The organism is Parabacteroides chongii, from assembly GCF_029581355.1.
In the GTDB taxonomy this organism is placed as follows: domain Bacteria; phylum Bacteroidota; class Bacteroidia; order Bacteroidales; family Tannerellaceae; genus Parabacteroides; species Parabacteroides chongii.
Genome location: NZ_CP120849.1, coordinates 2048320 through 2163662, shown reverse-complemented (window position 1 = coordinate 2163662; position 115343 = coordinate 2048320). Strand labels below are relative to the sequence as shown.

The 115343-nt window shown below is 42.8% G+C and carries 89 protein-coding genes (2 of these 89 only partly in view); 21 read left to right on the top strand and 68 right to left on the bottom strand.

The window, feature by feature from the left end:
• Both P3L47_RS08140 and P3L47_RS08135 read left to right on the top strand, forming a co-directional pair.
• Positions 1-4361, top strand: partial view of a hypothetical protein gene (locus tag P3L47_RS08140; protein ID WP_277783284.1) — the 3' portion only. The gene continues 847 nt to the left of window position 1, outside the view; the window shows 4361 of its 5208 coding nt (coding positions 848-5208); the start codon falls outside the window, past its left edge; its stop codon occupies positions 4359-4361.
• Between the two features lie 70 nt (positions 4362-4431).
• A complete protein-coding gene (locus tag P3L47_RS08135) occupies positions 4432-6261 on the top strand; it encodes a T9SS type A sorting domain-containing protein (RefSeq protein ID WP_277783283.1) in 1830 nt (609 codons plus the stop codon).
• Between the two features lie 84 nt (positions 6262-6345).
• Here P3L47_RS08135 and P3L47_RS08130 read toward each other — a convergent pair whose 3' ends face one another.
• The 18 genes from P3L47_RS08130 to P3L47_RS08045 all read right to left on the bottom strand — a co-directional run bounded on the left by P3L47_RS08130 (position 6346) and on the right by P3L47_RS08045 (position 29802).
• A complete protein-coding gene (locus P3L47_RS08130; RefSeq protein ID WP_122363665.1) occupies positions 6346-7506 on the bottom strand; it encodes a 1-acyl-sn-glycerol-3-phosphate acyltransferase in 1161 nt (386 codons plus the stop codon).
• Between the two features lie 11 nt (positions 7507-7517).
• Positions 7518-8525, bottom strand: coding sequence for a D-alanine--D-alanine ligase (locus tag P3L47_RS08125; RefSeq protein ID WP_122363664.1), 1008 nt, complete (start codon positions 8523-8525; stop codon positions 7518-7520).
• Positions 8526-8527: 2 nt separating this feature from the next.
• Positions 8528-9601 (bottom strand): RluA family pseudouridine synthase, encoded by a 1074-nt coding sequence (locus P3L47_RS08120; RefSeq protein WP_122363663.1) that lies wholly within the window; start codon positions 9599-9601, stop codon positions 8528-8530.
• Positions 9602-9603: 2 nt separating this feature from the next.
• Positions 9604-10239 (bottom strand): PASTA domain-containing protein, encoded by a 636-nt coding sequence (locus P3L47_RS08115; protein ID WP_122363662.1) that lies wholly within the window; start codon positions 10237-10239, stop codon positions 9604-9606.
• Positions 10240-10356: 117 nt separating this feature from the next.
• On the bottom strand, positions 10357-10509 hold the full coding sequence (gene rpmH, locus P3L47_RS08110) for a 50S ribosomal protein L34 (protein WP_005633099.1): 153 nt from the start codon (positions 10507-10509) through the stop codon (positions 10357-10359).
• A gap of 121 nt (positions 10510-10630) precedes the next feature.
• Positions 10631-11332 (bottom strand): cupin domain-containing protein, encoded by a 702-nt coding sequence (locus P3L47_RS08105; protein ID WP_122363661.1) that lies wholly within the window; start codon positions 11330-11332, stop codon positions 10631-10633.
• Between the two features lie 11 nt (positions 11333-11343).
• A complete protein-coding gene (locus P3L47_RS08100; RefSeq protein ID WP_277783282.1) occupies positions 11344-12870 on the bottom strand; it encodes a xylulokinase in 1527 nt (508 codons plus the stop codon).
• A complete protein-coding gene (gene deoC / locus P3L47_RS08095) occupies positions 12863-13564 on the bottom strand; it encodes a deoxyribose-phosphate aldolase (protein ID WP_277783281.1) in 702 nt (233 codons plus the stop codon). Before deoC ends, P3L47_RS08100 begins: the two co-directional genes overlap by 8 nt.
• A 10-nt stretch (positions 13565-13574) precedes the next feature.
• Positions 13575-14345, bottom strand: coding sequence for an SDR family oxidoreductase (locus tag P3L47_RS08090; protein ID WP_277783280.1), 771 nt, complete (start codon positions 14343-14345; stop codon positions 13575-13577).
• A 71-nt stretch (positions 14346-14416) separates the two neighbouring features.
• Positions 14417-16780, bottom strand: a complete 2364-nt coding sequence (locus tag P3L47_RS08085; RefSeq protein WP_277783279.1) for an HzsA-related protein — start codon at positions 16778-16780, stop codon at positions 14417-14419.
• A gap of 25 nt (positions 16781-16805) precedes the next feature.
• A complete protein-coding gene (locus P3L47_RS08080) occupies positions 16806-17606 on the bottom strand; it encodes an IclR family transcriptional regulator (protein WP_122363656.1) in 801 nt (266 codons plus the stop codon).
• A gap of 132 nt (positions 17607-17738) precedes the next feature.
• Entirely contained in the window at positions 17739-19904 is a 2166-nt protein-coding gene (locus tag P3L47_RS08075; protein WP_277783278.1) for an alpha-N-acetylglucosaminidase, read from the bottom strand.
• A gap of 7 nt (positions 19905-19911) precedes the next feature.
• Positions 19912-21363 (bottom strand): arylsulfatase, encoded by a 1452-nt coding sequence (locus tag P3L47_RS08070; protein WP_277783277.1) that lies wholly within the window; start codon positions 21361-21363, stop codon positions 19912-19914.
• Positions 21364-21479: 116 nt separating this feature from the next.
• On the bottom strand, positions 21480-23396 hold the full coding sequence (locus P3L47_RS08065; RefSeq protein ID WP_122363653.1) for a RagB/SusD family nutrient uptake outer membrane protein: 1917 nt from the start codon (positions 23394-23396) through the stop codon (positions 21480-21482).
• Between the two features lie 18 nt (positions 23397-23414).
• Positions 23415-26903 carry a SusC/RagA family TonB-linked outer membrane protein gene (locus P3L47_RS08060; RefSeq protein WP_277783276.1) on the bottom strand — a complete coding sequence of 1163 codons (3489 nt, stop codon included), beginning with the start codon at positions 26901-26903 and terminating at the stop codon, positions 23415-23417.
• Positions 26904-27129: 226 nt separating this feature from the next.
• Positions 27130-28158 (bottom strand): FecR family protein, encoded by a 1029-nt coding sequence (locus tag P3L47_RS08055; RefSeq protein WP_277783275.1) that lies wholly within the window; start codon positions 28156-28158, stop codon positions 27130-27132.
• A 63-nt stretch (positions 28159-28221) separates the two neighbouring features.
• Positions 28222-28809, bottom strand: coding sequence for an RNA polymerase sigma-70 factor (locus P3L47_RS08050; protein ID WP_277783274.1), 588 nt, complete (start codon positions 28807-28809; stop codon positions 28222-28224).
• Positions 28810-28839: 30 nt separating this feature from the next.
• The gene (locus P3L47_RS08045) at positions 28840-29802 is read right to left on the bottom strand and encodes a tetratricopeptide repeat protein (protein WP_277783273.1); all 963 of its coding nucleotides are present in this window, start codon (positions 29800-29802) and stop codon (positions 28840-28842) included.
• 260 nt (positions 29803-30062) lie between these two features.
• On the opposite strand from P3L47_RS08045, the gene P3L47_RS08040 reads away from it, so the two are divergent.
• From P3L47_RS08040 to P3L47_RS08020, 5 genes are all read left to right on the top strand, one after another.
• On the top strand, positions 30063-30335 hold the full coding sequence (locus tag P3L47_RS08040; RefSeq protein WP_122363648.1) for an OadG family protein: 273 nt from the start codon (positions 30063-30065) through the stop codon (positions 30333-30335).
• 22 nt (positions 30336-30357) lie between these two features.
• Positions 30358-32250 carry a biotin/lipoyl-containing protein gene (locus P3L47_RS08035; protein ID WP_277783272.1) on the top strand — a complete coding sequence of 631 codons (1893 nt, stop codon included), beginning with the start codon at positions 30358-30360 and terminating at the stop codon, positions 32248-32250.
• On the top strand, positions 32250-33485 hold the full coding sequence (locus tag P3L47_RS08030; protein ID WP_122363646.1) for a sodium ion-translocating decarboxylase subunit beta: 1236 nt from the start codon (positions 32250-32252) through the stop codon (positions 33483-33485). The genes P3L47_RS08035 and P3L47_RS08030 overlap by 1 nt, the downstream gene beginning before the upstream one ends.
• A 231-nt stretch (positions 33486-33716) precedes the next feature.
• Complete coding sequence (locus P3L47_RS08025) at positions 33717-35570, top strand: DUF349 domain-containing protein (RefSeq protein ID WP_277783271.1); 1854 nt, start codon at positions 33717-33719, stop codon at positions 35568-35570.
• Positions 35571-35622: 52 nt separating this feature from the next.
• Complete coding sequence (locus P3L47_RS08020; protein ID WP_277783270.1) at positions 35623-36831, top strand: hypothetical protein; 1209 nt, start codon at positions 35623-35625, stop codon at positions 36829-36831.
• A 29-nt stretch (positions 36832-36860) separates the two neighbouring features.
• Here P3L47_RS08020 and P3L47_RS08015 read toward each other — a convergent pair whose 3' ends face one another.
• The 17 genes from P3L47_RS08015 to bamJ (P3L47_RS07935) form a co-directional block, all read right to left on the bottom strand.
• Positions 36861-37544 carry a hypothetical protein gene (locus P3L47_RS08015; RefSeq protein ID WP_277783269.1) on the bottom strand — a complete coding sequence of 228 codons (684 nt, stop codon included), beginning with the start codon at positions 37542-37544 and terminating at the stop codon, positions 36861-36863.
• A 111-nt stretch (positions 37545-37655) separates the two neighbouring features.
• On the bottom strand, positions 37656-37829 hold the full coding sequence (locus P3L47_RS08010; protein ID WP_277783268.1) for a hypothetical protein: 174 nt from the start codon (positions 37827-37829) through the stop codon (positions 37656-37658).
• 236 nt (positions 37830-38065) lie between these two features.
• Positions 38066-38659: a GTP cyclohydrolase I FolE gene (folE, locus tag P3L47_RS08005; RefSeq protein WP_122363642.1), complete on the bottom strand. Its 594-nt coding sequence runs from the start codon at positions 38657-38659 to the stop codon at positions 38066-38068.
• 44 nt (positions 38660-38703) lie between these two features.
• A complete protein-coding gene (locus P3L47_RS08000) occupies positions 38704-39207 on the bottom strand; it encodes an SPOR domain-containing protein (RefSeq protein WP_122363641.1) in 504 nt (167 codons plus the stop codon).
• A gap of 110 nt (positions 39208-39317) precedes the next feature.
• On the bottom strand, positions 39318-40073 hold the full coding sequence (tpiA, locus tag P3L47_RS07995; RefSeq protein WP_122363640.1) for a triose-phosphate isomerase: 756 nt from the start codon (positions 40071-40073) through the stop codon (positions 39318-39320).
• A gap of 38 nt (positions 40074-40111) precedes the next feature.
• The gene (locus tag P3L47_RS07990) at positions 40112-41389 is read right to left on the bottom strand and encodes a BT_3928 family protein (protein WP_277783267.1); all 1278 of its coding nucleotides are present in this window, start codon (positions 41387-41389) and stop codon (positions 40112-40114) included.
• A gap of 3 nt (positions 41390-41392) precedes the next feature.
• Positions 41393-41938 carry a DUF1599 domain-containing protein gene (locus P3L47_RS07985; protein WP_028728255.1) on the bottom strand — a complete coding sequence of 182 codons (546 nt, stop codon included), beginning with the start codon at positions 41936-41938 and terminating at the stop codon, positions 41393-41395.
• 93 nt (positions 41939-42031) lie between these two features.
• Positions 42032-43288, bottom strand: a complete 1257-nt coding sequence (locus P3L47_RS07980; protein WP_277783266.1) for a M23 family metallopeptidase — start codon at positions 43286-43288, stop codon at positions 42032-42034.
• A gap of 208 nt (positions 43289-43496) precedes the next feature.
• Complete coding sequence (gene recG / locus P3L47_RS07975) at positions 43497-45593, bottom strand: ATP-dependent DNA helicase RecG (protein WP_277783265.1); 2097 nt, start codon at positions 45591-45593, stop codon at positions 43497-43499.
• Between the two features lie 38 nt (positions 45594-45631).
• Positions 45632-45817: a hypothetical protein gene (locus P3L47_RS07970; RefSeq protein ID WP_122363636.1), complete on the bottom strand. Its 186-nt coding sequence runs from the start codon at positions 45815-45817 to the stop codon at positions 45632-45634.
• Between the two features lie 107 nt (positions 45818-45924).
• Positions 45925-46638, bottom strand: a complete 714-nt coding sequence (locus P3L47_RS07965) for a 2-C-methyl-D-erythritol 4-phosphate cytidylyltransferase (RefSeq protein WP_277783264.1) — start codon at positions 46636-46638, stop codon at positions 45925-45927.
• A complete protein-coding gene (gene xseB, locus P3L47_RS07960; RefSeq protein ID WP_046145623.1) occupies positions 46638-46835 on the bottom strand; it encodes an exodeoxyribonuclease VII small subunit in 198 nt (65 codons plus the stop codon). Before xseB ends, P3L47_RS07965 begins: the two co-directional genes overlap by 1 nt.
• Before the next feature lie 13 nt (positions 46836-46848).
• Positions 46849-48192, bottom strand: coding sequence for an exodeoxyribonuclease VII large subunit (gene xseA, locus P3L47_RS07955; RefSeq protein WP_277783263.1), 1344 nt, complete (start codon positions 48190-48192; stop codon positions 46849-46851).
• Entirely contained in the window at positions 48173-49549 is a 1377-nt protein-coding gene (locus tag P3L47_RS07950; protein WP_277783262.1) for a S8 family peptidase, read from the bottom strand. Before P3L47_RS07950 ends, xseA begins: the two co-directional genes overlap by 20 nt.
• Positions 49550-49648: 99 nt before the next feature.
• Complete coding sequence (locus P3L47_RS07945) at positions 49649-50116, bottom strand: Lrp/AsnC family transcriptional regulator (protein WP_005860962.1); 468 nt, start codon at positions 50114-50116, stop codon at positions 49649-49651.
• A 183-nt stretch (positions 50117-50299) separates the two neighbouring features.
• Positions 50300-51007, bottom strand: a complete 708-nt coding sequence (bamJ, locus tag P3L47_RS07940; RefSeq protein WP_122363632.1) for a BamJ family beta-barrel-assembly machinery protein — start codon at positions 51005-51007, stop codon at positions 50300-50302.
• A 13-nt stretch (positions 51008-51020) separates the two neighbouring features.
• On the bottom strand, positions 51021-51608 hold the full coding sequence (gene bamJ, locus P3L47_RS07935) for a BamJ family beta-barrel-assembly machinery protein (protein WP_122363631.1): 588 nt from the start codon (positions 51606-51608) through the stop codon (positions 51021-51023).
• 212 nt (positions 51609-51820) lie between these two features.
• Here bamJ (P3L47_RS07935) and P3L47_RS07930 point away from each other — a divergent pair, with 212 nt between their 5' ends.
• Positions 51821-52870, top strand: coding sequence for a linear amide C-N hydrolase (locus P3L47_RS07930; RefSeq protein ID WP_277783261.1), 1050 nt, complete (start codon positions 51821-51823; stop codon positions 52868-52870).
• 10 nt (positions 52871-52880) lie between these two features.
• Here P3L47_RS07930 and P3L47_RS07925 read toward each other — a convergent pair whose 3' ends face one another.
• The 6 genes from P3L47_RS07925 to P3L47_RS07900 form a co-directional block, all read right to left on the bottom strand.
• The gene (locus P3L47_RS07925; protein WP_122363629.1) at positions 52881-53393 is read right to left on the bottom strand and encodes a hypothetical protein; all 513 of its coding nucleotides are present in this window, start codon (positions 53391-53393) and stop codon (positions 52881-52883) included.
• 497 nt (positions 53394-53890) lie between these two features.
• Complete coding sequence (locus tag P3L47_RS07920) at positions 53891-54274, bottom strand: DUF3037 domain-containing protein (RefSeq protein WP_122363628.1); 384 nt, start codon at positions 54272-54274, stop codon at positions 53891-53893.
• Positions 54252-55034: a HipA family kinase gene (locus tag P3L47_RS07915; RefSeq protein WP_277783260.1), complete on the bottom strand. Its 783-nt coding sequence runs from the start codon at positions 55032-55034 to the stop codon at positions 54252-54254. Before P3L47_RS07915 ends, P3L47_RS07920 begins: the two co-directional genes overlap by 23 nt.
• Positions 55035-55155: 121 nt before the next feature.
• Positions 55156-56265, bottom strand: a complete 1110-nt coding sequence (gene dprA, locus P3L47_RS07910; RefSeq protein WP_277783259.1) for a DNA-processing protein DprA — start codon at positions 56263-56265, stop codon at positions 55156-55158.
• 8 nt (positions 56266-56273) lie between these two features.
• On the bottom strand, positions 56274-56684 hold the full coding sequence (locus tag P3L47_RS07905; protein ID WP_122363625.1) for an acyl-CoA thioesterase: 411 nt from the start codon (positions 56682-56684) through the stop codon (positions 56274-56276).
• Positions 56684-57940: a peptidase U32 family protein gene (locus P3L47_RS07900; protein ID WP_277783258.1), complete on the bottom strand. Its 1257-nt coding sequence runs from the start codon at positions 57938-57940 to the stop codon at positions 56684-56686. Before P3L47_RS07900 ends, P3L47_RS07905 begins: the two co-directional genes overlap by 1 nt.
• Positions 57941-58191: 251 nt before the next feature.
• Between P3L47_RS07900 and P3L47_RS07895 the strand changes: the two genes are divergently transcribed.
• From P3L47_RS07895 to P3L47_RS07885, 3 genes are read left to right on the top strand one after another with little or no spacing between them, the layout of a single operon-like run.
• Positions 58192-59301: an efflux RND transporter periplasmic adaptor subunit gene (locus tag P3L47_RS07895; protein WP_258914803.1), complete on the top strand. Its 1110-nt coding sequence runs from the start codon at positions 58192-58194 to the stop codon at positions 59299-59301.
• An 11-nt stretch (positions 59302-59312) separates the two neighbouring features.
• The gene (locus tag P3L47_RS07890) at positions 59313-62507 is read left to right on the top strand and encodes an efflux RND transporter permease subunit (protein ID WP_277783257.1); all 3195 of its coding nucleotides are present in this window, start codon (positions 59313-59315) and stop codon (positions 62505-62507) included.
• Positions 62508-62510: 3 nt separating this feature from the next.
• Positions 62511-63872 (top strand): efflux transporter outer membrane subunit, encoded by a 1362-nt coding sequence (locus P3L47_RS07885; RefSeq protein ID WP_277783256.1) that lies wholly within the window; start codon positions 62511-62513, stop codon positions 63870-63872.
• Positions 63873-64003: 131 nt separating this feature from the next.
• Here P3L47_RS07885 and P3L47_RS07880 read toward each other — a convergent pair whose 3' ends face one another.
• The 4 genes from P3L47_RS07880 to P3L47_RS07865 all read right to left on the bottom strand — a co-directional run bounded on the left by P3L47_RS07880 (position 64004) and on the right by P3L47_RS07865 (position 68616).
• Complete coding sequence (locus tag P3L47_RS07880) at positions 64004-65200, bottom strand: 6-bladed beta-propeller (protein ID WP_277783255.1); 1197 nt, start codon at positions 65198-65200, stop codon at positions 64004-64006.
• 66 nt (positions 65201-65266) lie between these two features.
• Positions 65267-66493 carry a tetratricopeptide repeat protein gene (locus P3L47_RS07875; protein ID WP_277783254.1) on the bottom strand — a complete coding sequence of 409 codons (1227 nt, stop codon included), beginning with the start codon at positions 66491-66493 and terminating at the stop codon, positions 65267-65269.
• A gap of 315 nt (positions 66494-66808) precedes the next feature.
• Positions 66809-68248, bottom strand: a complete 1440-nt coding sequence (locus P3L47_RS07870) for a M56 family metallopeptidase (RefSeq protein ID WP_277783253.1) — start codon at positions 68246-68248, stop codon at positions 66809-66811.
• Positions 68249-68259: 11 nt separating this feature from the next.
• Positions 68260-68616 (bottom strand): BlaI/MecI/CopY family transcriptional regulator, encoded by a 357-nt coding sequence (locus tag P3L47_RS07865; protein WP_277783252.1) that lies wholly within the window; start codon positions 68614-68616, stop codon positions 68260-68262.
• A gap of 169 nt (positions 68617-68785) precedes the next feature.
• Between P3L47_RS07865 and dusB the strand changes: the two genes are divergently transcribed.
• From dusB to P3L47_RS07840, 5 genes are all read left to right on the top strand, one after another.
• Positions 68786-69775: a tRNA dihydrouridine synthase DusB gene (dusB, locus tag P3L47_RS07860; protein WP_277783251.1), complete on the top strand. Its 990-nt coding sequence runs from the start codon at positions 68786-68788 to the stop codon at positions 69773-69775.
• Positions 69776-70102: 327 nt separating this feature from the next.
• Entirely contained in the window at positions 70103-70915 is an 813-nt protein-coding gene (locus P3L47_RS07855) for a head GIN domain-containing protein (protein WP_277783250.1), read from the top strand.
• A gap of 25 nt (positions 70916-70940) precedes the next feature.
• Complete coding sequence (locus tag P3L47_RS07850; protein ID WP_277783249.1) at positions 70941-71765, top strand: head GIN domain-containing protein; 825 nt, start codon at positions 70941-70943, stop codon at positions 71763-71765.
• A 220-nt stretch (positions 71766-71985) separates the two neighbouring features.
• On the top strand, positions 71986-72771 hold the full coding sequence (locus P3L47_RS07845) for a head GIN domain-containing protein (RefSeq protein WP_277783248.1): 786 nt from the start codon (positions 71986-71988) through the stop codon (positions 72769-72771).
• A gap of 9 nt (positions 72772-72780) precedes the next feature.
• The gene (locus P3L47_RS07840; RefSeq protein ID WP_277783247.1) at positions 72781-73584 is read left to right on the top strand and encodes a GIN domain-containing protein; all 804 of its coding nucleotides are present in this window, start codon (positions 72781-72783) and stop codon (positions 73582-73584) included.
• A 36-nt stretch (positions 73585-73620) separates the two neighbouring features.
• Here P3L47_RS07840 and P3L47_RS07835 read toward each other — a convergent pair whose 3' ends face one another.
• From P3L47_RS07835 to P3L47_RS07820, 4 genes are read right to left on the bottom strand one after another with little or no spacing between them, the layout of a single operon-like run.
• Complete coding sequence (locus tag P3L47_RS07835; RefSeq protein ID WP_277783246.1) at positions 73621-74628, bottom strand: NAD-dependent epimerase/dehydratase family protein; 1008 nt, start codon at positions 74626-74628, stop codon at positions 73621-73623.
• Positions 74629-74631: 3 nt separating this feature from the next.
• A complete protein-coding gene (locus tag P3L47_RS07830; protein ID WP_122355819.1) occupies positions 74632-74838 on the bottom strand; it encodes a hypothetical protein in 207 nt (68 codons plus the stop codon).
• Positions 74839-74849: 11 nt separating this feature from the next.
• On the bottom strand, positions 74850-75608 hold the full coding sequence (locus P3L47_RS07825; protein ID WP_122363610.1) for a metal ABC transporter ATP-binding protein: 759 nt from the start codon (positions 75606-75608) through the stop codon (positions 74850-74852).
• Positions 75592-76515, bottom strand: a complete 924-nt coding sequence (locus P3L47_RS07820; protein WP_277783245.1) for a metal ABC transporter solute-binding protein, Zn/Mn family — start codon at positions 76513-76515, stop codon at positions 75592-75594. Before P3L47_RS07820 ends, P3L47_RS07825 begins: the two co-directional genes overlap by 17 nt.
• Positions 76516-76803: 288 nt before the next feature.
• On the opposite strand from P3L47_RS07820, the gene P3L47_RS07815 reads away from it, so the two are divergent.
• The 3 genes from P3L47_RS07815 to P3L47_RS07805 all read left to right on the top strand — a co-directional run bounded on the left by P3L47_RS07815 (position 76804) and on the right by P3L47_RS07805 (position 79674).
• Entirely contained in the window at positions 76804-77130 is a 327-nt protein-coding gene (locus P3L47_RS07815) for a hypothetical protein (RefSeq protein WP_277783244.1), read from the top strand.
• Between the two features lie 201 nt (positions 77131-77331).
• Positions 77332-78801, top strand: coding sequence for a glycoside hydrolase family 125 protein (locus tag P3L47_RS07810; RefSeq protein ID WP_277783243.1), 1470 nt, complete (start codon positions 77332-77334; stop codon positions 78799-78801).
• A gap of 174 nt (positions 78802-78975) precedes the next feature.
• On the top strand, positions 78976-79674 hold the full coding sequence (locus tag P3L47_RS07805) for an SIR2 family NAD-dependent protein deacylase (protein WP_277783242.1): 699 nt from the start codon (positions 78976-78978) through the stop codon (positions 79672-79674).
• Positions 79675-79908: 234 nt separating this feature from the next.
• Here the strand turns inward: P3L47_RS07805 and P3L47_RS07800 are convergent, their stop codons facing one another.
• From P3L47_RS07800 to P3L47_RS07745, 12 genes are all read right to left on the bottom strand, one after another.
• On the bottom strand, positions 79909-80871 hold the full coding sequence (locus tag P3L47_RS07800) for a metallophosphoesterase family protein (protein ID WP_277783241.1): 963 nt from the start codon (positions 80869-80871) through the stop codon (positions 79909-79911).
• A gap of 21 nt (positions 80872-80892) precedes the next feature.
• Positions 80893-81996, bottom strand: coding sequence for an SGNH/GDSL hydrolase family protein (locus P3L47_RS07795; protein WP_277783240.1), 1104 nt, complete (start codon positions 81994-81996; stop codon positions 80893-80895).
• Between the two features lie 104 nt (positions 81997-82100).
• Positions 82101-83897 carry a RagB/SusD family nutrient uptake outer membrane protein gene (locus P3L47_RS07790; RefSeq protein ID WP_277783239.1) on the bottom strand — a complete coding sequence of 599 codons (1797 nt, stop codon included), beginning with the start codon at positions 83895-83897 and terminating at the stop codon, positions 82101-82103.
• A 26-nt stretch (positions 83898-83923) separates the two neighbouring features.
• The gene (locus P3L47_RS07785) at positions 83924-87331 is read right to left on the bottom strand and encodes a TonB-dependent receptor (protein ID WP_277783238.1); all 3408 of its coding nucleotides are present in this window, start codon (positions 87329-87331) and stop codon (positions 83924-83926) included.
• A gap of 259 nt (positions 87332-87590) precedes the next feature.
• Positions 87591-88556: a FecR family protein gene (locus tag P3L47_RS07780; protein WP_277783237.1), complete on the bottom strand. Its 966-nt coding sequence runs from the start codon at positions 88554-88556 to the stop codon at positions 87591-87593.
• A 48-nt stretch (positions 88557-88604) separates the two neighbouring features.
• On the bottom strand, positions 88605-89159 hold the full coding sequence (locus P3L47_RS07775; RefSeq protein ID WP_277783236.1) for an RNA polymerase sigma factor: 555 nt from the start codon (positions 89157-89159) through the stop codon (positions 88605-88607).
• Positions 89160-89314: 155 nt separating this feature from the next.
• Positions 89315-92776, bottom strand: coding sequence for an SUMF1/EgtB/PvdO family nonheme iron enzyme (locus P3L47_RS07770; protein ID WP_277783235.1), 3462 nt, complete (start codon positions 92774-92776; stop codon positions 89315-89317).
• Positions 92758-95667: a sugar phosphate isomerase/epimerase family protein gene (locus P3L47_RS07765; protein ID WP_277783234.1), complete on the bottom strand. Its 2910-nt coding sequence runs from the start codon at positions 95665-95667 to the stop codon at positions 92758-92760. Before P3L47_RS07765 ends, P3L47_RS07770 begins: the two co-directional genes overlap by 19 nt.
• Before the next feature lie 177 nt (positions 95668-95844).
• Positions 95845-96405 (bottom strand): RNA polymerase sigma-70 factor, encoded by a 561-nt coding sequence (locus tag P3L47_RS07760; protein WP_277783233.1) that lies wholly within the window; start codon positions 96403-96405, stop codon positions 95845-95847.
• Positions 96406-96772: 367 nt separating this feature from the next.
• A complete protein-coding gene (locus P3L47_RS07755; protein WP_277783232.1) occupies positions 96773-98410 on the bottom strand; it encodes a RagB/SusD family nutrient uptake outer membrane protein in 1638 nt (545 codons plus the stop codon).
• 12 nt (positions 98411-98422) lie between these two features.
• On the bottom strand, positions 98423-101824 hold the full coding sequence (locus P3L47_RS07750) for a TonB-dependent receptor (protein ID WP_277783231.1): 3402 nt from the start codon (positions 101822-101824) through the stop codon (positions 98423-98425).
• Between the two features lie 120 nt (positions 101825-101944).
• Entirely contained in the window at positions 101945-102943 is a 999-nt protein-coding gene (locus P3L47_RS07745) for a FecR family protein (protein WP_277783230.1), read from the bottom strand.
• 333 nt (positions 102944-103276) lie between these two features.
• On the opposite strand from P3L47_RS07745, the gene P3L47_RS07740 reads away from it, so the two are divergent.
• Both P3L47_RS07740 and P3L47_RS07735 read left to right on the top strand, forming a co-directional pair.
• Positions 103277-104743 (top strand): Na+/H+ antiporter NhaC family protein, encoded by a 1467-nt coding sequence (locus P3L47_RS07740; RefSeq protein WP_277783229.1) that lies wholly within the window; start codon positions 103277-103279, stop codon positions 104741-104743.
• The gene (locus tag P3L47_RS07735) at positions 104712-105908 is read left to right on the top strand and encodes a dicarboxylate/amino acid:cation symporter (RefSeq protein ID WP_277783228.1); all 1197 of its coding nucleotides are present in this window, start codon (positions 104712-104714) and stop codon (positions 105906-105908) included. Before P3L47_RS07740 ends, P3L47_RS07735 begins: the two co-directional genes overlap by 32 nt.
• Positions 105909-105917: 9 nt before the next feature.
• Here P3L47_RS07735 and P3L47_RS07730 read toward each other — a convergent pair whose 3' ends face one another.
• The 7 genes from P3L47_RS07730 to P3L47_RS07700 form a co-directional block, all read right to left on the bottom strand.
• Positions 105918-106445 carry a 3'-5' exonuclease gene (locus P3L47_RS07730; RefSeq protein ID WP_075555646.1) on the bottom strand — a complete coding sequence of 176 codons (528 nt, stop codon included), beginning with the start codon at positions 106443-106445 and terminating at the stop codon, positions 105918-105920.
• A gap of 138 nt (positions 106446-106583) precedes the next feature.
• Positions 106584-107951: a sulfatase family protein gene (locus P3L47_RS07725; RefSeq protein WP_277783227.1), complete on the bottom strand. Its 1368-nt coding sequence runs from the start codon at positions 107949-107951 to the stop codon at positions 106584-106586.
• Between the two features lie 47 nt (positions 107952-107998).
• Positions 107999-109558: a RagB/SusD family nutrient uptake outer membrane protein gene (locus tag P3L47_RS07720; protein ID WP_277783226.1), complete on the bottom strand. Its 1560-nt coding sequence runs from the start codon at positions 109556-109558 to the stop codon at positions 107999-108001.
• A 3-nt stretch (positions 109559-109561) separates the two neighbouring features.
• Positions 109562-112747: a TonB-dependent receptor gene (locus P3L47_RS07715; RefSeq protein ID WP_427910546.1), complete on the bottom strand. Its 3186-nt coding sequence runs from the start codon at positions 112745-112747 to the stop codon at positions 109562-109564.
• 340 nt (positions 112748-113087) lie between these two features.
• Entirely contained in the window at positions 113088-114095 is a 1008-nt protein-coding gene (locus P3L47_RS07710; RefSeq protein ID WP_277783224.1) for a FecR family protein, read from the bottom strand.
• Between the two features lie 86 nt (positions 114096-114181).
• A complete protein-coding gene (locus tag P3L47_RS07705; protein WP_277783223.1) occupies positions 114182-114754 on the bottom strand; it encodes an RNA polymerase sigma factor in 573 nt (190 codons plus the stop codon).
• 172 nt (positions 114755-114926) lie between these two features.
• On the bottom strand, positions 114927-115343 hold the final stretch of the coding sequence (locus P3L47_RS07700) for a S41 family peptidase (RefSeq protein ID WP_277783222.1). Its footprint extends 2823 nt past the window's final position; the window shows 417 of its 3240 coding nt (coding positions 2824-3240); its start codon lies off the right edge, out of view — the gene reads right to left on this strand; its stop codon occupies positions 114927-114929.

Genomic DNA, 115343 nt, shown 5'->3' with positions numbered 1-115343 from the left:
CCAGCGATAAGTTTACTTTATTAGTTCCTAGTAGTAATATGAATTATTATGGGGAATTAGAAACGGATAATGAGAAACTGCCTTTTGCTTTAAGGAATAGTGATGGTACTCAAATGCCAAAAGTTTATGCAGGGGCTGCTACTAGTAGTGGTAATTATTATGCTCAAATAAAAGATATACAACAAGGAACTTACAACCTTAATGTATCTCAGTATCCCCATAGCGGTCAATTACAGGCTTCATTAAGTGATATCATAATAAAGGGTGTTGATGATCACAAAATAATGTATATTGCCACAGAGGAAGGACTCGAACTAGATGGTAATAATCATACAATCTGGTTGAAAAACATCACTATCCCTAGTCCTTATCAAATCAAGGTTAACAATGATGTGAGGTTAGGGGAAAAAGTTCTGAATGAAAGTTGTTTTCTTGGAAGTGCGGCAAAGTTTAACGACACGGATGTTTACTATTGCATAATCAACTATAGAAATACTGATTTAGAAGAAAAAAGTGATATCCGGATTTATGACGAGAGCGGCACAAATCCGGTTAACTATCCTCAGACTTTAGATACTGAAGAAATGCTCATTTATGCATGGTTGCCGAAACAAACAAAGTTTCAAATAAAAAGTAATAATATTACACGTGAGATTACTACCCAGACAGATCATTATCAAGAACTCTATGCCGCAGATCCTGTTATTTGTATCAACAGGAATGACGAAATAAAGAGATACCAAACATTATCTTTAGCATTCAAAGATGTTAAGGATGGTGAAACCATCTACTTCACAGATAATTATAAGGCAGTAAATGGAGGATCAGCTGAACCTAAAGATAACCAAGGAAACTGGACTATCACTGTAAATCAGACTTTCACCCTCAACCTAAATGGATGGCAATTAAGCATCAGCGGACACACAGACTCAGAGGGTAAGCTTCCGTTAATCTCCAGTGGTTTAGGTACACTCGTAATAAAAGATGAAATTGTTAATACAAATGCTACTGACCACGGTAATAATGGTGCTATCACCGGCTCCTATCGGATTGAAGGTATAGTTTATACAGAGCTAGCAAATATAGAACCTCATATCGAAGGCTATAAAGTTGAGGCTCGACAAGCATCAACGAATATAAAAAAGGGACAAAGTATGCCGAAAGTCATCACTTACGACATAAACGGTGCAAAAGTGAATGCGACTAACAATAATACAAATAAATACTGTATTTGGATACCTACAACCAACGATGCAATCGGACCGGTTAAAGATGAGCAAGGTACTATCTTTGCGCAAATTAAGGATGATGAAACAAAAAATTACTCGCTTATTCCATTGTTCGACTTGAATAGTTACAACATCACAGTTGGAACTGATAAAGTATCGTATGCAGACGACTACGAAGTTACCGGTTATGGCACAGAAACAGATCCTGCCGAAATCGTAACAGTAGCCGAAGACAAGTATACTACAGCAAACATCCTAACAGTTAACGGCAACGTTCACGTCCTCCTGAAAGACATCTACACAAGTTTGCAGACAACGGATGGAATGGTTGGTGAGAATAAAATTTCAACCAAGCTGGTAGTAACAGGCAACCAGACAGCCGACATCAAAACCTCCGGTATCAACAGCATCGGTACAATTGAAATTGGTGACGGTAGCACGCTTAAATTCAACCAGTCGGAAGAAACTCCGGCTACAGCTAATGCGTTGAGATTCTTTAGTATCAGCAAAAGTATTTCAGGCTCAAGTAGTAGTAGTGGTACAGGTAAATTAGAGGTAGAAAGCGGCACACTGCTTGCTTATATCCAGGACAATGCAGAAGACCCTATTCAAAACGTTACTGCAACTTATAAAGGAGGTAGTGTGAGAGCGAAGTTTGCAAAGAATAATAATGCCCGTTTTACAGATGGAACACTCCCAAACTCCAAGAATTTATACCGTGTTTCATTCAAAGTAAAAGACTACTATATTCCGTACAACTATGAATATATACCAGAAGGTGGAACTACTCCTCTATCCGGAAAAGTAACCAGCGACAAAAACGGTGAAATCCACTTGTGGATGCCAAAAGCTACTCTAGGCGGTAAAGTGAAATTCAGTTCTGCGGATCAGACTTCTTCTCCTGAGGAAATCATATTCAGCGCAGTTGCAGAGAACGATGACAATATCGCTCCGGCTAATATCGGTTTGTATCCAGGTGATAAAATAGATGCAAACAACAAAATTGGCTCTTTCATTTCTTTGGAAAAAGCATTTGAAGCAATGGAAGAAAATCAAAACTACACAGTCGCCCTATTCACTACACATTCCGAATCGAATACGACTTGTGAGGTTAACGGCAGCCAAGTAACCATCGACCTGAACGGTAACACGCTTACTTGCCACAATGTAACGTTTAAAACGGAGGAGCAAAACTTCATGTTGATAACAAACAAAGGCACCGACAGTGGCAGCGACAAACACGCCACCATCAACGGTGACATCGTCGTTTCTCAAAACGTGTATATCGGCAAGGACGTACACATGGAGGGCGTACATGTGGATATGATTAATCCAACCCTAGGAGAAGAGCCGTATAAGAACGTACGCAGATTACTGGTGAAGGGATTAGAAAAGGGCAATACATATACTTACGAATTTGCCGATCAGAAAGTTGGTTTCACTGTTGGACAACAATTAACTGAAAACAGTCAAACAACAGGCGTTGCCTGCCTATGGCTCGTTGAATCCATGTATCCGCAAGAATTCGTGGTTTATGGCGAAAGTCAGAATGCCGAAAACGGCCTTACCGTCCCTGGTGGTGAATTGGCTATCGTAGCTCATTCGAATGGTTATACACAATTAGTTAAAGGCGGAATTGTAGCAACAGTAACTGTAGACACAGGTACCCCAAGTCCTTACAGAACACTATCTGCTGCGATAAACGCGGCAAATACTGCTACTGGTGATAAGATTGTTATTGCACTTCAGGAAAACATCCAATCTCAAGCTACATTCGAAATTACCAAAGACTATGCCATTGACCTGAACGGTCACGACCTGACATTTACACAGGGTGGTTTCAAGGTTACGAACAAAGATAATACTCTAACCATCTCTAATAACAACAAGCAGACTAATAGTACCCTGACAGGCGTTATCAACATCTCAGGTAATGGGGATGTTATAGTAGATGAGAATGTTACTATCGGTGGTGTTGTTTTGCAACATACAGCTGAAGGTATCAAAACAGTTTATCGTTTGATAGCAAGAGGCAATGATGACTACGACAACAATTGGGTAGAAACTCCGGAGCGCGATACAGATGTTGAGATAGGCAACCCAGCAACAAGCCTATACACCATCCCTGCAGGCCTGGCAAACCATAATACAACAGTAACGATTTATAAAGTTGTTACTATCGGTAGTACGGAGCAGGGAAATAACTGGGACAATATAAAAGACTGTAATATCGTAGTTCCTACAACTCAAACATGGACAGTTCCTAAAAATGAGCAAGGAAACACAATCCACCGTTTAACCATCTACGAAGGTGGTAAAGTTAATACTGAAGCTGGTAAAGCAACCGCTACCGACGGCATTCGCTACATTCGTACATTCACTACAAAACAGTGGTCATTAATCGCCCTGCCTTACACAGCTACGGACATTACGACAACAAACAATAGCGGAAAAGTCGTTTCCATCAGCCCAGCCGCCAACCCGGGCACTTCCGGCGAGTTCTGGCTGCACACTATCAAGAGCGACGGCTCGACAAGCGACGTGGTTAATAGCGAAATGACAGCCAACAAGGTGTATGTGATGAAGACTCCGGCAAATATGACTGTCACTTTCATCTCTGGTCCGAACCAGATGTTGAAACGCAATCAGGAATTGAATCCGGATCCGGTTAGCGGCTTCGTAGCGTATGCTAACGGTACATTAAATGACGTTACTTTAACAAAAGCATTCTACAAGCTGGACGCAGAGGGAAAGAACTTCGAACGTGTTACTCCTACAACAACTACTAAAGCAGATGAAGAAGGTGCCGGAACAGGCGCATCTACAAATGGAACAATCGCCCCATTCAGCGGCTACCTACTTGCAGACGCAGCAACAACCCAAAACGTTGCCCGCTTCAGCCTCCGCTCTACTCCGACAGCCAATGAGGAAATCGAGATTGCGGAAGACGAACTGCAAATCCGTACAGAAGCAGGACGCATCATCCTGACTACCGAAACGCCGGTACAGGTGGTAATCTGCGACCTGAAGGGTACAGTGAAGTTCAGTGGTGAAATCCCTGCAGGCGATTCTTCATACGAAGTAGGCGCAGGAATCTACATCATCAACAACCAAAAGGTAATCGTAAAGTAATAAACAATACTAACAGAATATGTTGAGGAGCTGTCATACTCCTCGACATATTCACTTAACACTAAAGAATATGAAAATAAAATCAAACATATTATTCATCCTGCTGGCTCTCCTTTGGATGCCGGTATGCGGATGGGCACAGGATCTTGTAGATCCGGGCGAAGGTGAAGGTCCCGGTAACTTCGTTGCAGAAATAATAGGAACCGAAAAATACAAATCCCTGAAAGAGGCTTTTGCAACAGCTACTAAAGATCAAACTATCAGTCTATTGGTAAGCCTTCCTTTAGAAGAGGAATTGACAGTAGACAAGGCCATTGTATTAGACTTAAATGGATTGGCTTTGACCGGTAATGAATATGCCGGCTTCAAGTTGGATGAAGATGTTGCCAAACTGACAATCACCAATGGTGCTATGGTCGGCTCTTTCAACGTAAGCGACTTCAACAAACTGTTTGTAGGGAAAGATGTAAACCTGGGTCAGACAGCATTCAAGAAAGATTACAAAGGAGAAGAGTTATATCGCGTATTGGCAGAGACAGATGTAGACCTTACCGAAGTTAAATTCTACAAAGGAAACACAGAGTTAACAAACTACTCGACTACCGACGATGCCATCTGTTTCTGGATACCGGCTTCTCAGGTTTCAGAACCTATCTACTTTACAACAGATGACGCTAAAAAGGTCTATGCAACCGCCTCTATCAGTATCTCCAGTCACAGCAAAGAAACACTCACCTTTGAAGACGTAACAGACGATCCCAATCATCCAATTGCTCCCGACGGTGATTGTGTTATTACATTCGACCAACCGGCAGGTGGAAAGTTGACAGTAACAGCTAATGGAATTCCAATCACAAGCGGAGGGACTGTAACAAAAGGTACTGAAATCACCATCAATGCTAAATCCAATAGTACATATTACCAACTGGCTCTTCTCTTAGCAGGTAATAAAGACTTGACAAGAAGTACAGATAAAAAATACACCGTCAAGTCCAACACTCGCATCCTTGCCGTATTCTTCAACAGTAATACAAGTTCAGGTGGCAGCAGCGGTGGCGGTAGTTGCGACTGCCCAAGCTGGGATTACCCTGATTGGGACTTCGACGATGAGTTTGAAGATTGGATGGATTCCAACTATCCAGGATGGGAAAAATGGTGGAACGGTAACATCAAGAAAGACTTCACCATCCTGGTTCGTAAAACAGGTTTGGGTACCGTCACACCGGGTACTACAGGCGCCAACAGAAGAGAAAACATCACCTTCAAGATCGATCCCGCACAAGGCCAGCAGATTGTCGATGTACGTATCAACGGTAATAGCGTGGGAGCTGTCAATGAATATAAGCTAAAGAACATTCAGGCAAATACCATCGTGGATGTCGTATTCTCCAACATCGCCGTACCTGTTTATACGCTGACATCCAAAGTGATCAACACCAAAGAGGGTACAGCCTCACCGACCAGCGTCCGCGTAACCGAAGGCAGCAACCACGATTTCAACTTCTATCCGAGCAAAAAGAATTGCGTCATCACAGACGTGAAGATCGGGCCGAAGATGGAAGACGAAAAAGAACAGGAAAAGGTTCTGAAGAGTATCGGCAAACCTGAACAGTACATCTTCACAAACGTACAAGCCGACTCCATCGTTGTCGTTACATTCGATTGCCCGACAGCTAACGAATCCATCTCCGCCCCGGACTACATGATCTATACGGAAGACAAAACCGTTGTCGTCAACCCGGAAAACGAGGTAGGAGCCATCAAAATTTACGACCTGATGGGCCGCATCGTTTGCAGCCAAGCAATCGAAACAACTACCCGCATCCCGCTGACAGAAGGTATCTACGTTGTTGTTCTGACCATCAACGACAAACAATACGTAAAGAAAGTTAGTCTATAGGAAGTAATTAAGTAATTAGAAAGCCCCGTTACCACAGTCATCCGACCGGTAACGGGGCTTTTTATGTAATGATTTATATATATCTTATTCCTGATTAGCCAGGTGATTCTTCAATGGGTTGGTATACATTTCCAACATCTTGGTGCGCAGGAAAGCCTCGTCTTTATTCGGCAGGACGATCTTATCCAACTGTCCCTGCAAATACTCCTCAAAATGTTTTTTATCTCTCTGCCCGTAATTGCCACTGAAACGTTTTGTACCCGTCAACATATCATATGCAACATAATTACAAGGGTAGAAACGGTAATGTTTATAGATTTCCTTGTCGATAATAGAAGCGATGGCAGCCACCAGCTCGTTCTTTTCCATATCCTTATCCAAAGCGGCCAACTGGTCGTTGATCGGCTGGGTCAGGGTGAAATGAACACGGCCTTTGTTATTCAGGATACCAGTCTCCATGCTCAGCAGGTCATCGCGCTGACTCTTCACAAATTCAGGATCATCGCGTTTCATCTGGAACTCTTTCGCTTTCAAGAAGTCGCACGGATCATATTCGTAAGAGATGGCAACCGGAAAGATGTTCAGTTCCATTAAATTGGAAACGATATCCTTATCACCACTCATGTTCAACATTTTCAGCACACTACCCTGCGTACGGTCATTCGAATCTTTGGCACGTCCTTCACGCTGTGCGATCCAGATAGACTCTTTTGTTTCGTTGATCGTATGACGGATATAAGCAGACAATGTACGGCTCACATCCAGCATCTGGCGAACAGAAACCCCGCGCTTTACGATGAAACTGTTGTTCAGGCGTACCAATGTCTCGATCCACGGACGGATCATCAGGTTATCGCCTATCGCAACCTGTGTCATACCATAACCCACATCATACAACATAACATTCAGGAAAGAAGCATCCAATACAATGTCGCGGTGATTGGAAATAAATGTGCAAGGTTGTTTGTCTTTTGGAAGGCGGCTACGTCCGGAGATCGTCAGAGAGAAAGTTGTCTTGTTTGCCACGTTCATAACTGCCTCGTAAGCCAGTTTCGATTTGAAATCTTCCTTTGTCTTAAACGAACGCATCGTTTCGGAAAATTCCTTCCAATTCACATCCGGTTTGATATACCGAAAGGCCCGCTCGAAATCTTCGTTGGCAATGAGCGCCTCAATAGCATCCTTTACCTCGTCGTTGTTCAGCGGACGAATGTCGTCAAAATTATAGGAAACTTCTGTATCCATATCTTCTAATTTTATTTACCTGCCTTTTGTAGTTCGTTCTCAATAATGTCAGTCATGACATCTTTGATATCCAATCCGGCAGCCCGAACTTGCTGCGGGATAAAGCTGGTAGCTGTCATACCTGGTGTCGTATTTACTTCGAGCATTTTCGGTTCACCGTCTGCTTCGATAATAAAATCAACCCGGATAAGTCCTTTGGCGCCCAGTATATCATAAATCTTTGATACTTCGCGTTGTACCTTCTCCGTCAGTTCGGGAGAGATACGTGCCGGAGTAATCTCGTCAGACTCTCCGTTGTACTTCGCATCGAAATCAAAAAACTCATTCTTCGTAACCACTTCGGTGAGCGGGAAGATAACTTCCTTCCGGGCAATGCCCCGACTACCGCCTACCTTATAGCAACCGCAGGTTACCTCCGTGCCGGACATAAAACTCTCCAGCAATACCTCATCGCCTTCGGCAAAAGCCTTCTCGATGGCCGGTTGCAGCTGCGAAGCCTCTTTCACCTTTGTTACACCGAAACTGCTTCCCCCATCGTTGGGTTTCACAAAAATCGGTAGTCCCAGACGGCTGACAGCCTCTTCTTCCGTCACCGTCTGTCCTCTGAACAAGCGGATAGAATCGGAAATACTGACACCGAAGCTACGTAGATAATTATTACAAACAAACTTGTTAAAGGTAAGAGCACTCACCAACTGACCGCATGAAGAGTAAGGCATACCTATCATATCGAAATAGCCTTGCAGCCGTCCGTCTTCACCTGGCGTACCGTGAATGGTGATATAAGCAAAGTCAAAGTGCTTAGTTTCACCGCCTTCGCGGAAACTGAAATCATTCTTGTCTATTGGTGTATATTCCCCTCCGGGAAGTTTCACTGCCCATTCGTCCTTTTTAACGATTGCAATATATAAATTATATTTGTCTTTATCAATAAAAGAGTAGATTCCTTCTGCACTTTTTAATGAAACAACGATTTCAGAGGAGTATCCTCCGGCTACAATAGCAATGTTCCTTTTCATCTTTATATCTCTTTAGTTGTTGCATATACCCGCCATTTGTCGATCAGCTGTGTCATGTCGGCTGGTATTTCGGAATCAAAAAACATTTCCTCGCCGGTCGTTGGATGGACAAAGCCCAGCGTCTTGGCATGCAGTGCCTGACGGGGACAAATGGCAAAGCAGTTTTGTACAAACTGTTTATATCTTGTAAAGGTCGTACCCTTCAGTATGTCGTCACCTCCATACCGTTCATCATTGAAAAGTGTATGACCGATGTATTTCATATGTACGCGTATCTGATGTGTACGTCCGGTTTCCAACCGGCATTTCACGAGGGTGACATATCCCAGACGCTCCAGCACGGAGTAATGGGTAACAGCCGTTTTTCCCTGGTCGCCTTCGGGAAAGACCGTCATCTGCATCCGGTCGCGCGGATCACGTCCGATATTGCCTTCGATACGGCCTTCGTCTTCCTTCACGATTCCCCAAACCAAAGCACGATACTCACGCTTAGTTGTCTTATTAAAGAACTGAAGGCTCAGATGCGCTTTGGCTTCCGGCTTCTTAGCCACGACCAGCAGGCCGGAAGTATCTTTGTCGATACGGTGAACCAGGCCCAGAGCCGGATCATTCGGATCGTAGGTAGGATCATCTTTCAGATACCAGGCCAGTGCATTCACCAGTGTTCCGGTATAGTTACCGTGACCCGGATGCACGACCAAACCTGCCGGTTTATCTACCACCAGCAAATCGTCATCTTCGTAAATAATCTTGATTGGAATATTTTCAGGAATAACAGTCAGATCGCGACGGGGGCGCGACATCATGATCGTCACCACATCCTCCGGTTTCACCCGGTAGTTACTCTTTACAGGCTTTCCGTTCGCCATAATACAACCGGCATCTGCAGCCAACTGTATCCGGTTTCGCGTGGCTCCGAACATTCGGTCGACCAGGAATTTGTCTACCCGCAACAACGACTGTCCGCGATCGGCAACGAAGCGGAAATGTTCATACAGCCGGGGAGTACCATCCTCATTCTGTTCTAACAGGCCACCTGCCTGTTCATCATCCATTTCGTCGAAAAATTCATCCATAGTTAAAACCAGTTTTCTTCTTCACTATCCAACGATTCAACAGGCATGACTGACAAAGAGTCCAACGACAGCGAATCGGCAGAGAAATTAGGATCGCCACTGCTCACCTTCAACACCAAAGGGGCTGTCAGTGGGACATGTTCGCCTTTCTCCAGCGTCTTACCACGTAATTCGACCGAAACGGCCAGGTCCTTAAAATCACCAGCCACATATTCGATCTCCACGCTCTCAAATCCGCGGGCACGCAACAGTGCATACGCCTGGCGGAACGACAAATCCTCTACTTCCGGAATCGTTGCCATCTGTGAGGTCAACGCATTCACTGTAATAAAAACAATACGTCCTTCCTTCACCTTCGAGCCTGCCGCGGGCACCAGCTCAACGATTGCGCCCGGCTCTACCTCTTTCGAAAAAACCGAGTCAATCACATTATAACGTAAGTTGTTATTTTTAAAAAACTCAGCAGCTTCTTCCATCTTGAGACCCTTTACATCCGGTACGACCACCGCTTCGTTATGCCGTGTGTATTTATCGAGCCACTTCAGGGTTCCATAAATCAAGCCACAAGTCACGACCACTGCCAGCAGCAGATTCAAGACGTACGGATTCTTTATCAGTTTAACAAAAAAGTTATTCATTTCTGTTTGTTTTTGTAGGCGGGATCAAAAATAGAAAACAAAGCCGTTAAAACAAAGAAAGTAAAGGCTTTTTAGCAAAAACCTCTACTTTCTTATACTAATTTCTTCTAACGGGGATTATCCGTTATATTCGTCAGATACAGTTAATTTAGCTCTTCCTTTAGCACGACGAGATGCCAATACTCTGCGGCCATTAGCAGTAGCCATTCTTGAACGGAAACCGTGCTTGTTCTTTCTTTTTCTGTTGGAAGGTTGGAATGTTCTTTTCATCTTTCTATATATTTATTTATTATTATCTTATATACCAATTCGGGCTGCAAAGATAGAGGCTTTTTTTTAATAAACAAAGAGTTGCAGAAAAAAACTTTATCCACAACGATTTCCCTTTGGTTTAAGGACGAAGCACATCCGTAAATACAGCTTTCTGATTAGTAAACTTCAGTCCGTTTCCATCCTGATACGTTCCAAATTCAGAGATAATAGCACCATTATCACCTGCACGCAGAAAATGAGGGGAGAGAAGTTCTTTCAGCGGGAGAATATCACCGACTTTCATATAAACAAAATTGGAGACAGTAATAGCCTCCTTCTGACTTTCGGGTAATGCAGGAGGGTTGGGAGTCGGATCACCTATTCCAAAGTTATAAGCCGATCCGTTGCGTACCATCCACGATTCGAATTTTGCCGGATATTCAGCAGTCTCCACGTGACGATGTTCAGGAATCATTTGTCCGGGCAACAGATATATTTCATGTCCGAAATGGCGGTTGACTGGATCGTTTACCCAAAAGACGCCCGCCATGCCCACATGTTCAAAATCTCCCAAGCCAAAATCAGATATCCACATGTTCTCTTTCATGAAATCGGTAAAAGGAACTCCATAAAACTCAAACATTTCGAGAAAAGCTTTCAAAGCTACTTCACCATTAAACTTTCCATCTACATAAAAATCCTCATTAGTATACTTCTTAGTAAATACCTTTTCTTTAGTCTGTTCCATATTCTCTTTACTTTTGTTCGTTTCGCATCCGGCGAATCCACCTATTAATAAGATAGAAATCAGGAGGGATACTGAAAATTGTTTTACATTCATTGTTTATCTATTTATTCGTTCACACCGTTGAGAGAAGCTATATGGTCGGCAAGCATCTTAAACTTGAAAAGTGCTCGTCGGTAAATTGCCTGATGCTCCGGATTAGGAAGAAATCGCTGCTGTGTCTGATGAAGGTTGTCAATCCAGTCATAACTTCTCCAAAAACCGACACCTTTTAGGGCCAAAGCAGCCGCACCAAGAGAAGCGGCTTCTTGCCCGATATTTGTTTTCTCAACTTCCAACTCGTAGATATCGGCAAAAAGCTGCATCCAGAAATTACTTTTAGTACCGCCTCCGACAAATAACATCTCTGTAAATTCTGTATGATAGTTGCGGAATAAATCCAAAGCAATACGCAGATTCAAAGCAATGCCCTCCATCGTTGCACGAATAAGGTCTGCACGTGTGTTTCCTAACCTTAACCCCATGAAGGCCCCCGTCATATCCGGACTGGGTTCAATGCTCGAGCCACCAGCCAAACTAGGGTTGAACAGTAGACCATTTGCTCCCGGAGCCGATGTTTCTGCCAGTTTATTCATGCCGATATATGCATTATCTCCCCCTTGTTCTTCAATTGCCAATAAATCAGGACAAACGATGTTACGTACCCATTGCAGACTGCTACCTGCTGAAAATATGCAAGTTGCAGAGGTATACATTCCTTTGACAACATGAGCAAAAACATACGGTTTTTTCCAAAAATCCAACACAGGTCTTTCAGAAACCAAGGCAATCCAAGCAGACGAACCGAGCGAGGTGTAAATCCGGGATGGCTTGATGCCTTTGCTCCCCAGGGCCATACAAGAATTATCCACTCCACCACATATAACCTTGACATGGGTGGGTAAGCCAGTTTCAAGAGAGGCTTCCGGAGTAATCGTACCAACCACTGCATCAGAAGCCAGTATTTCCGGGAAGATGTCTGGACGGATACCTGACATCTGTATATATTCCGACTTATAGTCCCATGCTTCCAGGTCGAAGACTCCACTTCCGGATGCATACGAATAGTCCGTACAAAGCCTACCGGTGAAGCGATAATTACAATAATCTTTGGTGCCGACTATTTTATCCGTGTCTGCATATTGTTTCGGAAAATGTTTTTTATACCACATCATTTTGAAGATAGAATAGCATTCCGGCGGAAAACCGTTACCGGTTATCTCATACCATCTTTTGTAATCAGTTTGGGCAAAGAACACCTCCGCTTCTTCCGTAGCCCGACGGTCAGACCAGATAGGAGTAGAAGCCAGCAGCAAATTGCCACCTTTTCCTATCGGGACAACGCCAAGGCTGTGTCCGGAAATAGCCAAAGCTACAATATCATTTTTATTACATTGTGTCTTTTCCAATAAAAGCCGTGTAGAGTGGATGATGCTCTGCCACCAGTCGTCAGGTGCCTGCTCCTGCCAACCGGATTGTGGATAAATGGTCGGATAAGGTATAAAAACAGAATGCAATATTTCTCCATTCCGATTGAACAAGGAAGCTTTTATTCCTCCAGTTCCCAAATCATAAGATATAACTTTCTCACTCATGGGCTTCCCTATTTATACATTCATCCATGATATGGAGAGCCGATTTGTAACCGATACCAAAACGGCTGACCCCCATCCGATGCATTTCCAAAAGCGTGTCGAGCGTACGGACTCCACCTGCGACTTTCAGTTGGATGGCATCTCCAACCATCTCTTTGATGAGAGCGACATGACGAAGCGTAGTTGCCCCCGCCCAACCTGTTCCGGTTTTGATATAATCGGCTCCTGCCCTCAAGATAAGAGTAGAGGCTATTTTTATCTCTTCGTCTGTGAGAAGGGCTACTTCCATGATTACTTTTAGGGGAAGGGGAGATACTGCTGCTTTAATTTGCCTAATTTCATCTTCCACTTCAGTCAGCATACCAGATTTTAGCTTGCCTATGTTCAGAACCATATCGATTTCGTTACAACCGGCTTTTTTCAGTTCCTGCGCCTGAAAGAGTTTACAGGTTGTTGTCTCCGCACCGGAAGGGAAGCCTACAACTCCACCAATACCGACATGCGGATGTTTTTTTAATTTTTCAAAAACAAGAGGAAGCAGGCCTGGCATGGGGAAGACACAGATAAAGTTATGCTTTATAGCGGCTTCGATAATGTCTTCCACATCCTGGCGGGTGGAATCTGCACGAACAGCGCTGATATCAATCAGGCGTGCAATTTCTCGGGAAGATATAGTTGTAGTGCTAGTGTTCATATTTATAATATTATAAGCTGGTATAACCGCCGTCAACAATTAAATCTGTTCCTGTCGTGTAGCGTGCGGCATCGCTCAACAGGTATACGTAAGCCCCGACCAGATCTTCAGGAACACCAAGGCGTCCGGCGGGTATTTTCGATATCCATTCTTCGTGCATATTCTTCATTTCGGCAACCAGTTCAGTCGCCATATATCCCGGACTGACACAATTGACACGTATATTATATTTAGCCCATTCTACAGCCAGAGCCTTGGTCAGCAGGAGAACACCACCTTTAGAGGCACAGTAGTTAGCTATCGTTTGTGGCGTATTGATAATATGAGCAGACATGGATGCCGTGTTTACGATACTTCCGGCTTTTCCTTCTTTGATCATTTGACGGGCTGCAGCCTGTGCTGTCAAGAAAACTCCGTTCAGATTGATGTCGACCACTTTCTTGAAATCTTTGGAAGAAATATTTTCAGCAGGATAAGTGTTTGCTATACCGGCATTATTGATGGCAAAATCGATGGTGTCATATTCTTTTATAAATGCCTCCATCATCCGTCCGACATCTTCTGCATCCGTTACATCGCAACGAATAGCAATTGTGTGTGCGGAATAGCGAGCGGCCAGTTCTCCGGCTGTCTTTTCTGCTTCCTTAATATCGATATCGACAATGGCAATCGAAGCTCCCATTTCCGTAAACGCTTCGGCAAGGCATTTACCAATACCTCGTGCAGCTCCGGTGATAAAGCCTTTTTTCCCTTTCAGGCTAAATAAATCAAGTGTTTTCATTGATATATGTTAATTTATGAGGAATGAATATTATACTATCTCAAATGAAAAAGCTAAAATTGACCGTTTTTCTACTGATCATAAACCTTCCCGTCCTGCCCTATGATCGAACAGTTTTGCTGTTCGACTTTCAAGCGTTCTGCATATTTTCGTAGTTGTGTTTTATGCCGTTCACAAGGCACAAGATCCTTTTCAATATCTCCGCGCGGAGTTGCTTTCAGCCGTTTCTGTCCGGTACGGATAATTTCGACGGCACGAGTGTATTTCTGTTTATCGCTCCGAATCTTATCCAGACACGGGCTGACTTCAGGACGATCGAAAGATATCTGTGCAGTCAATTTCCGTCCGTGGTTGTTGAGATCCCAGATATTGACACCTGTCAGTTTTATCAATTCCTCGATTTCCTGGTTATATAGAGGACTTCGCCCGGCTAGTGTCGAGTCGAAAGCAGATTCGTATACCGGATAATAGACACCGTTCAAATCCATCCAGGTGTAAAGAGCCTCTTTTTCTTTGGGGGATAATTTGACTCCCTGATGGTTACTGTCGATTACTTTAGTCAGTTTGCTGGCATGCGACCCCCAGGAATAAGGGTCTTGTATCGGAGCCGGTCCGCCACCAATAAGGGTAATCTCTTTTTTTACATATAGGTTGACATAGGCCGCATTAAAGAATGGATTTTTATCTTTTGCCAATACGAGTTTGTCACGGTTCTTTGGATCAAAATCGTGGCAACGCACGCAATTCTTGTCCAGGATAGGCTGAACCTTTTCCATAAACGAAAATTTTTTAGGAGCTTCTCCCTGCCATCCGTTCAATTTTACCGGTGCTTTCTTAAGAGCCAATGGTCTGGTTCCCATTGCACTGGGGACACTCAGACGATCTTCATGGCAACCGATACAACCGTTTATTTCTCCCGGCATGACCATTGTGCCGCTCCTCATGGACTGAATCATCTTTTTATCTTTATCCAGCAATTGGAAAAATACAAATGTGCCGGACGGAACTTCGAAGTTAGCAGAACCGTCTTCTTCAACGGGGACTTCTCCCAAAATACGCTTATTTTCAAAGCTATGCCAGTTGACTGCAGGAGCTTGTTCTCCCTGCCCTCCCCATCCATTCTTTGTCCATGTTCTTTTCTCCGGAGATTCTATGACACGCAGATATTTGACGGTGCCCGGTTCCACTCCTGCCATATGAGTCCCGTGGTAAACGTTCTGTACATAGAACGTTCCTTTGTTGTCCGTATAATTGCGATTAGAAGGAATTGCGTGAGGCTTATGCCGCGATTCAATAATCATTGGGTCAAAAAGGCTTCTGTTTCCTTCAACAATCAGTTCCTGCGTACCGTCCCTTCCGACCAGATAAATGCCGGACTTAGAATCGACATGCATCCAGCCTCCGGGTTTGGCCCAGATGGTGCGGGAAGCTAGGAAGAAGTTTTCATTTAAAGGATAAGGATCTTCGAATAGATACTCAATCCATTTGAATGAATCCAAATCCCCTTTTCCAACAAGTTTCCGGCTTTCTTCCGGCCAAATTTGTACGACTGGTTCCACTCCGTCTACCCCTTTTTTTCTATCTATGATAGCTAGAGCCCCCCACGGACGGTCATGACAAGAACCAAAAATACAAATTACCTGATCTGTTCCCGGTATCTGACGGGCATCGATTACCCCTCCGGGAGATTGGGTGTTATTCCCATAGTAGATGGAATGTTTGGTGCCGTCGGGATTAACAGTCCATAAACCTTGTGCATCTCCGAAATTACGGTCTACATATTCCCAGCGGTCGTACAGGATTCTGCCATCACTTAATAAGGAGGAATGTCCTTCGAACAAGGTACTGACTCCAATCTGTGTAATATTTGCCCCATCTGCTTCCATCCGATATAAATTACACATAATATGGCGATTACACATACAATATTTCGGCTGACGAGTGGAGCTGAATATAATTCCACCATCGGGTAAATATAAAGGATCTATATCGGATACACCTTCTGCATAAGTCAGTTGCTTTAATCCACTACCATCCGTATTTATTTCGTAGATATGATAGAAATCATCTTTGTTTTTCCGCATGGAGAAAATAATCTTTTTCCCGTCGAAAGAAAGTTCCGGATCGCGAACAACTCCGTCTTTCAGTTCGATCAACGTAGTCGTATTCCCTGTATTCACATCGAAAATACGCATGGCTCCTCCGGGAAAAAACTTATTTTCATTGATTTCTCCTTTCTGGAAAAGAGTTGCGGTATTATGGTGATCCGGAGCATACTGCTCCCGTTCTATATACAATATTTGTTTTCCGGCTAATTGTTCTTTGGCTTTAGTAGTAAGTACAATTTTTTTCGGGTCCATTTGCTCGGCGGAAAGTTGTATTCCCCCTATGCAGACTGTCGCCAATAAGACGATAAATTTGCTGTACTTTTTCATGGTGTCCGTATTTAGAAATTAATAATTATTTATGAATATATCCCAGGTTAGCAGAGATAATATCAGCTGTCCGGATTAATTCTTTCGAAATTTCCGGGAATTTCTTTTTTTCCAATCGACCGGATGGACCTGAAGTCCAAATGGTTGCTGCGATACTGCCGAATTGGTTAAATATCGGTGTTGCTATACAATGCACACCAGCCATTTCTTCTTCCAGATCAACGGCATAACCAACTTTCTTGATATGATTTATTTCTTTTCTCATTTGTTCTTCACAAGAAATTGTACGTTTGTTAAAAGTCTTATATTGAATCATCTGTAATGCTTTCTCACGTTCTTCATCTGAAAGATAAGCCAAAAAGAGTTTACCTGGTGCAGAAGCATGCAGAAAGAAACTTGTACCTGGGCGTAATAAAAAGGTGAAATTGTGTGAACCTAATACTTGTTCAAGCAAAACAACCCGGTTCTCCATAAAAACGCCTAACATAACGCTTTCCTTAATAGTATCACGCAAGGCACGCATAGGCGCCAACGACTGTTCTACTATATTTGACTCACCCAAAGCTGCCAGTCCCAGTCTTAAGAATCGTTTAGACAAGAAATAACGCTGTGTATCAATATCTTTTGTCAGATAGCCCATACTTTGCAACGAATTTAATAGACGATATATAGTCGTTTTAGGAGTATCTAGCAGATTTACAATTTCCTGCATGGGTAAACCACTAGGGTAATTCACCAAAAACTCCAGTAGCTCGAAGCTCTTTTCAAGCATCGGAATATTATACTTTGCAGTGTTTTTCTCTTCAATTTCAATCTGTGTTACCATCTTTTTAAGGAGTATCTTTTGTTTCTGATACGAAACCAAGTTTCACATCAGAAACAAAAGTAAATATATCTATTAAATAAACAAGCCTAATTCTGTTAATAAATAATACTACATAATGAAGTCTAAAGATATTTACTGATAGTATTTATTAAAAATTTCAGATGCTGTATCAACCGGATTATTACTTGATGACAATATAGTATCACCCAATTTTTCATACAGCCATGTCTTTGTCACTCCGAACATATACGGTTCCGGTAGAGAAGGATTATCCCACGCTTGATTCAAATAATTAAAATATAAAGACCATCTCTTATAATAATATGTACCTAAAAGACCGCCTAGCTCACGATGAGTATAATCATTTAAACTACCATCTACCGTATCCCATGACGTAACAATCAGTTTATTATAATATTCATATTGACTTTTAATACCAGGAGTTGATCCTGCACTACGGGCTGATTCTAACCATGATTGAAGACAAAAAGCAGGATGACTCAGCAACAACCGATCCTGGTCTTTTATTAACTGAAGAAAACGTTTAGTTTCTTTGTCAAAAAGTTCACGATTTCTATTTTTCCAAGCTTCTTGTATTCGAGCATAAGAACTTCGACCCAAATCTGAAATGTATTGGCGAACCATATCAACCACATCATATTCATAGTTTTTATTTCCTTTAAGGGCAGAAGCATCCTGTAAAAAGGTCTTACAAGCATCAGCAAAAAGATTCGGATCATAATAAATTTTGCATTGAGACCATGAAGATACTGTTTTGACGCCCAAAGACGGTTCTGCACAGAAAACAGGTTCTGAAGGACGACGTGAACCTGGATAAGTCCCATACACCGTTTTATAAAATCCATTCCAACTTTCTTGTAAAGATGGTAATACGCTATGATATCTATATTGGGCATATTTCTGTATCCATTGTTCCATATCCAACGTTTTGCTGTTCCAGACCATATCACTCCACAAAGCCGGAACAACAGGATTGGTTTCTATACCTTCTGGAGTAAAGCCAATTCCGATCAATGTCTTCGATGCTTGTTTATCATGTAATGCATCTAACGGTTCGGAAGCGATAGCATCCAATCTGCCATGAAGTCCAATATTCCCACCCCAGTTAGAAATATTCGACCAGGCCCAAGGTATCCCATCATATCCCCCATTATCTTTCCAACGATGCCAATATTCCGCACATAGCTCTACAACCAATGCATGTTCAGGACTCAATCCTTTCAACAACTCAGGAACAGGATTTGGCCCCCAACTTTGAAGCACCCACACTGCATCGGGATTAGAAGTCAACATCGCTTTTTCTACAGATCGGGCACAAGCCGTAACATCCAATCCTCCGGTCTTACCTCCTTCATGGAACAGATCCCCAGCATAATAATCTGTTTTACCAAATAGAGCTGTATACTCATCGTACCAGATACGAGCCAGACGATCAAATTCAGGATCCAATGGAGACAAAACATCCGGTCTGTCGAATGTATTCCATTTCCCTTGTTCAACAACGGTTGCATTTGGATACTTAGCTTTATAGCCAGATGGCACCATTCCATAAAAAGCCTGGAAAATCGGCTCCATCCCATAACTCCTCATCCTGTCAAGAATCTTATGCTGTAATGCCACCTGTTTCTCAAACCACTCATCAGGCATAGGACCACCTAATGCTTCCATATTCCCCATCAACAACCAAGGAAGATAAACCGGACCGGTCAAAAACTTTTTTGTCTCTTCCTCCGTATAACCAATCCGCGCAAGAAAATTTCTCCATACCTGTTCAACACCAACCATGCTCAAAGGATGCGTGACCCCATGAAGGGCCATCCAGTCAATCTCTTTCTCCCATCGTTCCCAATCCCAATATACCGTTGTATACCCAAACGTACAATAATTCATATAAGTAACAAACTCATAAGGACTTTCCTCTTTAATCACCTTGGATGGCAATGGCAGTTTATCGGGTAATACCGGAGTAAAGTCGGTCCAACTCACAGATACATTCAGGTAATCTTTCATATAGCGATGTAAGCCGGAAGCGATACTGACCGGTGAGTTTCCTTCGACAACCAACTTCTGTCCGGATTTGAATATCTTGAAGTAAGGTTTTGTTGCTTTTACGTTCAATCGACAATCTACAGACGTTTTATGCTGTGGCATAATTCTGGATATTAATCCATTAACAGCTTCCATATTGTCACTTCCGTCTTGAGAATGAGCAGAAAGACTACATAAAAACAATACTGAAATTATAAAAACTATTTTATTCATTTTTCTGTTAATCATAAGATAATTATTTAATAATCGTCGGAGATGTAAATGTAAATACATCCGAATCGACATGTGCTTCATTCATTATTTGTTCTAATTCCCGAACTATCTCCGGATACAGGCTTGCGACATTGTTATCTTCATGCAAATCTTCTGATAAATTATAAAGCTCAGTAACACGTCTCTCCGGATCCAAGACATTCAATGTAATAGCTTTCCAATTATCCTTTCGAACAGCAATTTTACCTCCTGACTCATGAAACTCCCAATACAAATAGTCATGTTCCCGTTGTTTCCCTTTCCCCAATAAAGTCGGTAAAAAAGAAATACCATCTGTTCTTTCGTAAGGTACTGTTTGCGTCAGTTCAGCCAAAGTCGGCATGACATCCCAAAAGGCAGACACATGATGTGTTACACTGCCTGCCTTTACCTTCCCTGGATAACGAACAATCATGGGAACTCGTATTCCTCCTTCATACATGTCACGCTTCACACCACGCAAAGGGCCATAACTTTTAAAGAAATCAGGATCAGCCCCACCTTCTCTATGCGGTCCATTATCACTCGTGACAATTATCATTGTATTTTCATCCAATCCTAAAGCTTTAATATGATTTACAACTTCTCCTACATAAGCATCAAAACGTGTAACCATTGCTGCAAAATCAGCTTTAGGATGCGGCGTACTCCCATAGCCTCCTTTCTTATAATCAGGCCCATCATCTACACCAACATAAGCTTTTTCCGGAAATTTATTTTCATATTCAGCCAAAATGCTGTCTGCCGGATTAACAAGTTCCGCATGAGGAATCACATAAGTCAGAAATGCAAAGAAAGGTTTATCTTCGTTTATCTCCATGAATTCCAATGCTTGTCCTTGAATTAAATTATGAGAATACTGCTCTTTTTTATATCCGTCATTACCAGATAAACAGACCTTCTCTTGATTATGCCATAAATAATGAGGATAATAATTATGTGCCATGCGCTGGCAGTTATATCCGAAAAACTCATCAAACCCCTGGTTTTCGGGGCTACCCTCAGAACCTGGATAACCCAACCCCCATTTGCCAAAGCACCCCGTTACATACCCACCTGTTTTCAACATTTTAGCAAGTGTATACGTATTCAGAGGCAATGGATATTGCCCTTCGGGTTCAATCTCCTTATTGCCACGTATAGGGCAATGACCTGTATGCATTCCCGTGATCAAAGCTGATCGGGATGGTGCACTGACCGTGCAACCGGCATAATGCTGGGTAAACAACATTCCTTCACGCGCCAACCGATCTATATTTGGGGTTTTTATTAGTTGCTGACCATAACACCCCAAATCACCATACCCCAAATCGTCTGCAATAATATATACAATATTAGGCTTCCTGCCTACTTCTCTTTCTTGCTTATTTTTGTTGCTGCACCCCCATAAGGATACACAACATAAAATAGCAGTAAACATCTGCTGTGATTTCATGTCAATAATTATATATTGGAAGAGTGATTAAAAATAGAGGAAATAGAGAATCAAAAATTCAGGCAAAATCAATAGGGGGAAATATTTCCCCCTATATTAAATCTGATCAATCCGTATTATTTACTTTCATAACCGGGGTTTTGTTTCAATTGACCATTCATTGTCAAATCATTTATAGGAATAGCATATAAATAATATTTATTTTTCCATCCCGGATTTGGAGTTCCAAACAAAGCTATACGCCCACTATCCTTTGTCGGATCTTCTATTTTCAGATCAAACTTTGAAAAATCGATATCAGTTACATAACGAGAGTTCTCGTAATCACTTTTCTGAACATAGGCACCGAATTGTCTTTTATTCAAATAATGCCCTTTACCCCATCTTCTCAAATCATCAAAACGGAATCCTTCAGCATATAACTCTACGCGTCTCTCCCTACGAATCTCCCACAAAACTGGATCAACTTCATAATCGGCAGGACCGACAACAGGATCTGAACTTGAAGAAAAGCCACCCTTGTCTCGTTTTGGATCAAAGTTAGCATCAATTTGAGCAACAACCATATTAGCAATATGAGCACGACTTCTTAATTTATTAATAGTCGCATCAGCCACCGATTGATCAAATTCTCCAAGCTCCCAGGCTACTTCAGCATGATTTATCATCACTTCTCCCATTCGGAAGATCGGAGCATCCGTATCACTCACTACAGTCTGATTGTCAGGAGTATAATATTTCCAATTATAATAACCGGCATTTGTAACATTATAGCCTTGTAACATTTGGTAACGACCTCTAAAATGTGGTTGCTCTCTAACATAACAATCATTCCACTGAATTACAGGAAGTTCTTTCACACTACTTGACCCTTCATTTATTCTTTTCATTAAATCAATGTATTCCTGATCCAAAGGATTTCCTGTCGGTGTCACTAGATGATCCTCTCCACGATTCCAAAAAGTAGCAGGTACCGGTGTATTTACCCGATAAGGCGGACAAATAGAATAATACAATCTATGATCACGATTACGAAATTCTATATTCATAATATCGTCACCCGTTTCCTGATTCCCTTCATACACTGAACTAGTCCAAATAGGTTTACCATCCGAACATAAATAAGATTGGACCATATCAGCAGAAGCCTCTTGCCATGATTCCGACGATCTCATATTTCTCATCAGACTGTGACCTTTTGTCGGTATATACACTTTGTACAATAAAACACCTTTTACTCCAGACAAATCGTAAGAATTAAACACTTCATTATAATTATTATGGAGTTCTGGATATTTAGTAATCAAAGCAGAAGAGGCCTCAAAGCTAGCTTGCAAATATTTGGAAGGATTACCATTAGGAACATTATGATATTTTTGCCATGTTCCTTCAAACAAGCCAAAACGTGAAATCAGTGCATTAACCACGTCTGTATTGATAGTATTAGCCCCATCTCCGTCCTGCTTTATATTATCCCGGGCATAAAGCAACATCTCCAGAATCTTTTCAGCTACCTCCACACGAGGTGTCGTCGGGCCATATAATACATCTTCATCTGTTTCTGTCAACAGTTTTTCAATCCATATAACATCTCCGAACCTTGAAACAAGACGAAAATATTCCTGTGCCTTAAAAAAATAACAAACGCTCTTCCAATGCGCTTTATCAGTTTCATTCATTTTTACATTATCCAAATTATCCAGCATAGTATGTATAGAGCGTATTCTCCAATAATACCAGCCATTGGACCCCGTAGAAGTATAGTCTACTTTCGTTATCTTATCCCATGCATAACTGTTTTCACCATTGTTATATCCTCTGAATCCATTGTCAGAATCAGAATCATGCAATAAATAAGAATCCATCCCATAGCCTGGATACCAGGCATAAAATTGCCAAGCATAGGTTCTACAATTTTCGTATGTAGTGAAAAAAGATTGACTGGTTTCCTGATCTAACGGAGATTTATTCAAAAAATCATCATTACAAGAAAACAATCCAATCAAAAACAATAAAATAATATATTTCTTCATAAGAATATTTTTTACGGATTAAAATGTTAAATTAAGCCCAAAAGAAATTTGTCTCATTAAAGGATAAGACCAATTTCCATTCCCTGAGTCACCTTGTATTCCACTAGTCATACTCAAATTACCCGGCTGGGCAATGAACGAGTCTGGGTTATAACCTGTTGGCAAATGGTGCCATGTAAACAAGTTCTCACCACTAAAGAAGAATCTTAATCTTTTAATAAATAATTTCTCACAAATATTATTTGGTAAATTATATCCTAAAGTCACATTTTTAAGTCTCAGGTAAGAACCATTCAACAAATATTTTGTCTGAATTTTCTGATTAGCACTATTATTTCCTCCATCTCCATACAGTCTGGGCCAATAAGATTCTGTATTATCTTCTCTCCAATAATCTGATTGAAAATCAAATACCGATGTCACAAAAGTTCCATTAGGTGACCAATAGTTCGGCATAACCAAATCCCTTTTTCCCGTTCCGGTAAACAAAAAAGACAAGTCAAAATTATTCCACGAAATCCCTCCGTTAAAACTGAACTGATATCGGGCCGTATTATTCCCTATAACGCTCATATCACCCGGATTATCAATAGTATTATTTCCATTATCAATTTCTCCATTACCGTCAAAATCAACAAACAAAATATCACCAGGGTTATGTTTCGTCACCCCCTTTACCTTTGGTATACCAGGAAGTAAATTCCCATTATCATCAAAATCCGCTGCTGTATAAAAACGGTCTGTTGTATATCCCCAAATTTCTCCATATTTCAACCCTTCACGAAAAACCAACTTGCCGTCATTGACCAAAATACCCTGTGCATTGTCATACTTAGTTATTTCAGATTGACTATCATACAGGTTCAACCCAACGTTATAACGTATTTTTTCACCTATATTACTACGCCATTGCAACGAGATTTCCCATCCTTTTGTTTGTAAACTTGCAGAATTCGTATTTGGGAAACTGGCCCCCAACACTGAAGGTGCAGATTTATAAGGAGCCAACATATCTTTAGTATCTCGTTTATACCAATCAAAAACAACTTCCAGCTTATTGTCTAACAACCCTAAATCAACCCCCACATCAAAAGTTTGTACCGTCTCCCATGTATAATTGGAAGAAACCAATGCCGGATACATCATCGACAAAACATAATCTTCTCCTCCGGGTAATATCCAGGTTCCTTTTCCATCAAAAGCACCACCATTGCTTAACTTTCCGGGATTCATTCCTGCCATATATCCATAATTAGAAACATTCTGATTACCAATAGTACCCCAAGAAATTCTCGGCTTTAAATTGGTTACATATTTTTTCAACGGCTCCATAAAAGATTCTTCAGACAAACGCCAGCCTGCAGAGAAAGAAGGAAAAAATCCAAAACGACTTTCTTTAGCAAATCGAGATGAACCATCATAACGTCCATTCACTTCCAATAAATATTTCCCTTTAAAATCATAATTAAACCGGAAAAATCCGCTTCTCAACGCATATTCTTTAAATTCATCGTCCGTGTATTGAGTTCCACTAGATAGAGATAAGGACGGCAACTGTTGATCTATCAAATCATCAGCTTTTCCCCACAATGATTCATAATGATACGATTCCTGATTATACCCAAGCATTAACTTCAAATTATGATCCTCATTAAATGTCTTTCCATACGTAGCAAATAAATTAATCGCATTGGTTGTTGAAAACCAATTCGTATTTTCATAATAATTTTTAGTTACACTTGGATTCCTTTGATTGCTGGTTGCGATCAAGGCATCATACATCATTGGTGAATACGACTTTGTTGCCCATTGACGATAAAAGCTATATTCTCCAGTTATAGTCAAGTCTTTTATTGGAGTTAAAATTATCCGTCCTAAAATACGAGTATCAGATTTCCTGTCCTTTTGAGGATTATCTAATTCCAACATATTTCTGGGACTAAAAAAAGGAAGATAATTTTCTTCGCTTTCCACATTCATATCATAGCCATAACCTAAAGGAGCCATCGGTTGATATTCTGTAGCAACAGCCCATAAACTATTACTTCCTTGTCTATTTCCCTTTGCCGTATTTGTTTGAGATTCCGAATAACGAACATCTAACTGACCACTCAACCAATTTGTTACATCCATATTGATAAAAGCAGAGACATTATATCGGGAATAAGTATCATTATCGCCATACAAAATGCCATCTTCATCAATCATTCCAAAAGACACCCGGTAATTAGCTCGCTCGCTACCCCCCGACATAGCTAAGTTATGCTGCTGCTGAAAGCCGGTATTTGAAAGCATATCGTCATAAACATCAGTAGGAGCTAAATTATATCGTATTCCGTCTTTCACGACATATCCATTAGAATGCATACCTTTATTATAATACTCATCCATATATTGCATCCATGTTGGAATATCCTGTCCACCAAAATATCCGACAATACCCAAATCATTATATGCTTTCACTGTAGAATAAGGATCTATTTTCTTAGGTAACGTCGTAGGATTAGAGAAAGCAAAATTATTAGAATAGTTAAAAGATATAGGAGTTTCTTTTTTACCTTTTTTAGTTGTAACCAATATTATACCATAAGCAGCACGTGCACCGTAAATTGCTGCTGCTGCCGCATCTTTCAACACAGACACACTCTCAATATCATTAGGATCGATCATATCAAGATCCATTGGTACATTATCTACAAGAACCAAAGGTTTTTCTTCCGGGTTATTAGTACTTGTTACACCACGGATATTCATATTCATTGATGAACCTGGTTTTCCTGTTTGACGACTAATTTGCAAACCAGGTACAGCACTCTCCAAAACCTGCGTCACAGTACCGACCGGACGGTCTCCTAAAACATCGTCCATTTTAACGGAAGAGATAGCACCTGTCAAATTGATCTTTTTCTGACTTCCATACCCGACAACAACAACCTCATCCAACGTTTCTGCATCTTCTTTCAAAACAATATCAAGAGATTCCTGTTTACCCACAGGTAATTCCTGTCTAACATAACCTATATAAGAGACGATCAGAACAGCATTCGGATTAATCTCCAAAGAATATTTTCCATCAATATCCGTAATAGTACCATTGGTTGTACCTTTTTCAACGACATTGGCACCGATAACAGGCTCTCCAGTAGCATCCTTCACTATCCCCGTTATTTTTCTTGATTGTTGTACAACCGGTAATTCATTCGACATTTCACGCGTTTTGATCACAATATGGTTATCCACCATCCTGACATCGACCGCTTTATTCTTAAATACAATATCAAGAACTTCTTTAACACTCTTGTTTTTTGCTTTTACGGAGACAACTCGATTTACATCCACATCATTCACATCATACCAAAAAGAGTATGATGTCTGTGAACGTATCGTATTAAAAACTTCATTTACACTTACATTCTTCAAATCGAATGTAACCCGTGCTTCCTGCGAATAAGACTTGGCAGAAATTGAAAATACTGCCGCAAAAAGGAGTAACACAGATATTTTCATAATATTTAGACTTTTTTTGTTGCACAAAATTCGACATAGCGAACCCGTGCTGCATGATTTTTGATACATTTGCAGTATGTTATTAAGTTGTTAATAATTTAATTGGAATAATTGTTCTTTAATAACAGGGATTGAGGAATGTTAGCGCATTCCTCAATTTGTATACTGGTTAACTCGGAATCTCTCTCATAGGCATTTTTCTTTTAAGTCAGCAATTAAACATTTATTAATAAATCTCTATTACATTGTTTTTCATTGTGTATGTAAACTTTCCATTAACAGCCATTATCTTTAAAACTTTATCAATGGACTCTTCTTCTCCGAAATCTCCACCAAAACGTCTTTTCCGTAAAGCATCATTATGTATATTGATTTTTACATCAAACCGTCTTTCCAGCATACGAGCTATTTCCTCGAATACTTCACCGGTAAACAACAGTTGATTTTTCATCCAAACCAAAGCATTACTGTCTAATCCGGTATGTACGGTTATCTGGTTAGAACCTGCCTGATAAACGCCTGTTTCCATCGGCTTCAAGATGGCAGACTCCGGTGAATTTCCTGCATGCATGCTAACCGAGCCTTCCAGTAAGGATACTTTCACTTCCGACTTTTCCGGATAAGCATTCACATTAAATTTTGTACCAAGCACTTTTATATCCAAACCTCCGACTTTTACAACTAATGGAATTTGCTCATTCCGTCTCACATCCAGATAGGCTTCACCGACCAGTTCCAAATTTCGGTTTTCTTTACCAAACTTGTCATTATATAGCAGCCGGCTACCAGAATTCAACCAAACAACCGTACCATCTGCCAAACGTAACTGGGTTTTCGACCCATTGGGGCTAACTACCTCAGACTGTAAAAATCCGGTTGTATCTGAAGGCTTTTCAAAATAAAGCGACGTATAATATCCCAGTACAAAAACAGGTATAAGGACAGCTGCAACAGCTATTATTCTGCGCCATAAAATCTGTTTATTTTTTGTTTCTACAACCAGAGTACTTTCTTTTTCTCCCCTCACTCTTTTCATGAACAGGGAATACCCCCTCTCATAATCAAAAAGTAATTCCGGATCTCCCACAGCCGACGAGTCCCACAAATCTTTCATCTGATTAAAATACGACAGATGTTTAGCAGACTCATCCAACCAGGCATCCAACTTCCGATTATCTTCTTCCGAAATATTATCAGACAGTCGATCAATAATCAATGTGTCCCAATATTCTTTATTTTGAATTTCCTTTCTCATAAAATGTGCTTCTATTATTATGACAAACGAAAATAAAAAACGGGTGAAAAAAATGATTTTTTTTCAATGAAATAAAAAGAAAGGTAGTAAAAATGGCAAATAGTCCTTCAAATCGGTCTTCAATTTACCCAAGGCAATACGAATGTGGTATTTTACAATATCAATTGTAATGTTTTTCTCACAGGCGATTTCTTCATACTTCATTTTTTCATTCCGGCTTAAATGAAATATTTCGCGAGTTAACTGAGGTAACTCTCCCAAAGATTGTTCAATACGATTTTCCAACTCTTTTTCTAACAAAGAGCATAACGGATAATTATCCTGCTCATGATAAGACAATTGTTGCTTCTCCATCTTCACAGACAGAGATTGTTTCATATTTTCCTGACGTAAACAATGATCCAGATAATTGATAGAAGCATTTTTAACTGCTTTCATCAGATAAGCGCGAAGTGATTGACTGATTTCCAAAACTTCACGCTTTTCCCATATATTAAAAATCACGTTGCTGACCAAAGATTCTGCAATAAAGGAATCATTCACATAAGTATATGCAAATGCACAAAGTACTCTATAATGAAGCCTGTATAACGTTTTATAAGCAAGCTCATCCCCTTGTTTCAACCCATCGATTAACTCCTTTTCCTGCATACTCTCCCTTTTCTGTCAAATCTACAATTTTCAGAAAGGCATATATGTTTTATTCTCAAAGTTGACATGCTGCCCTTCAAACTTCTTCACTACCTCCCCTTCCGGATTCAGTTCAATAGACTTTTTTAAGTCTTCGAAAGCTCCCTCTTTATCCCCTTTCAGGTTCTTTGCCCGTCCGCGCTCAGTATATGCCTTGGCAAAATCCGGTTTGATATCGATCGCATCGTCAAAAAACGCGATGGCTTCGTCCAACAAACCTTTTGTGATCAGGAGCGTGCCTTTCAGGATACAAGCATCCTCATTGAACGGATTCAGGTCCAAAGCCTGCTGATAATCATCGGCAGCAGCATCCAGACTGCCTAACGATTCATGTATTTTTCCTCTTATCAGGTAAGTTGTTTCTTCTTCGGGAGCCAACGAGATAGCCTTTTCAATATCGGGCAAAGCCTCTTTTCCCTGCTTCAAGACTAATAATATTTCCGCACGAAGTAAATAAGCATCTGTAAAATCGTCTTTCAAAGCGATCGCTTTCGTCAGGTCGGCAATAGCACCAAGCTGGTCGCCGGTCGTTCTTTTGGCCTTCGCCATCAGAAACCAAGCCAAGTGATTGGACTCTTCCAGTTCGATCACTCGCAGGCAATCTGCAATCACTTCGGCATCCTTATCCAGCATAAAGAGCACACTTACTCTTGTCAACAGGGTCTGCACATGATCCGGTTCCATTTCCACCATACGGTTTAATGTTTCCAAAGCCTTTTCCGTCTGGTTTGCCATCGAGTAAGCCGATACCAAGTAATTCATTGTTTCAAAATCTTCCTGAATGTTCAAGGCTTCCGTAAAGCACTTGATAGCATAGGCGACTTGTCCTATTTTCAAGGCACGGACACCGTCATATTTTAATATGTCAAAATTTTTCTGATCATTTTTCGCTTTCTCTTCTGCACTATCCTCATTTTTTGAAGAAGAGAATAAAGATGTAAAGAAATTTCCCATGGCTATATATTATATGTTCGAGAGGGCAAAGATACAATTATTTTAGCTTGCAGCACCGTTCATAGCCTCATATTAAACCAACTATCATTCGGCACCTCAAACACGAACAACGAAAAAAGAATTTACTATTTTTATACAACAAAAAAATACAGAATAACGATCTTTTGTTATATTTGCAATCAATTTATAACTTGGCGGAGATTGTTTTAGTTACTTCTCTTACAGACAGTAGATACTTTTATTGCACACAAATATAAATTATGGAAAACATAGAAACTGGACTTTTATTAATGGTGGTCGGTATGACCACGGTATTTGCAATTCTTTTGATCGTTATTTATCTAGGGAAAGGATTAATTGCACTGGTTAACAAATACGCACCTGAAGAAGTCGTCGTAAAAAAACAAATGGTAACACAAGCCGTCACCGCACAAGCCGCGAGTATCTCCGGCAAAACAACCGCAGCAATCGTAGCAGCAGTCAGCATGACTACAGGCGGCCAGGGAAAGGTTACAAAAATTGAGAAAATATAATACTAGCTATACACAAAATATCATGAAAAGAGAAATCAAATTCAGTTTGGTCTTTAGAGACATGTGGCAATCTGCCGGAAAATACGTGCCTAGAGTAGACCAACTAACTAGAGTTGCCCCTGCAATCGTTGAAATGGGCTGTTTTGCCCGCGTTGAAACCAACGGAGGAGGATTCGAGCAAGTTAATTTACTATTCGGAGAAAATCCAAATAAAGCCGTACGCGAATGGACGAAGCCATTCCATGAAGCAGGTATCCAGACACATATGCTGGACCGCGCCCTGAACGGACTTCGCATGAGCCCGGTTCCCGCCGATGTGCGCCAGCTTTTCTACAAAGTAAAGAAAGCACAGGGAACCGACATCACCCGTACATTCTGCGGACTGAATGACGTGCGCAACATCGCCCCGTCTATCCAATATGCCAAAGAAGCGGGAATGATTTCCCAATGCTCACTCTGCATCACCCACTCCCCGATCCATACAGTCGAATATTATACCAAGATGGCAATGGAACTGATCGAGCTGGGAGCAGACGAAATCTGTATCAAAGACATGGCAGGTATCGGTCGTCCTTATTCACTGGGACAGATCGTTGCCAACATCAAAGCCAAACATCCTGAAATACCTATCCAGTACCATAGCCATGCAGGCCCAGGATTCAATGTAGCTTCCATCCTGGAAGTTTGTAATGCCGGCTGCGACTATATTGACGTAGGTATGGAACCGCTTTCATGGGGTACGGGACATGCCGACCTGCTGACTGTACAGGCAATGTTGAAAGATGCCGGTTACAAAGTGCCGGAGATCAATATGGAAGCCTATATGAAGGTACGCAGCATGATCCAGGAATTTATGGATGATTTCTTAGGCCTGTATATCAGTCCGAAGAACCGCCTGATGAACTCCCTGCTGATCGGTCCGGGGCTTCCCGGCGGTATGATGGGTAGCCTGATGTCAGACCTGGATAAGAATCTGGAATCGATTAACAAAAACAACATCAAGAACAACAAGCCGCTGATGTCGCAAGACCAGTTGCTGATCAAACTATTCGACGAAGTGGCTTATGTATGGCCGCGCGTAGGTTATCCCCCATTGGTAACACCGTTCAGCCAGTATGTGAAGAACCTGGCACTGATGAACGTGATGCAGATGGAAAAAGGAAAAGCCCGCTGGAGCATGATCGCCGATGATATATGGGACATGATCCTCGGAAAAGCCGGCAGGCTGCCTGGTCCGCTCGCCCCGGAAATCATCGAGAAAGCAAAAGCTGAAGGACGTGAATTCTTCACTGGCAATCCGCAGGATAACTATCCGGATTCGCTCGACAAATACCGCAAGATGATGAACGAAAAGCAATGGGAAACAGGCGAAGACGACGAAGAACTGTTCGAATATGCTATGCACCCGGCTCAGTATGAGGCCTACCGTTCAGGAAAAGCGAAAGTCGAGTTCCTGGCCGATGTCGCCCTGAAGAAAAAGGCTCAACAGGAAAAAGAACATCCGGCAGCATCCCCTGCTGCTCCTGCCCTGCCTACCACTCCGCAAGTATTAACTGTCGATGTCGACGGACAGCCTTACCGCGTAACCGTTGCCTTCGGAGATTCTGCCAACGCAACACCGGCAGCTGCTCCTGCAAAGGCTGCACAACCTGCCGCAACAGCAGCTCCTGCACCAGTCGGCGCAGGCAACGAAGTACTCTCTCCGCTGGAAGGTAAATTCTTCCTGGTAAAGAATGCTTCCGAAACTCCGCTCAAAGTGGGCGACGTGGTAAAAGAAGGGGATGTACTTTGCTATGTGGAAGCAATGAAAACATACAATGCCGTACGTTCCGAATTCAGCGGAACAATCACTTCCATCAATTATGCCGGTGGTGATGCAGTTTCGGAAGATGACGTATTAATGACGATACAGTAATGAAAGAGATATTTCAAAATCTGTACGAAATGACTGCGTTCAGCAACATTATTGCTGAACCGCAATTCTTGATCATGTATGCAATCGCATTCATATTGCTTTACCTGGGCATCAAAAAACAATATGAGCCTTTGCTGCTTGTCCCTATTGCTTTCGGAGTACTGCTAGCCAACTTCCCGGGAGGTGATATGGGCGTGATCCAGGCTGACGAGAACGGGCTGATCAATGTAAATGGAGTTATGAAAAACATCTGGGAAATGCCTTTGCACGACATTGCGCATGAACTGGGGATCATGAACTTCATTTACTACATGCTGATCAAGACCGGATTCCTTCCGCCAATCATCTTTATGGGCGTAGGTGCTCTGACCGACTTTGGCCCGATGCTCCGTAACCTTCGTTTGTCTATTTTCGGTGCGGCAGCACAGCTGGGTATATTCACCGTATTATTGGTAGCCATCCTGATGGGATTCACTCCGAAAGAGGCGGCATCATTGGGTATTATCGGTGGTGCTGATGGTCCTACGGCAATCTTTACGACCATCAAACTGGCCCCGCATTTATTAGGTCCGATCGCTATCGCGGCTTATTCATATATGGCATTGGTACCGGTAATCATACCTTTGGTGGTAAATCTTCTTTGTTCTAAAAAAGAATTAAGCATCAACATGAAAGAGCAGGAAAAGAAATATCCGTCCACAACAGAAATCAAGAATCTGCGTGTACTGAAAATCATTTTCCCGATCGTAGTAACAACGGTTGTAGCGCTGTTCGTGCCAAGTGCCGTACCTTTGATCGGTATGCTGATGTTCGGTAACCTGGTGAAAGAGATCGGAACAAATACATTCCGCCTGTTCGATGCGGCTTCAAACAGTATTATGAATGCGGCTACGATCTTCCTGGGATTATCTGTCGGTGCGACCATGACAGCGGAAGCATTCCTGAACCTGACAACGATCGGTATCGTGGTCGGTGGATTCCTGGCGTTCGCCTTATCCATCGCCGGCGGTATTTTCTTCGTGAAACTATTCAATTTGTTTACTAAGAAAAAGATCAATCCGCTGATCGGAGCAACCGGATTAAGCGCCGTTCCGATGGCTTCGCGTGTAGCCAATGAGATTGCACTGAAATACGACCCGAAAAACCATGTATTACAATATTGCATGGCCAGCAACATCTCCGGCGTGATCGGATCGGCTGTTGCGGCCGGGGTATTGATATCGTTCTTAGGATAAAAATCGAGAACAAACATACTAAGATCCCCGTAACTTACTCAAAACAAGCTACGGGGATTTTCATTTCCGACATTTTAAAAAGATCAAAGGAACTCATTTCGGTCTTTTTGAGCATTTATTAACCTTTTCTAATAAATAAATTGGCCTCAAATGCTGTAATCCAAAAATAAATACTTTAATTTGTGACTTGATATAGGAATGTTTTTATCCTTTTCTTAAATGTGATTGAATATGAAGGACACTCATGAAACTAATCTGCCGGCTGAAGAAACTGGCAAATTGGAAGAAACTAAAGCTCCGGAAGTGACTCCGGAAAACACTGCGGCTGAAGTTGAAACAACTGAAACCCCGGAGGAAGCGACAGCGAATGCGATCGGTAAATTATCGAAAGAAGAAATTCTTGAAAAATTAACCGGTTTGGTAGATGCCGCAGCCGAAACGGCACGTAACGAGGTGGAATCGTTAAAACAGGCATTCTACAAAATCCACAGAGCCGAAGTTGAAGAATCGAAGAAAACATTCCTCGAAGACGGAGGAGAAGAAAAGGATTTCGTTGCACCTGAAGATGAAGCCGAAAACAAACTGAAAGAATTGCTGGCTGTGTACAAAGAAAAAAGAGCAGCAATCCTGGCTGAAGAAGATCGGGTGAAAGCAGCTAATTATGCTCTGAAACTCCAACTGATCGATCAGTTAAAAGTCTTGACTGAAAGCCAGGACGATTTCAACAAACTATACAACGACTTTAAGGACATCCAGCAGAGATGGAAAGAAATTAAACTCGTACCACAGGAACATGCAAACGAACTGTGGAAAAACTATCAGACTTACAGCGAAAGATTCTACGATATTATCAAGATCAACAATCAGTTCCGGGATTACGATTTCAAGAAGAATCTGGAACTGAAAACAGCCTTATGCGAAACAGTTGAAAAGCTGCAAACGGAGCCTGATGTAGTATCTGCGTTCCACCAGCTTCAGAAACTGCACCAGCAATGGCGTGAGATCGGTCCGGTGGCAAAAGAACTGCGTGAAGAGCTGTGGGCTCGTTTCAAAGCGGCTTCTACCGTGATCAACAAACGTCATCAGGAGCACTTCGAATCACTGAAATCGAAAGAACAGGAAAACCTGATAGCTAAAACTGCTATCTGCGAAGAAATAGAAGGTATCAACTTCGAAGCTTTGAAGACATTCAAAGACTGGGAAGAAAAGAATAAAGAAGTGATCGCTTTACAGGAAAAATGGAAAACAATCGGTTTTGCACCGAAAAAATCCAATGTGAAGATATTTGAACGCTTCCGTGCGGCCTGCGACATTTATTTCAATAAGAAAAGTACTTTCTACAAAGGTATTAAGGAAGAGATGGAAAAGAATCTCGAACTGAAAAAAGCCTTGTGTGAAAAAGCGGAAGCCTTGAAAGACAGCACAGAATGGAAGAGTACGACTGAAAAGATGATCGCTTTGCAGAAAGAATGGAAAACGATCGGTTCGGTAGCCCGTAAACATTCGGATATCGTTTGGAAACGTTTTATTTCTGCCTGTGATTATTTCTTCGAGCAAAAGAATAAAAATGTTTCTTCTCAGAAGAGCGTGGAACAGACAAACCTGGCTGCCAAGAAGGCCTTGATCGAAAAGATCAACAAGCTCGATGAAGCTTTGGGAGCTGATGACGCTTTAGCTGAACTGAAAGGCTTGATGGCTGAATGGAATACGATCGGTCACGTACCTTTCAAGGAAAAAGATAAAATCTATAAAGAGTATCACGAAGCTGTAGACAACCAGTTCGATCGTCTGAAAGTCGACCAGACAGACCGCAAAATGCAGTCGTTCCGTAGTAATCTGAACGACATGACAAGCGGAGAACACGGGAAAGGCAAACTGTACGGTGAACGTGAAAAGCTGATGAGAATGTATGACCGCATGAAAAATGAATTGCAGACATACGAAAACAACATCGGCTTCCTTAGCATCTCCTCCAAAGGCGGTGGCGGTCTCGTGAAAGAAATGGAGCGTAAGATCGAAAAGCTAAAAGATGAGATGGCGCTCATAATCAAAAAGATCGATGCGATAGATGAAAATCTCGAATAAATAAAAACGAAGCCGTCTCAGTAACAGACGGCTTCGCTGTTTATATACACTTATGATATCTCAGATACATTTTTTTAATCCCGGCCACGAAACAGCCGTTTTACTAGGTTCGGAAAATTACACACCTCCAACCAATGTGCAAAGGATGATAAGGGAGCTATCATGCCTTCCGGTATGGTATGCCGACAGTACCGATTATGTCTACGCGGAAGAGATTATCTCGCCCCGTTTTTTCTCCTTACTACCTAAAGAGCTCAGACCTTTTGCTACGCTCGTTACCGATAAAGAGTTGAAAGAGCAAAAAATGTCTTCCATAGAACTTGAAGCTGCTCCCTGGGGAATATCCCCGCACAGCCTGCATCTGTTCGAAAAATTAAAACAGAATTTCAATCTGAATTTGTCCATACCGACCTGGAAAGATGATTATTTCCGGTTGACCGGACGACAGACGGCAGCCGAGTGCCTGGAACTGATCCGCCAGCAATTACCGGACCTGCCTATTCCTGTTACTCCTAAATTCTGTCGAAAGATCAGAGAAGTTGAAAAATACCTGATCCTACAGAACGCTCCATTTGTAGTGAAAACACCTTACTCCTCTTCAGGGCGAGGCTTATTATGGTTACCGGAACGCAAACTAACAACCAAAGACCGTAACTGGATTGAGGGAGCGATCAATAAACAAGGGATGGTCAGTATTGAATGCGGACTGAATAAGGTACAGGATATTGCCATGGAATTCTACTCTGACGGGCAGGGAAATGTGACATATGAAGGTTTGTCTGTTTTTGGGACAGTAAAAAAAGGAGCTTACGCCGGAAATGTTCTGGGCAGCCAGGAATATCTGAGCGAACCGATCAAGCGCTGGGTTGGAGAAGAAGTCTATCTGCAGATACAGCAAGCTGTTACTCATGCATTGAAAAGTATATACGGGGATGTATATTGCGGATATCTGGGAGTAGACATGATCGTTTACAAAACCAAAAATGATGCATATGCAATCCACCCTTGCATTGAAGTCAATATGCGCTACACGATGGGAATGCTTGCTCTCCGTTTCAATCAGAAATACCTCGCCCCAAAAGCGATCGGAGACTTCAACCTCACCTATGAAAGTAAACAGGGAGAAGCCTATGAGCGTCATAGTTTTATGAAAAAAGCTTATCCTCTTACCATCGAGAACGGTAAGATCAGAGAAGGTTATTTGCCATTATGTCCTGTCACAAAAGACACTAAATACAGAGCCTATATTTTAGTTATGTAGATAGCCCGGACTATCTACATAACATTGATTTATTTATTGCGACGAACAGAGCGGATGGTTCCTGTGTCATCCTTGCTTCCTCCCAATTTATACCCCAAGGATAATCCAAAAGTAAATGTCCGGTCACGTACACCTTCCGCCAGACGGGTAAAACTAGGTAAATAGGCGATATTCAACCCTAACTGCATATTCCCGAAATCCTTCCGTATACCGCCTACACATTTCAAACCAAACAGAACCGGATAAAAGCCATCTATTTTCTCTTTAGTAGGAATAAACCCTTCCGGGCCATGTTGATCAAAATCTACATACGTTTGTGCCACCGATTTCAAGTTGAAATCAAGACGAGGGCCGAGACCCACAAAGAACGTATAGCCGTCACGACTTGTCTTCTTTATATCAAATGTCGTACTAACTGTCAGATAATGCAGTTTCTCTTTCAGTGTCACATCTCCTTCTCCTTGTAATGTAACCATTCCTACCTGAGAGCCTCTTCGCGTATATCCTATATTACTGGACAAATTATACCATCCTTTATCCAGATATTGCATTCCTAAAGCCATCTGATAAGGATAGACCTTATCCAACGCAAACTTAGAATACCGCATAGAAGTAATACTAACCCCATTCTCCAGCGTTACCACTTGTGCCTTCCCCGCCATAGCAACGAATAATAAAGCACACATGAACCATACACAACTCCTATTTCTCATAACCTGTATTTATTTGTTACAAAAATAAGAACGGAAGCCGGCTTCATTTCGTATGCCATCCCTGGGTATCCAGTACGACTATAGGGGATTTCTTATTGAAACGCAGCAAATTTATTCCAGCCCATCTTCTTCAAACTCTTTCAGTTCTTCCAATCCCTCTTTCATGGCATCCAGCTTTTTCCGGTCACACCGATATTCGATCATGCTACCCAAGGAAGCAATCAGAGAAGCAAGCACAAAAATTGCAATCTGCCAATTTCTTTCAAACTGTTTAAGTTCGATCATCGGGGAACACGGCAAGGTATACGACGAATAAACGAAAAGATTAATCCGCAGACAGGCAACAAGTCATCCCATCGTCGGTTCAAAAACATTTTGCCAAGCTGTTGGCAGTGCTTTGCCATGCCTGTGGCAGAGTTGTGCCATCGTTATGGCAGACTCCTGCCATGCCTGTGGCAAAGCACTGTCATAATAATGGCAGGCCGCTCATCTAAGCATAGGAAGTCAACCTCCCGCAAGTACTACCGATTATTCTTAATCAGGTTCATAAACTCTTCGCGAGTCTTTGCCTGCTGGAAGAAACCTGTGAAATCGGAAGTCGTTGTCAGGGAATTTTGTTTTTCTACCCCACGCATCTGCATGCACATATGCTGTGCTTCGATCACAACCATTACACCCAGCGGATCGAGTGTCTGCTGGATACAATCCTTGATCTGCATCGTCAGGCGTTCCTGTATCTGCAAACGGCGGGCGAAGATATCCACTACACGGGGAATCTTGCTTAAGCCTGTAATATATTTCTTAGGGATATAAGCGACATGAGCTTTTCCGAAGAAAGGCAACATATGATGTTCACAAAGAGAGAAGAAATCAATGTCCTTTACAATAACCATCTGCTTGTAATCCTCCTCCTGGAACATGGCGGAAGCTAATACCTGGGCAGGGTCTTCGTTGTATCCTTTAGTTAAAAACTGCATAGCCTTAGCTACACGTTCCGGCGTTTTGAGCAGACCTTCACGTTCGGCATCCTCACCTAACAAACCAAGTATTTGTTTGTAATGGCCAGCCAGTTCTTCGCGTTCAGCCAAGGTCTTTGCGTCTATATCTTTTGTCATTTCTGTGTTATATATAATGGGATGCGAAAGAGTTTCCGCATATATTAATTCAGAGGGATTCTTACTTCTTCTTTTACAATATACATTTCTTTTCCGAATGAAGGGAAAGCAGTCATCAACAGGCGCTGCATATGATAAGCCTCTTCATGTGAACGGAAATCGCCTACACGCAGTTTCCAGAACGGAGCGGTATAGGTCACATAAGTCGGGACTGTCGGGAAAAGTTCCTTGATCTTCTTTTCTTTCTCAAAAGCTTCATCTTTCGACTTACGCTGGTTATTACCGGAAAACACCTGTGTCCGGAATCCTTGTATCTTCAGGAAAGCAGTACTGTCCGTCTTCTCGACATTTTCACCGTACATACGCACTCCGATCATTTTACGAAGGGCCTCCGGCTGGTTGACAATCACCTCGCCTTTACCCGGCTTCGATGTTTGCAAGTCGTCAAAGATCGTCTGAGCCGATCCATCCGTACTTATCTGTGCAGACGCTCCGGTCACACAGGCCAGCAACATGAATAATAAAGCGATACAAGGGAATTTCTTCATTGCGATTCTTTTTAGTGTAAAGCCAATATTTACCGGACGCAGACTGCGCGTGTCTGCGTCATCTGCGTCCGGTTTATTTGTTTCAATACATTTTACAAATGAATGAAATATTAAAATGCTTCGATGATCGGCATGAATTTATCAACAGCCAAAGAAGCACCACCGATCAGACCACCGTCTACGTTCGGTTTAGAGAACAATTCTTTAGCGTTGCCACCGTTACAGCTACCACCATACAGGATAGTGCAGTTGTCAGCTATTTCCTGACCATATTTAGCAGCTAATGTTGCGCGGATATGAGCGTGGATTTCTTCAGCCTGTTCAGCAGAAGCAGTCTTACCTGTACCAATTGCCCAAACCGGTTCGTAAGCCAATACAATCTTGCCGAAATCTTCAGCAGAAAGATCGAACAAAGATTCTTTGATCTGTGCGTCAACCACTTCGAAGTGTTTGCCTGCTTCTCTCTCTTCCAGCACTTCACCGATACAGAAGATCGGAGTCAGGCCGTTAGCCAGAGCCAATTCAACTTTCGTTTTCAGGATAGCCGGAGTTTCGTGGTAGTAAGCACGTCTTTCAGAGTGACCCAGGATCACATATTTAGCTCCTGTAGAAGCAACCATAGCAGCAGAAACTTCACCAGTGTAAGCTCCTTTTTCCTTGTCTGCACAGTTTTCTGCAGCGACACCGATCTTATCTGTATCGATAGCAGCAGCAACGCTTGCCAAATGAGTGAACGGAGTACCGATGATTACATCACAGTTGATAGCTTTGCCTTTCAGGGCTTCATTTAATCCTTTTGCTAATTCCAGGCCTTCCTGAAGAGTAGTGTTCATCTTCCAGTTTCCTGCAACAATATTCTTTCTCATGACTTAATTAATTAAATATATAAATACAATAAAATCTTTTATTCAGCCTCAGCTCTCCGTCTCCGGCGGAAACGGAAAAAGTCATATACCCAAACGAGCAGCAAAGGTACGGTAAAAGTCGATAGGATGGTAACAAGCCAGCCATCTTCTTTCTCTTTTGTTTCACTCCCGTTCAGATGTTCTTCTATGACGGACTTTACATGTTCCTCATCGGGGATATCGTTATAATGCCATTTAGCCATCACCGTACCGTCTTTCAACAGCACCAGTCCGGGATTGGAACGGATAATCGTTTTCAGCAACACTTCGTCTGCCATACGGAACGGATATTCAGCCCCGGTATTGTCACTCCATTCGTCGATCATTTCAGGGGAAGAACCGGTCACGCAATAAAAGGGCAATTCATGTTCGAGCGCATAATCATACACACCGTTTATTTCATCGATCTTTTCGTCGTTTGCCTTTTCCAGTTTCGGAGCTATCAGCAAGAGGACCGGTTGCGGGTTATGCAATATATCGTCGGTCACATCGTCACCTTCCCCGTCATAGATATTAAAGGAAGCCACGGGAGGCTCATATCCATTCTTTATCAGTTCGGTCTTCGATTCGACAAAGGTCCAGGTACTGTCCTCAGAAGGATAATCTTCCAATGAAAACTCCTTCTTGACACCCTCTTTCTCATAAACAAAGGTATACTTATACTCGTCTTCAGGCGCTCCTTCCGGAATAGACATCAATTGCGGTATATTTGCTCCTATTTTATAAGGCCGGAAATCCATCACCGGCAGATGGTTGTAATTCCAGTAAGCAAAACCTATACAGAAAAAGTAGGAAAACAAGGCCACGAACCAATACACCTTATAGGTAAAACACTGGAACATCTTACCGGAATGCATAAATACCATGATGGCAGCAGCAGACAGGACCAGATTCTTGAAGAAAGTCTCCCAGTTGGAAATCACAATCGCATCCCCGAAACAACCACAGTCGGAAACCGGATTGAACAAGGCTAGATATAACGTCAGCGGCGTCATGAACACCATGAAAAGTAAAACAAGGAAAGAGTTATAGCGACGATACACCCCTAAAAGCATGCAGACACCCATCGCAAACTCGGCAGCAGAGAGGGCAAAAGAAACGAGGGCGGTAAAAGGCTGCAACATATCCAATCCGAAAGAAGTCAGATAATCGCCTATCTTAATGGCTCCTCCCACCGGATCGACCGCCTTTACAAAACCGGAGAAAATAAATACGACTCCGATCAGCAGACGGCTGCACTCTGTCAGTATCTTTATTGCAGTCTCTTTATAGTTCATATATTACTCTTCGCCGTATTCCAGTTTGATCAAACCGAACAGGGCATAATTAATCATATCCATATAATTGGCATCCACGCCCTCCGAAACGATTGTTTTGCCGCCGTGGCTTTCGATCTGCTTGGTACGATAGATTTTCATCAGGATCAGGTCGGTATAAGAACTGATACGCATGCTTCGCCACGCTTCGTCGTAATCATGATTCTTGGCATACATCAACTCTTTGGTCTCCGTAATGTATTTATCATACAATGCCAATGCTTCCTCGTTCGTCATATCCGTGGTATCTGAAAAACCTTTAGCCAGCTGGATCAATCCGATCACGCCATAATTAACGATGGCTACAAACTCGGGACGTATCCCTTCATCCACCATGCTCACCCCTTTGATCTCAAGGCTACGGATACGGTTTGCCTTAATAAATATCTGGTCGGTCAACGACTGGGGACGCATGATCCGCCAAGAAGGACCGTAATCTTTCAACTTCTTTTCGAACAACTCCCGGCACTGGGAGATCACTTTTTCGAACTGTTCTTTCGTATCAGCCATATACTAAATATATTATGCCGCAAAGATAGTAAAAAAACAACAAAGGCACAGATGTTGTTTCCAGCTGTGCCTTTCCTTTATCTTAAAAATAACTTATTTACAACGGATGGAACGTCCCAGTTTCAATACGGTTGTCTTGGATATTCCGTTCATCTCACACAACTTGCTGACAGTTGTTCCATATTTAGCCGCCAAAGCTCCCAGTGTATCACCACTTTTGATACGGTGATAAACAGGTTCTGCAACCTGAGCTGTTGAAGCATTTCCTGTCAATGAAGCAACAGGTGTTACGGCCTCTACGGTTGTTGTCTTAGTTGTTTTAGCAGCCACAGTCGTCGTTGCTTTTGCTGCAGCCGGTTTAGTTTCCGATTTAGCAGCTACGCTTGAACTTCTACCTGCACTGCACCGAATAGACTGACCTAAGCGAAGCATTGAAGTACTCTTAATACCGTTCAAACGGCAAAGCTCATTCACGCTGGTTCCGTACATACGTGCAATCTTACCCAGCGTATCACCCGATTTCACACGGTGGTAAACCATCTGGTCGCTGGAAGAAGTATAAATATTACTCTTGCGTCCGTTAATCTTTATATTATGGAATACATAAGTATCCTGGTGAGGCACAGAGTTTTCGAAGTCAATAATGTCGGCCGGATTGATAGCCTGTCCCAGGAAGCGGGTTTCAAAGTGAAGATGGGAACCGGTAGAACGTCCGGTATTTCCTCCTAATGCGATCGGATCACCTGCGCGTACAATATCATTTACATCCACTAACATTTTCGATAAATGACCGTATACAGTTTCCAGTCCGTTCGGATGGCGAACCACCAGATAATTGCCGTATCCACGACGTTCGAAATTACGAATACGGACTTTTCCGTCAAATGCGGCACGGATCGTATCACCGATCTGAACCTTCAGGTCAATCCCCTTATGCATACGGCGACGGCGAGGACCATATTTGGAAGTAACCCGTGTCATAGTATCAATGGGAAGTATAAATGTCGAACAATCTATTTCACATGAATCAGGCATTTCTACTTTGGAGCCACCACGGAAAGGATCAACCCAACGGGTATCCCAATTTGAGCCGTACAACTCGTCTGCGGGAAACATGAGAGCTTCTTTATCAGCCAGTGTTTCATCAACACGGGCATTGATTTCGGCCAGTTCTTTCAAACCCATATCTTTACGGATAGTGACGCGGTCAGCCATCAGTTCGGATACGCGTTTGTCCATTTTCACTATATGTATAGTCTGCTTTGGAGTATCTTCCCCTTTAGGCTGTGCCGAAACTGCCGATGCCATGAGGGTAGTACAACAAATAAAAAGTAGTGTTCTTATCTTCATTTTTATCATTTTTCGAAATGGAATCCAGGAGTAAAATAAGCTGTGAAACAGACCCTATTTTTTACAAATCGACCAAAGTTCGTTATTTTGAGCAAGTTGACAAAACACAATCCGGAAAAATTTCTGCAATGAAAGTAAAGAAACTTAAAACCACACCCGTATTACATTGAAAAACAAAAGCTCTGCCGAAAATATGTTTTAAAACACATCAACTAATCATTCCCCAGTTTATCTTTCTTGTGAAAAGAGTTTTTAACCTTTCGTTCAAAATCCGGTTAGGTTCGGACAGTAACTCCGGATCTTTGTCCAAAACTTCCTGTGCAATATCGCGGGCATATTGAAGTATCTGACCATCGGCTGCCAGATTCGCTATTTTAAGGTCCAGTCCCTCTCCGCTTTGCTGCGTTCCTTCCAGATCACCATGTCCCCGGAGACGGAGATCGGCCTCGGCTATTTCAAATCCGTTATTGCTGTTCACCATTATTTCCAGACGCTTACGGGTATCATTGCTTAATTTATAAGAAGAGACAAGGATGCAATAGGACTGCTCTGCACCACGTCCCACCCGACCACGCAACTGATGTAGCTGCGACAAGCCGAAACGCTCAGCACTTTCAATCACCATCACGGAAGCATTCGGCACATTCACGCCCACCTCTATCACTGTCGTAGCCATCAATATCTGTGCCTCTCCGGTAATGAATTTCTGCATTTCCGTCTCTTTATCCGCTGCTTTCATCTTTCCGTGTACCATACAGACTTTATATTCGGGAAAGACTTCCTTAAAGGTTTCGAATCCATCTTCCAAATTCTTATAATCCAGCTTCTCACTTCCTTCGATCAGCGGATACACCACATAGACCTGGCGTCCCAACTGAATTTCTTTCCGCAGGAAATCGTATAACTGAGCTTTTTTATTGTCATAACGGTGTACGGTCTGAATCGGTTTACGACCCGGTGGCAATTCGTCGATAACGGACACATCCAAATCGCCATACAAGGTCATAGCAAGCGTCCGGGGAATCGGCGTCGCCGTCATTACCAGTACGTGAGGCACAACGGTATTCTTTTTCCATAAACGGGAACGCTGCTCCACACCGAAACGGTGTTGTTCATCGATAATAGCCAACCCCAGCGACGAGAAGACGACTGTTTCTTCAATCAAGGCATGCGTGCCTATAACAATCTGTATTTCACCGCTGGCAATAGCCGGCAACAGGACGTTACGCTCTTTCTTTTTGGTCGATCCGGTCAATAAAGCGACACGAATATCCATATCCTTCAGAAACTCCATCACAGTAGCATAATGCTGCGTTGCCAGAATTTCCGTCGGTGCCATCATACATGCCTGGCAATGATTATCGACAGCCAGCAACATGGAGAGCAAAGCGACCAATGTTTTTCCACTTCCCACATCCCCCTGCAACAGACGGTTCATCTGCCGTCCGCTTCCCATATCGGCACGGATCTCCTTGACTACCCGCTTTTGTGCACCGGTCAGTTCGAACGGGAGATACTCTTTATAAAAGGTGTTGAAATAGTCTCCGACAGTAGGAAAAACGATTCCTTTCAGCTTGAGTTTACGCAGGCTGGCGGTACGAAGGATATTCAATTGTATAAAAAAGAGTTCGTCGAATTTCAGTCGCAACTGGGCAAGTCTCAGTTTCTCTGTCGATTCGGGGAAATGGACATTGCGGATCGCCTCTTTCAACGGCATCATCTGAATGCGCGACAAGATGTCCGCCGGCAACGTTTCCGGTAAATTCCAGTTCAACGAACTCAATAAAGTATATTGCAAATTCTGGATCGCCCTCGAATTGAGGAACGATTTCTTCATCTTTTCCGAAGTATTATAAAAAGGGGTCAGCCCTGCTGCCACCTGATCTGCCTGATCGATCGGATCGATATCAGGATGGGGTATATTATAGATATGTCCAAATTCAGTCGGTTTGCCGAATACGATATACTCCGTTCCCGTTTTATATTTATCAGTCACATAATTAAGTCCTTTAAACCAAACCAGGTCGATCGTCCCGGTCCCATCGGAAAACTTGGCAACCAAACGGCGGGTTCTTCCTTCACACGCCGTATCATAATACAGGATACGCCCCTTCAACTGAATATAAGGCATATTCCCCGTTATCTCGGAAACCTTATAAAAACGACTGCGGTCAATATATTTATACGGGAAATAAAACAACAAATCTTCATACGAAGATATTCCGGCTTCTTTCCGTAATATCTCCGCTTTCTTCGGGCCTACACCCGGCAGATACATGAGGGATCGTTTGTCGAGATCAAGCATAGCTGTCTATTTGGACAGCGAATTTATTATTTTTATGGTCACAATGCAAATTTATAGCCAACTGAAAGATTTACTCTGGAATAACTTTCACCTGCTATATCTTTGAACCAGAAAAAGCCCACATAATATTTGCGATACTCCAAGCCACCCTCAACCGCTGTTCCCACATTAAACTCTAATGCCGATCTACCGACAAAAGGTCCTACATTCATACGAATATTCATAACTCTAGTAACTGGCAGACAATAAGAGGCATACGATTTGTTCAATAAAAAAGAGATGTTGGCAAATACTGTAAATCAGAAAGCCTTACTATACCGGACTTTATGATTTACAGCGTTAGACTTTTATCCCGTAAAATCAAACTTTCGGCAACCAGTAAATCAAAAGGTGTCGTAATTTTTATGTTCTCCCGGTTTCCGGTAACCATGTGAATAGCTCCCCCCATCGCTTCCACGACAGATGCATCATCCGTAAAAAGAGCAGAAAACTCTTGTTCATAGGCTCTCAATAACAGGTCGGAAGAGAACACTTGCGGCGTCTGTACAGCAAAATAACGGTTGCGGTCTACCGGATGAGAGCCTTTTTCGTCTGTTTCGCGTAAGGAGTCGATCATCGGCATAACAGGAATAGCAGTTCCGTTTTTTTCCGCTTCATCGAAGCAGGCAGCAATCACTTCGGAAGAGACAAACGGGCGTACGCCGTCATGCACCGCTATCAGGACTTTTTCATTTCTCCCGGATGTATTTCCAATTTCTTCCGAAAGGAATTGCAAACCGTTCCGAACGGAATGAAAACGCGTCTCCCCGCCATTAGCAATCCGGTGAGGTACTTTGCATCCGATTTCGCGGCAAAGCATATTCCAATAAGACTGATGATCTTCGGGAAGAACCAACACCAGTTCAGCCGAAGCATCCCACCGATGAAACGCTTCCAGCGTATGCATCAGGACAGGTTTCCCCTCCAGCGGGATAAACTGCTTTGGCAGGTCTCCGCCCATCCGAAGTCCTTTCCCTCCGGCAACGATCAGAACGTATTTACGCATTATTCCAGTTCCTCCAGTACCTTTTTAACTTCTTCGTCTACTTTATATAATTTCTCCTTACACAATTTGATCAGCCGGGTCGCTTCCTTCACTTTCTCGGAAAGGACATCCACATCCAGTTCGCCGTTCTCTATATCGGCTACGATTTTACGCAGTTTTTCTACTGCTTCATTGTATGTTTCCTCTTTCTTTGTCATATATCGGAATGATTTATTTTTTAACGATACTCTTCACATCCCCATCCGCAAACCGAGTGACCAGTTCGTCGCCGGAACTCAGTTCGGTGGCATGTTTAATTATTTTGCCGTCTTTGAGGGCCAGGCTATAGCCTCGTTTCAGTACATAATCGGGAGAAGCCATTTTGATGAACTGCTCCGTCAGCTGGATAAAACGAGCCTTTTCTGTCAAACGGGAAGTAGCCCGATTCTGCAATTGCATCTGCATACTTTCCAAAGTCGAACGGCGACGAAGCAGCATGGCTGAAACCGAAGACGGCAGTTTATTACCGACCATTTGCAAAAACGAACGGTTACGCTCGATCCGGTTCGTTACAATCACCGGCAAACGTGCGCCCAGCAACTGCAGAAAGTTTTTCTGTTTCAACAAAATGTCGGTAGCCAGTTCACTCACATCCTGCTGAAGCGCTTCCAACTCCTCGGCAGCGGCGTCCATACGACCGATCAGAAACTCAGCCACCGCAGTAGGAGTTTTCATCCGTGTGTGAGCGACCAGATCCAGAATTGTATCATCGCGTTCATGCCCGATGCCGGTTATTACAGGCAACGGGAACTGCGCACAGTTCGCTGCCAGCAGGTAAGAATCGAAACTATTCAGGTCAGACGTAGAACCACCGCCACGAATGATCACGACTACATCAAAATAATCCATATGGCGATATATACGGTCGAGTGCAGCGATAACCGACTCCTCTGTCCTTTCTCCCTGCATCAAGGCAGGAAACAATTTGGTATAGAAAGAATAACCGGCTTTATTACCCTCCAGCTGATTCAGAAAATCTTCATAACCGGCAGCCGTAGGAGAAGTAATGACAGCAATACGTTTCGGCAGGGCAGGGAACGGCAATTCCTTATTCAATGCAAATACACCCTCCTCTTTCAACTGGCGTATAATCTCCATCCGCTTCCTCAACATATCCCCCAACGTATAAGCCGGATCGATATCCAACACCGTCAGGCTGTATCCGTATAACTCATGAAATTCCACGGAGACCTTTACCAACACCTTTAACCCGGATGCAAATAACTGTCCGGTCTCCATCTCAAAATAAGGCTTCAGCATCCGGAACGTCTTCGCCCATATCGAGCCACGCGCCTTTGCCACCAATTGTCCGGTAACCGGATTCTTTTCGATAAACTCCAGGTAACAATGGCCGGAAGATGCATTTGTCCGCACATCACTCATCTCTGCACGTACCCAGCAAGTGCCGGGAAAAGCTTCGCTGATAGCGGAATGGATCCGATTGTTCAGCTCCAACAAAGAGAACTCCCTGCGTTCATTTCCCGTATATTCCGAATTAATGTTCTGTCCTGGCATATTGCATTCCTTTCTTATAGGCTTTATAGATATTCGGTATACCATATCCCAACTCAGCATCAGGCCGTTTGGATTGGCTTGACATTTCCTGTAATAGAGCAATGATCTCTTTATTGGTCAATTCCGGCAATGCCTGCCACAGACAGACACCCATTCCGGCCAATATGGGCGTTGCAAAAGAAGTTCCGCTGGCATAACGGATATTCCCATACGGATCGATCACACAACTGCCTGATCCCAATGCGACAACATCCGGTTTCACACGGTAATCGGCAGTAAAACCGACAGAGCTGAAAATACTTTTCTTCTTATCTTCCGTGACTGATCCTACCGTCAGGATATCCGAAGCATCCGAAGGGAAAGTGATTTTTCCCCAACTGCCGTTTCCTTCATTTCCGGCACTACAAAACATCAGGATACCTTTTTGTCCGGCTATATGGGCTGCCTGACTGATCAATGAACTTTTCCCGTCAAGGGCAGCCTGATCATAAGACAGTTCGTCCGCATCAAAAGCAAAATAACCCAAAGAAGAAGAAATGACATCTACACCTACACTATCCGCATATTCGACAGCCGCAGCCCAATAATCTTCTTCTATCGGATATTCCGAATCGCTGTCTTCACTCTTGATCAACAGATAAGAGGCTTTAGGAGCCGTACCGACCATTATACCGGGCATATTGGCAGCCATACAGGATAATACTTTCGTTCCGTGATCGTCCGCCTCATAGACGCTGCGCCCCGGATAAATCACATTGTGCGTTCCGATCAGCTGCAGGGAATCGAATACACAGATACGGTCGACATTCCGGAAGCCGGCATCGATCACAGCCACACGCATTCCTTCTCCCCTGAATCCGGCTTCATGCAATTTGACCCCGTTCAACATCTTAATCTGGTTTTCCGCATATCCGTATTTTGCTTTCAGAGGTGTATCTGTTGGAGCCAGGCGGATTTCCTGGTCGTCCTCCTGAGCAGGAACCACATCATTCCCTTTCCATACCCATTTCACTGAATCGACCATGGTCAGTTCTTTCAGCCGGTCGGCAACAGTACTATCCTTGCTGGTAACAACTACGGTCGAAAGCCATTTACTCTGCACAACAGGTTCTCCGCCACTGGCAACCAATGTATCCAGGTAAGCCCTTGAAATAGGCAGATCAGAAGCGGTAACAGGTATTCCCGTCTTTTTACGCCGCTGGATAGACTCTTTCGACAGGAATGCCTCCGGTTCATCTACAGAAAACCCGGAGTCGCCTTTATCTTTCAGATAGACACGGAAGCAGTAGTTTTCTCCGGCAGTAAGCCACGAAGAAAAACAACATAATAAAATGAACAGTCCTATATATTTTTTCATGGAATCATATAACTCAACCCTACAAAAGTAGTAATTGCCGTGAATATAAAAAAGCCCGGCTACTCACCAGGAGGCCGGGCTTCTATTTTTTAGAATATTTTATTCGTTTATGTTGCAGATAGGAATCTCGCGTTTTACACTCTGACGCAAAGATATCAATGTTTCTGTAGCCGTAACACCCGGTATTTCCTGAATCTTAGAGTTCAACAATTCCATCAGGTGCTCATTGTCGCGTGCATACAATTTGATCAGCATGGTATACGGACCTGTTGTAAAATGACATTCAACCACCTCCGGTATCTTCTCGAACTCAGGTACTACATCTTTATACATGGAACCGCGTTCCAACTTTACCCCGATGTATGTACAGGTGTTATATCCCAGAATCTTAGGATTAATATGATAACCCGACCCAACGATCACATTCATATCAATCATGCGCTGTACCCGTTGATGAATGGCTGCACGCGACACGCCACACTCTTCAGCTACATCCTTGAAAGGAATCCTGGCATTCTTTGAAATAATGTTCAATATCTGCCGGTCCAGTTTGTCTATTTTCTCCATCTTCTCTATCGCTTTATTATACGCTCTTGTTATTTATATATCAAAAGTATATAATTATTTTCAACAATCTATCATTCTGAAAGAAAAAAGTAGTAAATAAATAATAAAAGCGGGCAAATAATGCTTTTTAGCATAATTTACCCGCCTCTTTATCTACAAAATGTAGAGTTTCTTTTTATCGCCTTATTTTACGATATCCAATAATTCTACTTCAAATTTCAAAACGCTGTTCGGTTTGATATTGCTTCCGCGAGGAGGCTGTTGGCCATAACCTAGTTCAGAAGGAACCCAAACTATATATTTAGAACCAACCGGCATGATCTGCAGAACTTCTGTCCATCCCGGAATCACACGGTCTACACCGAACTCAGCCGGTTCACCACGTTCTACAGAGCTATCGAATGTAGTTCCATCCAGTAATGTACCCGTATAATGTACTTTTACTTTATCTTCTTTTGTAGGTTTTGCACCTGTACCTTCAGTTTCTACTTTATATTGCAAGCCGCTTTCTGTTGTGATAACGCCTTCTTTCGTTTTGTTTTCAGCAAGGAATTTATCACCTTCATCTTTTGCTTTCTGGGCTTCTTTAGCCTGAGCCTCTACGAAATAAGTATTCAGATAAGCCTGAGCCTGTTCCATAGTCATCTTCGCACCAGTAGTGTCGCTCTTCAAAGCTGCTTCGAAACCTGCCAACAGATCGTCTATATTCACAGGACCGCCAGGCATACCTTCCAGATTCTGTTTGAACATACTTCCGTTCGCAATACCGATTGCATAGCTCGCGCTATCCGCACCAGTTTTCAGGCTCGCACTTCTTTTTGAGTCACAAGATGTGGCAGAAACGCCCAACGCTACAATAACCGTAGCAACTAAAACATTAATCTTTTTCATTTTTCTCTATAAATTATTTTACTATGTCCAATAATTCAACATCAAACACCAATGCGCTGTTCGGCTCGATAGCTTCTCCTGCTCCGTGCTCGCCATAAGCCAGGTTGGAAGGAATGAACAGTCTCCATTTGGAACCTACCGGCATCAGCTGCAATGCTTCCACCCATCCCGGGATTACCTGTGATACTCCGAATACAGCCGGTTCACCGCGCTGTACTGAACTATCAAACACTGTACCGTTGATTAAAGTTCCGTGATAATGACATTTTACGCTGTCGGAAGCAGTCGGTGTCGGGCCTTCACCTTTCTGAAGTACCTGATATTGCAATCCGCTGGGCAGCGTTACAACGCCTGCTTTTCCTTTATTAATGTTCAGGAATTCTTCGCCTGCTTTCTTATTGATCTCAAATTTTTCTTTTTGCAGCTTCATGAAGTAATCGTTGATCACCTGCTTAGCTTCGTCATAACTGATTTCAGGAGTCTGGTCACCCAAAATATCTTTTAATCCTTTTACAAAGTCTTCAATTTGAAGATCATTAATGCCCGAGTTCTGGAAATTATTTCCGATACTTAAGCCAAGTGCATAACTTACTTTATCCATTCTTTTTCGTTTTCAACTAATTACAAGCTACAAAAGTAATGCTTTTAACTACACAAACGTCATCAAAAGGTACTTTTTTATTACTTTTGCATCTGTTATGGGGAGAAAGCATTGAAACTATTCCACAGCAGGCCAAAAGATTATTCGCCATACCCCCTGTTTTTCTAAACATTCTGACAGACAAATCGTTTATATATTAAAACGATAAGGTTATGAGACACATTAAGAAATGGGGAATAGCGCTGGCTGCAATCACGGCTAGTGCACAGTTTAATCCGGCAGATGCCTGCACCAGAGTTGTCTATCAGGGAAAAGATAATACAGTATTGACGGGACGGACCATGGACTGGAAAGAAGACACCCGCAGCAACCTTTGGATATTTCCGCGGGGAATGCAGCGTAACGGCGAAATAGGTAAAAATCCTCTGGAATGGACTTCCAAATATGGCAGTGTAGTGACTTCAGCCTACGATATCTGCAGTACGGACGGAATGAATGAAAAAGGACTGGTAGCCAACCTACTTTGGCTGGCTGAATCGGAATACCCACAATGGGACGGAAAGAAACCGGGATTATCCATTGCTGCATGGGTCCAATATATGCTGGATAATTTTGCAACAGTAGACGAAGCGGTCACTTTTGTCGAAAAAGGAACATTTGAAGTGGTATCGGATATGATGCCGGATGGTACCCGGATGGCGACATTGCATCTTTCCATCTCTGACGATAAAGGTGACAATGCAATCTTTGAATATGTAAACGGCAAGTTAAACATCCATCACGACAAATCCTACCAGGTCATGACAAACTCACCTGTTTTCGATCAGCAGTTGGCTTTGGACGATTACTGGAAGAACATCGGAGGGACGACTTTCTTACCCGGAACCAACCGGGCTGCCGACCGTTTTGTACGTGCTTCTTTCTATATCAATGCCATCCCGAAAGTAGAAGACATGCGTACAGCAGTGGCAAGCGTATTCAGTGTGATCCGCAACACATCTGTTCCGTTAGGAATCACAACACCTGACCAGCCGAATATTTCATCGACGATATGGAGAACGGTCTCCGATCAGAAAAATAAAGTCTATTATTATGAATCGACTATCCATCCCAATATCTTCTGGGTGGATCTCAAGGATGTGGATTTTTCAGAAAAGGCACCCGTGAAAATGCTGGATCTCGTGAGCAGCAAAACGTATGCCGGTAATACGGCAGATCAGTTTGTTACTACTAAACCTTTTAAATTCCTGGGAGCTCATTAAGCTCCCTTTTTTATGCAATATCCTCACTCAACTTCACCCGCAGGTCATTTTGATAGGTATGCATGAACTTCTCCAGATCGAAAAACAAGTAAGAAAGGAGTTTGATGATAGGATTTTTTATCCGAATGGTTTCCGTTGATGTAAAATGCGTTCCGCCTGTACTGGTTGACTTCAATTCACCTTTCCAATGGCCGGTGAATCCGTTCCCCCGGATAATATCAAACTCATACAACGAATAAGGCTGTTTATTGGCTGTCCGGAAACGGATGACGGAACCATTCTTCGCGATCTCGTCCCAAACTTCTATCCCATCATTTTCTTCTATAATGACAACCTTTTCCAAATCGCTGCGATAACCACAATCTGCGTTATTCGTCAGCGCATTATAAACCTTTTCCGGCGATGCATTGTAATAGCATTCGCTGGTTGCGGTTCTTTCATTCGGCAGAAGAAGGCCAACAATACAAATCAAAGCCACAATCCCCACCACAATAATAAAAAAGTAAATAAAAAAGGACATCATTATAATCTAATTTCTAAATAACTGAATCACTGATCTTTCGCAAATGTAACCAATTAAAAGAACATAACAGAAACATTACGGATAAAATTAATACCTCCTTTTCCCGTCTCCCCTGGTCCCGGTTTCTTTATTTCATATACAGGGAATAAAAAACAAAAGTTCATTTCAATTCCTTATTCCGGAAAAAATATTCGGATCGTATAAACAAAAAAGGTTTGCTCCGATAGCAAACCTCCATAAACAATTAAAGCCTGTCTCACGACAAGCCCTAATCAAACTTTGTTAACCTTAAATCTAATACTATTATGAAAAAACCACAGTACAAAGATACGCCTACAGCAAGCATTTGTCAAGCTTTTTACAGACAATATATGTTAAGTGCAAAAGCCTCTTTCGCCAAAAAGTGTTAGCTAAAATAAAACTATATACAATACTGGCAAAAACTGCTAAAATTAACAATTAAAATAGACTTTCTTTGCTGAAATATCCGATATAGACTAGATCACCAACTCGGCATACAGCTTCTCGAACGTCGCCTCCAGATCGCAGGAAAAGCCGGGATGCGGACGGGATGTCTGTATCGAAGAACTGCGCACAGCCGTCAGCCAGCGGAAACGTTCAGGGATATCCATGGCAGCGATAGGACCTGCGCTCTTTGCCCCCGAACAGATATGATCGAATACTTTCAGAGCAGCATACAACGAATCCATATCCAGCTCTGAGGAAAACAGACGGAGCTTCTTCTCGTCCACCTGATAACGCGCCTTTATAAAGCGGGCCTGTTTCGAGAACATGATAATACCTACATTAATAAACTCCTCACGTTCCACCCGGGGAACAAAACGGATAACGGCGTATTCATATAAGTGCTTTCCTTGCATCTTGTGCTTCTTTTATAAATGTTTCGGAATGGGGAATCCTTTCTGTCAAAAATTCAATATAGACTTCTCTTATCTCCTGCGGCGTACCGGGACTTTCACTCCAATGCAGCCAGTCGTCCGGAATCAGGGAGACGATCTCACGAACCTTTTCCGGAGTAAGCAAACGTTCGAACTCGGCATTCACTTCTTCCAGCTTACCGGCCTCCGGCAACAAAGCATGATCCTTGATCTGGATAAACGGACTCAAAGCGTGTTTGTGCCAGTTCGACCATGAATAATGGAAGTAAAGCGATGCACCATGATCAATCAGCCACAATTCCTTATGCCACATCAGCATATTGGTATTGCGGGTCGTACGGTCCACGTTGGTCAGCAAGGCATCCAGCCAGACGATCTGCGAGGCCAGCTTTTCTCCTACCTTATTAACTACCGGATCGAATGTCAGTGCGCCCGACAGGAAATGTAATCCCAGGTTCAGACCACGGCTCGCCTGTAACAAATCCTGTATCTCCTCATCACCTTCCGTTCGTCCGAAAGCCTCATCCAGATTTAGGAAGACCAGCTCCGGAACACGAAAGCCCAGTGCACGTGCGACTTCACCACCGATCAGTTCGGCAATAAGCGCTTTGGTTCCATGACCGGCGCCACGGAACTTTACTACATATTTATATTCATCGTCGGCTTCAGCCAAAGCCGGCAACGAACCGCCTTCCCGTAAAGGCATAATATATCTGATCACATTCGCTGTTCGCAATTCCATATTCAAATGCTTTTGACAAAGATAAAGATACTTCCTGTTTACACAAAAGAAACAATCAACATCTCTAAAACAATATAAACAGGCGGTTGTTTTAATTGAAATAAGTTATGAGATGTAACCGTTAGGCAAGCCGGTAGATATTTCCCGGCAAAGTCCTGATCAAACCGTTCATCTCCAGTTCAAAGAGTAAAGATGACAGTTCACGGACAGGCAGATTCAATGCAACAGCCAGTTGGTCGATATGCATCTCGCCTCTTTCACGGAGAACGGTTATTACCGGTGCTGTCCGCTCATCTTCCCCGAAAAACAATTCAGTCTGAACAGGGAGGGAAGAAGCTGTTTCCTTTATATCCCAGCAAAGCGCCGAGATAAGGTCGGAAGCGGAAGTTATCAGCCCAGCCTTATTCTGCCGGATCAAGGCATTGCAGCCTTTCGAATGGAGATCGTTTACCCGACCGGGAAATGCGTAGACATCCCGTCCATAGGAGAAAGCAAGATCGGCAGTGATCAGCGAGCCGCCTTTCTCGGCAGATTCTATCACGACCGTCGCATCCGCCATACCGGCAACAATCCGGTTACGCCGTACAAAGTTCGGCTTATCCGGTTCCGTTCCACTACGAAATTCGGTCAGCAAACCTCCGCGGTCCAACATATCCACTGCTACGGAACGATGCGAAGGCGGATAAATACGATCCAACCCGTGAGCCAGCACACCTACCGTCGGCAAGTTCGCTTTAAGCGCAGCCCGATGGGCACATACGTCGATACCATAAGCCAGTCCGCTTACGATCAGTAAGTTCGGGATAGAAAGCGAAAGGGTGTGTACCAGTTCGTCCGTCATCGCCCTGCCATACTCCGTTGCATGACGGGTTCCAACAATACTGATAATACGAGAAGCATTCAGATCGGCACCGCCTTTAAAATAGAGAAGCACCGGAGCATCAGAGCACTCCTTCAAACGTTTCGGGTAATTCTCATCTGTCAGGAAATAACAGGTGAGCTGGTTCTTTTCGATAAAGGCTAACTCTTTTTCCGCTTGCAGAAGGACTTCCGGGCGTTTGACAGCAGCGGCCGTAGCCGAACCGAAACCCGGAATCTTCTCCAATACATGTTGTGTCTCCGTAAAAACGGCTTCCGCATCACCACAGGTTTGCAGAAGCTGACGGGCCAGGATATCTCCTACCCCGTTTATCATAGTTAAGCCAATTTGGTAAATCCGGTTGTCTGTCATAATCTATCTCATAGTTTATCCTGTATCCTTTTAAGCATTTCGTCGAAATATTCGCCGCGGGTCAGCTTGCCGTCCTGCACAACAACAGACTCAACTTTCCCTTTGGTAGCCAGCACACCGTCCGAAGCCCGATAGATATCCTGTTCAAAAACCAGTTTCACGCCTTTCTTATACACATTCAGGCAGGAGATATAACTGTCGCCGCTCTTCAAGGATGTTTTATAATCGATCTCCACATGAGAGACGAAGCCGTCCACCCCTTTATCGTGCATGGCTCCGAAATTCTCGCCCAGCGATTCGAGGAACTCATGACGGGTATGTTCCATATAATGCTGATAGTTGGAGTTGTTCACTACTCCCTGCAGGTCGCATTCATAGTCGCGCACCTTGTCTGTCAGTTTAAAAATATACTCTTTCATTATTTCAGTTCTTTATCGTTGTTAGGTACCATTTTATACAGGCGGTCGGAAGGGCGTACCTTTTCAGATACTTTGAAGGAGAAACGCTCGCCTTTTACGGTTTCTTCCACCGGCTTCAGGTCGACACGTATCTCATCGATGGTCTGCATCACCGCACCGGTTGTCGGGCCTGTGATCAGAATCTCATCTCCCGCTTTCAGCGAGCCCGATTCCATTTCAAATTCAGCCACACCGATGCCGCTGAAGTATTTGATGCCTTTCGCCACATATACTTTCTTTTTGGTCGAACCGGAACCATACTTGCTGCTCCATTCACCCAAACGCTGTCCCAGATAATAGCCGTCCCAAAAGCCCCGGTTGAAGACGCTTTTCAGACGCTCGTCCCAGACGGCGATCTTTTCTTCATCATATGTTCCACTGCAATAAGCCTTCACTGCTTCTTTATAACATTCAGTCACGAGACGCACATATTCCGGTCCGCGGGCACGGCCTTCGATCTTGAATACCCGCACGCCTGCATCCATCATCTTGTTCATGAAATGGATCGTTTTCAGGTCTTTGGGCGACATGATATATTGATTTTCTATATCCAGTTCGATGTTGCTGTCCTTATCTTTCACCGTATATCCGCGGCGGCAGATCTGCATGCAAGCACCCCGGTTGGCAGACGCATTCATTTCATGCAGGCTCAAATAGCATTTACCGGAAACAGCCATACACAAGGCACCGTGGGCAAACATCTCGATACGGATCAGTTCGCCTCTCGGACCGGTTATCTGCTGTTCTACAATCTGTTTGTAGATTTCGGCTACCTGTTTCAGATTCAATTCGCGCGCCAGCACCACCACATCGGCAAACTGGGCATAGAACTTCAGCGCCTCCACATTCGATATATTCAGCTGGGTAGACAGGTGAACTTCCTGCCCGATCCGGTTCGCATAGCTCATGGCTGCCACGTCTGCCGCAATAATTGCAGAGACTTCCGCTTCCTTTGCCGCATCGATAATTTCACGCATCAATGCCAGGTCTTCCCCGTAAATAACCGTATTAACCGTCAAATAACTCTTAATGCTGTGTTCCTTACAGATGGAGACAATCTTACGCAAATCGTCCGTGGTGAAATTATTGGAAGAGCGCGAACGCATATTCAGTCCTTCAATGCCGAAGTAGATGGAGTCGGCTCCTCCCTGGATAGCTGCCATCAACGACTCATACGAGCCGACCGGCGCCATTATTTCAAAATCTTTCTCGTTCAAAGCTGTTTGGTTTTAAATTAGAAACCACAAAGATACGGCTTTCTTCGCATACTTCTAAGATAAAACCAGTTAACTTTTTATCCGGCATCGGACAATGCACATAATAATATCACATATTTATTTCATTTCATTAGATTTTATTCTCTTAAAATTCCTATATATTATAAATATAGAATATCTATATAGACATTCAGACAATTTTTTTCCCACATTTATCTGTTAATTTTGCGGCATTTAACAAATTAAGACATATGATACAAGCAAAAGCAAGATGGATACAGCTGATGATGATTATTGGTTGTACGACAATGTGGATGACATCCTGTAAAAAAGAGACGTCGGATGCACAGATGAAAGCGTCTTACGCAACAATGAAAGTTTCAACAGCCAATAGGGAGCTGACCATGCCCTATTCAGCGTCTATTCGCGGTCGCCAGGATATAGATATTTATCCGCAAGTATCAGGAACTATCGAACGACTCTGCGTAACAGAAGGACAGGTTGTACGAAAAGGACAGTTACTTTTTGTAATCGACCAAGTACCTTATAAGGCAGCTTTGAAAACGGCTCAAGCCAACGTTGAGGTTGCAAAAGCAGCTTTAGGTACTGCCGAATTGAATTACAACAGCACAAAAGAACTGTTTGCCAAAAAAGTTGTTTCCGAATTCAATCTGAAAACAAGCCAGAACAATTACCTGACAGCCAAAGCGCAACTGGCACAGGCAGAGGCACAGGAGCTAAATGCCCAAAACAACCTTTCTTATACGGAAGTAAAAAGTCCGAGCGACGGAGTAGTCGGTATGCTGCCTTATCGTGCCGGAGCATTGGTCAGTGCCAATATTCCGCAGCCGTTGACAACTGTTTCCGACAATTCAAACATGTATGTGTACTTCTCCATGACGGAAAACCAGCTGTTGGCCATGAGCCGTCAGTACAAAAGCATGGATGAAGCGTTGGCCAATATGCCGGAAGTCACATTGAAACTGAACGACCAGTCTGTTTATGAGCAGAAAGGGAAAATTGAATCCATCAGTGGAGTGATCGACCGCCAAACCGGTACGGTAGGTGTTAGAGCCGTATTCCCGAATGAATCCCGCCTGCTCCATAGCGGAGCATCCGGCAATGTGCTTATTCCGCAAACCTACACAGACTGCATCGTTATCCCGCAAGGCGCAACGGTTCGTTTGCAAGATAAAACCCTTGTTTACAAAGTAGTCGATGGCAAAGCCGTTTCTACATTAATTACCGTAGCCGAAATCAGCGACGGCCGCGAATATATCGTACTTGACGGACTCAAAGTGGGTGAAGAAATTGTATCCGAAGGAGCCGGATTGGTACGTGAAGGAACACAAGTAAAATAAATTAGCAAAATATGAAAGGAAATATTTTTATCAAACGGCCTGTTATGGCCATATCTATCTCCATTCTTATTTTGGCGATAGGACTCATTTCGCTCTTTACCTTGCCGGTCGAGCAATATCCGGATATTGCCCCTCCTACGGTCCATGTATCGGCAAGCTATACCGGAGCAGATGCTGATGCTGTGATGAACAGTGTCATTATGCCACTGGAAGAAAGTATCAATGGTGTGGAAAATATGATGTACATGACTTCCACTGCCACCAATGCAGGTTCGGCGACTATCGAAGTGTACTTCAAACAAGGGACAGACCCCGATATGGCAGCCGTCAACGTCCAAAACCGTGTAACGAAAGCACAAGGTTTATTACCTGCCGAAGTAACCCGTATCGGTGTCAGCACACAGAAACGTCAGACCAGTTTCTTACAAATCGATGCACTTGTCAGTTCAAACGGACGCTATGACAAGACATTCCTCGGAAACTACCTGGATATTAACGTTGTGCCACGTATCAAACGTATCGAAGGCGTTGGTGACGTTATGGAGTTGGGCGATACCTATAGTATGCGTATCTGGTTGAATCCCGAACGTATGGCTCAATATGGATTGATACCCTCAGACGTGACTTCTATTCTGGGAGAACAAAATATCGAAGCACCTACCGGTTCATTAGGTGAAAACTCAAAGAATGTATTCCAATACACCATGAAATATCGCGGACGTTTGAAAAGCGTGGAAGAATTTCAAAACATCGTTGTCCGTGCCCAAGAAGATGGCTCCGTGTTGCGTCTGAAAGATGTGGCCAAAGTAGAATTGGGAACATTGAGCTATGGTTTCGACAGTCAGATGGACGGTAAACCTGCCGTAACATTCTTAATTTACCAAGTGGCAGGTTCTAATGCGACAGAAGTAAACGAACGCATTGCCGCCGAATTGAAAGAGATAGAAAAGGAATTGCCCGCCGGTATGGAATTTATCACGATGATGAGTTCCAACGACTTCCTTTTCGCTTCTATATATAATGTAGTAGAGACATTGATCGTCGCCATCATACTTGTAATCTTGGTGGTATATTTCTTCCTGCAGGACTTCAAGAGTACGCTTATTCCTTCTATCGCCATCATTGTTTCACTGATCGGTACATTTGCTTGCTTAACAGCTGCCGGGTTCACAATCAACATCCTGACCCTGTTTGCATTGGTGCTTGCCATCGGTACGGTGGTGGATGATGCCATCGTGGTGGTAGAAGCCGTACAAGCCAAATTCGATGCCGGTTATCAATCTGCTTATCAGGCAACAAAAGATGCGATGGGGGATGTAACCATGGCCGTTATATCTTGTACGTGTGTGTTTATGGCCGTGTTTATTCCTGTTACTTTTATGGGAGGAACATCCGGTATCTTCTATACGCAGTTTGGCGTAACGATGGCAACCTCCGTAGGTCTTTCGATGATTTGTGCCTTGACACTCTGTCCGGCTCTTTGTGCCATGATGATGCGTCCTAGCGATGGAACCAAGAGTGCCAAAAGTTTCAACGGACGGGTGCGCGCCGCTTATAATGCTTCGTTCAACGCCGTATTGGGCAAATACAAAAAAGGAGTGATGTTCTTTATCCACCACCGTTGGATGGTGTGGGTTGGTATAGTAGGAGCTATCGTCTTATTAGGATGGTTGATCAGCAGTACCAAAACAGGTCTTGTTCCTCAGGAAGACCAAGGAACTATCATGGCCAACGTGGCGATTGCTCCGGGTAGTACGCTGGCAGAGACAACCAAGGTGTTGGACAAGGTGGAAGACATCCTCAAAAACACCCCTGAAATAGAACACTACTCCCGAGTAGCCGGCTACGGTTTCCTGGCTGGTCAGGGTACATCTTACGGTATGGCTATCATCCGTTTGAAAGACTGGAGTGAGCGTAAAGGCAGCGAACATGTTTCCGATGCCGTAATCACCCGATTGAATGCACAATTCGCTCAAATCAAAGAGGCGCAGATATTCTGCTTCCAGCCGGGTATGATTCCGGGTTACGGTATGGGTAACTCCATTGAGCTTAACTTGCAGGATCGTACCGGAGGGGATATGGGCACGTTCTACCAAAAAGCCATGCAATATATCGGAGCATTAAACCAGCGTCCGGAAGTGGCTATGGCTTATACTTCGTATGCTATGAACTTCCCCCAAATTGCAGTGGATGTAGATGCTGCCAAATGTAAACGTGCGGGTATTTCACCTTCGACAGTGCTTGATGTACTGGGCAGTTATTGCGGTGGTGCCTACGTTTCCAACTACAACCAATTCGGAAAAGTATATCGCGTCATGTCGCAGGCTTCACCGGAATATCGTTTGGATGAACAAGCGCTGAACAACATGTTCGTAAGAAACGGTACAGAAATGGCACCGATTAGCCAGTTTGTAACGCTCAAACGCGTGTTAGGCCCGGAAGTCGCCAACCGTTTCAACCTGTTTAGCTGTATCACAGTGAATGTAAATCCGGTTCCGGGCTATTCTACAGGTGAAGTACAGAAAGCTATTGAAGAGGTGGCCGCACAAATGTTACCTACAGGCTACGGTTACGAATATGGTGGTATGGCACGCGAAGAGGCTAGCAGCGGAGGTTCTCAAACACTCTTTATCTATGCCGTCTGTATCTTGCTTATCTACTTGATTTTGGCTTGTCTTTACGAAAGCTTCCTTGTGCCTTGGGCGGTTATCCTTTCCGTACCGTTTGGCTTGATGGGTTCATTCCTGTTCGCTAAATTATTCGGATTGGAAAACAATATTTACTTGCAGACTGGTGTAATTATGTTAATTGGTCTTTTGGCTAAAACGGCTATTTTGATTACAGAGTTTGCCATCGAGCGTCGCCGCCAGGGAATGGGCATCGTAGAATCGGCCTATTCGGCAGCACAGGCCCGTCTGCGTCCGATCCTGATGACCGTACTTACCATGATTTTCGGTATGCTTCCGCTGATGTTCGCTTCCGGAGCCGGTGCCAACGGTAACAGTTCATTGGGAACAGGCGTTGTCGGTGGTATGGCTGTCGGAACATTGGCCTTATTGTTTGTTGTACCGGTATTCTATATCATTTTCGAGTATCTGCAAGAAAAGATTCGCCCGCCGATGGAAGTGGAAACCGATGTCCAGGTCGCGTTGGAAAAACAAAAAAGCCAAGCCGAGCGCGACAGTTTAAACAATGAAAATAATTAATATATGAAGAAAATAATTGTATTGACAACCGCAACTGCCTTACTTAGCAGTTGCGGCATATACACCAAATATCAACCGGCTACAACAACTCCGGATAATTTATACGGAGAAGAGGTGGTCGTCGATGATACAACAAACTTCGGTAATATCAACTGGCGGGAACTTTTTACAGACCCGCAGCTGCAAACACTTATCGAACAGGGGTTGCAAAACAATACAGACCTTTTGTCCGCCCAACTGAGAGTGGAAGAAGCGGAAGCATCATTGCTGTCGGCAAAACTGGCCTTTTTGCCTTCACTGGCCCTTACTCCACAAGGAACAGTAAGCAGTTTCGATGGTGGCAAAGCAACTCAAACATATACATTGCCTGTCACTGCCAGCTGGGAATTAGACATTTTCGGACGTCTGCGCAATGCCAAGCAACAAGCAAAAGCGTTATACGCCCAAAGCAAAGACTATCAGCAGGCCATCCGTACCCAACTGATTGCCGGAATAGCAAACACCTATTATACGCTATTGATGCTGGACGAGCAGTTATTAATCTCTCAACAAACGGAAGAGTCCTGGAAAGAGGCGGTAGCTTCTACTCGTGCATTGATGGATGCCGGTTTAGCAAACGAGGCAGCCACTTCACAAATGGAAGCTGCCTACTACAGTGTGCAAACATCCATAGTCAACCTGAAAGAACAAATCAATCAGGTAGAAAACAGCCTTTCGTTATTGCTTGCTGAAACTCCTCGTCGGTACGAGCGCGGCAAATTGGCCGAACAGCAGTTCCCGGAAGATGTAGCTGTCGGAATCCCTATGCAGTTGTTGGCAAACCGTCCTGATGTCCGTTCAGCCGAACGTTCATTGGAACAGGCTTTCTATGCAACAAATCAAGCGCGTGCAGCTTTCTACCCCTCTATCGTGTTGAGCGGAAGCGCCGGTTGGACCAACTCGGCCGGAGGCATGATTGTCAATCCGGGTAAATTCCTGGCATCGGCTGTCGGTTCATTGACGCAGCCTTTGTTCAACAAAGGACAAATCACAGCTCAATATCGCATAGCCAAAGCCCAGCAGGAAGAAGCCAGCCTGGCATTCCAGCAGGCTCTTTTGAATGCCGGAAGTGAAGTCAACGATGCATTGGTGGCTTGCCAAAGCAGCAAAGCAAAGACAGCCTTGTACGAGAAACAAATTACGTCTTTGGAAAAAGCGTTGGAGAGTACCTCCTTATTGATGGAATACGGAACAAATACCTATCTGGAGGTACTGACAGCCCGTCAATCACTGTTAAGTGCACAATTGTCACAAACCGCCAACCGGTTCACCGAGATACAAAGCATGATAAACCTCTATCATGCGTTGGGTGGCGGCAGAGAATAAAGTAACATTTGAGAATTCATAATACTTTAACCAAACCTTAATTTACAATCGGTCCTGTTTCAATAAGAACACTTTGGTTTCTTAAAGAAACAGGATCTTTTATTGTAGGCAAAATTTATTCGTGCCTTTTATTAGCGCAAATGATAAATAGTGACCAGCGGATTCGATTCTTCTGTTATTTTCTGCAACACAGGATGTTCCTTCAACTTCGGATCTTTTTCTTTCAGATATTCAATTTCTACTGCTGTATTCACCTGTATCATCAGCTTCTTAGCCGGATAAGAGAAAAAAGGCCAGACAGGAAGTCCGCCGTCCGTTTCGTTGCGGACTCCGATGCCGGTCAGCGCCCTGTTGTGTTCGAATAGTTCCATAGCGTCAATATCTGATGCTTCACGACTCAAGGCACCAGTCTGCTTATCCAGTCGATATAAAAAGAATTTAGATTCATTGGAGCTTTGGAAGCATTTAGCAAAATAAGAACGGGGCGTTTCGAAGATATTAAAAACGCTGTATGTGCCGTCGACAGATGCGTTTCCGGTTTTAGACGAACGCATCTCCTTTTCCTCCGATGCAGAATAGCCGTTGTTGACAAGGAAAGCCGGTGAAATCGTTTTGGCATTCACATTCCAGACCGTATCGGTTCCTTCTGAATAGCAAAACCAACCGTCCATGCTTCCGTTATATATCCATCCTTTCAGACTGGTTTCTTCCAACGGCATCAGGTTCATATTCCCAATGGTCGGGCGAAGCGCGATCGTATCATCCGTCGCCCAGTTAAAGATTCCCAGACTGAACATACCCGGAACATTCAACGGAACATACATTCTGCCCAATTCGGCCATCACGTTCGGTCCGACGGAAAGCTGGTAAGAATAAGGATGCAAACTTGTTATCTTCTTGATAAACTCTCCGTAAAAAGAATAAAAAGAGGTAGAGAAGTACTCACTGACACAGAACAGACGGTTTTCTTCATCAACCGTGAACGATATGATCTGCCCCGTTTCCCCCGGACCGTTTCCTGTCTTTGCTATCCGACGAAGAAAATGACCTTTCCGGTCGAACTGCAACACACCGTCCTGACGGGTAGAATAAACGAATATATACTCATCGGTAACCGCTATATCCAATATATTGGCGATCAAAGATTCGTCCGTCAGTTCCAGAGGAACGTATTCGACGGATTCTATCTCGTCTGCTATTTCCACCTGACCGGAAGCAAAGTCTTTTGCCGTCAGATCGATCTGAAGCAACTCACCGGAAGACTTTTTCGATTCGCATCCGGTACTAATAAGAATGGCTGCCATGAGCCCGAACAATACCTTTTTCATACGCTTTTTTTCAGACAAAAGTAGAAGAAAGCCTCTTTTCTCGGTTTCACATCAGTTCACATCTGCTTAAAAATCACGAATAAAGGCATCGCATAGCTCCGGTGTCCCCTTTTCTCCCGTCATTTTCTGATACAGGCGGACACGGCGCATCGAAATAGCCTGATTCGTACAACACAGCAGCATGGCGGTTACCGAAGGGGAAACATCCATTTTAATCAGGCAACACATGCGCCATTCCTGTTCACTTAATTTCGGGATCTTCCTCTTCAGCCGTTCACGAAATTCGGGATAGGTGCCGTTCACCGCCTGCAGCAACTCTTCCCAGTCTTTGGGAGCCGGCTTCCATTCTTCTTTTCTGTGGAAACGCTGATACACTTCAGATGATTGAAATTCTATTTCAGACAACGCAACAACAGTCTTCTTCTTCCAGTAACGGAAATAGCCCCAGCCCCCGATTCCACAAGCGGCCAGCAGACCGATCCAGAAAAAGACCTGTCCTTTTTGTGTCTTTTCGGCATTCGACAAACGATTCTCCCACACTCTCTGTTCAGAAGTAAAAAGAAGCTGGGCTATCTGATTCTGTTCTTTCTCCTGCCGCAGGGAGGACAAATAATGGGAATAATTTTTTCGGTAAAAGTCAGCCTGCAGACTGTCTCCACGTCTCTCGGCAATCCGGGACAGGGAAACATACACATGCGGATGGGAAACGGACACATGGCTTAGATAATCCTCGGCTTCTTCCAGTTCGCCTGAAGAAATTTTCAGGTCAGCCAATGCCAGACAGAGCTCCGCTTTCTCTTCTCCGGAAATATCTTGTTCGAGTTCCTCTTTCAATAACAGTTCGGCTTCCCGGCAGCGTCCTCCCTGTTGTAATATCTTTGCCTGACTGATCCGGCAACCGCCTATCTGATAATAATAGCATGCACTATCCGCCTCTCCGGTCAAGGCATGGATATCGCCTATTTCCCGATAAAGCCCCATCCGCAGGGAATCGTTGGCATTACTGATGTAAGACAAGGCCTTTTTTTCGCATTGCAACGCTTCATGCTTCAAGGATTGGTTCCGGTATATATTTCCCATCCTCCGGTAAACAGAAGATAAAGCAACGCTGTCTTTTTCCTTTTCAGCCAATCTCGCTGCCTGTTGATACATCGCTAAAGCAGGAAGATATTGTAACCGTTCTTCATAGAATGCAGCCTGCCGGAGAAGTGATTCGGCAGGTATGGTCTCTTGCCGTCCGGTTTCGGAAGAGCAGGAGACTAGCAGACAAATAAAAAAGAATATCCCTATCATAAGCGACAAAGATACAAGCTTCTACTTATACTCTGTCGCCTCACTTGCGAACTTTTAATGTTTTGTTCCTTATTATTTAGTTTTTTGGTCGTTATATATTAGTTGCAAAGTACGGTATATTTTTTCTTTTTGGCATGCTTGAATTTAATTTTGAGCTAGCCTAAAATTGATTTCGACCATGCTAAAAATTAATTTTATGCTTGCTCAAAAGAAAAGAAATATAGGAGAAAAATAATAAATAATAATGATGAAAAGACTAAAAGTATAGCATAAAACAAGTAGAGGAAAGCGTGTTGAAAGCCTTCCTCCACTATCTTAAATCGTAGCGCCCGAACTAGAAGGAGGAAGTACACTCTTATTATCAGAGGGCAACTGTATCTTCTTTTTCTCCGTCGAATAAAGCATATGATGTGCACCGTCTTCAAACAAAAGGAAAGGGGCTTTATCCGTCCCAACGGTTGCCTGTTGCTGTAGGAATGCCTCTTTGACTATTTCCAACGCACGCTCGACCTTTTCTTTCGGTGTATTTATATCCTGTTTAAAATAAAAAGAGACAGGCTTTCCGTTCTTTTTCTCAGAATCAAACCGTTCTTGCAGCACAGCCGGCAATTCCTCGACCGAAAGAATCTTATCGAACTTCAATAAAACGACACTGTTTGCATTCATAAACAGTTCATACACGTTCGTATTCTTTTTCAGAAATGCAGCGGTCTTATCGGCAGAAGCCATTACAGCCGTATCATTCACATACTTGCACAGCTCCGTTTTAAAGAATTCTTTCAAATCCTGTTGTTCTTCCGGCGGAGTATCCTTATCTTTGCTTTGGATAAGCGTCTCCAACTGCCGGTTCACTTCCGGACGGGCAAAAGCATTGAGGACGATAAGTCCTACGGGAACCAGGAGCAGCAGCTTCAACCGGGCCCAATTGTTTGATTTACCTTTTAACATCATAGTAATACGTTTTTTAATTTTACTGTGATTGAAGCTGTTGGCAAGAGTGTAGAGGCTGGAGCCGACAGCTTTTTTCACGAGTAACAGTTGATATTTTGTTGCATCGATGCCTTGAGCAAGTACGCCCTTATCGGCCTGGTATTCATGGATATCCTTCAGTTCGCGTTTCAACAGCCAGGCAGCCGGATTGAACCAGTGAAGCCAGAGTATTACTTCCATAAAGAGCAGATCGACAGAGTGGCGGGATTCCAAATGTATTTTTTCATGGGTAAGGATCTCATCGGGATGCTTTTCGTAATCATTCTCGGACAAGATGATATATCGTCCCCAACTGAACGGGGAAACAGTATCCGAGGTCAATATCAACGTATAACGCTCTTGTTGCAACTTTCGTCCGCTCCGGATAAGAACAAACATTTTCCGGAACGACAACAACGTGACCGTCAGACAAATCAGAACCCCAATCAAATAAGCAAAAAATAAAAGCTGTCCCCAATCAACGGCCACAGCAGGTTCGACAGCCGGAACGATTCTCATCCCCGAAGCCCCGCCGGAAAGAGCCACAGAGTTTGTCCCCTCTCCCATGATCATCTCTTCCAGATGCATAAAGGGTTGCTGGATTAGCAACGGTTCAGCCGTCTTTATTTCGAATACAGGCAACAACATACATATACTCATTCCACCTAACATCACCCAACGGTTGAAGCGAAAGAATGTATCATTACTCAACAATGCCTTGAACCCGATATAAAACAGGGTCAGGCAAATGGTGGATTTTAATATGTACAGAAGTAAAGTGCCCATAATCCGGTCATTTATTTGTTCTTGATCTGTCGGATCAATTCCTGCAATTCATCCAGTGTCAACGCCTCTTCCTCGATCAGCGTAGAGACGACGCGGGTATAAGAATTATCAAAATACTTATTGACAACCTGCTTTAGTGTCTTCCTGCGGTATTCGTCTTCCGAGATCAGAGCATAATACTGATGCGTATTTCCAAAAGCCTGATAACCGATATATCCTTTCTCTTCGAGGGTACGGACAATGGTGGAAAGCGTGTTGTAATGTGGCTTAGGTTCTTCCTGCAAGTCGAGCAATTCGCGGACAAACAAAGGTCCTTTCGCCCAAAAATAGCCTAATATCTCTTCTTCTTTCGATGTCAATCGTTTCATAATCTGTCGTTTTATTAAAGGAATGCCCAAATATAACTATATTAATCAGTAATACAACTACAACACATAGTTAATCTACTATAAAACGTAGTAGATTATATATTGGAGACTATTCTATCATAATTCTTCGCGGAAAAAGCAGTACTTTTGCAGTCTATAATAAGAAGGTATGAAGATAGGCTCAATAGATTTAGGTGAACATCCGGTATTCCTGGCACCGATGGAAGATGTGACGGACATCTCTTTCCGTTTGATGTGTAAACGTTTCGGTGCCGACATGGTATATACGGAATTTGTATCGAGCGATGCACTGATCCGCAACGTGAACAAGACACAGGAGAAACTAACCGTTGCCGAGGACGAACGACCGGTAGCAATACAGATATATGGTAAAGAAGTGGAAGCGATGGTGGAAGCAGCAAAGATATGCGAAGCCGCCCGCCCCGACATTCTCGATATCAACTTCGGTTGCCCGGTGAAGAAAGTAGCAGGCAAAGGGGCCGGAGCAGGTATGTTGCGGAATATTCCACTGATGCTGGAAATAACGCGCGAAGTGGTAAAGGCCGTCAGCATCCCCGTAACAGTAAAAACCCGCCTGGGATGGGATGCCGAAAATAAAATCATTGTCGACCTGGCCGAACAATTGCAGGACTGCGGTATCGCCGCCCTTTCCATCCATGGCCGTACCCGTGCCCAGATGTACACCGGTGAAGCGGACTGGACACTGATCGGTGAAGTGAAAAAGAATCCGCGCATGCATATTCCCATTATCGGAAACGGTGACGTGACATCAGCAGAAATATGCAAACAGCGTTTCGAAGATTACGGAGTGGACGGCGTGATGATCGGTCGCGGAAGTATCGGTCGTCCTTGGATATTCCGTGAAGTAAAACATTACCTGACCACCGGAGAAGCATTGCCGGAAGAGAAGTTCTCCTGGTATCTGGATATCCTCAAGCAACAGGTCATGCAAAGTGTGGAAAGACTGGACGAACGACGCGGCATTTTACACATCCGCCGTCACCTGGCAGCCACTCCCCTGTTCAAGGGTATTTCCGATTTCAAACCGACACGCGTTGCTATGCTTCGTGCGGAAACGGTTACCGAACTGTTTGACATAATGGATTCTATCCCAGAGAAGTTCGGCCTCACGGAATAAATCGTTCAAAATATGTAACTTTTGCGTCATAAAGTGACAAAATTACAATAAAATGATACAATAGAACATTGCATATAATATATTTCCTCTTATATTTGCATCGAGTTTTTTTCATAGTATTTTAGATCTAAGGTTAACAAGTCTTTGCAAAGGAGGAATCGTGAGATTGCTTCGTTGGGAAGCAAAAAGACCGCATCCGTTATTATTTCGGATCGCGGTTTTTTTATTGTTTGCGCACCCTCTCTTTTTTGAAAAATAATTCACTGAATCTGCAACCTTTCCGCCAATAGCTTCGTCTTATAAGATAAAGAACTAAAAACAATATAGATGAAAACAAAAGTATCACTCCTTATAGCCTGTTTACTGGTTACCCTGACAGGATTTGCCCGCACCACAGAAACAGTGTCCGGCAACGGAAATGTTATTACAAAAAGAATTTCCATCAGTGATTATAACGAGATATCGACAGTCGGAGTTGTGGAGTTCGTTTACGAACAATCGAATGCTGCTCCTTACCTGGAAGTGCAAATCGACGAGAACCTGCTTCCGCTGCTTCAAATGCAAGTGGACGGCAAAGAACTGAAAGTCGGCCCGAAAAAGGTAAAAGAAAACAGCCGTAACGGTAATACATACAATCTGAGACCGACCACTTTCAAGGTCATCAGCAACTCGCGCGAACTAAAAGAGCTGAACGTAGTCTCTTCCGGCGATTTCATTATTGCCAGTCCGATACATGTAGAGAAGCTGGAGATCAACATGGCTGGCAGCGGCAATATTCTTTTGAAGAAAAAGGCGGAAGGCAACAAGATAGAGATCAACCTAGCCAGTTCAGGAAGTGTCGTTGCATCGGATATCAATCTGAATACGATCGAATGCAGTTTAGCGGGCAGCGGAGCAATCCAGATTGCAGGCAAAGCAAGCCGTGCCGAATACAACCTGGCGGCAAGCGGCAACATAAAAGCATTCGATTGCATCACAGAGAAAACAGAATGTAATATTGCCGGTAGCGGTAATATCCAGACTTACACCAAAAACCAGCTGGAGGCCAACATTGTGGGTAGCGGCAATGTCTATTACAAAGGCAATCCGACGACCAGCAAAAGTATCATCGGATCAGGTAAACTGAAAGACGCAAATTAAAAGAACAAACTAAATAATAAATGTCATGAAAAAATTAGCATTAGCCATCATCGTATTAGTAGTACTTGGTACGGTCGGCTGTTACGCACAAAAGACCAAAGGGAACGGTAATATTATCACCAAAGAAATACAGATAGCCGATTACAGCGGTCTGATAGTAGGCCAGGGCATCGAGATTAACGGAAGCTTTTTCTCCGGAAAAAATAAATCTCCACAAGTTAATTATACCCAGCAGAATGGAAAATCCGGTCTAAAGATCACGATAGATGAAAATCTACTTCCACTTCTCAAATTCAAAATAGAAAGTGGCATATTAAAAATAGAAACAGAGAAAGGAACCAGAATCATCCCCAGCAGATTGACTATAGAAGCCCATTCTACTGAATTAAAGAAACTGGGAGTTTCCAGCAGTATCGATTTTATCCTGAAAAGTTCGTTATCAGGCGATAATATTGAAATCAACGCATCCGGAGCCAGCGACGTATACCTGGAAAAACCGATGCGCATAGCCAATTTATGCAAGATCAACCTGAGCGGAGCCAGTGACCTGAAAACAAGCGATCTGGAATGTCACAGAATAGAAGCCCGCTCTTCAGGCTCCAGCGACCTGTACCTGAATGGGAAAGCAAACGAGGGGAAATTCAACTGTAGCGGAAGCAGCGATATAAAAGGGTATGGTTTCACCTTGAAGACATTGGAATGTTCGGCAAGCGGTAGCAGCGATATTTTTATCACAGTTACGGAATCTTTGAATGCATCAGCTTCCGGAAGCAGTGACATCAAATACAAAGGGAATCCAAAAGTTAAGAAACATTCCAGCGGTTCCAGCGATATCGATCCGGCAAACTAAGAAATCAATATATTGGGAGTTGGAAAACCCGGAATTACTTTTCACTGTCGCACGGTGAAAAGATAATCTCCGGGTTATTTTATAGACCAAAATTCTATCGTTTAATGCCCTATAAATGTTTAACAAATGTAGGAGTTGAATTAAATTACTCCTATTTTTGTAACCTGTCGTATAAAAGATACGTCTATTATAAGGAAAGGCAATACTAAACAAATAAATTATGAGAACAAAAGGTTTATTATCTATTATCATGTTATTGGGATTGTTATTCACTGCCCAGGCAGCAGACCACGTAAAAGGTAACGGAAAACTATCCAGTAAAAAGATCACTATTGATGATTACAATTCAATCAAAATCGATGGGGTAATCGATTTCAATTATGAACAATCGGATGCAGCACCCTATATTGAAGTGACTGTAGATGAGAACCTGCATGAATATGTCAATATCAATATCAAAGACCGGGAACTCTCAGTAGGTTTCAAAGGGGCTAAAGTAGACCATTATACCAAGTTTATCGTAAAGACAAACTCCAAATGGCTCAAGGAAGTGAAAGCTTCGGGTAATGCCAACTTCATGGTAAACAGTCTGCTGACCGGGGACGAATTAAAAATCAATGCAAACTCCAACTGCCTGGTTCAATTGAAAGAGCCGGTAAAAATGGGCAAGCTCGACCTGAATGTTTCGGGTAGCGCCAATATGGTTATCAACGAACTGCAGGCTGACAAACTGGAGTGCAGCATCAACGGCTCAGGCACTATCAACCTGAAAAAGGGAGAAGCCAAAGAGGGCGCATACAGTATCACCAGCAGCGGTGAGATCATGGCTTTCGGAGTTGCCGTACCCGAGCTAAGCTGTAAAATGACAGGAAACGGCTCGATGGAAGTTCATCCCACCAATAATCTGAAAGCAAACATTGTCGGTAAAGGCAAGATCCGCTACAAAGGGCCGACAGCTGTTCAGCAGAAGGTATTGGGCAAAGGCTCCGTAGAAGAAGTAAAATAATAAAACGATATGAAACAAACACTCTATTTAACTGTACTGTCCGTTATCCTGTTGCTAGCTTCAGGATGTATCTTCATGCCGTCCGTCAGAGGTGACGGAAACGTGATAACCCAGACAATCGATATTGTCGATTACAACGAAATAGATGTGCAAGGCTCTGCAATTATATTCAATTATTCACAGCAGGAGTCCGCTCCGGCTCTGACCGTCACAGTCGATCAAAACATCTACGATTTGTTTGAATTTAAGACAGACGGGGAGAAACTGGTTATCCGCCCTAAAGAACGGGGCAAGAAACAGATCCGGTTCCGTCCGACAAAATTTACAATCACGACAAACTCCTCAGCATTGAAAAAAGCCGATATGGGCGGGATTAAGGTATTTAACCTAAACGGTAAATTCGCATCCAATGAGAAAGTGGAATTCAATACGGCAGGCAGCACGAGAATAGAGTTAAGAGATACAGTGACCGTCGACCGAATGGAAATAAGTACAGCCGGTCAATGCACACTGAACGCAGATGCCCTGTATGCAAAAGTATTTAAAGGTGAAATAGCCGGAAAAGGCACATTCAACCTGAAAGGGGCGGGCGAAAATGCAGATTTCGAAATTGCAGGAAGCGGCAAAATTCATGCATTGGATTACGAGCTTTCTACTTTATCGTGCGAAATAGCCGGAAAAGGTCTGATCGAAACTTATGCAAAAGATCGGATTAATGCCGAGATAGCCGGAATGGGAACTGTAAAATATAAAGGAGATCCTACCGTCAATGTGGATAAAGCAGGATTAGGCTCCGTAAAGAAAGTGGATTGACCAGCCGTTATCCGGTAAGAACCGGATAACAACGGGTCATAGCCATCCTTCTTTCCGATACCATTCAAGACTTTCCTCCAACCCTCTACGCAAGGGATATTCAGGAGTAAAACCTAATTCATCCTGGAGCGGTGCGACATCACAAATCCAGTTGCGCTGTTTCAGGATGATATATTTATCAGTATTCAATGTCATGCCTTTATTCAAAAACTTGCCGATCCATTCGGAACAATGACATGCCACATTCACCAGCCCCAACGGGATACGGGCATGCAGCACATGCTTCTTGCCCAATAGCTCCTGTATCATCCGGGCAAAGGATTCGTCGGTATGCACATCTCCGTCCGCGACAAAATAATGCCGGTTACGTATCGCTTCATTCTCCAACGCCAGGAAAGCTACCCGTGCCAGGTCTTTTACATAAATAAAGGTAATACGCTGGGGAGTATGTCCCACTGCAAAATCAAATCCGGACTTCACACTCTTAATCTCCATAAAATAATCCTTCTCGCCGGGACCATACACACCGGTCGGACGCAGAATCACATAAGGGAAATAGGATTGGTTACGTATAAAGTTCTCCGCCTCCAACTTACTCTGCCCATAAGCAGTGTCCGGTCGCTGAGGATCATCCAGGCGGATCGGGTGGAAAGTCTTTTCATCTCCCTGTCCATAGCTGCTCAGGCTACTCATCAACAGGAATTTTTTCGGCTGGCAATCAGCTGCTGCCAATGCTTCTATCAGATTTTGCGTATTCTCTGCATTAATACGGAAGAAGTTTCGTTTATCCAACGTCTTGGTCAGTCCGGCGTTGTGGATTACATAATCCCATCCTCCCTGTTCACGGGCAAAATCAGCCAACTGGGCAGTCAATGCCTCCCGGTTATTATATTTCAGATCGATAAAACGAATCCGTTCATCCTGCAGGTTCTCACGACTACTCGTAGCACGTATTCCTGCCCACGTCTCATATCCCCGGCGCAACGCCTCTTTTACCAAAAAGCCACCGATAAATCCGCTTGCTCCTGTAATCAGTATCTTCATATCTTAGTCTTTATTCTTCATATAATAGGTATAATAATACCATAACAGTCCGATCCAGTTCAATACAACGATGATCAGTATCCATACGATTTTCTGCCCGCGGGAGATAAAAGGATTCTGCATGACCGCCTTGCATCCGAACAGGATTACGGCAATACCGACAATAAACCCGATTTCCGGCAGTGAGATTAAACAAAGTGTGTGCGACATGAAAAAGAATATTAATGTTCGTGTGTTTTCAATACGCGATGCGGCAAATTACCATGCCCGATCAATTCGATCGGACAGGCATATTTCTCACCGAGCCATTCTTCGGATACATCCGCGCCGGGATGATAGTGCAACGTCTCGTTCACGCAGGCGATATTTTTGACCATCGCCAGCACCGTTCCGATGTCATGAGATACCAGAATGATCGCACTCTCTTTATTGATCTCCTCCAGTAACTGATAAAAACGAGATTCAAAGCGTTTATCGACATACGAATTCGGTTCGTCCAGGATCAGAAGCTGCGGACGGGAAACGATAGAACGTCCCAGCAAAACACGCTGTAACTGTCCTCCCGACAACTCACCGATCGAACGGGTGTACAGGTCTTCCAATCCCATCTGATGGATCACCTCTTCGATACGCTTTTTCTGAGCGTCCGTATACGAACGGAAACGGGGCTTTTCTGCTGCCAGTCCCGAAGCGACCACCTCCCAGACAGAGATAGGGAATTTACGGTCTATGTTATTCAACTGCGGCAGATAACCGATCCGTAAAGAAGAAACTTCCGTCCCGTCCCGAAAGAAACGGATGGCACCGGATACCGGCTGCAGCAACCCGAGGATCACCTTCAGCAAAGTAGTCTTACCTCCCCCGTTAGGTCCTATTATTCCCAGGAAATCATTCTTCCACACGGTCAGGGAGACATCTTTCAAAACAACCTTATTCCCGTAAGCGGCTGTTATATGATCTATTTCAATGAGCTTGTCCATCTGCCAATGCTTTTGCTATATGAATCATTTCTTTAGGCCAGTCATACGCCAGCGGATTGATCACCGTCAGTTTACAACCCGTTTCCCTGGCAATCAGTTCGGCATTCTTCTGGTCGAACTCCTGCTGGATAAATACGACACGGGCATTATTGGCACGAGCCGTTTCCACCAGTTGCTTCAACTGGGCTGGCGAAGGTTCTTTGCCATCCATCTCGATGCAAAGCTGCGTGAAATCGAACTCACCCGCAAAATAGGTCAGTGCCGGATGGTAAATAATAAATGTACGGTCAGTCAGCGGATCGAGCAGTTTTTTGATCTCCGCATCCGTTTTATCTAGCTCGTCCGATAATTTATTATAATTCTGCCAGAAATAATCCGTATTATCCGGATCCAACGCGATAAAAGCGTTCAATGTATTCCAGGCAATCGCTTTAGCCCCGGCAATGGAGCTCCAGATATGCGGGTCCACGCCACCGTGATGATGATGGTGATGCGTTCCCTCTCCGGCATGGGCATCATGATCGTGTGTACCATGATCATGGTCGTGTTCTTCCTCTGTCTCTTTCAACAGGTTAAACCCTTCCGAAGTATCAAAGAACGTCAGTTTCGGATTATTCTCACGTATCTTATCCATCCACGCCAGCTCAAAACCGATATGTCCGATTTGAAGGTATGCGACACTTCTGCCGACCTGGATCATCTGCTGGGGAGTAGGATCGTATGTTTCAGGACTTTGCCCGGCAGGGACCACACAATTGATCTTGAATTTATCCCCTGCAATCTGCTCTGCAAAATAACGCTGGGGCTCGATCGTAACCGTTACAATTTTCTCATCCGTCTGTTTGGTCACACAAGCCGTCAACAGCAGAATCGAGAAGATAGTGATTATTATACTCGTTTGTTTCATCTTTTATTTCTATCACAATTCGTACAAAGATACGATTTTTTTGAAACTCTCCCGCATTTCAGAAGAAAGGCAGTCCTTGTGTAGAATATGTCACATAAATATGGAAAAATTCCACACCTTCAACGGCAGGACCTTCTTTATCTGAGTTCTTATTCCAATATATAAATTCTAATTTTCAGTTACTTGCTCCCAAATAGGCTTTTCCTGTCCCTTTTGGCACGGATATTGAAGAATAGGAGCAAAAGGCAAAATAGGTATTAGTATTAGGTTTTAAGTAAAAAGAGAAGTATGAAAAAGATTGTTTTAATGGCAGCGATTGCCATGTGTTCCGTATGTACGTCACAGACTCAGGCACAAAACACAGTTGATAATGACAAAACGGAAGTGAAGAATCAGGATAAGTTTTACGAAATAGACATTACAGCCATTCCCCAGATACTGCAGGAAGGAGTAAATAACGTCTATCAGGATTGCCGGATCAAATCGGTTTACGTATCCAACAACAGCACGTATGTAAAATATAAAGTGATACTGGAAACGCGTGAGGGAAAAGACAAGAAAGTGTATTTCGACGATAAAGGCGTAGTAATCAAAGAACATAGCTATTTTCAATAAGCAGGATTTCATTTATCGGTAACCGCTGTTGTCAGCGGCTGAGTCCCAGCAATGAAAAAGGAGGTGCAGAGAAAGGTGGTTATAATATTTTTACGGGAATGTACTGGTTTTAATGGAAAAGATGCTTATTTTTACCCGCCAATTCAATGATTCAATGTCATTTGACGGATACAAATAACAATCAATAAAACATATAAACCCATGACTACACGTAGAAACTTTTTAAAATCCGGAGGTCTGTCGCTGGCAGGTCTATTGGTCGGGCAGAAATCGTTCGCCCATTTAACAGAGTCGGCTACCTCCGGAGCATCTCTTGCATCTAACACATTACAGTACACGTGTCAACGTCCGGCACCGGAAAAGCGGCAGTTTACATCCACTGCTGTCGAAAAGGCTATCCAGACTACCAAAGCACAGCTGAAAGATCCGAAACTAGCTTGGATGTTCGAAAACTGCTTTCCCAATACACTCGATACGACTTGCGAGCATAAGATGATAAACGGCAAGCCCGACACGTTCGTCCTTACAGGTGACATCCACGCCATGTGGCTGCGCGACTCGTCGGCACAAGTTTTCCCGCATATTCAATTCGCCAACGAAGATCCGGCGGTAAAAACCATGCTGGCAGGTGTTATCAACCGTCAGACCTGGTGCATTAACATCGACCCGTATGCCAACGGCTTCAACGAAGGTCCCGACGGCAGCCCTTGGGAAAAGGACCGAACAGCCATGAAAAAAGAGCTTCACGAGCGCAAATGGGAAATCGACTCGCTCTGCTACCCGATCCGCCTGGCTTACCATTTCTGGAAGAAGACCGGCGACACCTCTCCTTTCGATGCTGAATGGGACAAGGCGATGAAGACTGTCTACAAAACATTCATCGAACAACAACGCAAAGACAGTCTCGGTCCGTACCGTTTCTCACGTAAGACAGACCGCCAAGGGGATACGCTTCTGAATGACGGTTACGGAAGTCCGGTAAATCCTGTCGGACTGATCGTATCTTCTTTCCGTCCGTCTGACGATGCCACCTTGTTCGGATTCCTGATCCCGTCGAATATGTTTGCCGTCACTTCACTCCGCCAGCTGGCAGAGATGATGCGCGACATCAAAAAGGATAACGACTTTGCCCGCCAGTGCGACTCATTGGCCGACGAAGTAGCTGCCGCCATCGAGAAATACGGAATTGTCGAGCATCCGGAATTCGGCAAAGTATATGCTTTCGAAGCAGACGGTTTCTATAACCATGTATTTATGGATGACGCGAATGTCCCCAGCCTGCTGGCTATGCCTTACCTGGGTTGTATCGACGTGAATGATCCGGTTTACCAGAATACCCGTAAACTGGTTTTAAGCCCGATGAACCCTTATTTCTACAAGGGAAAAGCCGGTGAAGGCATCGGTGGTCCGCACATCGGCTTCAACTATATCTGGCCGATGAGCATCATCATGCGCTGTAACACCACCAGCGACAACGAAGAAATACGCCATTGCGTAAAAATGCTCCGCGACACGGACGGAGATACCGGCTTCATGCACGAATCGTTCCACAAAGACGATCCTAAGAAGTTCACCCGCTCCTGGTTTGCCTGGGTTAATACTTTGTTTGGAGAGATGATTTACCGTCTAGTACAGGAGGGGAAGACGGAGATACTCAATAATCTGGGATAAATCGGGAATATTCACACCCAAATCCACCTTTATAAGTAGCATTTTTACAATGCCTATTCTAAGGGTGTAACAATAGGCATTCTAACACCCTAACGATGCCCATTCTAAGCACCTAACAATAGGCATTGTTAAAATGTCAAGAATTCAGAGAATAACACATAGAACGATTGCCTTATGAAAAAGAAATTAGTCGTTTTGACCGGCGCCGGTATGAGCGCCGAAAGCGGTATTTCCACTTTCCGCGATTCAGACGGGCTTTGGGAAAAATACCGGGTGGAAGATGTGGCGACACCCGAAGGTTTTGCTGCCAATCCGGAATTAGTCCTCAACTTTTACAACCAGCGACGCAGAGAACTGCTGAACACCCAGCCGAATGCCGGACATATCGGACTGGCAGAACTGGAAAAAGACTTCGAGGTGCATATCATTACACAAAATATCGACAATCTGCATGAACAAGCGGGAAGCAACGACGTGATCCATCTGCACGGTGAACTGATGAAAGCCTGTTCCGTACGCGATTTGAACACGACCTACGATCTTTCTTCGGAAAATCCGGATATCCATATCGGGGATAAAGACCCTCATGGCGTGCAGCTCCGCCCTTTCATTGTCTGGTTCGGCGAGGCAGTCCCAATGATCGACCCGGCTATCCGTATGGTCGAATCGTGCGATATCTTTGTCGTGATAGGAACTTCCCTCAACGTTTACCCGGCTGCCGGATTACTGAATTACGTACGCCGCGGGCAGCCTATTTACCTGATAGACCCCAAAGAAGTAAACACATACCGGAACGATGTTCACTTTATCAAAGCCAAAGCTTCTGATGGTGTTAAACAACTTTGTAAAATACTAAAGGAGACAACCATGTAACTAAAATTTATAGCCTTTGTATGGTACAAATATTTATCGAAAGGAGTTAATATGACGACACTGGAAATAGAAGTAAAAAGATATTTTGACAAGTGAAATACTTGCCAAAATAAATTTGTACACAGGTTGAAAGGAGAAACATCTACCGGTTTTATTTACCAAACACAGGTAAAGAATATCCTGATACATGGTATCAGGTATTCCTATACCTGTAGGAGTCAAAGGAATGATACTTCAGAGATCAACTACTCTATCACTCACATAAGGATAAACTTTATCTGCGTTCTTAAAGTCTTCCGGTTTAGGTGCCGGTGGAAGAAATTCACTCTTGACACCTTCTACTATAATCTGATTGGAATCTAAATCTATGGTAACAAAAGCATAAAGTGCATCTTTGTATTCGATCATATGTCCGTTCGAATAATGATCGGCATCGTCTGTCCAAAAGTAGGAGGCACTATTGATTTGAAAATAATGAACTTCTTCGATTTTCGAATATGCATCCACATGATTATGCCCACAAAAACAAGCTATTACCTTTTGAGCATTCTTATCATTTATCTCACGGAATAATGCACGGACTTCTTCTCTGTTAGGACAATAACCTTTGGCAACATCATCCAGTCCCTGATGAGAGAAAACAACTGTCGGTTTGTCCGTTTTTGCCAAATCAGTCTTCAGCCATTCCAACTCTTCCGGTGATATCAAATCACGGTCTATTCCCCACTTGGCACGAAAATAATTACCATGGTCAAAATCAAAAAACTGTCCGTCCTCACGCATATAATTCAGGTCCAAAACAACAAAATGAATACCTCCGAAATCGTAAGAATAATATTTTCCAGGCATTCCCAAAGCCTTCACCATAGCATCTTTAGGAGTATGATCCATGTCATGGTTACCGAGAACGCTGTATCTCTTTCCGGGAAATTGTTCCCACACTTCCCGGATCGTATCAAAGTTTTTTCCATGGGATAAATCTCCCAATTGAATAATAAAGTCCGGATTCCAATCCATTGATGCATCAATAAAAGCCTGAAGCCGTTTGGGGGCATCAGATTGCAAATCCTGATGAACATCTGATATCACACCGAAACGGACCTTATGAGAGCCCGGTTCTTTTTTACAGGAAATATTTAATGCCAAACAACAAAGTCCGGCAGACATTTTTATTACAAATTCTCTTCTAGTTGCCATAATGAACAATACATTTTAAACTTATTTGTTATTATCCTTGTGTAAAATATCTCGTATAGATTTCTCTAAAACCTTTGCCTGTCGTTGCATGCCAACGTCTGAAGGATGAACATAATCTACCCACGCATCCGGATCAAAATCCAGTTCATCATGTGAAACATAGAAAACAGACGGTACACCTTCTGCCATCAACGCCTCGAACGCCTTTCGGGAAGCCCTGTTTGTATGATCATAATATTCGAATTGTGTCGAATCGGTTTTGGCGTTACTATAACCGGCATGTTCAACAAGCAGGATCGGAGTTTTATCTTTCTGGCGAAGTTGTTTAACTGCACTAACGACACGCGTATAGATCGTTTCATAATCGTCATCCGGAAAATTAGGCATACAATCCAGGATATACAACCGGGCATTCAGTTCACCGATAAAGCCCAATACATTTTCTTCCAGTTTACCATTACCGGAAAAGCCTAGATTAATAACCGGGCAATTCAATGAACGCTGTAAAATATTAGTCCAGGCCATCCCCGGACGGGAAGCACAAGCTCCCTGTGCGATAGATGTGCCATACACTACAATGGAAGGTTCTTCAGATGCAGGGATAAACTCAACACTTTCATCTTCCGCCACACCGATTTCCATCCATTTCACCCCGTTGTAAAGAGGAAGAAGTAGCTTGTATTCGAAACCTTTCTTCCGACCAGAATGCTTTTTCATGTGATTATATGAATAGACAACCGTATCGGTAAAAGCATAATTTCCGAAACAAAAATCCCAGGAATGATTGTCATCCATGCGATAAAGATCAATACCGGAAACGCCCGTTGCCGGCATATGAGGCATAGCGAAACCGCCTGTTACCTGATATCGGATTTTAATCTGCGGAGCATTACAGAAGAAATGTATCGACAATCCGGCAGATTCCCGGGAAAGATTCCAAACTTCCTTTCTCACAACATCTTTCGCCCGATCAGGCAACCGATGGTATGAGTTCCCTATCTCATGGATAAAACCCTGGTTCTGTATAACAGGGAAACCACAGGTAAGCGGATCAAACCATTTTAATTGTGCCACTGCAGGCAATACTGCAAGAAACGAGATCAAACAAGACAGAATATATTTCATACATATATATTTTAATAACAGAAAAAATTATTATAGGCCAATGAGAATTCTATTTGCAGTCAGTCGGTGCCACTAATAGAATTCTCATGAAAGCTATATGAACCTTACCATCCAGGATTTTGTCCTAACTCTGGATTCAATGTCAATTCATTCGTCGGTAAAGGCTGTAAATAATCCCTGCCCAAATTAAAGCGATATCCATTATCCATTGCCGGATATGATTTAAAAGGGTCGATATAACCGTTTTCATCTTCACCTAAAACACTCCAGGCTTCAACAAAAGCATCTGTTGTATTCGGATAATTCTCCCACTGGCTTTTTACAGCTCCTTTGGGCTTTTTACCAACCATCACTTCGTCAACAACAGCCCATCTGAAAATATCGTCTCTACGGAACCCTTCACACGCAAATTCGACTTTACGTTCCCTGCGGATTTCATTCAACAGCGGACTGATATTTTTAAACTCCCAATTCGGATCAGTTACAATATTATTCATATTCAACAATCCCTCGTTCATGCCGACTCTATTACGTAACGCATTAATTGTCCGGTCAATATCCATTTGTGTGATTGTACCTAATTCCGCTTTTGCTTCCGCATAAATGAGCAGAGCCTCGGCGTAACGGAAATAAATGGTTCCAATAGTACTTTGTTGATTTATACATTCCGTATAATTTGTATTAAATCCTTTATACAATTGATATCCAGTCGGGCAACTATTAGCGATAACTCCCTCAAAACCAGGAGTAGCAAAGAAGGTATTATTATCCGTAAAAAGTATATGCTTCCCATCATCGACAAAAATTGTCTGATTCAAACGGGGATCACGATTCGCAACAACATTCTTCAACGTTTTATCTCCCAGGTACTTGTCAGATACGGAAATAGGCTTCCCGTCCATACACAAATAAGAATCAACCAGACTTTTGGTCAAACCTCTTCCCGCACCATAATAATAGGCACCCCAACGAGTATACTGCCCGTCATTAACAGAATATTTACGCCACAGTAAAACTTCTTTATTGGAACTATAATCTCTTTGGTTGAAAAGGTTTGTGTATCCGGCTTCTCCCGTGCAATCAGCCAGCTTCGTATTACCGTTCGATTCAGCCAATGTTATCAAAATATTCGATGCCTCCGCCGCTTTTTGGATAAATTTTGTGCCATCAGAATTTACAACTTTAAACGGAGTATTTTTAATTCCATGATATTTTTCCCAAGTTCCTTCATATAAAGCAATTCTTGCCTGCAACAATAAAGCGACCTCTTTAGTGATCCTTCCCGTATATGACGGCCCTCTTTCCGGTAAATACTCTATTGCCTTATCCAAGTCAAGCATAATGGAATCGACTACCTGGTTACGAGGTAAACGTCCCTCATACAAAATATTGGACGTATTATCCAATGTCGATGTTATCCAAGGTAAATCGCCGAAAGTCTTCAACTTTCCGAAATAAAAAAGCGAACGAAAGAACAAAGACTCCCCGACATAAACTTTTACCTGGTCCCAGGGCGCATCCACTTTGTTGTAATTTGCCATAAAATAATTGATATTACGCAAACTTGCCCAGTCATTGACCGCCCAGCCGCCTCCAGAGGCCGGATTTGTAGCTTCTCCGTTCATGCGGGTATTATAATTATAGGCCACCTGCGTATCGGTTCCATTGTCGGCATCTAATCCATACGGGCCAATTGATCCCCAATCCCCATAACTATTCAACAAATCGTTCCTGTTATAAAAATTATTGGCATACAGTTCAAGGTCGTTCGCTGTTTTCCAAAAATTGGCATCACTAATATTCACAATCGGACTTCTTTCCAGAAAGTCATCATTACACGATGAAAGTAATAAAAACAGAGAAGCTGCTATCGTATATAATTTGAATCTAAACTTATTCATATTCACATTTTCATATAGTTAAACAATCAGAATGTAATATTCATACCCAAAGACCAGGTACGCTGTAACGGATACAGTTTTCCGTCAGTAGCTGAGAATTCCGGATCAATATTATCAATCAGGCTTGTAAATGTCGCCAGATTATCAACACTCGCATATACTCTTAAACGTTCAAAATTGATTTTACTGATCAACGATTTCGGGAAAGAGTATCCCAACTGCAGATTTTTAATACGCATATAAGCTGCATTCTGCAAATAGCCGGTCTGTGTCTGCGTATTCTTATTATTCTGCGAAGACAAATAATATTTAGGGAAATATCCTCCCGGATTATCTTCCGACCATCTATCGGTATGAGTGCTCAAAACAGAACTCTGCCACTGGTCGCCTACAATACCCCAAAATATATTTGAGTTAAACCATGCATCACGTTTTGCAACACCTTGCATAAAGATTGAGAAATCAAATCCTTTATAATCGCCACTCAGAGTTATACCATATGAGAAACGGGGGGTCGTATTGCCGATCACCTTCTTATCCCCCGGATTCTCCAAGGTATTATCTCCCCAGTCAATCTTATTATCTCCGTTCAAATCTTTATAACGGATATCGCCCGGAGTCCATGTAGCATGTATTTTTTCTTGCGAAGGAGCTGATTTTATTTCTTCTTCCGACTGGAAAAATCCAACTGTTTCATACCCCCAAATATCTCCAACCTTACGTCCTTCATACCAGGTAGTATTCAATCCGGTGGGATTCGGATATTCCGTAATCTTACTCATATAGTCGCTCAATACAAAATTCACCCCATAATTAAATTCACCGACACGATCTTTCCAACCAAGAGACAGATCGAACCCTTTTGTCTCCATGGATGAATTATTCGTCTGGGGAGAATTAGCACCTATAATGGAGGGCAATACTTCTGCCGGACCGACAAAGTCTTTTGCCGAACGTTTATACCAGTCAAATGTAAAATTCAACCTATGATCCAGAAAGGTCATATCCACACCAAAGTCTATAGTAGTAGTGGTAACCCAGGTCAGGTTCGGATTAATAAGTCCCGGATAACTGACATAAGCATGTCTACCATCAGAAAAAAGCCAGTTACTTTTTGTCGGAGCCGTTGTCGACATCGATGGATAAAATGGATAATAGCTGTCAGTAAATCCCTGATCGCCCAATGAGCCATAGGATACTCTGAACTTAAACGTATTCACATAGGTTTCTATCGGCATCCAAAAATATTCTTTCGATAAAACCCAGGCTGCAGAAACACCGGGATAGAACTTATATCTGACATCTTTCAGAAAACGGGAAGTCCCGTCATAACGCCCGTTCAACTCCAGCAGATACTTTTCCTTATAATTGTAATTGATTCGTCCGAATCCGCCACGGATAGCCAACTGGCTGGCTTTATCGCTGATAGAAGGAGAAGTACCATAAGTTAAAGACAGGGAAGGTATGTCATCCGAATACAGATAAGAGTTACCGGAATATTGTTCCTGATTATCATAAAGTTCCTGAGTATATCCTACCATCGCTTTAAAATAATGATCTTTAAACTTTTTCTCATAAGAAGAGAAGAAGTTGATAACATGGTGTTGGTTCTTGTTATTTGTTCTCGAAAAACTGTTAGGAGAAGTTCCGGAATACAAGGAAGTAGCCCCACTCGGATTAGTCACATACAATGTCTTTACATGGTCAGACTTATCGATATAAGCTCCGTCGAAAGTGTAATTGGCAGTAATATCCCATCCTTCCAAAGGAGTAATGACAAACTCTCCTGTCAGAATAGCCTGATCGGTCGTTGCCTTTGAGCGGCCTCCTTCTTCCTGCAAACGGATATCGCTCGGATAAGAATAATAACCGTCCGGATTGTACAACGGTGCTGTAGGCCATTTTCTAGAGATCTGATGCAGATAGTTACCACCGGTTTTCCCTGAATACGTATTGGGAGAATCCGTAGTTGAACGTGAATAAGATCCGCGCATATTAAAAGTAAGCCATTTCGTCAAGTTAACCGAAAGATTAGTTCTCATGTTATAACGCTTATAGACATCATCACCATAATTATATAAACCGTTCTTCTGGTTGTATCCAAGACCTACGTAGTAATTGGTTTTATCCGTACCTCCGGAAACCCCGATATTATGCTGCTGGCTGAAAGAGACATCTTTAAAGAATATGTCAAACCAGTCATTATTACCATTACCTGTCCATGTCAGCCAATCATCCGTACCTGCTGCCGGATTTGCAATGGTCTCGTCTTTCATGATCCCGGCTTGATAGTCCTTGATACGCTGAATGTTTTCATTAGTAAACGGCCTTGCTATACCAGCATTATCAGCTGCCTCATTATAAAGATTTGCAAAATCAAGCGAATTCAGCATATGCGGCAAGTTTATAGGTTGGGCAAATCCAAAATTATTATTATATGTTATAGTCGCTTTCGAGCTTCTTTTTCCTTTTTTCGTATTGATAATAATAACACCATAAGGGGCACTTGAGCCGTAAATAGCTGTAGAGGCAGCATCTTTCAATACGGAGATACTTTCTACATCCTCCATATTAACGGTATTAAGGTCTCCACCCTGTATTCCATCGATTATAACCAAAGGCGATTGTGATTTCGAGACCATATTACCACTGTCATCCAAACCAAACCCGGTATATCCACGGATATTGATTGATTGTTTTCCTCCCGGAGCTCCACCGTCTGATGATAAAATATTCAGGTTGGCAACTGTTCCCTGTAATGCTTGAGAAATATTCGTTACAGGACGACTTTCCAAAACATCGCCTTTCAATTGGGCGACTGCACCGGTTAGATTTTCTTTCTTCATCGTCCCATATCCGACCACTACAATCTCTTCCAGATTCTGAGTGTCTTCCATCAAAACCACATCCAGTTTTGTCTTTCCGGCAACAGACAGCTCTTTGGTTTTATAACCTAAATAAGTAAAGACCAGCACTGCCTGATCATCCGGTACTTCCAATGAATAATTACCGTCCATATCCGTCACTGTTCCCCGGGGAGTTCCCTTTATAAGAATCGAAACACCTAACAGAAGTTCCCCTCTGTTATCTTTTACATTTCCAGTTATCACTTTCCCCGTTTGTTTTACGGTCTGGGGTACTTTAAAAATAGTAATGTGCCGGTCGTTAATGGAAAAAGACAGGTTTGTGTTTCGCAATGCCTGGGTCAGCACCTCCTCTATATTTCCGTTTGTGATATTAACTTTTGCCTTCACATGGCCGATATCACTGTCCTTATAATTAAATAAAAATTCACTCTGTTCTTCTATTTCATTGAATATCTCGCTCAAAGAGACTTCTTCCATATTCATTGACAGTTCTGCATTCTGCCCATAAGAGGTAACGGCCTGCAATTGAAAAATACATATAAATAAGATGATCAATGTGATTTTCATAAGAAGCAATAGTCTTTTAACCTCTTTTGTAAAAGAGATTTCGTTGATCCATATAATTTTCATATTTTTGTAAATGAATTAAGTTAACTAATTGTCAATCCCTGCTATTTCCAGTAGCTTGAATTGACCGGTTAATTTCTCGAAACTGAACCGGCTGCTTCCTCCAAGAATGGCCGGTTTTGTTTTTTTCAAATAGTATATATGCTTATCTCTTCTGTGTTTTCATGGCTCCTTTCTTTTTTACTTGTTAATACTCACGTTAATTGATCACATAGCTCTCGCCTTGTTTCTTCCATCTGAACACAAGGTTTTTCTTCATCAGGTCGAGTATCTGATCGACTGTCAGGCTTTCATCGAAAGAACCTGTTACTTTCTGATTGCCCAATGCTTCATTCGACAGGATAATCTCCACTTCATACCGCTCTTTCAGCATATCCAGGAACTCTCGGAAAGGAACTGACCTGTATTTTATCAAATGGCTCTTCCAGGCCGTAACCAGGTCCGTAGAGACATTCGCCATGTCTATTTTATTATTGGACTTATTGAAGACCAGCTGTTGGTCAGGCTTCAAGACAATCTGCTGATCCGGTGTTTCAAAACGGATCGAACCTTCAACCAAAGTAGCTGTTGTTATGTCTTCCTTCCTGTAGTTCTTTACATTGAAAACAGTTCCCAATACGGATACTTTTGAACCGTTCAGGTCCACCACAAAGGCTTTCTCTTTATCTTTCGTCACCGTAAAGAAACCTTCCCCATCCAAAGAAACTTCGCGAACCTGTTCTCCGTACGAACTGGAATAAGATAACTTACTGTTTTTATTCAATGATATTTCCGTACCATCCGGCAGTTCAAAAGAAGAGATGGAATTTCCCGTGATATAAGAATAATATTGCAGAGGAGCGGCAGCCTGATACCCCCCCATCCAATAACCAGCAATGCCGATAATGACAGCAACTGCAGCAGCACCGGCATATTTTATCCATAATTGTCGAACCACTCTCTTTCGCTCTGTTTTCCGGATTCTTTCCAATAGCATATTATAGGCAGCTTCCGGATTACGAAGTTTCACGCCCGCAACCTCCGCATCCCAGTATTTTTTGATTTTCAGAAAAGAATCTTTATGGGCATCAGACGAAGAAAGCCACTCTGAAAAGACAAGAATGTCTTCACAGGATGCTTCGCCTGAAAGGTTCCTTAAGATGATTTGTTCTATTTCGTGATCCATACAATTTCCAGTACTTTTTATCTAGGTACCGAAAATTGAATTTTACCCTTAATCCATATTGAAAATTTTCGCGATTTTTTTCATCGCATAGGAAAGTTGCGCCTCCAGCGTTTTGACTGATATTCCCAAATGCTCTGCTGCATCCTTGTATTTCATGCCGTCTTCACGTACCAATTTAAAAGCCAGTTTTGATTTAGTCGGTAACTGTTCGATCGCTTCATTTACGGCATCAATCAATTCACGGGAGATATAATCGTCTTCGGGCGTCGTTTCGGTAAAGGCAAAAAGTTCGATCGGCACTTCATCTAGGTCAACAGTCAAAGTTTTGTTATCCCGTAAATACTTCAGAACCCGAAATTTGGCTATCCGATAAATATAGGCGTCGAAATTAGTAATTTCCACTAATTGCTTTCTATTCTCCCAAAGAGCAAAGAAAACATCAGATACCAATTCTTCCGCTATTTGGCTGGATTTTACATACATAACAAGATACCTCATTATCCGGTCGGAATAAGAGAAGTATAAAGATCTGAACGCAGGCTCAGAGCTCTTCGTTGCTAGATCTTCAAGAATAGCTTGAATATTAGTATTTTCCTTTCTCAACTTAATTAAGTTATAGCCTTTTCACTTTTCAAAAATATACAATTTTCCTTACATTTCTATCCTACTCTCAAAGCATAGGTGCTTTGCAAACAAAATAAGGAACTTTCATCAACGAAAGTTCCTTATTTTGTTTGCAAAAGATATATCTTTTATTTTCAGTCCTCAATGATCAGGCGAAGCCCCACATTATTAACGCGCTGCCAGGGCAGATAAACACGGCGTGCAGTTGCTGTAGCATCTTTCGGACGGTCAACCCATGAACCGCCACGGGCCACGACCTGACGGGTATCGGCTGTCGCCTGGGCTTTTTCGCTGTAAGGATAAGGAGCATACAGCGAACGAGTCCATTCCTGCAGGTTACCATGCATGTTGATCAGTCCGAACGGATTCGGCTTATAGTTATATTCGTCGGTCGGAATCATCATTCCATCATTGACCGTCTCAACTTTCGGCAGATAGTTGTAATACGGGAACCAGGGATTATCCTTTGCCATCGGCTGCGGATCGATACCCGTCACCGCCATCTTTTCCAACTGAACATCCGCCAGGTTCTCATAAGGACCGAAGTTTGCATCCATCGCACCATACCAGAACGGCTGGTCACTACCACCACGACAAGCCCACTCCCACTGCACTTCTGTCGGAAGCGTCACCTTCAATCCGGTCTTTTCTGAAAGCATATCGCAATACTTCATAGCTTCTTCGTAGCTGACACGGATAACCGGCTGGTTGGGCTTATTGGCCGGATAACCAGGAGTTGTATGATCTTTCCAAAACTGTGCATAGATACGACTGTCATGCTCCGGAACCAACGCATTATACTGTTCGTTGGTCAACTCTTTTTCCGACATCCAGAAACCCTTCTTTACTTCGGCCTTGAATGCAGGAGCCTGATCCGGATAACCGTCATTCGTTCCCATCACAAACTTACCGGCAGGTACGCGTACGAAAGTGATCTTTACGCCATCAGCCACTTCAATCTCTTTCCGAAGTCCTGTTTCCTTTGACAACAGATTCTGAATATCTTCAGTCGTCAACGGCCAGCCTTTCATCTTTACCTCTTTATGCTTTACCGGAGCCATCTTTTCCGGCATTTCCGGACGGATTTCCCCTTTGCCCTTCAGATAAGAAGCATAATCAGCCAACTCTTTGCGCCAGTCCACACCGGCATTGTTCGCATATTTATTAGTCAGTTCAATACGACGTTCATACTGGTCGTAGCCATTCAGCGGATCCGCATCGAACTCACCGCGTCCGGATGCATTCATATCGATCCACGTAGTCAGATGATCCCATTCACTGTCAGTCAGTTTCACATTATAATGACCCCGTTCCAACATACGGACAATCTCACTGGTAGAAGCATGATATTCATACGGGCTCATAACATACATATCCGCTTCCGGTCCCTGTCGGTTCACGTAAGGATGGAAAGCCAGATAACTCTTCTGAAAATAACGTGTACCGCTCCAGTCGGTAATACCTACAGATGTCGTATCCTTAAAGTTCGGGCGTCCGGCTTTGCTACCGTCGTGACAAGCTACGCAGGCACGATCCAGTATCGGCTGAATCTCATATTTGAACGCATATGAACGGACTCCGCCGTCGGCAATCGTCAGTTCATGAGGTTTACGGGTAGAAGCCTGCACCCGCTTCGGAACGGGGATCGTATTCTGGTCTTCGTGGCAACCGACACACGAAACGACTTCGCCCGGCATACCGGTCAGCCAGCTACGCATCCATTGTACGGCACGTCCGTCTTTATCCAACGGCTGCAAGGAAACAGGCGTATTGGCGGGAATCTTAAAAATAGCAGAACCGTCTTCTTCCACCGGAACAGTCCCCAGCAGGCGTTTGATATCCCATCCAGCCTGAATACCATGGTTATAATGATCGGACAATGTCCGGCGATAAGCATACTCATAAGCATAGACACGGAACGACTTGATCTCCCCGCGAGGTACGCCTCTCAATCCTTCTCCTTCATAAATGTCCTGAATAAATACAGTCGCTTCCTTTTCATTCGGTTTGATACGATCCGGAATAGCCGGAGGAACCGGTGTACTCTTTACCGGAACGGAATAGATCATACCGGCATCATCCGCATTGGCAACCAATGTCAAGTTATCGTAAATATCCACCAGGTAAACACCCCAGCGGCTATACGGAGACAATTTGGCTGTTACGAGAAATGTCTCGTCCGTCAGCGGATACGGTTTAATAAACTGCGGCCATACGCCGTTCACCAGTTCATCTTTTACTTCCGGAATGATCGGACGGCCGCGGAAAGGCAATTCCTGGATCATTCCCTTTTCTTCCTTACGGCTCTTTGCCGGATCAAAGATCATCAGACGACCGGAACGTGCTACTCCATGATGGCCGGAGATAACTCCGACGAAACGGTTGGTACGCTTCGGCAACGGCTGCACGTCGAAAATACTGTTCGGGAACATGGAACCGCTGCCATACAGTGACTTCTGCTCCGTCCCGTCCGGATTCATATGCATAACGATACGGGAGAAATAGTGTGTCAGGTCAGTATATTCCCAACGGACATACATTACTTTTCCGTTTGCCATCACTACCGGATGCCAGTTCGCATCCTGGTCGAAAGTCAAACGGCGCATATCTCCATTATCCGGATTATACAAAACCATATTACCTACCGCATCACTACCGTTTACACAAGGTACTCCCTGATAACCAATATTGGAAATCGCCAGCATACGTCCGTCAGGCAGATAAGTGGCATCAAAAAATTCCAGATCCGGTTCCGGGATATTAGTAATCTGTTTAGCTTCTCCGTTGTTGATATCCAATTCATGTACCTGCCATCTCCTTGTCGTATCCAAAGCGGTAAACATCAAACGTTTTCCGTCCCAGTTCAATACCAGGTCAGTAACGGAAGAACCTTCGACTGCCGGTTTATAAAGTACTTTCTCGTTCAATTCGCCACTTTGCAGACCGGACACTTCAACCAGTTGGGCCTTAAAGTTCTTACGGCTGGCAGAACTCAGATTCGACCAGTTATTCGGCTGGATACCCAGACTACCTGCTCCAACGAAATTAGCTCTTTCTCCCAAATCGAACTTAACCGTCAACATTTTGTCGACATTCACATCCGGGCTCATCAGCATCAACTTTCGTTTTAAAGTCAATGCTTTATTTGCCTTGTCGATAGCCTGAGTATCTCCAGTATAAATACCGTCAAAACCACCAGCCAGCAATGATTTCAATTCACCGAAGCGTTTATCCGCCAATGCTGCATCAAATCCGGAACTTTTTTTCATGATACCTAAAGCCTCCTGAATGGCTTCCGGCTTCATCCATTCCAGCTCAGCCTGTATCTCCAAAACAGACAGTAAGCGGGCTGCCAGATCCTTATAAGCAGCCATTCGGCCGGATGGGCTTGCCAGGACAGCAGCCTTATCCAACTCAGTCTGAAAATAAGAGTCATTTTTCAACTCCTTCATCATAGTAACCAGTCCCTTTTGGGTCCTGTCAAGTTGTTCGGAGGTAACCTCCTCCTTAGTCTCACAACTGGGTTGCGCGGATAGCATCCCTCCACTCAGCAAGCTGAAGGTCACACATCCTGTAATCAATAATTTTTTCCACATAGATGATTATTTTTAGTAACAAATTCGTCCATCGCTTTTCCATCCAGATACTCTTCATCCTGCGAAGCATACAGACCATCCATAATATAATTCGCCTGCGGGAATGCAGCCAGTATTTTACGGATAAGTGTTGCTTTATCGGATTTATATATCGGAGCATTGGTATTCCACAATTGATCATGAATATCCTTTTCCGATGCGGAAATAAGAATATCTTTGATCTCCATTTGTTTCAGGCGATTCAAATCTGCATCCAGACCGGCTTCATTATTCAACAGCAACGACAGAGCCGGTGCCAGGGTAAAGTTCGGACGGTTTACCTCCCCTACCAGCTTCTGAAGTCCTTCTATCGTATCAGGCGTACGTGCGACGGACTGCCTCAACAATAAACGGATATTTTTCTTTGCCGCATAATCGGATAACACCTGGAAGGATTCTTTCAGCGAAGCATAGAACTGTTCCATCGTATAATTATTTTCGATGGTCCGCTGGGTAGAAATCAATAATTCGTCGGCTCCCAGTATCTCCATCTTATCGATGACACCTTTCATCACCTCCATACTCTTCTGATAGAAAGGAGGATCATTATTTACAATTCTCAAATCCGGATACAAGTTCAGCCCCGAAGTCAGGTCAACCGTCATTTTCAGTTTCTGCCGTCCCAGCCAGCCGGCTTCCTGTTTCAAAGCCTCTTTTTCCCGATTATGCAGATAACGCCAGTCGATCACGACACGGTCATAATGTTCGAAGAATGTCGGGCGTGAAAGGATTTCTTCCTTCACATCCAGAATATTACGCAGCACAAGCGCCCGTCCGGTCGTATTCGGAACCGGAGTACTTTCCGGCATAACCGTCACATCTGCCTTATCATCCAGGCGGACACGGAAAATACGGACATTTCCACCGGCTATCGTATGGGCTGTGTTTTTACCAAACGATGTGTTCAACATCACCTTAGGTGTATAGCCTACAGCCTGCATCTCCGAGCAATCAGTTGGTAATTCTTTGATAGAGATAATCTTGCCTGTCTTTGTACCAATCGAAAACACTTTCGGTTCCCAGGATTCATTGGAAATCAAAACTGTATATTCGCCATTTCCTCTGGAACAGGTCACAAGACTTAGCTCCGGATTGGTCTCAAACAGTTGCACAGAGGCAAAAATATCTTCCATCAGTGCTTTCGTATGGTTCAGTATAGGATAAGGTTTATCCAACGGCTTTTCTTCCATCACCTTTACAGGCAATTCACATTGTGGTTGCTCCGTAACGCCATACGGAGAAGCGAGCACTGTTACTTTTCCTTTGCCGGCATTCAGTTCGATGGCAGCCGGAAGTTCATTACTTTTTTGCAATACAGTGGCGGAAGCCGGATAGATTAATTCGGCTAATATGTAAGGAGCACGCTCCTTGAATGACTCACCTTTATATGTGATCGGTGCAGTACAGATCTTTGTATTTTCTCCGGTACGGATACCGGCTATTCCATCCGGCATGTTCTTCAATGAACCGGCCGTAATGACCAAATGACCGCCTGCATGTACATAGGCATTCAATTTATCATTAATCTCCTGCCCCGGACGCAGTTCATCGGCAATGACCAATACCGGATATTGTTTCAATACCCACAGCGGGGCATCACTCATCAGACAGTCGGCAATATCTCCGTAAGGATTTGGAGTGATAAAGCCTCTTTCATCTTTATAATAGGAAGCATCCTGATAACCCGGATACAAAATATCGAGCATGGCATCCGTTTGATAATCCGGCAGTTCATAAGGCAGATTGCCCCACACTTTATAAGCCTGTCTCGAATACAAATGGCGCGGGAATGACCAGCCGGAAAAGAAATCGGTCATCAGTGCTACCGGTGTGTACATCGTACCCGGATCACCGTATTTGTCTACCCATTTAACCGCACTCTGCTGTATCTTTCCGATAGGGCTGAGTTTCTTATCGTCGACCCGCATAGCCCCTTCAAAACCGACAGCCACACAATCATACATCAAATGGGTATAGATCAAACGCTTCAGCAATCCGAGAGAGGTTCCTTTCAACGGGCCTCCACTATTGTAATCATCATCGATATTGGTCGCGTTCGAATCGTATGTCTTATGTCCCCATCGGTTCCATACGGAAGCATTGCCGAACCAGTTTACGCCATACTGTTTCCCGGCTCCACGGATAAACGAATAATATATCTGCGAGTTAGGCAAGCCCTGCGCCGTCTCGGCTCCGATCAGGGTATAAACGCCTTCTTTCAGAAAATAATGTCCGAAATTCAGAGAAACAAGCGTCGCCATTTTATTTCCCAACTGATCGCCCATTTCCTGAAAATGACGCTGGAAATTAAAATATTGTTGTTTGCGATCTGTCCCCAAAGGATACATACGGGGAGCAAAACTACCGACATAACGACCATCCTGTTCGCCGTTGTCCATACCCAGCCAACGGTCGCCCAGCTCTGTTTCAAAAAGGTTCAGTACGCCGTCCGGGATAACGAACTGGGTCCAGTATCCACCAGGACCGGAACCGGGAATATATCCCCACAGGTCAAACAGATAGAGATTCCTTTTCTTGATCTCGGCAACGATCTCTTTCAGATTATCCTGAAAAACCAACGGATAGGAAACCCACAGGATATCCCCTAGTTTATCTTTCACCACCCATTGATCGAGCTTTTGCTTGTAATCCCCGGAAAGATCACGAAGGGCTATAAACTGAATTTTGTTATTAAAGAAAGAGGCATCCGGCGATTTCACATGATGACGTTGATAATCGGGATGATGAGACGGAGTCATTTGATAAGGATACAGCTTGATACTATTCTGTGCAAGCGGTCGGTCAGGATACAGCAATCCCAACAAAGCAATAAGTATAAGAATCTTTTTCATAAGTATTTATTATTGCTGTTGCGTTAACAAGTTGACAACTGATAAGCCGATCATTTCTTATCGCAACAAAGATCTGTTAATATTTTGAGATTTAGTAACTTTACGTTCATAAAAAAGTTTACAAACTAATAAATAGATATATTTTTAGGCATATATCAATAAATTTCTCAGATCGGACTAGTTCTGAGAAGTCGGCAAATACTCTTTCAGAACCTGGCGAAGTTGTGCCAGCGCTTTCTTCTGATACAATTTCACAGCATTAATAGAGACACCCATTTCTTCTGAAATCTCGGCATAGGTCAGATTTTTATATCGGCTCAGTTCAAAAACCCTTTTATACTGAGGAGGCAATTCTTTCACCGCTTTACCAACCCGTTCTATCAGCTCTTTAGAGAGAACATAATCGAGGGGAGACTCATCCAGCGAGAATAATGTATTCCTCTCTACAATAGTTTCATCCAATTCAATATATTCAGGTTGATTTCGTCTAAGATATGACAAGCACGCATTATGGACAGCCCGGACTAAATAAGCTCTGACAGAAGTGGTAATGACCAATGTCTCTCTGTTTTCCCATAACCAGCGAAATACATCTCCGACAATCTCCTCAATTATATGTTTTTCCGTGATGTAAGAACGTGCCTCATAGCAAAGAAAAACATAGTACTTTTTGAATAAAAACTCAAAAGTTTTATGATTTCCCTCCTTCAAGTCTAAAATCTCATCACCAACAGTCATTCTTTCAGATTAAAAGCATTATCCCAACAACACATATCTATTTGTATTTCAGACAGTTCAAAAATCAAAGAAGATTTTGCCTAAATAACAATGACTAGAAAAAACGTTCCTTTTTTTTAGTCACTATTTTTTCACTGGATACCTTAATTTTTCAAACTTAAAAAAGGTTTTATCTTTCACATTTTTAGTACTTTTAAGGGCGATATCTATTTTAGAGGGAGGCAATTGAAAAATGACTAAAAAAAAGGAACGTTTTTTCTAGTCAGCACTTTTTCATCAGGAAGGCTTTAATTTCCAAAGAAAATGCCAGGAAAATCGAATAAGAAACAAATCTTCCTGGCATTCTTTTCATTGATAAACTATATTATTAAATATAATTCGGATCCTGAATCAGTACACCACCAGCTTTATCGATTTCTGCTTGTGGCAACGGGAAATAATAGAATGCAGGTTTAAAGACCTTGATATAAGCAGGTAATGCCGGATCAATTGCTCCATCCACTAATTCTTCCATCAATTTCCAACGTTTCAGCTGGAAGTAACGATGACCTTCAAATACAAATTCTACACGCCATTCATTACGGATACGTTCACGCATCTGTTCTTTTGTTAAACCGGCAGGTAATTCTGGCTGTCCAGAACGAACACGTACCTGGTTCACTGCATCGTATGCTTTTTGAGTTGGTCCGTTGGCTTCGTTTTCTGCTTCTGCAATCATCATCAATACCTCAGCATAGCGAAGAATGATAATGTCTGCATCGGAAACGGTAGAGCCACTAGGCATAATCGTCGTCGGTTGAATCAATTTCATCATACCGAAACCAGTTTGCATCTGATTGGTTATGGTAACAGGATCGCCATCCTGTCCATCAATTGAAAAATCAGCTAAGCCACTATGACAAACAGTTTCATACAAACGACGATCACGATTTTGGAATAGCTTTGCTCTTTCTGCCTTATTTGCATCTCCTAATTCTCCAGTAGCCAATAAAGACTCATCTACAGAAACAGTCAATGGAGACTCGCCCCATTTCTGTCCATCCGTACATTCAAAAGCATCTACCAAATCACGAGCCACACCGCAAGTAGTCCATGCACCATAGTACAAGTCTAAACTATTTGTATTGTTCGGAGCCAAATAACGAACAGAAAACATGATTTCCGGAGAAGCCAACTGTTTAGTTGAAAGAAAATTATCACGCATTCTATCAGCCAGTTTATATCCCTGAATACCTTCCAGCAAAGAAACGATTTCACCCATTTTAGAGGAAATGGCATTGCCATTTTCATCATATGCTTCAGCCAACATCATGCGAGCCTTAAATGCTTTCAATGCACCCGGAGTAAAATAGCCAGCCATCTGCGCATCTGAATATGTCTTATCCGGCAAAAGAGCAATCGCTTCATCGAAGTCTTTGATAATCTGATTATAGATATCCTGACGAGGAGATTTATTCTGATACATATTATCCATAGTCAAAGATTCCGTTACCAAAGGAACTTCTCTGTAGCAATTATAAAGCCATGAATAAAAATATCCTCTCAAAGCCTTACACTGTCCTAACATAAAGTTTTTATCACTTTCAGACATATCCGCACCTTCGTACACAGCCAAATTATCCATAACCAAATGCACACGAGCAATACCACGATAGCATTGTTCATACATATATTTCACATATCCGCTTGTGTTCGGATCCAAATCACCAATAGCAATTGTCTTAGATTTCCCGTATGTATCTTCGTCATGCTGGCAAATAGAGTTGTCTGTCAGATTATCAAAACAAGCAATAATTTGTGACATCACTCCCGGGTCATAAGGATCACCATTCTGGTGCATGGTTGAAAAACATCCGGCCAAAGCTGATTCGAAATCACTCTTTTTCTGCCAAAAAATAGACTGTGAAGGAGAAGATGGAGGATCTTTCTGCAAGAAATCACTACAAGAGGTCGTAGAACCCACCAACAACGCCGAAGCCAATACAATATTTATTATCTTTTTCATTGCATTCTACTTTTAAAATTCAACATTCAAACCAAATGAACAGATTCTGTTCTGCGGATACTGAGCTGCACGTCCGTCTACATCACGTTCTGGATCCAGGCCATAGAATTTTGTAAATGTCAACAGGTTATCACCTGAAAAATAAACTCTGACTCTTGACATTTTTACCTTATCCGTAATAGATTTCGGTAACGTATAACCGAAAGTCAAATTCTTCAGACGGAAATAAGAAGCATTCTGCAACATATAAGTATTCGGTCGGTTGTTCTTAGTACCACCCAAGTCATTAAAATACAGACGCGGATGTTCTGCATTATACGGATTTTCTTCAGTCCACATACCTTCTACGTATTCACGTGTCGGAGCAGAACCCTGACGGAACGGATATATGCCCCAGTCATTTGTATACCATTTCTTGCCAGAAACACCTTGTCCCTGCAAAGACAAATCAAAGCCTTTCCAGCTTGCACCCAAATTCACAGAATATTCAAATCCGGGGAAACGTCCGGAAATAGGTACACGGTCTTTATTATCAATTACATTGTCACCATTCTGGTCTTTATATTTCAAGTCACCCGCCTGTGTATTATCATTGAACTGTTTCGGAGAATTTGCGACCTCGTCATCAGTAGCAAACACACCAATACATTCCAACATATAATATTCATTATACGGAAGACCTTCTCTTCTCAACTTATATCCGTCGATTTCTTCCGCACCAAACTTAGTCAGTTTGTTTCTTGAACGGTCGAAATAAATACCGGCATTATACTGCAAGCCTTTGAAGACACCATCCGTAATCATATTGTTGTAATTGAAAGCGATTTCAATACCTTTATTTTCCACTTCACCATCATTTACTGTCGGAGCAGTCATACCTAGCAAAGCAGATACTTGAGATTTACGCAAAATGTCGGAGGTTACCTTCTTATACCAATCAAATGTTACACTCAAGCCGTTAAATACCTGCAAATCGAAACCGATGTCAGTAATGGTTGTCGTTTCCCATTTGATATCACGGTTTGCATACGCTGTTTGTTGATAACCAATCACATCAGCTGTTTTATCAAATGGATAATCTCTTACACCATTAATCATCGCCTGATACGGATACAAACCGATGTTCTGGTTACCCAACTGTCCCCATGATCCACGGATTTTGGCATTATTCAACCAGCTCAGATTCAAGTCTTTCATGAAGTCTTCTTCCGTAATACGCCAACCGGCAGAGAATGACGGGAAAATACCCCAACGATTTTCAGAAGAGATACGAGAGGTTCCATCGTAACGCATATTGGCTTCAAACAGATAACGTTCTTTAAAGTTATAGTTCAAACGAGCAAATACAGATTGGATAGCCCATTCTTCTAATTTGCCCTCATTAGACCAGTTTGCATTAGAACCAGCGTCAATTACCGGCAGGTCGAAAGCATATTCTTTTCTAAATGCTTTTAATGTTTCATACTTTTCTGTCTCCTGGCTATAACCTACCATGAGATTAAAGTTATGGAACTGATTAGGTGTTGTGAAATCATACTTCAAATAAGTATAAAAATTCGTATAGAAACGGCGCTGATCTTCTACTGTCAAACCATTAGCACCTCTATCCAAAAAACCAGTTTGTTCACCTGTATGGTAATTATAGACAGGAACATCAGATCCACCCCATTCTTTCGATTTATTCGACTGTAGGCGAACCGCTCCTTTTGTGTACCAGCTCAAACCTTTTGCCAGATTGATATCCAACCATAATTGTGCATTCACATCAAAGTTCTGGAAGTTCTTACTCGTATTGGTACCAATAATAGCCGGCATATTTTTATTATGGTTACCGACTTCCGCAGGATAAGCGTAATCTGTCCAACGAGTCACACCAGAGCCATCATCCGGCAACCACGGCATATAAGTTGGAGCTTGAGACATAGTAGACAACAATACATCATCCTGTCCCTGACGAGGTTGAGTACGATCATCATACATCAAATTGGTATATGTACCAATCTTGATAAAGTCAGTAATCTGAGAGGTCAAGTCAACTGTTGCATTATATTTCTGATAGTCAAACCCTTTTAAAGTACCCGGCTGATCTACAAAGTTCAAAGCAACATTATAAGTTGTTTTTCCTGCATTACCAGCAATCGATAAATTATGATTTTGAGCAACAGCAGGACTAAACATATAGTCTAACCAATCAAAATTCGGATATTGTTCACTACCTCCACCATTCCGGTAAGCGTCAATCTGTTCTTGTGTATATGAATTTCCTAATCCTGAGTTTTTACTTGCCAGGTTAAACAATTCCATATATTCGGCAGAATTTGTTATCAGATCGTACATACGGGTCGGATTATAAATTGCCACATTTCCATGGTAAGCAATATGCGCTTTACCATCACCTTCTGCACCCTGCTTCGTTGTTACAAGGATAACACCATTCGCAGCACGAGCACCGTAGATAGCAGCAGAAGCAGCATCCTTCAATACGGAAACGCTTTCAATCATACTCGGGTCCAAATTAGTAATACTACCCGGAACACCATTTACCAATACCAACGGGTCGGAACCTGCATCAGAGAAAGTACCCTGACCACGCACACGGAAAGTTGTTGATTCATCCCCCGGAGTACCAGTTTTTGAGTTTACACGCAAACCCGGAACCTGTCCCTGCAACATTGTTGCCGCATTGGTAACCGGACGTTTCGTCATATCTTCGCCAGACACAGCCGTTACCGCACCTGTCAAATTCAATTTTTTCTGCGTACCGAAACCAACGACCACCACTTCGTCCAATGCCTGTGAATCTTCTTTCAGGATAATAGAAATAACCGATTTATTTCCAACAGGGATACTCTGTTCGATATAACCTATATAAGAGATTTTCAATATCGCTCCGTCAGGCACATCCAGAGCAAAGTTACCTTCTACATCCGTTACCGTACCAATTGTCGTTCCGTCTACTACAACATTGGCTCCAATGACAGGTTCATTATTAGCATCCAGGACACGGCCTGTGATCTGCTTTGCCTGTTGCATTACAGCACTCGGTCCTACCTGCCCGGCACGAGTAATCACCACATGACGATCGTTGATTTCATAACGTACATTCCGTCCGTTAAACAACACAGCCAATACTTCATTAATAGATTTGTTGTTCAGGGAGACAGACACTTTTTCATCCAGATTCAAGTCTTTTACATCCAGACTGAATGAAAATTCACTTTGGCTTTTGATGGATTCAATAGCCTCACGGATCGTGGCATTTTTAAGATTTAAGGAAAGCATATGTTCAGTTGCATACGTACTCGCACTAAGAGTAAGCGTTCCGGCAACAAGAAATACACCGGCCAGGTTAGCCAGGCGCCCTGCTCTTGTAGCCAATAAGTCCTGAACAGATTTTCTAAATGTTTTTTTCATACTTCACTTGTTTAAGATTTAACTTTTTAATTACTAGAAAAATTTGGGCTCATGATTTTTTCACCCTACGGTTATTACAACTTCTTCCTCATTCACATTTACTTTATAGTTAGACTTATGTTAATTGAAAATTCGAATTATATTAGGTTTCACCTCATACCGGAATTTATTACCGGATGACAATATCTCCAGAACCTTCTCTACTGATACATTTTCCTGGAAATCCGAATAGTAGACTATTTGCTTCAGCCTATCGCTTTCTATCCGGATCGGTATGTTATAGAGGCGTCTCAATTCTTTGGCTATTTCTTCCAGCGGGACCTTGTCAAAAGTCATTGCCCCGTTGCGCCAGTTATCTATATGGCTGGCATCCACCGAATCCACCAGCATGCTCAGGTCAGCTTTCCTGAAAGTAAATCGCTGATTGGGTTTCAACTCGACCGGGGCGGCATCGGTCAGAAAATCTCCGACCTTCACCGCGCCCTCTTTGAGGGTTACTTTCACCTCTGAGTCTTCTTCATAGGATTTTAGATTGAATTTAGTACCGAGAACTTTCACCGATAATTTCTCAGTATTCACCACAAATGGTAATTCCTTATTCTTGCTTACTTCAAAATAACCTTCCCCTGTCAGCTCCACATTTCTCGATGCCTTAGCAAAGTTCGAATCATACTTCACCTTACTCCCGGCATTCAGCCAGACAACAGAACCATCCGGAAATGTAATTTTTGATTTTGCTCCGTCCGGAACCTCAACCACATATTCCTTATATTCTTCCACCACCTCAGAAGCCGTTCTTTCCGACTGCCATAAAAAGAATAAGGAAGAAATTCCGCATACTAAAAGAATGATTGCTGCTGCCGAAAGCCTCAATGCACGACGATAGAAATCGATTCGATTTACCGGTTTTGTTTTTTTATTAAATCGACTGATAGCACCAGCCACATCGAATCCTTCCGCATTCGACATCACACCAGTCGCTTTCCATACAGCGACTGTGGTTTGGAAATAGTCTCTGTTCTCCGGCTTTTCTTTGATCCACTGTCGCAAAACAGCATGACCTTCAGCATCTAGAGAGCCATTCAGAAACGATTGTATATACTTATCTATTTGATCCATTTATCCCAATTAAAGTATCCGAGTATCGCCACTCATTTAATAAAGGCGCGAAAAAGAAGAGGAAGGGTATACGATGAGGGACTATTTTTTTAAAATTTCGTTTTAAACGGGCAAAATCTCGTTTTAAACGGACTGTAACTTCGTTTAAAACGAGATTATTTTCCTTTTAAACGAGTTTAAGGTTCGTTTTAAACGAGATTTCAGAGATTTTTGAGGATATAGGGTAGAACAAGTATGCAAAAAAATAAGAAATATCAATTAAGCATTAAGTTCTTAATCATGTTTTCCGTACTTTTGCAGCCAAATAACTCATAAGCATATATATAATCAGAAATGGATCATAATCCCATAAAAATACCTTCACCATTACTATCACTGGTTCCTATACTTGTATTGGTAACCCTTTTGTTTGTCACCATCCGGACGTTCGGCAGCGACGCTCTGAGCGGGGGAAGCCAGGTGGTATTGCTTACGGCGACAGCCGTTTGTTGCCTGATCGCCATGGGATACAGCAAAGTTCGCTGGAAAGCGATCGAGCTGGCGATGATCAATAATATTTCCGGTGTGGCTACGGCTTTGATCATTTTGTTGATCATCGGGGCCCTTTCCGGCAGCTGGATGATAAGCGGAGTCGTTCCGACGCTGATCTATTACGGGATGCAGATCATTCATCCCAGTTTCTTCCTGACATCCACCTGTGTTATCTGTGCAATCGTTTCCGTCATGACCGGAAGTTCCTGGACCACGATAGCAACGATCGGTATCGCTCTCTTAGGTATCGGACAGGCACAAGGGTTTGATGACGGCTGGATCGCCGGAGCCATTGTATCCGGAGCTTATTTCGGAGATAAAATATCTCCCCTTTCCGATACAACCATTCTTGCCTCTTCTGTCACGGACACTCCGCTGTTCAAGCATATCAAGTATATGATGATCACCACAGTCCCGTCCATATTGATCACACTGGCAATCTTTACCGTAGCCGGACTGACACATCAGGCAACCGCTTCCGACCAGATTGCCATGTATTCCGCATCTTTAAAAGAAACATTCAATATTTCTTTATGGCTGTTGATTGTCCCGATCATTACGGGAATACTGATAGCCAAACGTGTGCCGTCTATCATCACCCTGTTTATTTCCACTGCTTTAGCCGGGGTATTCGCCCTGATCTTCCAGCCTCATCTGTTACAGGAAATATCCGGTCTGTCGGTAGAGAGCATGCAATCACAGTTCAAAGGACTGATCATGACATTCTATGGCAGCACACAGGTTCAGACAGGTAATCCGGATTTGAACGAATTGGTTTCTACCCGTGGTATGAGCGGCATGATGAACACAATCTGGCTGATCATCTGTGCCATGTGTTTCGGCGGGGCTATGACTGCCAGCGGAATGCTGGGAAGCATCACTTCCGTATTTATCCGCTTTATGAAACGGACAGTCGGACTGGTTGCTTCAACCGTTGCATCCGGACTGTTTCTAAATATCTGCACGGCCGACCAATATATCTCCATCATCCTGACCGGTAACATGTTCAAGGATATCTACCAGAAAAAAGGATATGAGAGCCGTTTATTAAGCCGGACGACAGAAGATTCAGTGACCGTCACTTCGGTACTTATACCCTGGAATACATGCGGTATGACGCAGGCAACCATCCTGGGTGTAGCCACTCTTACATATTTACCTTATTGTTTCTTTAATCTAATCAGCCCGTTGATGAGCATCACGGTTGCCGCCATCGGGTACAAAATCAAACGGATAAATGAAAAAGCTGAAAGTATCGCTACTGACTAAAGTAGTCATTGCCATTGCCGCCGGTGTGTTGTTCGGCCAGTTTCTGCCGAATGGTATCGCACGTATCTTTGTAACCTTCAACTCGTTGTTCGGAAACTTCCTTTCGTTCTCCATCCCGCTTATCATTCTGGGACTGGTGACACCTGCCATCGGAGACCTGGGAAAAGGAGCCGGCAAACTATTGGCTATCACGGCTCTGATCGCTTATGGATCGACGATCTTTTCAGGATTCTTCACGTTTTTCAGTACTTCGGCGATCTTCCCGCATATATTACCGGCCAATGCGGAACTCACAGCCATGGATAATCCGGAAGATTTCATGCTGCTCCCTTATTTCACCGTGGGTATGCCGCCATTGATGGATGTCATGACCGCCCTGCTATTATCGTTTACAATCGGGCTAGGACTATCTTATATCGACGGGAACGCATTACGGGAAGCATTCAACGATTTTCAGAAGATTATAACCAAACTTATCGAGGCCATTATTATTCCGCTACTCCCTTTGCATATCTTCGGTATCTTTCTGAATATGACGGTCAGCGGACAGGTGATGAGTATTATAGCCATGTTCCTGAAAGTGATCATCGTGATATTCGTACTGCATGTGTTACTTTTGATTATCCAGTTCACGATTGCCGGAAGTATCGGCGGTAAAAATCCATTCCGGTTATTAAGAAACATGCTGCCGGCTTATGCTACTGCATTAGGAACACAATCGTCGGCTGCCACTATTCCGGTGACACTGGCTCAGACTGTCAAGAACGGCGTCAGGGAGACAATCGCTATTTTTGTTATTCCATTATGCGCAACCATTCACCTTTCCGGTAGTACGATGAAGATTACGGCCTGTGCAATGGCTATCATGTATATGGCCGGAGAGCCGGTAACGTTTGCCGGTTTAGCCGGATTCATTATGATGTTGGGCATTACGATGGTTGCCGCTCCGGGAGTCCCGGGGGGAGCTATTATGGCTGCGCTCGGATTATTGCAGAGCATGCTGGGATTCAACGAGACTTTACAGGCTTTAATGATTGCCCTCTATATCGCAATGGATAGCTTCGGTACGGCCTGCAACGTAACAGGCGACGGCGCAATTGCAGTTGTGGTCGATAAGATTGCCGGGAAGCAGCAGACTGTAACCGTAGAAGAAGTCACCGAATAAGGCTGCCGGTTATAATAATTCCTGCAAGGTTTCTACCCCTTTCTCGCGCATCATAGTAACTGCAATATGGGCACAGGCATACGCGTCCGCCATTGCATGGTGGTGGTTTCTAAGGTCATACCCACAATAAGCTGCCACCGTGTGCAACTGATGATTCACCAGGAACGGATACATCTTACGCGACAAACGGCAGGTGCAGTAGAACTGATATTTCGGATAAGCCAGTTCGTATGTTTGGTGTACGGCTTTCAGGCATCCTTCATCGAAAGGACTGTTATGGGCTACCAGGGGTAAATCGACTATTTTAGGTGCGATCTTTGCCCATACTTCTTCAAAGTCGGGGGCATCATTCGTATCGGCTGGCGTAAGTCCATGTACGGCAGTAGTCCACTGTGTATAGTAATTCGGATAAGGGCGGATCAGGCTGTATACCTGATCGATGATTTTATTATCCTCGACAATAGCCACCCCGACACTGCATACACTGCAGCGTTTTCCATTGGCAGTTTCAAAATCAATTGCGGCGAAGCGTTCCATATTTATCTTCCAAGAATATCTTGCAAAGATAGGAAATACTTATCTCTGTAGCACATTATTTTTCAGTTTGAAGTGACCTCTTCCCATATCCGGTTTTCGAGGTACACTTCAAACGAATCAAAAAGATCTACCGGTTCCTTAGAAACCACCCGGTTCCTTATCGAAAATACTTTCCGAAACAGTAAATGAGGCTTTATGATCTTGCGCCAATGCCGTCAGTGCAACCACGATATCCGGATGCTGATCCGCTATATCATATAATTCTTCCGGATCCACTCCTAAATCATATAAAACAGGTTTCTCATAAACTATTTTTTCATCGGGTCCATAGGCTGACTTATATGAAAAATGAGCCTTGTATTTTCCTTTCCGTACCGCATATAAATCATTACCTCGATAAAAATAAAAAACATCACGTTTGCAAGAAGACTTATTATTCAGCACATTTAACAAACTCACTCCATCATAAACCCTATCGGAAGGCAGAGAGATCCCAGCCATTTCACAAAATGTCGGCAACAAATCCAACGTACTCGCCATATCCGTTATGTGCCCGGACTTAACCATAGATCCCCACATGATACAAGGGACACGAAAACCTCCCTCAAACATGGAAGCCTTTCCATCTTTCAATGGTCCGGGAGAACCACCTTGTTGTTTATACGAAAGCCACGGACCATTATCCGAGGTAAAAATCACCAGCGTATTTTTATCCAGTCCCTCCTGTTTAAGTGTTTCCAATATCTGCCCTGTACTCCAATCCAATTCTTCAATCGTATCTCCGTATCTTCCTCTTGCTGATTTCCCTTGGAAATCAGCAGATGCATATACAGGAACATGGGGCATCGGATGTGCCAGATACAGAAAAAAAGGAGAATCCCCATTTGATTTTATATAACGAATAGCTGCATTTGTCACCTGTTTTGTCAAATCATACTGATCAGGTTCTCTCTCTATTTCTTTTTCCTGTTCATAAAGTATATATTCATACGGATAGCTCTTATTACCCAGTTTGATCTGTTCCTTACGGCTCATATCGTTCGAATACGGATATCCGTAAAAATAATCAAAACCATGACGCAACGGCATATATTCCGGTAAATGTCCTAAATGCCATTTCCCGATACAAGCAGTATGGTAACCACCCTGTTTCAATAGCTCAGCAATTGTGAATTCTTCTGCCGGTAATCCACCCGGAGAATTAGGAAATAAAACTCTATTTTTATTCCCGTACATGCCAGTTCGTACCCCTAAACGTCCGGTCAATAGTCCCGCACGACTAGGAGAAGAGACGGAAGCAGAGACATAAAAACTACTCCATTTTTGACCTTCCAAAGCCATCCGATCCAGGTTCGGTGTCTTAATCGTTGGATTTCCAAAACAAGACAGGTCGCCGTAGCCCATATCATCACAATTGATAAGAATAATATTCGGCTTTACCTCTGCCCATCCTTCAGAAGCAATCAATCCTCCGGCAAAAACAAATGCCAATTTCAACTGATTCATATTCATATTTAATTTATCCTTTCTATTCGTTTCTCGACATATAACTATTACCAACCCGGATTTTGTACCAAATTAGTATTCAAAGAACGTTCGCTGTCAGGAATCGGCAATAAATCATAATAATCCAAATAACCATTCGGAAATTTAACCTCGATCACACTTCCCGTATGATCTTTTATTACTTGAGGATAGAGATTTTTACCAATTTTCCAACGTCTTACATCCGACCAATAACGACCTTCCAGTGCAAGTTCGATGCGTCTCTCATGTCTTATTTGCTGACGAGCCTCTTCCCGGCTCATAGATGTCGGTAATAAGGAAATCTTCACATCGTCCCGCTCGGTACGAATCCTGTTTAACAAAGCGATAGCTTCTACAACATTCCCATCAGTCTCAATAATAGCTTCTGCTTTTGACAGCAAAACGTCCGCATATCTCAAAATAATATCGTTAATATAGGATTGTCCGGCAGGAGGCAAGTCCTCTTCTTTTTGAATTCTATATTTACGGGTACTCAAATGTTTCAATCGATTAGAAGGATGATTAAAGGCTCCTCCCGGATATAAATAATTAGGGAAACGATATCCTAAAATATAAGACCCCGGCAATACGACTGTAAATGCCAAACGAGGATCCCGGTTTTCATACGGATTTTCCGGGTCGACAGGAGAACCGTCGATTGTCTCATAGGCAGCCACTAAGTCATCCGTTGGTACATAACGACTTCCTCTAGTCCAGCTTCCGGTACCGGTTCCACAATATTGATCGATATAAGAACCTTGCGAATTTTCTCCTTCAATATATTGAATATCGAACAATACTTCTTTGTTATTTTCATTCGCCGGATCAAATAATCCTTCATAACTATGGAAAAGCCCATATTTATTAAGTTTATCTATTTGTTCAATACAAGTCAAAACCTCTTTATATTTTCCCTGATACAAATAAGCTCTCATCATCATGCCTAAAGCAGCTCCTTTGGTAGCCTTCCCCGGAGCGGAAGCATTCACTTCCAAATTGGCAATCGCTACTTCGTAATCGTTTACTGCCTGTTGCCAAGTTTCTTCCACACTCGCTCGTTCTAGATTACGGGCTTCTTCTGTTGAAATACTTGTCAATACAATAGGAACCCCTCCATAACTTTCTGCCAAGACAGAATAAGCCAATCCACGTAAAAAATGGGCTTCTCCCCAATAAGCAGATCTGGATTTTTCCGGTAAATCTACTAAATCCAAATTAGACAATAAATAGTTTGCCCTTGAAATTATTTCGTAGCATCTTTTCCACCGATAAGTCACAATACCCTGGTCACTCGAACTTAGAGTTCCACTACCTAAATGATTAAAAATCTCTACTGTCCCCCAACAATAGGCATTCGGTGTTGCTCCATCCGTCACTCCGAAGCCAAATAACCCCTGATCATAAACGGTTGTTTCACGCAGTTGGGCATAAACCCCATTCAACAATAACTGAATATCTTTTTCACTTTGAGGAAAAGTTGCCGACGTTATTTTATCTTCAGGATATAAATCCAAATAATTCTCCATACAACTCTGAAAGGAGAAGCTTATTACAGCCAATAAGCAATATGCAAATAGATTTTTCATAATTTAAAAATTAAGATTTAAACCAAATGTAAATATTCTGGGAGATGGATAATAAGATCCCCCTGCATCGAACGTGCTTCTTTCAGGATCATATCCTTCATATCCCTTTTTCCACATGATTGTAAATACATTCGAAGCATTCGCGTATAAATAAAGTCGTTTCATGCCTAGTTTGGAACTGATACTTTCGGGGAATGTATAACCCAGCTGTAGGTTCTTCAACTTTAAAAAATCGATTCTGTGCATCCAAAATGAAGACTCATATCCATCCCATGCCGAATCGAAACGCAACATCGGTATCTTAGAATTTGTATTCTCCGGAGTCCAGGCATCTTTCCATGAATCAACGATCGTCAGATACATCAGCTCCATTTGTGTGAATGAGTTTTTGGTAAAGGCATTTGCCTGTCCTAAGCCCTGAAACAAAAGATTTAGGTCAAAGCCTTTATAACGTAATCCGGCTGTAATACCATACGTTATTTTAGGTATCGTATTACCCAGCACCTGTTTATCCTGGAAATCCAGTTTTCCGTCACTATTCACATCCTCATATTTCAAATTTCCCATCTCCGGTTTATAGGCATTACTATGCATATGCTTTTCCGCTTCTTCGTCCGACTGATAAATTCCGACTGCCTTATATCCGTACAATGCCTTATACGGAAATCCTTCACGGATTAAATACAGCTGGTCCGGAGATTTACCTCCCTGAAATTTAGTTACCTTATTATTGATATAGGTAAAATTCAATCCGACGTTAAATCCCAAACGGTTCTTGTCTGTTTCTTGGTTATCGTAATTGACGACTAATTCAAAGCCGGTATTTTTCATTTCTCCAACATTTTCAAACGGAGCTGTTTTATCCCCTAAAATATTTGAAATAGGTAGCTGAACAATAATATCGGTGGTTTTCTTACTAAAATAATCTGCTTCTACATTCAATTTATTATTGAAAAAGCCCAGATCCAGACCTATATCTAAAGAAGAGGTTGTTTCCCAGGTAATGTCTTCGTCGACCAAAGCTGTCACAGCAGCTCCAGGCGCCAAAGATCCTCCATAATTATAACTTAAATCATAACTCTGGTTGATCACAGTCAAATAAGGCCAATATCCTTCAATCGTCTGATTACCTAATTGACCCCAGGAAGCACGTAATTTCATATTAGAGAAAATATCCAGATTCTTTATGAAACTTTCTTCGCTTAAACGCCAACCGGCAGAAAAACCGGGGAAAACACCCCAACGGTTTCCTCGTTTGAAACGTGAAGAGGCATCCGCCCGCAGATTCATTTCAAACAAATATTTATCGGCAAAAGCGTAATTAAAACGACCAAAATAAGAAGCCATTCTCAGACCTTCCATATTACCCTCGCCCTGAATACCATTCGTTCCGGCATCAACCTGGGTAAGTCCTTCTTTGGCCGGATCAGATCTACGAGCAAATACATTCTTTACATTGTAGTTCTCCAATTGCATACCTAATATACCTGCTACATAATGTTTGGCTGCTATTTTTTTGCTATAATTCAATGTTGCATGGAAATTATTACGCATAGTTGAGATTTGTTCCCTACTCATTTCCAGTCCTTCCCGATTGTAATTACGTGTCACAGTTTCCATTCCGGAGTCCGTATAACCGTAAATTGTCTCATTATACCGGTCAGTCAGTTTCCAATTTCCCGTAGAAGACCATGTCACCTGCAAATTCAGGTCTTTTGTAAAATCGACTGTCGCGAAAGCATTCAAAGACATATAATCCTGAAACGTTTTCTTAGCACCATTCGAGGCATCGATCAACGCATTCCGGTTATCATACAGAAGTGTTCCGTCTTCTGCAATCGCTTCTACCGACCCAAATCGTCCGTCTCTCGTATACGGAGCTATGAACGGGGAAGCCCCAGCCTGCATATCGAATGTCCTACCTAAATCATAAGGTTCAGAAGAATTTTTACGTGTATAACTCAAACGGCTTCCTATTTTAAACCAGGTATTAACAGTATATTCCAAATTGGCCCGTATACCAAATCGTTCTGCATCTGAATTGACGATTATACCATCTTGTTTCAGATAATTCAGAGATAAGAAAGATGACAACTTTTCTGATCCTCCACGGATAGATAAATTATGGCCTGTTATTAAAGCATTCCGGAACAGGTAATCATACCAGTCCGTATTCGGATATTTATAAGGATCCGTTCCATTTGCAAAATCTGAAATCAACTTTTCCGGAAATAAAGGATTCTCTCCCCCATTCACAAATGCCTGATTGGCCATTGTCATGAATTCTGCACTATTATCCACCAAATTAAACCGGCGACCGATTTGCTGAATACCGGCGTATGAATTCAGTTCGACTTGAGTCTTTTCATTATTTTTCCCCATCTTCGTCGTCACCAAAACAACACCATTTGCGGCTTTCGATCCGTAAATAGCGGCACTTGCCGCATCTTTCAAAACAGAAATGCTTTCAATATCACTTGGGTTTATCTGGCTGAATGCACCCTCCACACCATCAATGATTATCAACGGATCCGAATTATTCAACGTACCCCAGCCACGTATCCTCAACTGAGCACCGTCACTTCCCGGTTTACCGGAATTTTGACTGATCCATATACCGGAAACTTTACCGGAAAGTGCTTGCGATGCATCTGTAATCGGTCGATTGGCCAATTCTTCATCGAATTTCACAGAAGAAACCGAACCTGTCAGATTTACTTTTTTCTGTGTACCGTATCCTACAACTACCACTTCATCCAATGCCTGAGAATCATCTTTGAGTGTCACATTAAACAGCTCTTTTCCTTTTACTGGTAAGTCTTGCCCGTCATAACCAATATATGATATCAATAAATTACTGTTCTCTCCTACTTCCAGAGAGAAACGACCATCCAAGTCCGTGATCGTCCCATTTGTAGTCCCTTTTTCGGAGACATTGGCACCAATAATGGGCTCTCCTTTTGTATCGACAACAACACCACTTATCTTTTTCTTTACTGTTGATTTTTCAGATTGTCCGGAAGAAACTGCAATCAATATTTTATTGCCGGATACCTGATAATGTAAATCACGCTTCGACAAAATATCAGTAAGTACACTTTTTAAAGATTGGTTCTTTACCGAAACAGTAACGAGATCTTTTCCCTCCAAATCCGATCCCTTGTAAGAAAAACGATAAGTAGACTGCATTTCTATCTCCTGAAAAAAACGAGATAAAGTCGCATTTTCTAATTCCAGATTAACAGTTCCTGTCTGTGCATTAACCGATATGGTAGTTAAAAAGATAAAACTTAGTACAAGGAACAAGTTTGTTCCACAAAATTTTGTACTTTTACACCTTAACTTAATTAAGTTTTGAATCACATTCATAATAAAAAATTTAAAGTTGACTTTTAGTTTTTTTACTGCTATGCCAACGCATAGCTTCGCGAACTGAATTCGACAATTTTATCCGGAGAGCCTGCCCGCTTTCCGGATATTTTCTTCTTTTTTCTATTCCTTCATACTTCTTATTTTTAATGTTAATACTTTAGTTTTTTATCGCAAAAATTTGAATTTCATTTTCTTTTATCTTATAATCAAATCCATAATGAAACTTCAGAATGCTCATTACTTCTTCTATTTCTTCTTTATCAAACACACCTGTATACGTATCTTTAATAAGAGATGAATCCATAATTTCAAAATACACGCCATATTTTCTCCCTATTCGTTTTAAAACAGTGTCCATCGATTCCGACCTAAATACCAATTCCTTGCTCACCCAGGCTGTTTCCAGGACATTTGAAGTTGCTATTTTCTTCATTATCCCTGTTTTCTTATCATAAATGACTTTTTCATTCGGAACAACATTTATTATCTCAAAAGGGGGACAGACAGAAGATACGGTAACGCTTCCTTTCACCAATGCTATTTCCAATATGTCTTTATCAGAATAGGCATACACATTGAATGAAGTACCTGTCACTTTTATATCCATAAATTCAGTATTGACTACAAACTGCTTTTGCAAATCTTTTTGTACTTCAAAATAACCTTCACCAGAAAGAGATACACGCCGGTCTTTTTTACCAAAATCTTGTTTATAAGAAAGTATAGATTCAGAATTAAGCTTTACAGCCGTTCCATCCGGTAAAGTGATAGATGCACGCTCTCCTTTTCCGACCCTCACATCCATGATCCGGTCGGCAAGTTGGGTAATTTTCTTATTGTCCAGATATAAATAAACAGAGCAACATCCCATAATCAAGAGTGCTACAGCTGCCGCAATTTGTTGCCAATCAAATCTTCTTTTCTTGGGAACAGACGTTACATTTATTTCTTTCCGAATACGGGACAATAGACTTTGGGCTTCTTTCGGTGATAAACGTTCATTATTATCCCAACCATTCCAACTATCCAGTAAAATAGGGAAAATCTCTTCATCCGAATGATTATTGAGCTCTTGTCTAAGTTCACGAAATTCTTCCTGACTTATTTCTTCAGCCTGATATTTCATTAACCAATCCTTCAAATTTCTATATATGGATACACTCATAAACCTAATGTTTCATTTGTCTATGCATTATATCCCGAAAGGCTAAATTTATAACATGCTTTTTCACATGCTATAAAACATATTTTTCAGAAATGAATCGTAAAAAGTATAAACAAATAGGAATAATTTGACAATTCGCTGCGTAAGACTTTTAATGCAGCAGAAAGCTGGTTTCTAACAGCTTGCTCTGTAATAGATAGTTGAGAGGCTATTTCTGTAATAGTTAGATTATACTCCTTACTCAAAATAAATATTTCTTTTTGTCGGGGTGTCAATTTTTGCTTGGCTCTTTCCAATTCTTTCAGGAAAAGATCAAAATCATATTTGGTTTCTATATCTTCTGCAGACGCTAATCCTTTTTTTATTTCCAGATAATTTTCCATTTGCGGATGATTCAACTGACGTCGAAGTTCTTTCAATAATAAATGATAGGAAATTGTAAACAAATAAGCTTTGAAAGAGGCATTCGGATCTATACCGGTCCGGTTTGTCCAGATTTTAACAAATGTCTCCTGCACTACATCTTTGGCAGCACTGTCTGATTTCAAATAAGAGAATGCAAAATGGTAAAGCCTGGAACCCCAAAGGTTATACAGAGTATTAAAACTTAGCTCTGATCCCTCGGTTAATTCCTTCAATAACCATCTTTCATCTAACATGCTTTATGTTTCATTTTCTAGATCACAAATATATAAAATAAAAATGGCATCCATCAGAAACCTTTTATTCTGTATTCAAAATATATAACAAAAGCATAACAGCTATAAATAAAAAAGGATATCCTGTAACGGTTCAGGATATCCTTTTTCTTTGTATATAAAAAGTTTCATTTTATTTACTGAAATCTCTCGGTGCCGGAACCGGAGCCAACGGTTTGCGATTCTGAAGATCTTTCATAACCTCTTCGATCGCCTTGTTCAGTTGCTGGTCTTCGCCGTTCCACTCCTTGATCGGATCGTTATCGATCAGGATATCCGGGTCGACACCGTGGTTTTCGATGATCCACTGACCGGTCTTCGGATCATAGCTGGTGAAGAACGGTACACGAATATCGGTTCCGTCCATGTAAGGCAGCGGACCACTGATACCGACGATACCACCCCAGGTACGGGTTCCGATCAGTTTTCCTAAGCCCAGGGCACGGAAGCCCCACGGGAACAAGTCACCGTCCGAGGCAGAATATTTGTTGATAAGGCAAACTTTCGGGCCCACCTGTACTGCATCGGGAACAGTTCCGATATGGTTGGA

Coding starts and splice junctions, on each gene's coding strand:
- P3L47_RS08135 (WP_277783283.1), top strand. CDS start 4,432: ATGAAAATAAAATCAAACATATTATTCATCCTGCTGGCTCTCCTTTGG.
- P3L47_RS08130 (WP_122363665.1), bottom strand. CDS start 7,506: ATGGATACAGAAGTTTCCTATAATTTTGACGACATTCGTCCGCTGAAC.
- P3L47_RS08125 (WP_122363664.1), bottom strand. CDS start 8,525: ATGAAAAGGAACATTGCTATTGTAGCCGGAGGATACTCCTCTGAAATC.
- P3L47_RS08120 (WP_122363663.1), bottom strand. CDS start 9,601: ATGGATGAATTTTTCGACGAAATGGATGATGAACAGGCAGGTGGCCTG.
- P3L47_RS08115 (WP_122363662.1), bottom strand. CDS start 10,239: ATGAATAACTTTTTTGTTAAACTGATAAAGAATCCGTACGTCTTGAAT.
- rpmH (WP_005633099.1), bottom strand. CDS start 10,509: ATGAAAAGAACATTCCAACCTTCCAACAGAAAAAGAAAGAACAAGCAC.
- P3L47_RS08105 (WP_122363661.1), bottom strand. CDS start 11,332: ATGAATGTAAAACAATTTTCAGTATCCCTCCTGATTTCTATCTTATTA.
- P3L47_RS08100 (WP_277783282.1), bottom strand. CDS start 12,870: ATGAGTGAGAAAGTTATATCTTATGATTTGGGAACTGGAGGAATAAAA.
- deoC (WP_277783281.1), bottom strand. CDS start 13,564: ATGAACACTAGCACTACAACTATATCTTCCCGAGAAATTGCACGCCTG.
- P3L47_RS08090 (WP_277783280.1), bottom strand. CDS start 14,345: ATGAAAACACTTGATTTATTTAGCCTGAAAGGGAAAAAAGGCTTTATC.
- P3L47_RS08085 (WP_277783279.1), bottom strand. CDS start 16,780: ATGAAAAAGTACAGCAAATTTATCGTCTTATTGGCGACAGTCTGCATA.
- P3L47_RS08080 (WP_122363656.1), bottom strand. CDS start 17,606: ATGGTAACACAGATTGAAATTGAAGAGAAAAACACTGCAAAGTATAAT.
- P3L47_RS08075 (WP_277783278.1), bottom strand. CDS start 19,904: ATGATTAACAGAAAAATGAATAAAATAGTTTTTATAATTTCAGTATTG.
- P3L47_RS08070 (WP_277783277.1), bottom strand. CDS start 21,363: ATGAAATCACAGCAGATGTTTACTGCTATTTTATGTTGTGTATCCTTA.
- P3L47_RS08065 (WP_122363653.1), bottom strand. CDS start 23,396: ATGAAGAAATATATTATTTTATTGTTTTTGATTGGATTGTTTTCTTGT.
- P3L47_RS08060 (WP_277783276.1), bottom strand. CDS start 26,903: ATGAAAATATCTGTGTTACTCCTTTTTGCGGCAGTATTTTCAATTTCT.
- P3L47_RS08055 (WP_277783275.1), bottom strand. CDS start 28,158: ATGAGAAAGGAAATTCAAAATAAAGAATATTGGGACACATTGATTATT.
- P3L47_RS08050 (WP_277783274.1), bottom strand. CDS start 28,809: ATGCAGGAAAAGGAGTTAATCGATGGGTTGAAACAAGGGGATGAGCTT.
- P3L47_RS08045 (WP_277783273.1), bottom strand. CDS start 29,802: ATGGGAAATTTCTTTACATCTTTATTCTCTTCTTCAAAAAATGAGGAT.
- P3L47_RS08040 (WP_122363648.1), top strand. CDS start 30,063: ATGGAAAACATAGAAACTGGACTTTTATTAATGGTGGTCGGTATGACC.
- P3L47_RS08035 (WP_277783272.1), top strand. CDS start 30,358: ATGAAAAGAGAAATCAAATTCAGTTTGGTCTTTAGAGACATGTGGCAA.
- P3L47_RS08030 (WP_122363646.1), top strand. CDS start 32,250: ATGAAAGAGATATTTCAAAATCTGTACGAAATGACTGCGTTCAGCAAC.
- P3L47_RS08025 (WP_277783271.1), top strand. CDS start 33,717: ATGAAGGACACTCATGAAACTAATCTGCCGGCTGAAGAAACTGGCAAA.
- P3L47_RS08020 (WP_277783270.1), top strand. CDS start 35,623: ATGATATCTCAGATACATTTTTTTAATCCCGGCCACGAAACAGCCGTT.
- P3L47_RS08015 (WP_277783269.1), bottom strand. CDS start 37,544: ATGAGAAATAGGAGTTGTGTATGGTTCATGTGTGCTTTATTATTCGTT.
- P3L47_RS08010 (WP_277783268.1), bottom strand. CDS start 37,829: ATGATCGAACTTAAACAGTTTGAAAGAAATTGGCAGATTGCAATTTTT.
- folE (WP_122363642.1), bottom strand. CDS start 38,659: ATGACAAAAGATATAGACGCAAAGACCTTGGCTGAACGCGAAGAACTG.
- P3L47_RS08000 (WP_122363641.1), bottom strand. CDS start 39,207: ATGAAGAAATTCCCTTGTATCGCTTTATTATTCATGTTGCTGGCCTGT.
- tpiA (WP_122363640.1), bottom strand. CDS start 40,073: ATGAGAAAGAATATTGTTGCAGGAAACTGGAAGATGAACACTACTCTT.
- P3L47_RS07990 (WP_277783267.1), bottom strand. CDS start 41,389: ATGAACTATAAAGAGACTGCAATAAAGATACTGACAGAGTGCAGCCGT.
- P3L47_RS07985 (WP_028728255.1), bottom strand. CDS start 41,938: ATGGCTGATACGAAAGAACAGTTCGAAAAAGTGATCTCCCAGTGCCGG.
- P3L47_RS07980 (WP_277783266.1), bottom strand. CDS start 43,288: ATGAAGATAAGAACACTACTTTTTATTTGTTGTACTACCCTCATGGCA.
- recG (WP_277783265.1), bottom strand. CDS start 45,593: ATGCTTGATCTCGACAAACGATCCCTCATGTATCTGCCGGGTGTAGGC.
- P3L47_RS07970 (WP_122363636.1), bottom strand. CDS start 45,817: ATGAATATTCGTATGAATGTAGGACCTTTTGTCGGTAGATCGGCATTA.
- P3L47_RS07965 (WP_277783264.1), bottom strand. CDS start 46,638: ATGCGTAAATACGTTCTGATCGTTGCCGGAGGGAAAGGACTTCGGATG.
- xseB (WP_046145623.1), bottom strand. CDS start 46,835: ATGACAAAGAAAGAGGAAACATACAATGAAGCAGTAGAAAAACTGCGT.
- xseA (WP_277783263.1), bottom strand. CDS start 48,192: ATGCCAGGACAGAACATTAATTCGGAATATACGGGAAATGAACGCAGG.
- P3L47_RS07950 (WP_277783262.1), bottom strand. CDS start 49,549: ATGAAAAAATATATAGGACTGTTCATTTTATTATGTTGTTTTTCTTCG.
- P3L47_RS07945 (WP_005860962.1), bottom strand. CDS start 50,116: ATGGAGAAAATAGACAAACTGGACCGGCAGATATTGAACATTATTTCA.
- bamJ (WP_122363632.1), bottom strand. CDS start 51,007: ATGAAAAAGATTAATGTTTTAGTTGCTACGGTTATTGTAGCGTTGGGC.
- bamJ (WP_122363631.1), bottom strand. CDS start 51,608: ATGGATAAAGTAAGTTATGCACTTGGCTTAAGTATCGGAAATAATTTC.
- P3L47_RS07930 (WP_277783261.1), top strand. CDS start 51,821: ATGAGACACATTAAGAAATGGGGAATAGCGCTGGCTGCAATCACGGCT.
- P3L47_RS07925 (WP_122363629.1), bottom strand. CDS start 53,393: ATGATGTCCTTTTTTATTTACTTTTTTATTATTGTGGTGGGGATTGTG.
- P3L47_RS07920 (WP_122363628.1), bottom strand. CDS start 54,274: ATGCAAGGAAAGCACTTATATGAATACGCCGTTATCCGTTTTGTTCCC.
- P3L47_RS07915 (WP_277783260.1), bottom strand. CDS start 55,034: ATGGAATTGCGAACAGCGAATGTGATCAGATATATTATGCCTTTACGG.
- dprA (WP_277783259.1), bottom strand. CDS start 56,265: ATGACAGACAACCGGATTTACCAAATTGGCTTAACTATGATAAACGGG.
- P3L47_RS07905 (WP_122363625.1), bottom strand. CDS start 56,684: ATGAAAGAGTATATTTTTAAACTGACAGACAAGGTGCGCGACTATGAA.
- P3L47_RS07895 (WP_258914803.1), top strand. CDS start 58,192: ATGATACAAGCAAAAGCAAGATGGATACAGCTGATGATGATTATTGGT.
- P3L47_RS07890 (WP_277783257.1), top strand. CDS start 59,313: ATGAAAGGAAATATTTTTATCAAACGGCCTGTTATGGCCATATCTATC.
- P3L47_RS07885 (WP_277783256.1), top strand. CDS start 62,511: ATGAAGAAAATAATTGTATTGACAACCGCAACTGCCTTACTTAGCAGT.
- P3L47_RS07880 (WP_277783255.1), bottom strand. CDS start 65,200: ATGAAAAAGGTATTGTTCGGGCTCATGGCAGCCATTCTTATTAGTACC.
- P3L47_RS07875 (WP_277783254.1), bottom strand. CDS start 66,493: ATGATAGGGATATTCTTTTTTATTTGTCTGCTAGTCTCCTGCTCTTCC.
- P3L47_RS07870 (WP_277783253.1), bottom strand. CDS start 68,248: ATGGGCACTTTACTTCTGTACATATTAAAATCCACCATTTGCCTGACC.
- P3L47_RS07865 (WP_277783252.1), bottom strand. CDS start 68,616: ATGAAACGATTGACATCGAAAGAAGAAGAGATATTAGGCTATTTTTGG.
- dusB (WP_277783251.1), top strand. CDS start 68,786: ATGAAGATAGGCTCAATAGATTTAGGTGAACATCCGGTATTCCTGGCA.
- P3L47_RS07855 (WP_277783250.1), top strand. CDS start 70,103: ATGAAAACAAAAGTATCACTCCTTATAGCCTGTTTACTGGTTACCCTG.
- P3L47_RS07850 (WP_277783249.1), top strand. CDS start 70,941: ATGAAAAAATTAGCATTAGCCATCATCGTATTAGTAGTACTTGGTACG.
- P3L47_RS07845 (WP_277783248.1), top strand. CDS start 71,986: ATGAGAACAAAAGGTTTATTATCTATTATCATGTTATTGGGATTGTTA.
- P3L47_RS07840 (WP_277783247.1), top strand. CDS start 72,781: ATGAAACAAACACTCTATTTAACTGTACTGTCCGTTATCCTGTTGCTA.
- P3L47_RS07835 (WP_277783246.1), bottom strand. CDS start 74,628: ATGAAGATACTGATTACAGGAGCAAGCGGATTTATCGGTGGCTTTTTG.
- P3L47_RS07830 (WP_122355819.1), bottom strand. CDS start 74,838: ATGTCGCACACACTTTGTTTAATCTCACTGCCGGAAATCGGGTTTATT.
- P3L47_RS07825 (WP_122363610.1), bottom strand. CDS start 75,608: ATGGACAAGCTCATTGAAATAGATCATATAACAGCCGCTTACGGGAAT.
- P3L47_RS07820 (WP_277783245.1), bottom strand. CDS start 76,515: ATGAAACAAACGAGTATAATAATCACTATCTTCTCGATTCTGCTGTTG.
- P3L47_RS07815 (WP_277783244.1), top strand. CDS start 76,804: ATGAAAAAGATTGTTTTAATGGCAGCGATTGCCATGTGTTCCGTATGT.
- P3L47_RS07810 (WP_277783243.1), top strand. CDS start 77,332: ATGACTACACGTAGAAACTTTTTAAAATCCGGAGGTCTGTCGCTGGCA.
- P3L47_RS07805 (WP_277783242.1), top strand. CDS start 78,976: ATGAAAAAGAAATTAGTCGTTTTGACCGGCGCCGGTATGAGCGCCGAA.
- P3L47_RS07800 (WP_277783241.1), bottom strand. CDS start 80,871: ATGGCAACTAGAAGAGAATTTGTAATAAAAATGTCTGCCGGACTTTGT.
- P3L47_RS07795 (WP_277783240.1), bottom strand. CDS start 81,996: ATGAAATATATTCTGTCTTGTTTGATCTCGTTTCTTGCAGTATTGCCT.
- P3L47_RS07790 (WP_277783239.1), bottom strand. CDS start 83,897: ATGAATAAGTTTAGATTCAAATTATATACGATAGCAGCTTCTCTGTTT.
- P3L47_RS07785 (WP_277783238.1), bottom strand. CDS start 87,331: ATGAAAATCACATTGATCATCTTATTTATATGTATTTTTCAATTGCAG.
- P3L47_RS07780 (WP_277783237.1), bottom strand. CDS start 88,556: ATGGATCACGAAATAGAACAAATCATCTTAAGGAACCTTTCAGGCGAA.
- P3L47_RS07770 (WP_277783235.1), bottom strand. CDS start 92,776: ATGTGGAAAAAATTATTGATTACAGGATGTGTGACCTTCAGCTTGCTG.
- P3L47_RS07765 (WP_277783234.1), bottom strand. CDS start 95,667: ATGAAAAAGATTCTTATACTTATTGCTTTGTTGGGATTGCTGTATCCT.
- P3L47_RS07760 (WP_277783233.1), bottom strand. CDS start 96,405: ATGACTGTTGGTGATGAGATTTTAGACTTGAAGGAGGGAAATCATAAA.
- P3L47_RS07755 (WP_277783232.1), bottom strand. CDS start 98,410: ATGAAAAAGATAATAAATATTGTATTGGCTTCGGCGTTGTTGGTGGGT.
- P3L47_RS07750 (WP_277783231.1), bottom strand. CDS start 101,824: ATGAAAAAAACATTTAGAAAATCTGTTCAGGACTTATTGGCTACAAGA.
- P3L47_RS07745 (WP_277783230.1), bottom strand. CDS start 102,943: ATGGATCAAATAGATAAGTATATACAATCGTTTCTGAATGGCTCTCTA.
- P3L47_RS07740 (WP_277783229.1), top strand. CDS start 103,277: ATGGATCATAATCCCATAAAAATACCTTCACCATTACTATCACTGGTT.
- P3L47_RS07735 (WP_277783228.1), top strand. CDS start 104,712: ATGAAAAAGCTGAAAGTATCGCTACTGACTAAAGTAGTCATTGCCATT.
- P3L47_RS07730 (WP_075555646.1), bottom strand. CDS start 106,445: ATGGAACGCTTCGCCGCAATTGATTTTGAAACTGCCAATGGAAAACGC.
- P3L47_RS07725 (WP_277783227.1), bottom strand. CDS start 107,951: ATGAATCAGTTGAAATTGGCATTTGTTTTTGCCGGAGGATTGATTGCT.
- P3L47_RS07720 (WP_277783226.1), bottom strand. CDS start 109,558: ATGAAAAATCTATTTGCATATTGCTTATTGGCTGTAATAAGCTTCTCC.
- P3L47_RS07715 (WP_427910546.1), bottom strand. CDS start 112,747: ATGCAGTCTACTTATCGTTTTTCTTACAAGGGATCGGATTTGGAGGGA.
- P3L47_RS07710 (WP_277783224.1), bottom strand. CDS start 114,095: ATGAGTGTATCCATATATAGAAATTTGAAGGATTGGTTAATGAAATAT.
- P3L47_RS07705 (WP_277783223.1), bottom strand. CDS start 114,754: ATGTTAGATGAAAGATGGTTATTGAAGGAATTAACCGAGGGATCAGAG.